This window comes from Laspinema sp. D2d, assembly GCF_025370755.1.
Classification (GTDB): domain Bacteria; phylum Cyanobacteriota; class Cyanobacteriia; order Cyanobacteriales; family Laspinemataceae; genus Laspinema.
Genome location: NZ_JAMXFC010000005.1, coordinates 1 through 115,343, shown reverse-complemented (window position 1 = coordinate 115,343; position 115,343 = coordinate 1). Strand labels below are relative to the sequence as shown.

Here is a 115,343-nt window from a genome sequence, read left to right as displayed (position 1 = left end):
AACTTTTTTTAAAAATCGGCTAAATTTAAAGACGAAGGGAGTGAAGGGTTGAGGGAAACCTGGCGATAAATACCTAGGATAGTTTAAGAAATGTTTAAAGAAAGGTAATTTCTCAGTAGGTGTAAAAACTTGGGTAGACTTCCCCATATCATCAGAGGGATCTTACCCATGTTAGAAAAACCAGGCGATCGCCACAATAGAAGGTGGAGCTTTGATGGTGACGGGATCAAAGGATCACGAGGTCAGGGGTAAATTAGATCAAAGCAGATCAACCCCTCACAAAGTTGGCAAAATCTTCCGATTTTCCCCACCGAATACCTCCTCTAAAGTCTCATCTCTCAGAAGTTCAATTCTTCCCGACTTCAGTTGAGTCTCGTTTAAATTCCATGAGAACGCACAGCATCTGGATTCCTTTCCTAGCACTGGCCTGAACTCATGTAGCCATATTTTACCTGGCGCTACAAAGTCCAAAAGCTAGAGTGATTAAAGCTTTGCTAGGGATGGGGAGAGCTAGGTTCCTGAGCCAACAAGCAATCAACTAACCCACAGGACAAACCAGATGACTCATTATTGTCCAAGAATACGGAAATTGGTGAAGATGGATTACCTCTATCACCTGGCAAATGCCAGTCTAACCCTAAGAGTTGCGGAATATCTTAACACAAGCGGGAACCTGCCGGTGCGTTTCCTCACCGTGATTCATCAAATTGATGGATGGATTGTGCGGGTGAAAATGAATCACCCCCTCAAAGCGCACCAGGATGGGGATTTTCGAGCCTTTATGAATGAACTCGGAATCCCGGGTCAACCTAGTATCCGCTTGCAAATGGCCTTATGGGCATTGGAAAACGAACAGTCTCCGATTGAGGTGATGCGTCGTTATCAGATTGCCGTCGTCTCTCACGGTCATCCTGATTTGAGTGAAATTGAGGAGTTTCGTGAACAATTTGTGCAAGGGTTGGGATATTGTCCGGAAACTTTAGCATAATCCGGGCCAATTCCCACAACCGAAGTCTCGTCACCGGGAAATATTAGGGTGTTTTGATATTTAGGCATCGAACGCTCCACAAATATAATCATGCAGGGTAAAGCAATAATCTCCAATGGGTTGGGGTTGACCGAGGCAGACGGGATTCCGTGGCGGTGAGGGTTGACTGGCGCGATCGCCTGGGAGGTTAACCCCCAACTGAGGCGATCGCCTCTGCCGCTGATATTGGACCAACGCCACATCAAACCGGCAGGGAAACTCCGCTAACTCCGGATGTTCCGCTAAAAATAACTCGGCGGTTTGGATCAGTTTGGCTTGCTTCCCGGACGAAATTGCCAGGAGACCCCCAGCATCCCAACTCCTTGGCGATCGCGTTTTGACCTCCACAAAAGTCACCAGACCCCCCTCACTCCGGACCCAATCCGGGGTAATATCTCCCTTGACAAACGAGCTACTTTGTGTTGTATAACCCGACTGCCAAGCAATCACATCAATTTCCCCCCAGCGACAGCGCCAACGCTGCGCCCAAATCTCCCACCCCGTATCCAGTAACCATTGGGCCACCAACGCCTCACCCCACAAACCGGGGTTTTGACTCGGATCAGCCGGGATACTGCACCACAGGGGAGAAGAAGCAGACATCAGACAACTCCAGGGTTACGCTTGCTGGTAAAATAACAACGAATACTTGAATTTTCTTTCTTAGTAAAACTTATTCCTCCCATTGCCCAGGAGTCACTTTTGGATCGACGAAACGAACGTATGAAAAATTGGTTTTGTAATTGGGGTTGGACTCGGGTCATGAGTCTGGTTATTTCCGTACTGGTTTGGATCTCAGCAGTCGGAACCGTCGCCACCCTGACCACAGCTTATCCTCCCGACGCTCTCGCCCAAAACTATAACAAAGAAAACCTCCTCGGTGCCGATTTTTCTGGGCGTGACCTTACCCAAGCCAGCTTTAACCACGCTAACCTCCGGAAAAGTAACCTCAGTCATGCCAACTTGCAAGGGGCCAGCTTATTTGCCGCGCACCTCGAAGAGGCCAATTTAGAAGGCGCAAACCTGAGTAACACCACCTTAGATACCGCCCGGTTTATCAAAGCTAACCTCAAAAATGCCATCCTCGAAGGGTCTTTTGCCTTTAGTGCTAAATTTAACGGGGCCAACATCGAAGGTGCAGATTTTACCGATGTCTTTCTACGCGATGATGCCAATGAAATCCTCTGCCAACTCGCGACGGGGACCAATCCGGTGACGGGACGCAACACCCGGGATACCCTTTATTGCGATTAATTGATTGCAATTAAAGCGGGTTGGGGAAAGGGATGGACAAGGACGGGCAATTCCAGGGGGGCGATCGCCCGTTTTTGCTTCTCCCAGGAGGTCGTTTCACCTCCTCCAGTTCTACTGCCTCTAACCCCAGACTCAAGCAACTTCTCTCTCAAGATAGATGTCCGGTCTTTTGAGATTCAGATAAAGTAAAAACATAGAAAATCAAAATAACACAGACCTCAAAGGTCTTTTTAACAAGTCAATATAACAGGCAGTCCTGTCAGAAGAACTCTGGCAGGACTGTTGCCTTAAAAGCCCCTCTTTCCCTGAGATTGGGGGGGATGAATTGGGAATGATGAAAGCGGTTTATTTCAGAACTGAGGAGAGGATTGCACTCAGAAACCTGGGTGTTTTAAGCTTCGCGAGTGCGGGCTAAATATTGTCCGACTTGGAGACGAACATCTTTGAGTTCGAGAATAACCGATCGCGTAATTAACTTACCGGATTCCACCACAACTTGACCTGTGATGGGATGTAATAAATCTTGTTCCGTGCGCCGCCCGATGAGGGCCTCGATATCTTCAATCGCATCGAGATACATCCCCGTCGGAACTTCGACGACGACCCCTTCTCCAAGAATTCGGGACTGACAGGCGAGGCGGGAATTAGTTTTGGCGGTGGTGATCACCTCTAGGGTCCGTTGTTCTCGGCGTCCCATTGGAGAGACACTCTCCATACCTTGTTTAATAAACACATGGCAAGTGGCACATAATCCTCGCCCTCCACATTCTTTGAGCACGTGGAGATCTTCAGCGAGTAGGGCCGAGAGAATGTTAGCATTGGTCTGAACTTCAGTATCTTGGGCGATTGGTTCTAAACGAACAATTTTGACCATCTTAATTGGGTGATTGGTGGTGGGTTGTGGGATGGATTCCGAGTTACGGTAGATCCGGTTTTAACTGCGGGGATAACGGGCAAGGGGACTGGCCTTTTTTTGATATTAACCCTTGACAATTAAAGATAATTATGCTGCTGAATCGGACAAATTTAAACGTTAATGCACCCTGAAGACTGGCTCAATCTTAATTATTGTGACATTGGCGGTTCCAGTCAGGATATCTGAGACCGGGTGGGAAACGGTCATTTGCGGGCAAAGGGATTTAGGATAGGAAGGGGCAATACCCCCGCAGAGTCTGGATGACTCATCAGAGGACAGAGCGATCGCATGATCAAGACATGATCAACAAGGGAGAGAGGATGGACCGGACTAACCAATCCGATGAGGGGCCGAATCGCGGCTATCTGAGAGGAAGTCGTCCCTCGGGTCCCGCAACACCCACGGAATTGCGGCAACTCCAAAAGCAACTACCCAAATATCGAGTTTTAGCATTAGTTGGGCAGGGGCAATTTGGCAAAGTCTTTTGTGCCATTGAGCGCAAAACCGGCCAATTGGTGGCCCTCAAAGAACTGACTCACCTGCGTTTACCTACCCATAAATTTTTGCGGGAACTGTTGTCCTTACTCACCTTGCAACATCCGCATATTGTCACCTGTCGCGCCTTAGAACAAACCACCACAGCCCGATATTTGGTGATGGACTACTGTGAAGGGGCAACCCTGCGGGAACTCCTAGAAGCCAATGCTTCCCTGAGTTTAGGGGAAGGGATGCAATTAATGTTGGGGATTCTGGCCGGATTAGAATCCGCTCATGAGGCGGGAATCATTCACTGTGATATTAAACCCGAAAATATCCTGTTGAGCGTGAGAAACGGGTCCTGGTTTGCCCGCCTCTCCGATTTTGGCATTGCACGGCGTTTCGGCGAACTCCAAGGGAGTCATCGAGGGGAGAATGATGAAATGGCAGCAGTAGGGGCGACGGCTTATGCCGCCCCCGAAGGCTTTTATGGCTTGTACTCTCGGGGTGCGGATATTTACTCAATGGGGATTTTGCTGTTTGAACTGCTTCTGGGATATCGTCCCTTTAGCGGAAAACCTGGGGACCTAATGTGGGCGCATTTGAATCAGCGCTTGCAGGTTCCCGAACAGGTGCCTTTGCCCTTGCGGGTAATCCTGGAAAAAGCCTTAGCGAAACTGCCAGCGCGTCGGTATGCCAGCGCGGCGCAAATGGCGCAAGGGATAGAGGAAGCGATGAATGAACCAGCGGTAAGACTCTTGAGCGATCGCCCGTTACCCTTGCACGAGTCCCCCTTGCAGAAAAGGCCAGAATCCTCCAGTAGCCAACACTCCCGCACTCCCCTGCCAGTCCCTACCACCGCATTAGTCTCCCAGGATGGCTATCTCTACGCCGCCCATGCAAATCAGGTGAGACTTTGGCATCAATTGGCCCTCCCGCCCCAGGTGGTGGATTTTCCCGATCGCGTCACTGAACTTCTGCCGGTGACGGGGGGCTGCTGGGTGAGCACCGGACGTCGGTTATATTGGCTGGCGATCGCCCAGGGTCAACCCCAACACCAACTCACCTGCGATGGGGAATTTCGGATGGCGATCGACCCAGACTGCCACTGGTTAGCCATTGCCCTTCCGGGACAACTTCACTTTTATTCCCTCGCTACCCTCTTCCCAACCGGGTTTAAAGCCCCGGACCATCATTGCCCAATTCCTGACGATCAGCTACCTCAAATCCTATTTCTCGACTCCAAACATCTCCTGGCAATCCGCTACGATTCCACCCCAAACCAGGGCCGGACCCTGTTTCAGGTTTATACCCGTCGGGGAACCCGGATCGGGTCGGAATCCTTTCAGGGCATTTTAGACCCGGTAATTTTAACCGAACAACCCTATACCCTGGCGGGAATCAGCCGTCACCCCAGACCCGCCCTCTGGCAGATTCAACTTTGGCCCCTGCGGGTGCGTCGGTTACCCTTAGCAACCCTGCCGGTTTGTTTATCGGTCGTCCCTGGGGGTGGGGCGATTGCTGATGAGAAAGGGCAAATTCTCTGGTTTAATAACGATTTAGAGCCAGTTGCTGCGGTGCAAGGACCTGGGTCCCCGATCGCCCTCGCTGCCGCCTTCCATTCCAAAACCCAAATGCCACCGAGTCCCCTGAATTTAGCGATCGCCACCCGGACCGAATTTGGCGGCGCGATCCACTTCTTCCAGATTGATGGAAGGAAACCTCATGAGTGAACCCCAACTCTTAAACCCGGAACATTCCCCCTTTAACCCCTTAAAGGTCCGGCAGACCATTCTCAAGCTGATTCCCTCAAAGACTAGCCCTAAAGGGGCTAAATGTTGCTTAGACCCTGGGGCGATCGCTGCCTGGGAGAACCTCATTGCAAAGGTGGCTGAAATGCGGGGACCCGAAGCCGTCCCGCACTTCGACTCTCCCCCCACTCCGGAAATTCTCACCCCCTACCTCCTCCCCGAAGCTTGTCAGGTCCTCAATGCCTTCAAACAAGCGGCTATTCTCACCCCAGAACCCAACCCCGCCCCAAATACACCCCCAGAAACCCGGTTCATCCCCCTAGAAGACTGGATTCCGGAACTCCTCTGGTACGCCGTCAGCAGTTCTGAAGCCGTGATGCGACTGATTAGCGGGATTCCGGCCCATATTTTCCAACCGGAACAGGGATGGGATGGAGGAATGGTGCGACTGGTGCTTGGATTACGGGGACAGAGTGGGGATTGCCACTGGTTTTTTGACCTTGCCAGCGATCGCCCTTGTCCCTACCCCGGAGAATTAGTCCCCCTCGACTCCAAAACGACCCGAATTCAGTCTGATGCAGTCGCCCCCTTGCGCGAGTCTATTCCCCTGGGCGACTTCCTGTCCCAACTCTGCCAACAACTGCACCTCGCCACCCCAGAACTCGCCCGCTTCCTCCAACCCACTGCGGTGGAATTCCTCGAACCCGGGAGTCCCTGGCAGGTGGGTCAGATTCAACTCACCTTAGAGTTTGAATTTGTCCGGGATCCGGAACTGGAGTTCTTCTCGGAACCCTTTTCAGACCCGGATCACCCCACCTCGGCGAAAATTCGTCCGGTACAACCGCTGGTAGATTATCCAGATTCCTCCAGAACTCCTGGGCCTTCCGGTGGGGGGATTGCCGCTGAGGTTCTTCCTCTCCTCTGGGACTGGCAAGAAAAGAATCATGGCATCCCTAGAAACAACAACCGAGGGGAAGAGTCGGAATTGATTCCCTTATTCGTGGCGATCGCCAGTCGCCTCGCCCTCACCCCTCCCCAACTCCCCCCTCCCCTAGAGATTTCCATCGACGAATTAGCCTCTCAACTGTTGTGGAAGATGCTAGGGTCAGGATTAGAGGCCATGCAATGGATCGCTGGAGTCCATGCCCGTATCCTACAACCCGAACGAGAGTGGGAAGCGGGAATGGTGCGACTGGTGGGAATTTTGACCGTGGAAACCCCGAGATTGTCTTGGGAAATTGATATTGCCACAGGACAGCCTCCCAGTCCAGTCACGCCTTTGGCATCGGGGACCGTGATTCAATCGGACCGGAGTGGATGGTATCCTGAAGCGATCGCCCTGGAACAGTTATCCGCCCGATTATGGGCCGGATTGTCAGGGGTCTCATGGCCTTCAACTCCGGGGAAAATGGCCGGGGAGCCCGTCGAAACCCTCATGGCAGCCCTGTTAGCCGGTGAGGATACCATCGGAGTAGAAATTTGCCCCTCCCAGCAATACTGGCAATCCGGGTGGGCACAGCTAGGCTTGGCGATCGAATTTATTCCCAGTTAACGGATGGAAGTTTACGCTTACGCTTTTTTAAAAATGCCTCCGGTGGAGTTAGAACTCCCCCTGGGAATTAACCAATTGGTGCAACTGGTTCCCGGGAAGCAGATCTGTGCTGTCGTGGAATTCGATGTGGATATTAACCGTTTGCAAGGGGATGATGCGCTGTTGGTTCAGGCGATCGTCGCCCACGATCGCACCTTGGGGGAATTGTTTCAGCAACAGTGCCTGTTACCCCTAAGATTTGGGACTCTATTTCGGTCTGTGCAGGCATTACAAGAGCATTTAGTCACTCGGGAAGCGGAATATTTAGAGAAACTCGATCGCTTTGTGGGTCAAGGGGAGTACATTTTAAAATGCCTTCCCCATCCTGAACCCGAGTTCGAGATTTCTACTGAGGTCCGGGGTAAAGCCTATTTACTGGCGAAAAAACAGCGCTATCAAGCGATTCAAGCCTTTCAAAATCAGCAATCCGCCCAGTGGGACGGGTTGCGCCGCCAAGTCACTCAATGGTATCCCGAGGCGATCGCCTCGGACCTTGAGGATCAGAGTCATCGGATTTTTCTGTTAGCCCATAAGCAGGAAGAACCGCTACTCTATGAACGATTCCAAGAGTGGCAGCAAACCTGTTCCGCCTGGGAGTTACAGTTGGGAGAGGCCCTCCCGCCGTATCATTTCGTTTGATCCGGAATCCAGATCAGCGGCTGCTGGCATCTGTCACCCCCCGCCGGTTACCCCTCCTCAGCGTATTTACTGAAATATTAAAAATTACATCAATCCCTTGCGGGAAGGGGTTGCGATCGATAACACTAGACATAGAAAAGCCATAAAAATTGGGTTGGGGTTCAGAAAGAGGGGGATGCAATGCAAGCTATCAATTCAAAATTACAAGAACTCATTAACGACAACGAAGGGCAGTATCTTAGTCCTGGGGATTTACAAGGGACAAAACGGTATCTGCAAACCTTTGCAGAACGGGTGAAAACTTACGAAATGTTACGGGAGAAGGGAGACCTGCTGGTTCGTCATGCCTTGAAAAAGTTTATGTCTCTCCATCCAGACATTATGCAAAAGCATGGACAGCGCTGTTATTATGATATGACTCAGGTGATGCGATACAGTGCCTTATCCATTCTCAAAGATGACCCGCGCTTCTTTAATGATTCCTTGGTGTTGTGGCAATCTAATATTTTGACCGCCTATCAAAGACAAAATTCTTGTGGGGTAGCCTATCGTTGTCTGAAAGAAACGACTCATGCTCATTTACCCAGTAGTGCGAATCAGTACCTTGATCCTTATATTAATCGGATGATTGAGGCATTAGATATTCCGCCGAAACTCATGGCAAATGTTCAGAAAGCGGCGATCGGCGTCTAAGATTTCCCCAGCAATCTCTGAATTCCAGGGACAAGAGACTCAGTTTAAATCAGTAAGAAACAGCCTCAGTCCGTCATATTTTGGGATTAATTTCCCACTCGGTTTATCCACATAGAGGAGCAGACCATGAGCTTACAAGAACCCGTGACGATGAAGCAGAAAGCCACCGTTGAAGAACGAGAAAGGGTTCTGCGACAAATTTATCATCAAGTTTTAGAACGGCAACCTTATCAGTTTGAGCGCAAAAAGTTAGCGGCGTTAGAGAAAGAATTCATCAAGGGAAAAATAGGGATTCGGCATTTTTTGAAAAGTATAGCCGTCTCTTCCATTTATTTGGAAAGTTTCTATGAGAAAAGTTCCAATGTCAAGTTTATTGAGAATGCGTTTAAGCATTTTTTAGGCCGATCGCCCCATGATGAAGCGGAAATCCGTGAATCTGATTGGGTACTGGTTGAACATGGGGTCGGGGCAATGGTATCCGCCTTGATTGACTCGGATGAATATCGCAAAAGATATGGGTCCTTGACCGTTCCCTATTGGCATCCTCATCGCTATGAATCTCCCAATGATTATTTAGAAAATCGCTGGTTAGGAGAAGAACACGCAGGCGATCGCGGATGGGCGATCCCTACCCTTTATTGGCATGAACTCCATCTCAATTGTACCGGCGGGACTTGTCGGCCCTCTTGGACCCCCTCCTCACGAGTCCGGGAATCTTGAATCGGGAGTCTAATGTCAGCCATTCTTCAAGGGGTGCGAGTTTTCGCACCCCTTTGCGATCCAGGGAGGGTGGCGATCGACCCGTTTTAGCCACGAACGCCTCAAAATTAGCCCCCTTCCAGCAAAGATTTCACCGGGGTTCTAGCACAGTCACAAAATTCCCTTTAAAATCAGTGAGCAGGTAGGGGTGGTAATCGCTACCCTTTGCTCAGGGTTGTAACCGAGGGCAACAATCAGGTTAGTCTACATTCAAAGCGCGATCGGAAAGCAGATCTCGTAAAATGCTTTCCCTTCCCCGATAGAATGCCGCCCTTACTTACAACCGAAAAAACATTGAATCCTAGGTTAGTGAAGGAGACACCCTCATTTACCCTCTTGCTTTCCTCCACCGGAGTCCAGCAACGGGGGACTAAAAGCCCTCGAAGGCGTCTTATCATAATCAATAGAGATTCATTGGAGTTCGATGGATTAATCCACCTTTTGAGGGCAATAGGGTGCAGCTTCTACAGGGGTGTTCTCAGGGTTCTGTTCCTCCATCCGGTTAAATGACACCGGATTGTTTCGCTCAGGTCAAAAGAATTCGTTTCGACCCGATTCAGCGGTGAGCATTCATGACAATGGCCCTGGGGTGGGGTGCGATGATTCTATAAATGGGGTATGACCAACATCCCCTGGGGAGAAACAAAATCCAGACCGGGCAAATCAAGGGTCTACCTCCACCGATTGTCTCAGTTGTAATGGAGCCGCAAACGGGGTAAATCCCTGAAAACAAGCCACTGTTGAACTGGGGATCAAACATTTTTCATTCTAACGCCTACCTATCGACTATTGTTGAGACTCATGACGATCTCGCTTAAAGGCTACACCATCATTGAAAAAATTTACGAAGGTGTCAACACCATCGTTTATCGCGCTCAACGAGAACTCGACGATCAACGAGTGATCCTCAAGCTGCTCAAAGCCGAGTACCCCACCCCGGAGGAACTGGCTAAACTTCACCATGAATATGAAATTACCCGGAATTTAAACAGTTCAGGGATTATCAAGGTCTATGCCTTGGAAACCTTTGAATATAATCAACTGGCCCTCGTCCTCGAAGATATGGGCGGGGTTTCCCTCAAACACTATTTGACAGGCATCCGATTAAACTTAAAAGAATTTTTACAGATTGCCATCCAACTGGCGGAAATTTTAGGAGAAATTCATAACGCCCATATTATTCATCGCGACCTTCATCCTTTAAATATTATTATTCAGGGGAAAACCCAGCAAGTCAAAATTACAGATTTTAGTATTTCCATCGTCCAAAAAGCTGTCAATCCCGGGGCAATTGAGGGAACTTTACCTTATATGTCCCCGGAGCAAACGGGGCGGATGCATCGGGAACTGGATTATCGGTCCGACTTCTATTCTCTCGGGGTAACTTTTTATGAAATGCTCCTGGGGGAACTCCCCTTTCAAGGGACCGATCCGATGGAAATTGTCCATGCCCATTTAGCCAAAAATCCCCGTCCCCTCACAGAAGTTAAGCCAGAAATTCCTAGGGCGGTTTCTAATATCGTCATGAAACTGTTGGCAAAAAACCCGGAAGACCGCTATCAAAGTGCTTACGGACTTAAAGGGGATTTGGTCACCTGTTTGACGCAACTCAATGAAACGGGCAAAATCACGAAATTCCCCCTAGGGACGGCGGATTTATCGGGGGAATTGCTCGTTTCAGAGAAACTTTATGGGCGCGATCGCGAACTAACTCTCCTCCAAGAAGCCTACTGGAGAATCCGCCGCAAAACTCCGGCAATGTCCGCTATTTCGGGAATAGAAAAAACCGGAGAAGTTCCCTCCTCATCCTGTGAAATTGTTCTGATTTCTGGCTACTCCGGGGTAGGAAAATCAGCCCTACTTCAGGCCATGCACCAACCCCTGATCCGACAGAATGGCTATTTTATTTCGGGAAAATTTGAGCGGTATAGGAGTAATATCCCTTACGGCGGACTGATTGAAGCCTTTGAGCAATTAATTCGCATAATTTTAAGCGAAAGTGAAGACCGCATCACCGAATGGCGAGAGCAAATTTTATTGCAATTGGGCAAAAATGCTCAGGTGATTATTGACCTGATTCCGGAAGTGGAACTCATTATTGGGAAACAGCCCCCGGTTCCGGTTCTACCCCCTGCGGAATCCCAGAATCGGTTAAGTGTGGTCTTTCAAAAATTCCTGAGTGTTTTTACGACTCAAGAACATCCGCTGGTGCTATTTTTAGATGATTTACATTGGGCGGATGCGGCATCAATGACCCTGTTACAGGCGATCGTCAGCACATCCGATCGCCAATGTTTATTGCTGATTGGAGCCTATCCGGAAAACGAAATCGACAGCGATCGCCATCCGTTACTCCAAATGCTCCAGCGATTTCAACAGTCCGGAGTCCGGGTCACCACGATCGCCCTCGAACCTTTAAATATCGAATATCTCAACCAACTCATTGCCGATACCCTAAGCTGTCCCACCCTTAGATCCCGACCCTTAGCGGAACTCATCCACCATAAAACTCATGGCAATCCTTTTTTTGTAAGGATGCTGCTCAATTCTCTCATCCAAGATAATCTACTGGTTTGTAATCTCAGTGCAGGGCGTTGGGAGTGGGATCTGTCCAGAATTGAGCAACTTTCCATCACCGATAATGTGGTGGATTTAATGGTCAACAAAATTCAGCAACTTCCCGAAACGACTCAAAATGCGTTACAAGTTGCCGCTTGTATTGGGAATATTTTTTATATTGATATTCTCGCCCTCGTCAATGAAAAATCTCTCTCAGCAACTGCTACAGACCTCCAGGAAGCGGTAGAGCAAGGGTTAATTTTACCCGTGGCGAATACTTATAAAATTCCCTTAATTTTTGGCAATGAGGAACCCGTTGCCTTGCCCGTGGATAACTTAGTGGTCGCCTATCAGTTTTTGCACGATCGCGTGGCCCAGGTCGCCTATGCTTTGATTTCTGAGGAACGGAAACAACAGGTTCACCTCAAAGTTGGAAAGCTGCTGCTGAAACATTGCACTGCCGAAGAACGGGAAGAAAAGCTATTCGAGATTGTCAATCACTTGAATACGGGATTAAGTTTAATCGCCTCTCAATCCGAAACCAGTAAAATTGCTCATCTCAACTTTTTGGCAGGTCAAAAGGCTAAAACCACGATGGCCTACACCAATGCCGTAAAATATCTCTCGAAAGCGGTTCAATTGCTCCCAGAAGATAGCTGGATTTCGCGCTATGAATTCACTTTAAATCTTTATAATGAATTAATTGAAGCTGAATATTTAGTTGCCAATTATGAAAGAGCCAATCACTTGGCTCAAGATGCCCTTAAAAATACCCGAACCTTATTAGAAAGAATCGATATCTACGAAAAGAAAATTCAATCTTACGTTTCTCAAAATCAAATGGAGAACGCTATTAATACGGGGGCGATGGTTCTCCAACTGTTAGGCATAACCTTCCCAAAACAGCCCCATCAATTCCATCGGATTTGGGGGGCAATCCGCACGAAATGGCTTCTCAAAAACAAGAGCATTGAAGATTTAGCAGCCTTGCCACCGATGAGCAATCCGGAACAGTTGGCCGCCATGAGAATTTTAGTGGCGATGACCCCAGCGGCTTATGTTTCTTCCGTGAATATGCTGCACCTGGTGGTCTATACCATGATAGAACTCTGTGTAAAGTATGGAAACTCCGTGCTTTCTGCCTTTGCTTATGGGTTTTATGGGGTGCTGTTGTATAGTTCTTGGTCGGATATTAAAGGAGGCGATCGCAGTGGGGAACTCGCCTTACGGCTGTTAGAACAATTTGATGATAAAACCATGAAAGCAAAGGTGGGCGATTTAGTGTATGCCCATATCAAACACGCCAAAATTCCCCTCCAGGATACCATTGACCCCTTAAAAAATGCCTTTACTTATGGCCTAGAAACCGGGGATATCGAATGGGCAGGACACGCCGCTTTACATTATTGCAACCATAATTTATTTCGCGGAGAACCCCTAGATGCAGTCGCCACTGAGTCTGACCATTATATTGCTTGGATGGTCCAGCTTAAGTTGGAATTTCATGTGTATTATGCGCGGATTTGGAGACAATTTATCCTCAACTTACAAGGAGAATTACCCAATCCCTGGCTCTTGATTGGAGACAGTTTTGATGAGGAAAGGCTACTCCCCACTTTAATTGAATCTAACAATACCATGTCGGTATTTGCGGCCTATCTTGCCAAAACCATCTTATGTTATTTATTTGGGGAATATGAACGGGCGGTTTATTATGCCGCCTTAGCCGAAAATTATCAACATGGGGTCGTCGGGTTACTCAGTGTTAATGAACACAACTTTTACCAGTCTTTAGCCTTACTGGCTCTCTATCCCCAAGGGACACCGGCTCAGAAAATCCAAGGGTTGGTGCGGGTCCAATTGGCCCAGCAAAAAATGAAACGATGGGCTTTACACGCCCCGCAAAACTATCGACATAAGTATGAATTGGTGGAGGCGGAAAAAGCCCGAGTTTTAGGGCGAACCGTAGCGGCGATGAATCATTACGATCGCGCTATCAAATCCGCCCGCAAATATGGTTACATCCAGGAAGCGGCGATCGCCTGTGAACGGGCCGGAGAATTTTATCAGCAACTCAATTTAGATAAAATCACCTCCACTTATATTACTGAAGCTTATTATGCCTACCTGCGGTGGGGAGCAACTCGTAAAGCCAGCGAACTCGATGCCACCTATTCCCATTCCATCGCCCGGGGGAGTCTGGAAGGACAGGGCAAAGGAGGAGTCATGAGCACTACCACCACTATTTCCACGACCACTGGCTCTCACACAGGTTTACTCGATTTAACTGCCTTTGTTAAAGCTTCTGCTGCCATTAATGGGGAAATTGTCCTCGATAATTTGCTCAAAAAGCTGATGAAAATTGTCATGGAAAATGCAGGAGCAGAAACCATCTCCTTAATTTTAGAAACTAACAATAAACTCTATATTGAAGCCACCGGAACTACCCACGAAAGTGAAGTGATCATCGGCCAACATATCCCGGTGGAAAACAGCAGTCGCCTACCCCTGACTATCATCAACTATGTCGCCCGGACTCAGGAATCGGTGGTGATTAAAGAGGCGATCGCCGAGGAACGGTTCATCCATGACCCCTATATTATCGAATATCAACCCCAGTCTATCCTCTGTGCGCCGATCGTGCATCAGGGAAAACTCATCGGCATTCTGTACTTAGAAAATAACATCACAACCGGGGCCTTTACCCCGGACCGCTTGGAAGTCCTTAAACTCCTCTCCTCCCAAGCAGCAATTTCCATTGATAATGCTCGCCTCTATACCAACTTACTCACTTCATCGGAAGAGTTAGAAACCAAAAATCGGGCCTTACAAGACCTCGATGAACTCAAAGATGAATTTCTCGCCAGTACCTCCCATGAACTCTGCACTCCCCTGAATGGAATTATCGGAATTACCGAATCCATGTTAGATGGGGCTACCGGAGAACTCAGCGAACTACAACGCGCTAATCTCTCTCTCGTCGTTTCTAGTGGTCAAACTCTGGCGCAATTGGTTCAGGATTTGCTCGACTTTTCTAAACTCAAGCATAAAAATATCCAACTTGACCTGAAACCCTTGGGAATGCGAGAAATTACCAATGTCGTCCTCACCATTTGTCAACCCTTAGTCGGAGGAAAAACCCTGCAATTGGTGAATGGGGTTGGGAAAGATGTTCCCTTGGTAGATGCCGATGAAAACCGCGTCCAGCAAATTTTACATAATTTAGTCGGGAATGCGATTAAATATACAGATTCTGGGACTGTGGAAGTATCGGCAGCGGTGTTATCGGGACAAGAAGGACTGATGACGGAAGACGAAGAGGGAGAAACCGACGATGGGGGATGGAGTCGTGTGAGATATCCCCGTTCCATCCTCCAAGGCAAAGTGACTCGTCCGGCAATGGATGCGGAAAACCAACATTTATATTTAGCAATTACCGTCTCGGATACGGGGATTGGGATTACCCAAAGTAAGTTAAGTCAGATTTTTGAACTGTTTGAGCAAAACGATAGGGCCTCACTCCGCGCTTACGGGTCTGTGGGGTTAGGATTGTCGATCGCCAAGCAACTGGTAGAACTCCATGAGGGTAAAATCTGGGTGGAGTCCGGAGTGGGAGAAGGGTCTCGGTTTACTTTTACCCTGCCGATTTCGGCCAACCAGGTTCAGACTCCTGAAATTCCCTTGCCTGAACCCTCAGAACCCGTTGTCACGGAAGAAGAACTTGCCCCAGTCGCCCTGCCGATCGCCCCGGTGGAAGGGTGGCGGACCCGCAGTAATGGCGAGTTCCAAATTTTAATCGTGGATGATGAACCGATTAATTTACAAGTGCTGGTCAATCATTTATCCCTGGAAAATTATGCGATCGCCACCGCGAATAATGGACCAGAAGCCTTATCTGAACTGGAAAATGGCTTGCGACCGGATTTGATTCTGCTCGATGTGATGATGCCGAAAATGACCGGCTATGAAGTCTGCCAGCGAATTCGGGAAAAGTTCCCCGCCAATGAGTTACCTGTGGTGTTGTTAACCGCCCGAAATCAAGCCTCGGACATGATGGAAGCCTTTGGATCCGGGGCCAATGATTATTTAACGAAACCCATCTCTAAAAATGAGCTGTTGGCGCGGATTAAAATGCACATCCAACTGTCTAAAATCAACTTGGCTTATGCCCGATTTGTACCGAGAGAGTTTATCCAGTTCCTCGGCTATGACACGATTTTGGATGTGCAATTGGGGGATCAGGTCCAGAAAGATATGACGATTCTGTTCTCAGATATTCGTTCCTTTACTACCCTCTCGGAACGGATGTCCCCTCGGGAGAATTTTAACTTTATCAACTCTTATTTGAGTCGAGTCGGTCCGGTGATTAGGAATCATCATGGGTTTATTGATAAATATATCGGCGATGCGGTGATGGCGCTATTTCCCGATACCGCAGAAGATGCCATGCGGGCGGCGATTGAGATGCAAAAACAGGTGATGATTTATAACGTGCATCGCCAAAAGAGCGGCTATATGCCGATCGCCATTGGGATTGGCTTACATACGGGTAGCTTGATGCTGGGGACCATTGGGGAAGAACAACGCATGGAAACCACCGTGATTTCTGATGCAGTGAATTTGGCATCCCGAATGGAAGGACTCACCAAATTGTATGGCGCTTCAATCGTGATTAGCGGCCAAACCTTGATTCATTTAGATGACCCCACTAAGTACAATTATCGATTTTTAGGGAAGGTTCAAGTCAAAGGTAAAAAAGACTCCGTGGCGGTGTTTGAAGTGCTAGATTGTTATCCCCAAAGTTTGATTGAGACGAAGTTAGGCTCGCGGACTAAATTCGAGCGAGGAATTGTCTTATATCAAGGGGAAAAATTTGCAGAAGCCCATCAATTGTTTAAAAAAGTATTAGAAAATAACCCCCAAGACCAAGCGGCGCGCTTCTATGTCGAGCGTTGCGAGTATTTCTTGAGGCATGGCATCTCGAAAGTCTGGGAGGGATTAGATCCCCTGAATGTCAATGAAAAATTATAATCCCCACTGGTTACCGTACCCGCCCGGATTTTTTGGAATGACCTTGTAGAGTGTGCCATACCGGGGGATGGAAAGTCTCAGTTCTGAGGACGCCTTAAGACTGAGCATCAGGGGACCAGACACCGGGTTTCTCGCCCCGATTGTGTCAAGAAACCGGGTTTCTAACCTGTGGGGTAGGAGTTCGGCCATTTTAGGGGAGGTAATCCACCCTACCTCAAGTTAGGGGGATAAGATTCCCTTTAAATTAGCCGATGGGGGGGAGTGATTTTATGGGGTTAGGGTTGGGGGATTTCCATTTTTGGTACAATAAAGGTAGAGTGCCGTAAGTGGGGTTGATTTGTGGGCGGAGACTGTGCCACATCTTGTCCTGTCCTCAGTCACGAGTCGAGGTGCGATCGCCTCAAACGGGAGCAGATGGGGGCGTAAAAAACCAATGGATTACCAGCACTGGAGTCAAGGTTATCCCGGGTGTAGGAGGGTAGGCTCACTCTCCAGGAGGAGTGTGAACGTAACGGGACAATCCATTGTCGAAACTGTCACTGTATTCGTCCTATTTTGGATGTAAACTCGACAAAATTAAGGGAGTTGGATTGAGGAGGACTACAAAGCTCGGCGACTGCACCGAAAGGTGTAAAAGCTTTCCCTGAATCGAGTGGCTTCATCTCCGGGAGGAAGCCTACAAAAAATCAGGAAATTTGCTGAAATTTTTCCGAAATTCCACTATTTCTAGGTCCTCACCCAAGGCAGAGCAAAAATCCTGACCTTCGGAAATAGAATCAGAAATAGCAACTTAAGTAAGTGTAAAAAAGTCGAGGAATACAAGAGGGTGCTTAACCTATCCCAGGAGATGATTGAGATGTTGAATACCAAACTGATGAATACCAAACTGTTGAGTCTATTATTTGCCCTGCCCGTTCTCGTTACAACTGGCAGCAATACCTTCGCTAGAGATGGACTGTTAAAGGCTCCTGACCCTACATTCTTATTAGAGCAGCAAGCAAATTCTGTGGTGACTGAGGATGAGTCTAGGTCAGTGGAACTACTGGTGGCCGCTAGGGGTGAACAACCCGGAAAATGCGAGTTATTAGGGATTTGTAAATAAGCTCGGATTCACCGGATCACGGTTGATTCACAAAGGAACAATCCATCGCTTCATCAGGAAGGGTAGAAATTTGAGCAGGAACCTAGGAAATCGGGAAAAATAGGGGCGATCGCACCCTGAATAACGATTCACCAAACTAGGGCAAAATGGCGGCGGGTTTTCTTTTTCAGAAATCTGAGCAACAGACCGTGAGAGTCGAGTGCGCCGTCCGGGGTTTAGACAAGATGATCTCATCCCGTTTAAATTGAGTTGAACGCAATCAAAGCATCCCGGTCTTTCGGGAGCAAAACATTCAAAGAATCTCTATCAAAAGGGTTGCACGACTGCTCTTTTGAGGAAATAGAAGAGGAAACAGAAGGCGAGTTGTGGCGTGGAAGAAAGCCTCTACAGCTTGGAACCCAGGGGCAAAAAACCGAACCTGAATCCCCGATCAAGACTCCCCGTGGCTAACGGAGACGGAACACAGGGGAAACCGAGCACAGCCGGGGTGGACGATTCATACCGTCCCCTGATCAACCGGGGTGTCGGGTCCAGATTTATGACGAATTGGTATAGATTTGATGAGGAAACCCGGTAGTCTTGCCGCTGTACTGATACCCCAAGGGGGTTGGTTTCTGCCGAGGAGTACGGCAAAGTAACTGGGGTAGGGACGGTCTTCCTGTAGAAAAACCCTGATGGGAAAAAAATCCATTTGCTGTTAATGTTAGAAGTGTTGACGTTTTCGGCTTTTCTTTCAGGGGATTAGTGGCTTCTACCCAGTTCAAAAACCAAGGGCAAGGGTGATGGAAATTAATTTGAGAAAATTTTATCAAGCGTGTAACCCCAGTAAGACGTTATCCATTGGAAATCCGGAGGATAGACCGTATTATATTGATTTCTCCGGGGTCCGAGGGGGTAAAATTATTGAGGAGTTGGGCCGAACCATTACCCGATTATCTCCGGATATTCCGACTTGCCAGTTATTTACGGGACATATTGGCTGCGGGAAATCTACGGAGTTGTTGCGGCTAAAGTCTCAATTGGAAGAGGCAGAATTTCATGTGGTATATTTTGAGTCTTCGCGGGATTTGGAAATGGCCGATGTGGATATTTCCGATATTTTGCTGGCGATCGCCAGACAAGTGACGGAAAATCTAGCAGTCAGTGGAATTCCTTTGACCTCTAGCTATTTTACCAAGCTGTTTAAAGAAATCACGGAAGTTTGGCAAGCGCCCCTGGACATTGATCCCACGGCAGATTTAGCGATTTCTATTGCTCAAATTACCAGCCAAGCGAAAGAAAGTCCTAAACTCAGAACGCAGTTACGGCAATATTTAGAACCGCGTACCAGTGGGATTTTACAATCGATTAATGAGGATATTCTCTCGGCAGCAACTCAGGAGTTGCAACGGCGGGATAAACGGGGGTTAGTGGTGATTGTGGATAACCTTGATCGCGTGGATAATCGACCCTTACCTTCCGGGCGATCGCAAACAGAATACCTATTTGTGGATCGCGGTGAACAACTTCGCAAACTTAAATGTCATTTAGTTTATACGATTCCGCTTTCCTTAATGTTTTCCCATGAATCTGAAGCGCTTAAAAGCCGATTGGGCGCGGGAGTGGCCCCGAAAGTGCTGCCAATGGTGCCGGTGCGATCGCGCGATGGAGAAGACTTTGAGGAAGGGTTAGAATTACTCCGACAAATGGTCCTAGCCCGGGCCTTTCCGGAACTAACCCCCCCAGAACGCCTAAAATTCATTACCCAAGTCTTTGATAGTGCGGATACCTTAGACCGCTTGTGCCGGATTAGTGGCGGCCATGTGCGAAATTTATTGGGGTTGATCTATCGATGCTTACAACAAGAAGACCCGCCTTTTAATCGAGAAACGATTGAAACTGTCATTTCGGAACGGCGGAACGATTTGGTCCTGGCGATCGCCCCGACGGATTGGGAACTGCTCAATCAAGTACATGAGACTAAAAATGTTAGAGGCGAGGCCGCCTATCAACATTTATTGCGAAGTATGTTTGTGTTTGAATACCGCGATCGCGACTCCGGTCGTTGGTTTGATATTAACCCCATTTTGGCAGAAGCCCAATCCAAAAAGGAAGCCCTCTCTTCGTCTTTTCCCCTGCCTAAAATCCCGAGTCGAGTACCCAAGACCCACGATGACGGTTGAACCATGATGAATCTACAGTATGACGACGCCTCTATAAGGCGCAACGAACAATCTTTAAAGGTTTTACACCGGGCCATTTCTTTTTCTCAAGGGCAGTTTTCCTTGATTTTGGCGCGGTGTAATTATGCGAGTTTGCGCGATCGCGTGACAGCAGATTTGCATGATTCCGTCTCTGTAGAGATTCGCGAACTTCATCTACCGACTTCTGTGCGGACCCTATACCAAACGATTCAAGATGAAATTGGGACAGCACAACCCGAGGCATTAATGGTCTTTGGACTCGAATCGGTCAGTCATTTAGATCGCCTCTTTATGGCGGCTAATCAGGTGCGGGAAGAGTTTAGAAAGCACTTTCCGTTTCCCATAGTCTTTTGGGTGGATGACCGGGTTTTAAAAAGCTTTATTCGGGTGGCACCGGACTTTGAAAGTTGGGCTACAAGTACGGAGTTTTCTCTGTCTACAACAGCGGCGATCGAGACGATCGCCATCAGTGTTGATCGGGTCTTCTCCGAGGTGTTGGAACGGGGTTCTCTCACTTTTATTCCTAACTCCACAATTCTCGGACCCCGCAACTGCTTGGAATTGGGATTTGCCAAACAGGAATTAAGCGATCGCCAGGTGCAGTTGGTTCCGGAACTGGAGGCCAGCTTACACTTTGTGCTGGGTCGGGATGATTATGCCAGCGATCGCCTAGATTTGGCCTTAAAACGCTATCACGAAAGCTTGGCCTTTTGGCAAGAACAAATCCCCCATTCCTCCAGGGAGAACGGTGAAAAAGACTCGATTGCCCGGGGCGATCGCCAGTCCCCGCCCTTCATTCCCATGACTTCTAACCCCTCTCCCCTGATTTGGGAGATGCCACCCTTACGGTATTCCTTGCAACAGGGAGTGGTGTTGTTTCACATCGGACTTTGTTACTGTCGTTTAGCACAACTGAATCAACCCCAGGAACAGCAGCATTTACAAAAGGCCCGGTATCATTTAGAAGAATGTATCCGCGTCTTTGAAGAGTCCAAACATCCGGAATTAGTCGCCAAGTTTATTGGACAACTCGGTGAGATTTTGCAGCGGTTACAGGCATGGGATGCCTTATCCATTGTTGCCAAAAAGTCGATTACTTTGCATCAGCATTGCAAACCCCAGGAGTTGGCCCGGGATTATGGATTTTTGGCGGAAGTAGCGTTGCAGCAGTCCCACTGGGAAAAAGCTCGGAATTTTGCCGAACGCGCCCTAGAGGTCCTCTCCGATGCCCCCAAGGTGGTTATTCCCCGGCCTCATGGGTTATATTTACTCCTGTTAGCCCGGGCCTTTGCTCACCTGGGGCAGGGGGAACAGGCGCTTTCTCACTTGCACCTGGCCGAACAGCAGACCGATCCGCAGTATGACTTACAGTTATATCGCCGGATTTTAGAGGAGTTGCGATCGCTGTATTTTCAACAGTCGGAATATCTAAAAGCCTTTGAAATCAAGCAAAAACAACGGGCCGTCGAGGCTCAATTTGGCTTACGGGCTTTTATTGGGGCGGGACGTTTACAAGCGCGCCTCCACACCTTGAATCCCTCTTTGATGGTGAGTGCTCAACCCACTCATGTTCCCGTGGAAATTGCCACATCAGGACGGGAAGGGGATGTCAATCGCTTAATCGAACGCTTGGGGCGGAATGACTACCGACTCACGGTGATTCATGGTCATTCCGGGGTCGGCAAAAGTTCCCTGGTTCAAGCGGGATTGGTGCCGGTGCTCAAACAAACCGCGATCGCTGCTAGAAATGCTTTCCCGGTTCTTCTGCAAGTGTACACCGATTGGGTCACCGGCTTGAAGCAAGGCATCCAACGGGGACTTGAAGAGTCTGGATATGACCGGGATGACTCGGGCCGATTAACGGGAAATCAGCCCCCTACTCTCGATTTTAATGCCAATCAGTTCTCGGAAAAGGTTAAAGAATTACTAGAAGAATTGCATCGCAATAACGAGCGCAATTTACTCACCGTTTTAATTTTTGACCAATTTGAAGAGTTCTTTTTTGTTGAAACTGACCCAGGTCAAAGACAGGAATTTTATCAATTCTTAAATGCCTGCGTTAATGTTCCTTTTGTAAAAGTAATCTTTTCTTTACGAGAAGATTACTTACATTATTTGCTGGAGTGCGAACGCCTCGGGAATCTGGAGGTGGTGGATCAAGATATCCTGAATAAAAAGTTCCGGTATTACCTGGGAAATCTGTCCCAGGCGAAAGCGCGTCAGGTGATTGAAAGCTTGACCCAACGCGCTCAATTTTATTTAGAACCAGCCTTAATTGAAGAATTGGTTGAGGACCTGGCCGATCGCGTCGGGGAAGTGCGTCCCATTGAGTTACAGGTTGTCGGTGCTCAACTGCAAGCGGAGAATATCACCACATTAGCGCAATATCGCCAATCCGGGCCGAAAGAGAAACTGGTACAACGCTTCCTAGAAGAGGCGATCGCAGACTGCGGACCGGAAAATGAATATACAGCGCGGTTATTGCTGTACTTTCTCACGGAAGAAAGCGGCATTCGTCCTCTGAAAAAACAGGCGGAGTTATTAGCGGATTTAACCCCGGAATTAGCGGTTCATCCTGATAATTTAGAAGAAATTTTAAAAATCCTGGAAAAGGCAGGGTTAGTGTTTGTGCTGCCGGAACTTCCGGAAAGCCGCTATCAGTTGGTTCATGATTATTTAGTTAAATTTATTCGAGAACAAGACCGGATCCAAGCTGGATTAAAAGGGTTGCGAGAAAAAAACAAAGAGTTACAAGCAACGAATTTACAACTCCATCGAGAGAAAGAAGTTCAGGCGGAGTTAACCCAATCCAAAGAAAAAGCCAAGCAGATCCAAACTACGCTGAATGTATTTTTGGGCTGCGCTGTTGTCGTGTGTGGATTATTAACCTGGCAAGCCTTTTATAAAAGCAACAAGGCAGAGTTAGCCGAACTCGAAGCCAAGAATTTGTCTTCGGAAGCATTGCGCTTGCAAAACAATGAATTTGGGGCGTTGGTGAATAGCATTCAGGTGGGGCAGAAAACCGCCGAAATCATCCGATCGCCCCTCACCATGAGATCGCCCCTATCGTTGGAAATGCAGACCGCCAGTGTCTTACAACTGGCCTATACCGTTCGAGAAGTCAACCGCTTAGAAGAACATAAAAACAGTGTAGTCAGCGTCACCTTTTCCGACGATGGTGAACTGATTGCCACGGCCAGTACGGATAAAACCGTTAAATTGTTTACGGCTGAGGGTAGCTTCGTGCGGACCCTGAATGGTCATGAAAAGGCCGTGACCCGGGTTGCCTTTAGTCCTGATGGACAAACCATCGCCTCCACCAGTACCGATGGCACTATCAAACTGTGGCAGCGGGATGGCACATTGATCCGCACCCTCACGGGTCATCGTCTCGGCGTCACCAGCGCCAGCTTCAGTCCCGATGGACAAATCCTCGCCTCCAGCAGTCAAGATAGAACCATTAAACTCTGGAACCTCCAGGGACAGTTACTCCGCACCATTAATACGGAGAAGGCATCGATTTTGTTAGTGAAGTTTTCCCCCGATGGACAGACGATCGCCTCGGCTAGTTTAGATAAGACCGTCAAACTGTGGGATATTAACGGCAATGCGATCGCCACCTTTACCGGCCATGAACAAGGGGTAACCAGTGTGAGTTTCTCCCCCGATGGACAAACCCTCGCCTCTGGTAGTATCGATAAAACCGTGAAGTTGTGGAGACGCAACGGTACCCAAATCGCCACCCTGCGCGGACATACCGAAGCGGTATTCGGGGTTAATTTTAGTCCCGATGGTACGACCCTTGCCAGCGCCAGTCTGGATCGCACCGCCAAATTGTGGCGTCAAGACCCGCAAACGCAGCAATGGGTAGAAAGTGATACCCTCCAAGGACATCGCGATGAAGTCTGGAGTGTGAGTTTTTCTCCCGATGGACAAACCATCGCCACTGCCAGTCTGGACAACACCGTAAAACTTTGGAACAGTGTTCCCCGACAACTGCCGGGATTTCGGCAACATACTGATGAAGTCTTGGTAGTTGCCTTCTCTCCCAATGGCCGGGTGCTCGCCTCTGCCAGCAAAGATAACACAGTTATGCTGTGGCAACCCAACGGGAACAAAATTGCAGACTTAAGAGGACATCAGGATGACGTCTGGAACCTGAGTTTTAGTCCCGATGGCGAACTCTTTGCCACCGCAAGCGCCGACAACACGGTAAAACTCTGGAGTAAATCCAAACAGGATTTAATGGCTACTTTAGAGGGTCATCAGGACCGAGTTTTGGGAATCGATTTCAGTCCTGATGGACAACAGGTGATCTCCGGCAGTGGTGACGGCATGGCGATTCTCTGGAGTAAGACGGGAGAACGACTTCGCACATTTCGGGCGGATGAAAATTCCCTGAATAGTGTTACCTTTTCCCCAGATGGTAAACTCATTGCCACTGCTGGGGGCGATGGCACAGTGAAACTCTGGAATTTAGAAGGGAGACTGGTCCGAACGATTAGGGAACATCAGGGGGAAGTATATAGTGTCACCTTCTCCCCCGATGGACAACAGATTGCCACGGCAAGTCAGGATAAAACGGTAAAAATTTGGACCAAAGAGGGCAAGGCGATCGCCACCCTAGAGGGACATATTCGGTCTGTGTACTGGGTAACTTATAGTCCCGATGGAAAACTGATTGCGACGGCGAGTGAGGATAAGACGGTCAAGCTTTGGACTAAAGACGGCAAGGCGATCGCTACCCTAGAAGGTCATAACGATGCGGTCCTAAGTCTGAGTTTCAGTCCGGATAGTAAAACGTTGGCCTCTTCCAGTACAGATAAAACTGTGATTTTATGGAACTTGAACTTGGAAGATTTGTTAAACCGTAGCTGTTTGTGGGTGGATGATTATTTGGCGAATAATTCCCGAGTGAGAGAAGGCGATCGCGCGGTCTGCGATAAGATTTTGGAAGAGAAAGCGCAGGGGTTTGAATTGTGGAAAAATGAAGAGTAAACGCTTCTGTGAATATTCTGTAACTATTTCGTAGGTGAGTGGTGCAAGGATAGGCGATCGCCTCTGGGTTTTTAGGGTGCGATCGCCTATTTTATACCAACTTGAACTCAACTACGCCAAGACTGGAGTCCGTTGCTTTTGTTGGGCCATTTCTTGCAAACGAGCAATCCGTTCTTCGGTGGGGGGGTGAGTGCGGAATAAGGCTTGTAATCCTTTGGCATTTAGTGGATTGACAATCAATAAGGGTGAAAATGCTGGATTGCCATTCATGGGAATTTGTTTTCCCATTGCCTCCAATTTCTCTAAAGCACTCGCTAAAGCTAAAGGATTTTGTGTGATTTCGGCTGAACCGATATCAGCCGCAAATTCTCGGGTTCGGGAAATTGCCATCTGAATTAATCCAGCAGACAGGGGTGCTAAAACCACCAAAAACAATAATCCTAGGGGGTTTGCGCCTTGGCGATTGTCCCGGGTGACGGGACCGTATAACGCGCCAAAAGTGAGAATCCGCCCCACAAAGGTAATCGCACCGCCAATGGTTCCGGCAACGGCTTGGGTGAGAGTGTCGCGGTTTTTGACGTGGGTCAGTTCGTGCGCGAGGACGCCTTCCAGTTCTTCTGGGGTGAGGAGTTTTTTCAGTCCTTGGGTGACGGCAACCGCCGCATTGTTGGGATCGCGACCTGTGGCGAAGGCGTTCGGGGTCTGGGTCGGTACTGTAAACAGTTTTGGCATGGGGATTTCGGCCCGATCGCACAATCGAGCGACCATATCATACAATTCCGGGTCTTCCTGTCGTTCCATTGGTCTAGCACGATAGGCCATTAATGCAGCGCGATCGGAAAAGTACCAGGAACTCAAACTACTCGCAGCGGCCAAAATTAATCCGAAAATTAAGCCCTGCTCATTGCCCATTAAGGCATAGCTTCCCAATACTAGAAGACCGCTTAATAGTCCCAGTAATGCTGCCGTTTTAACTTGATTGCTTAACATAAAAGTGAGGCCATTATAGCTGTTGCTTTTTATTCCCCTAGTTTGGCAATAAACCAGGCGATCGCAACTCTATCCCTTGTATGAACTATTTCTCTATCCTCTGGTATAGATTCCTACCCGGGGTATGCTCTTGGAGATTTCTGGTAGTAAATTATCCTTTAATCCAGAGTGCCGATTTCCTCCTTTCGGAACTAGAATGGAAATATAACCAAGCGATCGGCTGGATTATCATCTTTCGGTTTTGCTTCAATTTTCCCCGGTCTAGCGGTCATATTTTGGGGTGTTAATTCCTTTTGATAAATCTCTATGAACATAACGGTAATAAATACCCGTCAAACTAACCTCTGAAATAGAGTATTATCCCCAATGATGCTGCCCCCTACATGAAGTGCCATAGAGGCTGCTGAGTTTAGTTTGGTTAATAAGTGCGATCGCTGAACACCTCCGGCGAATTTTGCTCAAGCAACCGAGTCTTACTTAAGTCCCTTGTCTGTGTTCCCTAGAAACTCCTAAGATTCATCCCATCTCCCCAAATAACCCTCTTTATTAGGGTCTCGCCTACAGCAACCCCTGTTAACGAAGAATGTTACAATTTAACCGGGGCGATCGGGCAAAAGGGGGTTTCTATGATGAATCAGAATTGGGGACCGATGGATGTTGAGGCGGGCGATCGCCTCACTCAATCCCTTCAAGAACAGGTTGCATTGGCACAACGTCGTTGTGAAGCGTTGGAGTTGGCCTTAGAACAGATGCAAGCAGAATTAACAAATGCTCGGACTTGGGAAGCATTTGCAGCAGTGTCTCAAAAAAGTGCCGAACGATACCAAAATATTTTTGAGCGCGCACCGATTGGGATGTTTTTAATCAGTTGGAAGACGCAAAGTTTTGTTGAAGTTAATCCTACCTTTTGTAATCTATTGGGTTATTCTCATTCAGAACTATTAACCCTAACTTTTGAAGAAATTACTGACCCACTAGAGCGGGAAAAAGACCAAGAATTTATCGAGTTAAGGGATAAAAACCAGGAAATTTCCAGCTATCAAACGGAGAAACGTTTGATTCGCAAAAATGGGGAGGTTTTGTGGGTTTATTTATCTCTCTCGGTCCTGGAAGATAGTCAGGGGAATCCGCTTTATCTGTTGGGGACAATTCAGGATGATAGCGATCGCCTCCGCACTCAATCCGCCCTTAAAGAGAGTCAAGAGCGACTACAAAATGTCTTGGATACTTTGCCCCTTGGGGTCTGGATTACCGATGCCGAGGGGACGATCCTCCAAGGAAATCCTGCGGGTCAAAAAATTTGGGGCGGTGCTCGATATGTGGGAATGGACAGCTACCATGAATATAAAGGATGGTGGCCCGATACAGGAGAGCAACTCTCTAGCGAAGAATGGGCGTTATCCCGAACCTTACTAACGGGACAAAGTATTTTAAATGAAGAAATTGACATTGAAGATTTTAATGGGAAGCGGAAAACCATTCTCAACTCGACCATGCCGTTACGAAATCAAGCGGGGGTGATGGTTGGTGCAATTTTTGTCAATCAAGATATCACTGAGCAACGGTTGGTAGAAAAGGCTCTGTGGGAAAATCAGCGAGTAATTCAACAAATTGCTGATGCGACTCCCACGATTTTATATGTTTATGATTTGGTAGAAAATCGAAATATTTATTCTAACCAACATCTTAAGGAAATTTTGGGGTATCTTCCCGAAGAGATTCAAAAGATGGGATCGGATTTTTTGCCAAATTCGATTCATCCGGAGGATTGGCCCCGGGTAGTGGAAAACCGCGTCAAATTAATGTCGGCTAAGGATGGGGAGATTATTGAAAGCGAATATCGAATCCGTGATGTTCAGGGAGAATGGCACTGGTTGGTGAGTCGAGACACGGTGTTTGCACGCACGTTGGAAGGGGGTACAAAACAAATTCTCGGCATGGGTTTGGATATCAGCCGTCGCAAGCGAGCAGAGGCAGAATTGGCGGAATATCGTCAACAATTGGAGGCATTAGTTCAGTGTCGAACGGCGGAACTTCAAAACACAAATCAACAGTTAGAACGAGAAATTGCCGATCGCATTCGCGCAGAGGTTCAGCTTCGGGAGAGTGAAACTCGCTATCGGTTGTTAGCTGAAAATGCCACGGATCTGATTTGTATTCATACTCCCGAGGGCGTCTATCAGTATGTTTCTCCTTCCTGCTTCACTCTCCTGGGGTATAACCCCGCTGAATTAATCGGTCATTCGGCTTATGAGTGGATACATCCCGAAGATATCCCCGAGGTGGAAATTGCTCATCGGGCGGTTTTAGAAGTGTTGGGTCCGTTCCAGTTAGTTTACCGGCTTCGTCATAAAGACGGACATTATCTTTGGTTCGAGACCAATGCTCAGGCTATCTGTCATCAAGAAACAGGGGAGGTTGTTAAAATTCAGGCGGCTTCCCGGGATATCAGCGATCGCCAACGCATTGAAAAAGAACTCGCCCAACATACGGCAGATTTAGCCCGTTCTAATGCCGAGTTAGAGCAATTTGCCTATATTGCCTCTCACGATTTACAAGAACCCCTCCGCATGATTGCCAGTTATACTCAATTATTAGCTCTGCGCTATCCAGAAAAGCTCGATGCTCAAGTGGATAAATACATTGCTTATATTCTGGATGGCGCAACTCGGATGCAGCAATTGATTCATGATTTGTTGCAATATTCTCGGGTGGGTACTCATGGCAAGTCCTTCAATTTCGTGGATTGTAATGAAATTATCACTCGGGCTATTTCTAATTTAAAACTCGCCATTCGCCAAAGTGATGCCCGGATCACTTCGCAGAATTTGCCCCAGGTTTTTGGAGATAAAACTCAATTACTCCAGTTATTTCAAAACCTTCTCTCTAATGCGATTAAATATCGGGGTAGCCAAACTCCCCAGGTAGAAATTCAGGCTCATTTTAGGGAGGGAGAATGGTTATTTTCAGTGCGAGATAATGGCATTGGAATTGATCCCAAATATGGCGATCGCATCTTTCAAATTTTCCAACGGTTGCATACCCGAGAGGAATATCCCGGGACCGGAATTGGATTAGCCATTTGCAAGCGAATTGTTGAACGACATGGGGGACATATTTGGGTGGAGTCTCAAAGCGATCGCGGGGCAATTTTCTACTTTACCCTGGCTAATTCTAGCCCCATTGAGGCGTGATTTCTACTTTGGCTCTCTTAACCCACCTTGAGGCTTGAGCCAGCAAAATGGGGGCCATAACCCGCGATCGCGTTAAACCCGGGCGGCGATCGCTCACCGAATATAGGGTAAAGAGTAAAAGATTGCAGGGGCATAGATTGTGTGTCAATCCCACCCCTGAAGGGAGGTCCAGGACCAAAATGTGATGTGCCGACAAGGCACATCATTCTAACCCCCTAAGCAGTTGCCACAAAATTTTTTCTCAATATCCTTGAAAGTTGAATAGTTCGATGATAAAATTTTTAGAAAACTTGTTTTTAATTAGCGGAATCAGACCCATTAAGAACATGGCAAGGGTTTAAATCGTGGGAAAACATCTTGAGGGGGTGGTCCAACCTTCTAAGGGGATAGGTTCCAGCTTCATCAGACAGAAACCAGACCGGCCATTGGACACATTAATCTTTCCCCAGGAAAAAGAGTCGGGAAAACCGAACGACAGTCACCCCATTTCCCAGAGATATTGAAATGACCCTTTCCTTGTGGGCACAACATGATTCTGCTCAGACTGATATTAAGCCCGCTCACTTTTGACTCCTTCCGGGTTCTAAAATCGGCAGTCCCGAACTGCCCAGTGAGTCTCGCCCAGTCAGGGTTCCAAATGGATGGAGAGGCCCTATTTTGAGGATTTTTCCGGACGAGTCCCGATCGCCTGTAAGCCCCTTAAGAGAGTTGACGCAATCCAATGGAGGACCAACCATGAATCGAGAATTAATAAATATCCTATTGGTTGAGGATAATTGCCGCGACGCCGAACTATTCCAGGACATTTTAGAAATGAGCCAGGAGAGTCACGAGAGTCAGGCTTGGAATGTGACTCATGTGATGCGATTAGCAGAGGCCCTCGTTCAACTCGATCGCACTCCCGTCCAAGTTATCCTGTTAGACCTCTCACTTCCAGATAGTCAAGGACTCCAGACCCTGGTAACCCTGCGGGAAAAAGCCCCTACTCTCCCCATTGTGGTTCTGACGGGGTTAAATGATGAACACCTGGCAATTACTGCAGTCCGTGAAGGGGCTCAAGATTATCTGGTGAAAGGGTTAGTTAGTGGAGGGACAATCACCCGCTCAATGTTCTACGCGATCGAGCGAAAAAAGAACGAAATTGCCATGAAATCATGCTTAGAACAAGAACGGGAACTCCGCGAAATCAAATCTCGATTTATCTCAATGCTCTCTCATGAATTACGCAATCCCCTCACCACTATTCTGGCCTCGGCACACTTGATGGAAAAATTATCCAAGGAATTGAGTGAACAGAAAAAAGGGGAGATGAATCGGAAAATTAAAGAATCTGCCGGACGCATGAATAAAATTCTCGATGACCTGTTGGTACTTTGGCATCAGGAATCTCCTGAACCGACTCCCTTTAAACCCAGTTGGTTTGATCTGCCCCAATTTTGTCAAAAGTTGGTGGCTGAGTTTCAAATTCAACTGGATCATCAATGCTCCCAAGGCACTCATTCTATTCACTTAATATTTGTGAGTCGGGTCAAGTCCTATCCGGTGTACTTGGACCTCAATCTCCTAGAACAAATTTTGACCAACCTGCTCTCCAATGCGATTAAGTATTCGCCCAATGGTGGCAAGGTTGAATTTGAGCTAATCGCGGACTCTCATCAGGTAATTTTTCGGATTCAGGATTCTGGAATCGGGATTCCTCCGTGGGAATGCGATCGCTTATTTACCTCCTTTTATCGCGCCAGTAATACTGAAGGAATCTCTGGGACCGGCCTAGGTTTATCCATTGTTAAAAATGCGGTGGAGGTGCAAGGGGGAACGATTCAGGTTAACAGTGAGGTATCAATTGGATCTACGTTTACGGTTACTTTACCGTTCAGGGTTAACTCCGTTTTAATGGACCCCTCTAACTGTTCCCGACCCCTTTAATTCAACTCAGCCTGGGCCAGCCTCGGGGTGAGGTATCTATCCCCATTTGAAGGGGCTTAAATTCTCAAAATAGCAAAATAGTTTCTTTCAAAGATTAGAAAAAATTAAGGTAAAATCAGGAAAGAATTTAGTTTGTTTAAAATTAATTCCGTTGGATGAAGCGTAAAATATGAAAATTTTATTGGTGGAGGACAATCTCGCAGATGCAGAACTTCTACAAGAGATATTATCCGAGTTTGGCGAGGAGCAATTTACCTTTGCTCATGTTTGGCGCGTGAGTGAAGCCCTAAAACAGTTGGCACAAACTGAGTTTGATCTAGTTTTATTAGATTTATCTTTGCCTGATTCCTGGGGATTAGAAACCCTGATGCAAGTGCAAACCCAAGCCCCCACAATTCCCGTGGTGGTGTTGACGGGTTCTCAGGATGAAGAACAGGCGATCGAGGCGGTTCGCAAAGGCGCACAGGATTATCTCCTCAAGGGACAGCTAGTGGGAGCACTGTTGGTCCGGGCGATCCACCATGCGATCGAGCGTAATCGCACGTTAGAAGCCCTCCGGCGCAGTGAGGAGCGATTTCAAACCCTGGCAGCGGAATTAGATTTGCAAGTCCAAGAACGTACCAGGCAGTTACAACGCGCCCTAGAAAAAGAAGCGATGTTGAATCGGATTACTGAGAAACTGCGCGATAGTTTGGACGAACGGCAAATTTTACAGACGGCAGTCCGAGAGTTAGCGGTTGCTTTAGAGTCAGATTATTGTAATGCTGCTTTGTACCGAACATCATCCCAGGCCGAAACGATATGCTATGAATATGCTCACGACCGGGGATCGCATTTAGGGCAGGCGATTCGGCAGGTTCCAGAGATTTATGGACCCTTGCTGCATCAGGATTGTATGCAGTTTTGTCCTATCTTCCTGGATGAGTTCCCAAAGGGAATGACTATTCTGGTGACTCCTATTTTTGGGGAAAGTGGGGCGATCGGGAACTTATGTTTATGCAAACCCGCCCAGGAGAGATTCAGTCTGACAGAAATTGGACTGGTACAACAAGTAGCCTCCCAATGCGCGATCGCCGTCCGACAAGCTCGATTGTATCAAGCTTCCCTGGCGCAAGTCCAGGAATTAGAGCGTCTTAATCGCTTGAAAGATGATTTTCTCAGTACCGTCAGCCATGAATTACGCACCCCGATCGCGAATATCAAAATGGCGGTGCAAATTTTGGAAATGGTGGAACAAAAACGGCAACAGGAGTCTTCTGCGGTGAGCACCTCATCGGAGGGGAGAGAGAATAAACCCTCTCACAGCTTGGATCGTGCGGAGGGATATATTAAGATTTTGCGGGAAGAGTGCGATCGGGAAATTCGCCTGATCGATAGTATTTTGGAGTTACAACGCCTGGAAGCAGCGATCGAACCCGTCTGTTTTACCCCGGTTTTGATACAACAATGGGTGGGAAATGTTGTTGCCCCTTTTATGCAAAAAGTAAAAAGCACCCAACAAATCTTAGCGGTGGATATTGATCCAGCCCTTCCACCGATTCTCTGCGATTCCGACATTTTGCAGAGAATTCTCACCGAATTGCTAGAAAATGCCTGTAAATATACCCCCGCCCAAGGGACAATCAAGATTACGGCCCATTGCGATCGCTCCCGGTTACACCTGAAAGTGAGCAACTCGGGGCTGGAAATCCCCGCTACGGAATTAACTCACGTTTTTGATAAATTCTACCGCGTTCCGAGTTCCGACCCCTGGAAACATGGGGGAACTGGATTGGGATTAGCCCTAGTGCGTAAACAAACTGAGTATATTGGAGGCCAGATTACAGTTACCAGCGCATTGGGGGAAACCTGCTTTACCCTTGAATTGCCCCTATTTCCCCAGCATTACGTCACCGAGCCTTGTGAGAAGGTGAACACCGGGTTGTGAATCCTCTGGTGTTCATTCCCGACGGATTCAGGTCACCCTCCGATGAATTTCTAAGCTTCCGCTCTCGATTTGACTGCTCAAACCCAAACCTGACCCTGTAAAATGGGAATAGGTTATCACCAACAGTTAAGGGCCTTCTTTGGATTATAATGCTGAATCATCCTGACTCCCCCCAAGTTTACGATGCCGTCCTAGGCGGTCAAACTCAGCCCCATACGGCCTTAATTGCCCAATTGGATTTAATGATTCGGGCCCGTTATCCCATTCTTTATTTGGTGGGTGTGGAAGAAGAACCTGTTGAGGAAGTATTGCACAAAGTGGCCGGATTGTCAATGCCCCATCGGAAACTTTTGTTCTGGGATATCGTGCGAGGCTGGGGAGATAATGGATCAGCAAAAGGATCAGTGATGGCGGCCCTTGAACGCATTACCAAAGCACCCCCCCAAGATTCCATCTTTGTCTTACGCGACTTGCACCCGATCCTCAAAAACTCCACCTCAGACAAAAATATTCCCGTAATTCGGGAGTTGCGAAATCTCACTCGGGAGTTACAGCGATCGCGCAAAACCTTAATTTTAACCGCCTATACTCTCGCTATTCCCCCCGAATTAAGTGAGGAAATCACCGTCATCGATTTTCCCCTCCCCGATGCTGCCCATATTAATGCCTTAATTACAAAATTCGTCAACCCCGAACAACTTAAAATAAAAGGATTAGCCCGAGAACAATTAGTAAAAGCGTGCCAGGGATTGAGTCGTACCCGCATTCAACGGGTTTTAGCTAGGGCTTTAGCGGATAAACAACAAGTCAACGAAACCGACATTGAAAGTGTTTTAGATGAAAAGAAACAAACCATTCGCCAAACGGGAATTTTAGAGTTTTTACCCGCCCGGGAATCCCTCAAAAATGTGGGAGGATTAGATAACCTCAAAACCTGGGTGAGAATGCGAAATGACGTCTTTAGCGAAGAAGCGCGTCGCTATGGAATTCCTAACCCGAAGGGTGTGTTATTAGTGGGGATTCAAGGCACAGGAAAATCCCTGTCCGCCAAAACTATTGCCCATGAGTGGCGCTTACCGTTATTGCGCTTAGATACCGGGAGATTATTTGGCGGAATTGTCGGCGAAAGCGAGAGTCGGTTACGCCAAATGATTCAATTGGCAGAAGCGATGTCTCCTTGTGTATTATGGATTGATGAAATTGATAAAGCCTTTGGTAATATTTCCGGTGGAACCGATGGGGATTCGGGGACCAGTCGTCGGGTATTTGGAACTTTAATTACCTGGATGCAGGAAAAAACCGCGCCCGTTTTTATTGTGGCTACGGCCAATAACGTGAGGATTTTACCCGCTGAATTGTTGAGAAAAGGACGATTTGATGAGATATTCTTTTTAAATTTGCCCACAGAAGCCGAACGTCGGGAAATTTTTAAAGTTCACCTGATGCGACTGCGCCCGACTCGCTTGCGGGAGTTTGATTTGGGATTACTCGCCCGTCAAACGAACCATTTTAGTGGGGCGGAAATTGAACAAGTCATTATTGATGGAATGCACCGTGCCTTTGGAGGAAATACGACCGAAAAACGCCGAGATTTTACCACGGAGGATATTTTACGTGCCAGTGAAGAAACGGTCCCCTTAGCGGCGATCGCCCGCTATCAAATCGAAGAATTAAAACATTGGGCAGCGGAAGCCGGTGCGAGAACTGCTTCCAATGATACTGAATTAACCCAGGAGTTAAAACAGTGGTCCATCCAAAAAGGTATGGATTCCCTTGACTCCGATTAGATCCAGGAAATCGTCCAGCATACTTGATTGATTTAGGAAAAGCTATCATGTCTCATTTTACCACGATTAAAGTCGAAATTAAAAACGGCCAAACCCTCTATCGCTGCTTGCGAGAATTGGGGTATCAGGTTGAGGAAAATACGACCGTTCGAGGCTATCAAAAACAAACCACCCAGGCGGATTATGTGATTCGCCAAAAAAATGGGTATGATTTAGGGTTTCGTCGGATAGGAGACAGTTATGAGTTAGTGGCAGATTTTTGGGGGGCGCGAATTAATCCGGAGAAATTTGTTCAGGATGTGACTCAAAAATATGCTTATAAAACTTTGATGACCTCTGTAGAAGAACAGGGTTTTCAGGTGGAAGAAGAGCAACTCTTAGCAGATGGAACGTTGCGGGTTGTTGTCGGAAAATGGATGTAGCCTGACCAGGAGAAGTTAAATAATATGTCCCATTTTACGAGTATTCGGACGGAGATTTGCCAGATAGAGTATTTGACCCAAGCCTTAGCCGATCTGGGGTTTAATTCCGTTGAAGTTCATGAATTTCCTAATCCCCTCTATGGATTTGAGGGCGATATCCGAGAGGAATCGGCGGAGGTGATTGTGCGGCGCAAGTTTATCAGTTCTCGGAGTAATGATATTGGATTTAAACGACAAGCTGACGGAACGTTTATAGCGGTGATTTCAGATTATGATTCTCAAAAGTATTCTGGGGAGTGGGTTAAGGCATTAACTCAGCGCTATGCGTATCATACCCTGATTAAAACTGCACCTGAAAAAGGGTTTACGGTTGAGGAGGAAGAGGTTTTAGAAGATGGGACAATTCGGGTGATTATTGGTCAGTGGGTATAGGGGATGGGGAACGACTGAAATTATGACATTGAATTGGGGAAAAGAGGAGTCGATCGCCTATTTGAGTTTGGCGATCGCTTCTTTATCTACGAGAGTTTCTCCGGTGACTAAATCGCGGACGGTTGCCAGTAAAACGCGCCCTGAGTTGACTTCAAAGCGGACGGAAATGCGATCAATGCCGATTTGTCCCGGGGGGTTAAGATGGGCGACACAGACGCGATCGCGATCGCGATCTAAGGACCGATAAGCTTCCTGTTTATGTAACGCACCTCCTACCATCCGTCCCGATTCATCAAACATCACCTCCGCTTGGGAAATTTCAGCTACTTCTCCGATATCTAAGCGGATTTCTTGTTGTCCTTCGATCGCCGCTTGTAACATCAAAGGTTCCAATCGCTGGCAGGGATATTTTACCCCTTTTTCAAACAGGGGAAAATAGGAGTAGGTTTTACAATGGGGGTCCCATAACCGAATTGCGTAACTGTGGCGGAGATAATCTTCTACCTTCACATAGTCATTTAAGGCTAATGCACCATGTGCCACCGCTTCAAAGGGTTTATCCATTTTCACTCGCGATCGGCCAAAATAAGAGACAATCAAAGTCTGAACAGCAGGAATTAAACAACTGCCCCCAACTAACAGTACCTGTTCAATTTCTGCCTTACTCATTCCCTTCATTTGGGCAACTGCCAACACTTCATCCAATGCCCCGCGCAACTGTTCTAAGAGTTGATGATAATCTAACAGAGACTCAAGGCGATCGCGACTTAATTCGACTTCGTAGGACATAAAATTTTCATCATCAAACCATGCCTCTTTCGCCTCCGTTGCCCGAGACAAGCGCATTTTTAATTTTTCCGCAATTTCTAATAACCGTTGCCAGCCAATTTCCCCTATTTGAGACCGAGATAAACCCTGGCGTTGCAAATAATCTTCCACAATCCAAATATCAATATCCACCCCCCCAATATACGCATCAGATTTCGCTAAAACCTCCGCTTGTAACGCCGAGTTTCCCGGTTGCGAGGGGTTGGTACGAATTAAGCTTAAATCCAGAGTTCCCCCGCCAAAATCCACCACCAATACCACAGAACCCGGCTTTTTAATGGCATAGCCGAGGGCCGCTGCGGTGGATTCATCAATAATTTGAATTTCAGCAATTTCTAGGCGACTGCCCAAGTCTCGAAACCAATCTAAATAGCGCTCAAATGCCCCGACAGGAACCGTAAAAATGAGTTTACTCGGTTTGATTCCGTCCTCAAAAAGACGATGGCAAATTTCTTTTAAAAAAGATTCTGAAATAGTTGATGCTGAGTACGTCAATCCATCGATTATCCGGGGTGGGGGTTGAAAATCCCCTGCTAATTCTCGTTTAAATCCTTGAAATAATCGTTCTGGGTGCGCCTGTCCTAACCGGGTTGAATTGACCTGCTGTCCTAAAATGATTTGATTCGCTTCTTTAATAAAAACTACCGTCGGAATAACAGGTATTTCTAAATTCTCTCCGGTTTGTTTTTTACCTTTAAAAATTCTGGAAATATCCCCAAATCTGAGGGTTTCGGGGGCATGATTATCGGGGTTAAGAATACTAATAACGGTGTTACTGGTGCCAAAATCAATCGCAACTACAGTCATAATTTTCCAAAGAGAGAGGCAAAAACCCACATTTTTAAGGGTGGAGGCTCACAGGATAAAGCCTGCCTACGCAGGCTAACTAGAGAGAAAAAACTGACTTTTCATCCCTAGATTTGGGCTTAGGAAGAGGGCTTGATCCCGCTGGGAAGGGTTCGGCTGACTTTCGCTGGGGACAGAATGCGATCGCCTTGACGATAGCCCACAAAACGAATATAAACCACCTCTCCGGGTTGAATTTCCTCAGAGTCCCCCTGATGGAATTGCGGGTTATAAGCAACCGATTCCCAAGGATGACCAATCGGTTCATAGCCCCAATTTTCTAATAAATTATCCAGAGGGGCAAATAAAGCGGTGAGATTTTTAGCCGGTAAATCCGGTTTGATTCGGGCCATTTCTGCCGCAGTGGGATAGTTCGTCAGTAAGGTTTGCAATTCCTCAAAAGTGGACTGACAAAACTCTTCCCAAATCTGGGATTTTTGGGCCTCTAATTCCTCTCTCAGGCGCTGGCATTGTTGGCGTAATTGGGCTTCTAATTCCGAGTGACAAGTGCCAATAACCAGCGCGGTTTTTGAGGGGGTGGGTAACGGGTTTAACTGTTGCTCTAATTCTCCTATCGACCAATTTAAAGCCTGGGCCAATTGGCGCAGTTCACCCCAAGGAATATTGCCGATCGCCCCGGACCGAATCTGGCGCAGGCGGAGGGTCGATATCCCGGCTGTTTGCGCTAACTGTTTCCAGTGAATTAGGCCCAACTGCTTCATGCGATCGCCTAATAGCGCATCATACTTCAACGGTTGATTTTCTATTGTCCCAGACCCTAATAAATATAAAATTGCCATGAACAAGACCAAGGTGAGAACCCAGCCAAATCCGATTAAATTGGGTTCTTCTATCATCAATCCTACTCCCTAAAATGGTTGAATAGACTGATGTGATTCCGTGACAATATTTTCATCATCTTGGTAATAATCCGGTAGCAATTCTTGGGATTCAACTTTGCCGAGGGCTTTTTCAATTTCAGCGGTCGTTTCGGTGCAGTTTTGTCCGTTGCCATTGAGGACCGTTTCCAGAATTTTTCCGTCCTTGCCAATCCGATATTCTACTTTGCGATATTCAGTCATTTCAACCTCCAGTTAGGTTTCAGGGATGGGGAGTCAGGTTTCTACCCCTGCTTTGTCTTATTTTATTCCGATTGGGCCAGGATTGACTCAGCAGTTCGGGTCATGGGTAACTTAGGCAGGTTTGCCTTTACCGATCGCTGCTGCGATCGCAGCGGCGGAAGCTTCGGCAACGACGCTAATTAGGCGATAGAAGGCAACAGCCCCTAAAATAGCCGCTGGGGAGAATTGCTGATCCAACAGGGCGATCGCCGTTGCCTCAAAGATGCCAATGCCCCCCGGTGCCCCGGGAACCACCAAACCCAGCAACCAAGCAAAACTAAAAGCCCCCATCAACGGCGGTAATTGTCCGGGCTGTACGGGAGTCATCGCTTGCACGGTTAAAATAAATCCGGCCCCGCGCAATAGCAGAAACCCCAGTTCCCCCAATAGGGGCAGCAGGGGGTAACGAGTCAGCTTGGCGGCAGTGGGCGCAGGAGACTCCGGGGAGACTTCTAACAGTCCCTCAGTTTTGGGAGGAGCTTTTTTGAGTTTGAGTTTGCTTAAAACTTGAATGATTGGGTTTAAAATGCGGGGATGAATACCCACTAGGACCGCCCCTAATCCCAGTCCCAGGAGAATCGGAGGAACTGCACCCGGGGCCGTTCCCCACAGGGTACTACTGCCCAATGCAGCGATGATTAAGGCAGATGCTGCCATTAACAAGGGCTCTAATAAGACGCTGAGGACCGCTACCGCTAGGGGGACATCCCGCTTGGCGATCGCCGCAATTCGACCATAGAAATGCCAGACATTGCCCGGTAAATATTTCGCAATATTGGTGGTGAGATAGACCGATAAGCCCCAACCCAAAGGAACCGGGCGATCGAACTCCCGCAGAATCCACAACCACACCCAACCGGACCACAAATGCGCCAAAAAGGTCACTCCTAGGGCGATCGCCAGGGCAATCCAACTGGATCCGGTCATCCGCAGATCCGCAACAGCACCCGCATTATCTTTGAGGGTTTTTGCCAGAAAAAATAGAGTAGCCCCGAGAATGGCCCACCGTAAAAAAGGTTTTAATTGCGATCGCAGGCGATTCATAACAAATAGGGGACGAGAGTAAGCCAGAAGTGCAATGCCCACCCTACATCCTAACCCTCTAGGTCCAATTAGAGTTTAAACCCTGGGAAAAGTGGGACCCTGATAGCCCCGAGCACGCCACTCATCATTCCCGTCCCATTGATTAAAAAGAGTTATTTATAACCCGTGCATTTATTTTACATTTGATTGATATAATAGGCAATGCGCAAAAAGCCCATATTCCTTTACCCCACTAAAAACCATGTTGAATGCCCAGGATTTATATAATGAGACCTATTATCTAGCCCGTAACCCCGACGTTGCCAATGCCGTCGCCTCTGGACTGTTTCCCAGCGGGTTCGCTCATTTTGAAAGCTTCGGCCAAAATGAAGGACGCAACCCCACCGCCCTTTTTGATACCCGCTACTACCTCACCTTAAATTCCGATGTAGCTGCCGCAGTATCCGCCAATCAACTCACCCCCTTTCAACACTACATCGCCTTTGGGCAAGCAGAAGGACGCAACCCTAGCGCTTTATATAACAATCAATTATATCTTTCGCTCCATCCCGATGTTCAAGAGGCGGTCAACGCATCTTCTCTCACCGGCATCCAACACTTTCAGGTATTCGGACAAGGCGAGGGGCGAATTCCCAGCAAATTATATAATCCTGCCTACTATTTAGCGAAAAATTCTGACGTAGCCGCTGCGGTAGAACGGGATGAAATCACCGGAATTGGACATTATCTCAACTTTGGTGTCACTGAAGGCCGGGATTTTACCCCGTTTATGCGAGGCAATACCACCCTCCCCAATGGAGTGGCTGCTGGGGATGTGACCCAAAATAGTGCGGTGTTGTGGACCCGTAGTACAGAAGTGGGGCCGGTGATTTTTGAGTATGCCACCGATGCCAACTTTGGGGCGATCGCCGGACAAACGACTAACTTTGTCACCGACCCCACCGTACCCGTGCAAGTGCAAGTGAGCGACTTGGCCCCGCAAACCCAATATTACTATCGTGTCACCGATGCCGCAGGCACTGCCGCAGTCGGTCAATTTCGCACTCCCGCCCCCTTGGGCACTCAAACCGGATTACGGTTTGGCGTCACCGGAGACTGGCAAGGAGAACTCGCCCCCTATCCCTCGATTAGCAACGTCCCCGATCGCAACCTAGACTTTTTCGTACTCATGGGGGATACGGTAGAAATCGATAGTATCTCCCCGGACCTCCCCGGTGTTCGTCAATCCGGTAATATCGATCAATTCCGCACTAAATATAACGAAATTTTCACCGACCGATTTGGACTCAACCCCTGGGCGGATTTGCGCGCCTCTACGGCGACCTATAACACGTGGGATGACCACGAAATCACCAATGATTTTGCCGGAGGTGCAGCGCCAGCAGAATCTCCCCAACGGAATGGGATTTTTGGGACCGAAGGTCGGTTTGTCAATGAAACCCCCGTGTTTAATCAGGCGTTAGAAGCGTTCCTCGATTACAAACCCATGACGGAACAACAGTATGGCGAAACTGGCGACCCCCGGACCGCGAACAAGGAGAAATTGTATCGATACAATGTTCATGGCAGCGATGCCGCCAGCTTTGTTTTAGACCTGCGATCGTTCCGCGATAAACCCTTGCCCTTTATCCCAGAAACCGCTTCCCCAGAAGCCGTCAGCGCCTATTTGCAAAACTCATTTGACCCCAATCGCACCGTCTTAGGCCAACCGCAGTTAGAGGAATTCAAAAACGATTTACTCGCCGCTGAAAATGCCGGAATTACCTGGAAATTTGTCATGTCTACCGTCCCCATGCAACATTTTGGAATTGCAGTTTCTGGGGAACGTTGGGAGGGATTTGAAGCCGAACGAACCGAGATATTACGGTTTATTGATGAAAACAATATTAGCAATGTAGTGTTTGTCAGCGGAGATTTTCATGGTAATGTGGTCAATAATGTGACCTACCAGGATGGATTCGGTCAACCGCAAAAACCGACCGGGGCTTTTGATGTGATGATTGGTCCAGCAGCGATTCAGTTGAATATCGGTCAAGGACCTTTTGCCGCCCCCTTTGGACCCGCAACCGTTGCCTTTACCCCAGATGCACTGCTGTCTCCCGCAGAAAAAGACCGTTATCGGGCCATGACCAATGAAGCGGAAAAGAATGCTTTTGTGCGCCAGGTAATTGATAATCGGATTCTACCATTAGGATATGATCCCGTAGGGTTAGAAGGGTCAGAAATTGATGCCCAATTACTCCAGGGTTCTTATTTTAATGGTCACAATTATGGGTGGACTGAATTTGCGATCGCCCCAGAAACCCAACAGCTTACCGTCACCACCTTTGGCGTTGAACCCTATACCCAAGGGGACATGGAAGCGAATCCCGCAGAAGTTGCCAATCGCACCCCGACCATTGGCTTACAATTTACAGTGAATCCGCAGAGTGGGGATGTTCTTTTACCCTCGGATATCACAACTGCCGTGGAGGAAAATCTAGCCCGAGATTTCGGACTACAACCGGGTAATTTTACCCTAGTTTCCTCACAAAAACAAACTTGGTCCGATGGCTGTTTGGGCTTAGGTGAAGCCAATGAAAGCTGTTTGCTGGCACTCGTGGAGGGGTGGCAGGTAACGGTCCAAAGTGGCGATCGCACCTTAGTCTACCGCACCAATGACACCGGGTCCGAAGTCAGACTCGATCGCCAAGCATCCCAGTTGTAAAATCCCCTTCCGGTCCCCTCCAGACACAGTGGAGGGGACCGGAGAAGCAGTTAAGCGTAAAAAACATCCTCCCCATCCTCCCTATCCTCCCCATCTCCCCCATCCTCCCTATCCTCCCCATCTCCCCCATCCTCCCTATCCTCCCCATCTCCCCCACCCTCCCCATCTCCCCCATCATCGCTGCTTCATCACCACCAAAGTAATATCATCAAACACCTTCTGTTCCCCAATAAACGCTCGCACATCCTGAATCACCATCTCCCGAATCGCCTCCGCAGACTCCTGCCAATACTGGGACACCACCGCACACAATCGGTCCATCCCATAGAACTCTCCCGCCATATTTTCCGCCTCCGGTATCCCATCGGTATAAAGCACCACCCCATCCCCAGGATTTAACTCAACTTCCGCCTGAGTAATAAAGTCAGAAATATCTAACTCTAACCCCACAGGAAATCCTAAATCCACCGTATCCAGTCGCTCAATTTCTCCCGTCCCCCGGACTACCAAAACCTCCTCATGTTGTCCAGTAATTCGCAACACCCCATCAGCATAATCCAGTAATGCTAAGGTCAGGTTCTTATCCGTTCGCATCCGCTGCACGTTATCATGAATCATCCGGTTAATCGTATTTAAAAACTTCACATAATCTTTCTCATCATTCACCAACAAAGTCCGCACAGCAGTTTGGACCATCACCATCACCATTCCGGCTTCTAATCCATGTCCCGTCACATCCCCAATCCCGATTTTAATATGTCCCTCATGGTTCAACACATCATAATAATCTCCCCCAATTTCATCAGCGGGTTCCATAAATCCAGCGATTTCTAATCCAGGAATTGCCTGCAATTCTTCAGGGTTTGGCAACATTTTTTGTTGCAGTTGACGGGTGACATCCAGTTCCGCACTCATCCGCAGGTTGTCGGATTTGAGCAGTTCATTCAGGGTGCTGATTTCTTCGTTCGCTTCCGCAAGTTGAGCCGTTCGTTCAATGACTTTATCTTCTAAAGTGCGATAGAGTTGAGCATTTTCCAGGGAAATTGCGGCTTGGGCGGAGATGACTTGTAAGAGTTCGATCCGTTCTGGGGTAAATGCGCCGGTTGCTAAGTTATTTTCTAGGTAAATAATGCCAATCAGTTTGCCTTGGTTGACAATGGCAGCACAAAGAAGGGACTGGGTTTGCTGTTGGAGAATATACGGTTCTGAGGTGAAAATTCCTTCTTCGGTAGCGTTGGCGAGGATGACACTTTCTTGAGTCCGGGCGACATAGTTAATGATAGCCGGAGGGACGAAGTTTCCGCTTTCTAAGGGGAGGGATTCCAGGATTTGGACCTCGCCATTGGGGAGTTTAGCGGCTTCGATTTTGAGTTGATTGTTGTCAGATAAAATGAGGACGCCTTTTTGGGCACCGGCGTTTTCTATGGCAAGATTTAGAAGTTGGGCGAGGAGTTTATTGAGTTGAATTTCGCTAGAAATCGCTTGGGAGGCTTTGAGTACGGTGGCAATATCCAGGGTTTCTCCGGAACTGGTGCCACTGGTGGAGGTGGTGGAAAGTTTGCTACGGGTGGAGGTGCGTAATTCGATGAGTTGGGGATAGCGGGTTTCTAGGTGTTGGACTTTGGCAGTGGCCCCCCAGCGTTGATAGGCATAGTGGGCTTCTTGCAGGTAGAAGCGGGCGAGGTGAGGGATGTTGCGCGCGATGTAAAAACGGGCGGCGAGTTCGTACGCGAGGGCTTCTTCGTTGAGGTATTCGTGTTCTTTGGCGAGGGTGATGGCGCGATCGTAGTAGTCTCGCGCTTGTAAATCATGGTTGAAGATTCGCGCGCGTTCAGCTTCAACTAGATAATATTTATGGAGGTAGTTCATGGGAGCGTGTTGCGCCCAAAGGTGCATTTTTTCTTGGTTGGCAGTGACTTTTTCTAGGATGCGCTGTTGTTCGGTTTCGGAGGCTTCGGGATAGATGGCAAGATGGGTGAGGGAATCGTAGAAATGGAAGAGAGGAACCGTATGCTTGGCGATTACCATTCCCGCATACTCTTCCCCCAAGGCTGCATTTTCAGCCGCTTCTGGAAACCGTTCAAATAGGTAGCACAACATGACTTTGTTTAAATAACTTAAACAAAGTGCAACGCTATCACCGGCTTGTTGATAAGATAAGAGCTGACTCGATTCATCAAACGTATCACTGTTGAGGGTCCAGGGGTCTTCAGTTGGAGTTAACAGTTTAAAGACCGATTGTCGAAACGATTTTATCCAGCGTAACGATAGTTCGTGCTTTAATTTTATGATTTCATCCGTGTGAGCAGAAATTGCAGAATTAACTTGAATTAGTTCTTGACCTGTCCAATAAGAATGGGCGCAGTACATCAATAAGGCCAGACCTCCATAAACGATATCTCCGGATTCCAACCCAGTTTGATAGGTCTCTAAAAACAGCTTTAAACTATTTTTTAAATGGGTTTTCCAGTGATTGATAAACGTGCTAAAAACATATAAAACTTTGCTTAAATGTGCTTGCAAGGGACCCAAATTACGCTCAATTTTTAAAGCTAATTGGCCTAATTCATATCCCGCATCATAATCCCCTTCTACCCCACATAAAAACAAGCCATAAGCAGCATAACCAATAGAAGATTCTGAGGTATTGCCATATTGGAGGAATAAACTAGACATCCGGAGTAAAACGATGGGATAAAGTTCCGGAAATACAACGTAAGTAGAGGCAGATAGGCTCATTAAAACCTTGCTGGCAGCCAACTTATAGGGGTCCGTCATAGGAGGTAGCTCGATTAAATCCTGAATCCGCTTTCCTGCCCAAGCTGCCCGAGTTTCTGCTATAGCCTCTGCAAGAGCCGCTGGAGTGGGGGTTTCCGGAAGTGGCATTTCTAACCGTTCTAAAATTTCTAGCCCAATTTTCATTGCTTCAGATAATTGGTTTTGTGCATAATAGGCTTGCATATTCAGTTCATAAACTTTAACTAGATCTAAAACCGATCGCGCTTTTTGTAAAACTACTTCTCCGAATTCTTCCATCAAGGCATAAGAACTACTAACAACAGCGGCTTCAACGGTTTCTAAATAGAGGGCTAAGGTTAAATCATATTGCTCTTCCCAACTGTTTGGGGGAAGTAACTCGATCGCCGCTTGAAAGTAACGTAAGGCCGATTTAAAAGCAGCAGAGGCTTTGGCTTTTTTACCGGCTATTTCATTTAAGAAAACTAACTCTTGTTGTAAAGATAGGTCCAGAATGGCTTCCCGGCCCAAGTTAAGTTGATGGACGATATCAAAGATATTTTGCTCGCGATTCTCTGGGGGAATATTTTCGAGAAATAACTGACCAATCTGGAGATGGACCGCTTGTTTATCAGTTTCCGGAATTAAAGAATAAGCCGCTTGCTGGATGCGGTCATGAGCAAATTTATACTCCACGGTTACCCCCTGTGCAATCTCCGGGATATCGACTTCCATGAGCTTATAGTCGTCCCCAAGGGGTAAAATTAAAGTCTCAGAAATGGCCTCCCATAATGCGGCTGCGGTTTCTGAACGAGATTTTTGAGAGACTAGGGCCAATGTTTCTAGGTCAAAGCGATAGCCCATACAAGCCGCTAATTTTAAGCAAGTTTGGGTGGCTTCCGGCAGTTTTTTCACTTGATCTCCCATCAAGTCAACCACATTATCTGTAATGTTTTGGGCGGCTATTTCCTGAATATCCCACTGCCAACAGCGATGGGAAGACTCAAAATTTAGAACTTTATTTTTATAGAGAGAATTTAAAAATTGGTTGACAAAAAACGGATTCCCCTTCGTTTTTACCTCTACTAACTCCGCAAGGGGTCGGGCAATTTTTTCAGGAGCATTTAGGGTATCGGCAACCAACTGGGTGACATCACTCAGACTCAAGGGAGTCAGAAAAATTTGATTCACGGTTGCTTGGGTTTGTTGAATTTCCTCTAGGGTGAGCATCAATGGATGTGCGGAAGAAACTTCGTTATCTCGATAGGCCCCGATGAGATATAAATACTGACTCGCCGGAGTCATCATCAGGAGTTCTAACAATTTCAGGGAAGCGCTATCGGACCATTGCAAATCATCTAAAAAGAGAATTAGAGGATGTTCAGCTTGGGTAAAGACGTGGATAAAGTTTTGGAAGACTAATTTAAAGCGATTTTCAGCTTCCGTTGCTGGCAGTTCGGGGACCGGGGGTTGTTCACCAATGATGGCTTTCAGTTCGGGAATGACCTCAATGAGGATTTGTGCATTAGACCCAAGTGCCGTCAGCAGTTTCTCCCGCCAAGTGGCGATTTGGGTCGCGCTTTCTGTGAGCAATTGCAAGATTAAAGAGCGAAAGGCTTGCACCAGAGAAGCATAAGGAATATCCCGTTGCAGTTGGTCAAATTTGCCGGAGATAAAATAACCTCGTTGTCGGGTAATCGGTTTATAAACTTCTTGAACTAAGGCCGATTTCCCAATTCCAGAATATCCGGCTACGAGCATCAGTTCAGTCTGACCCCCGCTACAAACTCGCTCAAACCCGGATAGTAGCTCGGCAATTTCTTGCTGTCGTCCATATAGTTTTTGCGGCAGTTGGAATCGATCCGAAATATCCTGAGTTGCGAGGGTAAAGGTTTCGAGTTGTTCAGTGGTTTGCCACTGGCGCAAACCTTCTTCTAAATCTCTCTTTAAGCCATAAGCAGATTGATAGCGGTCTTCGGCATTTTTTGACATCAATTTTAAGATAATGTCCGAAATCGCTTCAGGAATCTCTGGATTTAGCTGATGGGGTGGGATGGGTTGTTGTGCTATATGGGAATGTACTAAAGCCAGGGGGTCATCGCTGGGGAAGGGCACTGTGCCAGTAAGCAGTTCATAAAAGGTCGCCCCGAGGGAATAAAAATCACTGCGATAGTCTACAGTGCGATTCATCCGTCCGGTTTGTTCTGGGGCAATATAGGGGAGGGTTCCTTCTAAAAGATTAGGATTCCGAAAGGTAGGATTTTCTCGACTCAGTTGGGTAGAGATGCCAAAGTCGATGAGTTTGAGTTCTTGGGTGTTGGGGTTAAGAATGAGGTTACTGGGGTTAATATCTTTATGGATAATTTGTTGCTGATGGACGTGATCCAAGATTTCGGCAATGTTAATGGCAAGGGGTAAAAATTCGCTCAGGGTCAGCGGTTGATTTTGAATGATTTTTTTCAGAGAAATCCCGCCAAAATCTTCAAATACCATCACCCACTGACGGTCAGACCTTTCTAAACCATAGGCATTGATGACTCCGGGAAGATTTAAAGACTGAGTGGTTTCATATTCCCGCTTAAACTGAGCAATTTTTTCTGGGGAGGGGTAGGCTTGATTGAGCAGTTTGAGGATAACGGGTTGGTTATCGGATAGACCCACGGCGCGATAGATTCGGGAGTTGTTGCTTTCGTGGAGTAGTTCGCCGATTTGATAGTCTAAAATTGCGATCGCCATCAGAGTCTGTCCTTGTTTAGGGTCTACAGGGGATACCTACCCTCATCCAAAGTTCCCGATCCGGACGGATGGTTAACCCCGCCTTGGGTAAGATATTTCTTTCACCCTCTTATGTTAGCCGATTCTTGTAGAGTGTAATAAGCATTTAGGCCGTCAGTCTTCTCTAGTCAGGCTTCAGCCGTGGAATTCAAGGTTGGTAACCCTTTGTCCGTCACTGCTTCAGCCAAAGCAAACCACAATTTATCCGCCTGTTTCATCTAGGCTTGAGCCGCTCAAGTGAGAGTCCCTCCCAGTTGAATGCCAGTTTCCCCAAATGAACTCCGTTGTAACGGGTTTCTCCTATATTTCTAGGGTTTAATAGATGCAAAGTATAGTACATTTTAGGGTTAAAAAAATAAAGGGTAGGTTGTGAGAAAAATTTCTCACAACCTACCCCCAGAACTGAGCCGATCGCCGGTTACTGCATCCCCGGACGGGGAAGGGCCAAGCCGCTACCGCCTCCGGGATAAGCCCCGGGGTGTCCCAAGGGAATATAAGCCATTCCCGCTTGATGCATCCCCGAGTTGCGATCGCCAGACATTCCCATGCCACTGCCATAGAGTCCGATCGCCCCATCCAACTTGGCATGAGCCAAATTTGCACCTCCCAAGTTTGCCCCAGTGAGATTCGCCCCACTGAGATTGGCATTAAACAAATTGGCATTTCTAAGATCCGCCCCATTGAGATTGGCATCTCGCAAGTCCGCATCCACTAACCTTGTATCACTCAAATCCCCATTGGTTAAATTAGCCTCAACCAATTGTGCGTTTCCCAAATTCGCCCCGGCACATTGCACCCCACTGAGATTGGCATGATTGAGGACAGCCCCAATCAGATTTGCGCCTTTGAAATCCACACCACTGAGATTTGCATCAGTGAAATTTGTATTGACGCAATTGGCAAAGGTCAAATCGGCCCCACTGAGGTTGGCATGATTCAACTTCGCCTCAAACAGGTTCATCCCCTTGCCATCCATCCCACTCAGATCCGAGTGAGTGAGGTTGGCATCGACTAAGTTCGCAAAACTCAAATCAGCCCCACTCAAGTTGGCATGACTGAGATTGGTTTGATTGAGGTTGGCAAACAGTAATTTAGCACCGCTTAAGTCCGCTTTATTGAGATTAAAACGACCCAGGTTTGCTTCATTGAGGATGCCTCCCTGACACTGCTTGGTTTCGAGTAACCGTTTGATGTGGGCATTATTAGCAGCCATATAGTTTTTAAGGGATAGATGTTTTCTGATGGAAAATTATTCTTCTCATCTTACTCCCCTGGGTGGGGGATGGGGGGATGGGGAGGATGGGGGAGATGGGGGAGATGGGGGAGATGGGGGGATGGGGAGGATGGGGGAGATGGGGGGGATGGGTTTGTGTGCAAGTTACGAGGAAGCTGATACAGGGGAGGGGGTAGAGTCTCGCCTTTTATGCGGGACTTGCGATCGCCAAGTCCCGAGGAAGATGAACCACTGAAGGCGTGACTACAAACCAGAGTTTTTAGGAATTGTGATGGAGTGGTGACTTTAAATTAGATTTAACTTCATGCCTTCTCGCGCGAGGAAGGCATCGGGGAATTCGGCTTGAATTTGAGATTCCACATCCGCCAGAAAGTCATCATCATGAGAGGGGTCGTGATGAAAAATCACTAAATGCTTGACTCCCGCAGCTTTGGCGAGTTTGATGCCTTCTTTCCAAGTGGAGTGGCCCCAGCCTACTTTGGGGGTGACGGGGTGATAGTATTCTTCATCGGTGTAGGTGGCATCGTAGATGAAAATATCAGCATTTCGGGCGAGAGAGAGGATATTTTCATCAAGGCGATCGGGATAATGTTCGGTATCAGTACAGTAAACTGCGGTATGTCCTCGCCAGGTGATGCGATAGCCGAGGGCTTCACTGGGATGATTCAAATGGGCGGTTTCGATGGTGATATCATCAATGGTGACCACATCCCCGGGGTGTAAGTCGTAGAATTTTAACTCAGACCTCATGCCCTGAAGCGGAATGGGAAAGTTGGGATGTAACATTTGGTCCGAGAGGCGCTGTTTCATGGTTGCACCATTGGGGGCAACAGCACCGTAAACATGAAAGAGATTGCCGGGGATAAAGGCAGGGACGAAGAAGGGGAAGCCTTGAATGTGATCCCAGTGGGAGTGGGAAAAAAATAGATGTGCCTCGACGGGCATCTGAGATATTAAACTGGTGCCGAGGAGTCGCAAGCCGGTCCCGCCATCAAAAATCAGGCGTTTACCCCCGACGCGCATTTCTACACAAGAGGTATTGCCACCGTAGTGAACCGTTTCTTTTCCCGGAGTGGCGACACTGCCGCGCACTCCCCAAAAGTTGATAAAAAACGCAGATTCCAGGCTGGTTTCCATAGAGACTATCCGATCGCAAGGCAGTGGGGTGGGTACTTTAGGTCAAAACAGGCGGAGTTTAGCGTAATCAGCAAAAGCCGGGTTTAGGGGGATATCACTAAACGAGGCTAAAGGTATGCAATTCTTCATACCGGCGAACTTCCAACAGACGGTTTTGCTCATCAACCAGAACAACCCGAGGCGAGTATGTTGTAACCTCTTCTGGGGTGAATTGTCCATAGGTCATAATAATCAGGCGATCGCCCGGTGCACCCAGACGTGCTGCGGCCCCATTGAGTTCGATCGCCCCAGACTCTCCCGGGGCCTCAATTGCATAGGTAATTAACCGTTCTCCGTTGGATTTGTTGACAACCTGCACCTGCTCGTAAGGCAAGATACCTGCTGCCTCCATTAACTTTTGATCAATACTAATGCTTCCCACATAATTCAAATTAGCATCGGTCAGAGTGCAGTTATGGATTTTCGCTAATAGAAGAGTTCGCTGCATGATGCGGAGTTGTTTCTAAGGAGGTTAGCGGCTTTCTGCCTCAATGTTAGAACATCAGGACCGGAAAACCCAGGAAATTCGGGCAGGCTTTGCGATCGCCCTGGATTGCCAGGAGTCCGACTGGATGGAGACGGGGAATTGCCCTGAAGTTGTTAGCACCATTGAACTTACAGTGTAGCGGGAGTTGGTTGCTTTAGTCAGCGATCGTCGAGGAAATCAACATTAAGGGAACGTTTCCCGATATTCTTCCCTGGCCGATGGAGGGCCTTAAAGGGGCGCAAGAATTGCGCCCCTACAAGAAACAACAATTATCCAGTTTTCTGGTGTTTATGGGGTCCCCAAGATCCGGGAACCTCAACTGAACTCAGTCTCTATTAACCTTTTTGACCGGCTTTAACGCACTTCTCAACCAGAGGCATCACCTTTTCCACATCATGCCAGCCGAGAATCTCAGTTTTTTTCTTTTCCAGATTTTTGTAGGTTCTGAAAAATTCCGCAACTTCCTCTAATCGGTGTGGGGCGATATCTTTCAAAGATTTGACATGAGCATAACGGGGGTCTTTGTCCGGAACGCAGAGAATTTTTTCATCCGGGTCCCCCCCGTCAATCATTTCTAAAAACCCGACGGGACGGGCGGTAATCACACAACCGGGAAAAGTGGGTTCATCCATAATCACCATGCCATCGAGGGGGTCTCCATCCTCAGCCAGGGTATTGGGGATGAAGCCATAATCGAAGGGATACTGAACCGAGGCATACAGGACGCGATCGAGAGCCAAAGCGCCTAACTCTTTATCAAATTCATACTTATTCTTGCTTCCGCCTGCGATTTCAATTAAGACATTAATCAGACCAGGTTTCGGTTGGGCGGGAATCTTCGTTAAATCCACAATAACTCCTTGGATGGCGAGGGTCGTTTTCCTATCCGAATCTTGCCGATTCAGCAGGGTTCAATTGGGATCAGCCTAGGGTGTAAAACGCGGTCGCGCAGATTGGCGATCGCGCTTGAACACCCCATGACAGTCCGTCAGCCATCGTACCAGAAACCTTGAACCCACAAACCATCGGTTTGCAGCAAAGTAAGGACGCAAAACCCCAGTTTCTGGTCCCGGGGATATCAAGGCTCTGGGATCATCGCCTCACCCCGGTGAGGGGATAAGATGTGGGAGACGGCAGATTGGGGAGACGATTCGCAGAAAAGGTCGCGATCGCCAGGAGGGGGAGCAAGAGCGTGAGTAAAGCGATCGCCCCGCCGAATAAATTGGATAAAGTATTTTGGGGAACAGGTTCAGAAGACCGGGCAGACGGACTACCGGATTCCATAAAGAAAACTATTGAATTTTTTTAAAGTGTCGCTGTGAAATCAATGTAACCAAACGCTCTCGCACTGAGCCTCTATCATCAGTATTAAATATTTTTCGCGATAAGATTGTCATCAAGCAAACAATCTGGGATATTTCTATTGTACTCAACACCCTGGAAATTAACTGGATCGCCGACCTGCCTGAGAAGGCGGGGCTTTTCCCCTGTATAGTTCCACAAGGATAAGAATTGCTATGTTGCTGTCCCTGCGGATAGAAAATTTTGCCTTAATTGACTGCTTAGATTTGGACTTTGGTAGGGGTCTGAATGTTCTAACTGGGGAAACGGGGGCGGGAAAATCAATTATTCTGGATGCTCTGGATGCTGTGTTGGGGGGCAAATGTACGGGAAGGGCTATCCGCACAGGAACCGGGCGATCGCTGATTGAGGCCACCTTTGAACTGGAACCCCTGGTGGCTAATTATGTCCGAGACCAAGAAATTGAGCTGTTAGACGGCACGCTTCTCGTGGTGAGTCGGGAACTCGTGTTCGGTAAAGGCGGGGCCATGAGGAGCCGATCGCGGTTAAATGGGGTGTTAGTCAATCGGCAACTCATGGAACAACTGCGTGATCGCCTGGTAGAAATCACCGCCCAAGGTCAAACCGTCCAACTGGGACAATCAGCACGTCAGCGCGATTGGCTAGATGCGTTTGCCGGGCCCGAGGTCCTGGCAGTCCGTCAAGCAGTAGTCAGCCAGTATGCCGAAGCCAATGCCGCCCGACAAGCTTTAGAAGATAGTCGGCAATCGGAACAACAGCGCTTGCAACGGATTGATTTACTAGATTATCAAGTCAAAGAACTCTCGGAAGCCAATCTCAGCGAGGCGGACGAATTAGATCAACTGGAACAGGAACGGCAGCGCCTGTCCCATGTGGTAGAACTTCAGGAACAAAGCGATCGCGTTTATCAAGCCCTCTATCAACAAAATGATGGGTCCTTGGCGGCGGCGGACCTGTTGGGAGAAGTAGAACAAACCCTGCGGGATATGGTGGCGTATGACCCGGAACTACAAGGGGTCCTAGAGATGGTCAATGATGCCTTAGCTTTGGCGATCGAAGCAGGAAGGCAGATGAGTAGCTACAGTTCCAGTTTAGAAGGCGATCCCGACCGATTGGCGGAGGTGGAACAACGGATTGCCCAACTCAAGCAAATTTGTCGCAAGTATGGACCAAACCTGAGTGCAGCGATCGCCTACTTCCATCGCATCGAAGCGGAACTGGAAGAACTCACCCAAGCCGATCGCGCCATCGAGGTCCTAGAACGCCTCTATCAAGCTCGTCAAGGCGAACTGATTCAAACTTGTGAAGAATTAACCCATCTGCGTCGCACTGCTGCCTTAAGGCTAGAACAACGCCTAATCGATGAACTCAAACCCCTGGCGATGGATAATGTCCAATTTCAGGTTCAGATTGAACCCGTAACGCCCAGCAGTACCGGCAGCGATCGGATTATTTTCCTGTTTAGTCCCAATCCCGGGGAACCCTTGCAACCTGTAGCCGAAATCGCCTCCGGAGGGGAAATGAGCCGGTTTTTGCTGGCCCTGCAATCCTGTTTCGTCCAGGTGGATAGTGCTGCTACCCTGGTTTTTGATGAAATTGATGCGGGAGTTTCGGGACGAGTTGCTGGGGCGATCGCCCAAAAACTCCACCAACTCTCCCAGGGTCAACAGGTATTATTTGTCACCCATCAACCGATTGTCGCAGCAATGGCCGACTTTCATTTTCGGGTGAATAAACAAGTCATTGGTAGTGCTGAAGAAACCCCCGAGACAACGGGTCCTGAACTCAAATCAGCCCAATCCCCGGGCAACGGGTCCACCCCCCCTACCCCTATTGCACCGGAAGAACGCACCGTAGTCCGGGTGACGGCCCTTGACCGGGAACAAAGACGAGAAGAACTGGCGCAACTGGCCGGAGGACAAGGGGCCTCCGAGGCGATCGCCTGGGCCCAATCCCTGCTCAACCAAGCCGCCTCCGTCCGACAAATCCAAACCCCCAGTTCTTAAGTCCCCCTAGATTTTCAGACCAAATTGGACCGCTCGAAAAAAAGCCGACGAAACCGGATATGATAACGGTCTGTAATCCCTGGCCTCTAGGAATGATAACGGTCATGCCTAGCGCCTGAAAAGTAGAAAATTAGGGCTCCCGATTTTCCAAAAAATGTTACAACTAGAAAAGCGAATTTCAAACGTTATGACCCGCTGACCATTGGACCGAGTAACGCTTTTGGACCAGAGCACCATTGCTCGTCAAAAACGCTACAACAACGAGGCGCTTTCACCCATCCCCTGACTGTTCAATCCCATCGGTTAAACTGCCCTCAAACCTGATACAACCCCAAGCATCCATTGAACGTTTATCAAAAATTTTTGAAAAAAAGTGAAAATAGTAGAAAGGGTCACATTGAATTTCAGCAGGTAGTGTCAGAATCTCCTTAGCGTTCTCTCTCTTACTCCAGTCCAAACTCAATCCGGACATTCCAGAGGACCCCAAAAAAGCGCCCAAGGAGGGCTGAAATGAAGCGATCGCAAATTAATTCCCAAATGTCTAATTATTTATGGACAGAGTAAACTTAAAGAGATAGTTACCGGAGCTGCTAGGCTTTGTACAACAAATCCATCCGGCGTTCTCGGCAGGACACTCACATAATCCAAGAAATTCGCTGACTCCTGGTCTGAAGTAAAGAGTTATAGATCTTATGACAGCTGCATCTCCAAATCCAAAGGCTTGGGACCATAACAATAGTAGTGCTGGTGCCGTGATTGATGTGACCCCTCAAATCGTTGATGGCGGAAAGTCCGATCATCAACGGTCCACATCTGCATCGGTGAGCGAACCCGAATCTAGCCATCCGAGTAACAGTGGCGGTGGGGGGTCTTTAGTGCAGTCCAAGGGGACTTTCACCAGCTTTCTCGCCCCCCTCAACAAAGACAGCTTCACCCAAGTTGTCAAAGATGTGGAAGGGAAGCTCGAAGTCGTCAATCAAACCCTGTCGATGCTCGACAGCCTCCTCGATGCCCAAGGGTTTGACTCGATTCTGGATGAAATGTTGCGTTCCATCACCCTAAAAACCGGGGAACTCCTCGGCGCGGACCGCACTACAATATTTTTATTAGATGAAGAAAAGAACGAACTCTGGTCCATCATAGCCAAAGGTGCTGGGGGTAAGCCTTTAGAAATTAGGATTCCCGCAGACAAGGGAATTGCTGGGGAAGTCGCCACGTTTAAAAAAGTTGTTAATATCCCCTTTGATTTCTTTGATGATTCGCGATCGGGTGCAGCCAAGGAACAGTTTAAGAAAACTGGCTACCGCACCTATACCATGCTCTGTCTCCCGCTGTTGAATGAACAAGGGGCATTAGTGGCGGTGGTTCAGTTACTCAATAAGTTAAAAAAAATCCATGATGCGGACGCAGAATTGTCCGAACGGATTAATGCCAAGGGTTTTACGGAAGAAGATGAGCGGGTCTTTGAAGAATTTGCTCCCTCGATTCGCCTGATTCTCGAATCCTCCAAGTCTTTCTATAAAGCAACTCAGCGGCAACGCGCCGCAGCAGCGCTCATGGCAGCGACCCAATCTTTAAGCAAGAGCAGCCTCGATCTGGAAGAAACATTGAAAAAGGTGATGGACGAGGCGAAACAACTGATGAACGCCGATCGCAGCACCTTATGGCTGATTGACAGGGATAAAAATGACCTTTGGACTAAGATCCCCATCGGTCCTAGGGGAGAGTTAAAGGAAATCCGCATTCCAATGGGGGTCGGGTATGCCGGGACCGTGGGAAAAACCGGAGAACCCCTGAATATCCCCTTTGACTTATACGATCATGTCAATTCGGAAATGAGTAAGCAGGTAGACCAAAAAAGCGGCTATCGGACCTGTAGTTTATTGTGTATGCCGGTGTTCAATGCCGATGGGGAACTGATTGGGGTGACCCAGTTGGTGAACAAGAAAAAACAAGGGGAACATCCCCCTTATGAACCGACCCAATGGCCGGAAGCCCCCGATTGCTGGAAAGCCAGTTTTAATCGGTCCGATCAGGAATTTATGCAGGCGTTTAATACTCAAGCGGGAGTGGCGTTGCAAAATGCCAAACTCTTTGCCACGGTCAAGCAACAAGAGCAAATGCAACGGGACATTTTGCGCAGCTTGAGCAATGGGGTGATTTCCACAGATAAGGCTGGAAATGCGATCGCCGCTAATGATAGTGCGCGTCAATTGCTGGGTCTGGAATTAAGCGATCGCATTGAAGGTAAATCAGTGCGGGACTTGATCCAAATTAAAGATGGGGACTTTTCTAAATGGTTTGATGCGGCATTAACCGCTAAAGATGATAAATCTCGTCAGCAGTATTATCCCGATCAAACCCTGGTTGCCAAAGACGACAAAGAGCAACACAGTATTAACTTGTCGATTAACTCCATTGCCGATGCCTCGGACCGGACCAATGTTTATGGTGCCCTGGTGGTCATGGAAGATATCAGCGATGAGAAACGACTCAAGAGCACCATGTATCGCTACATGACCCAGGAAGTGGCCGAACAGTTACTGGCTTCTGGAGACACGGGGTTAGGCGGCAAGCGTAAGGAAGTTTCGGTCTTGTTCTCGGATATCCGCAGCTACACCACCCTCACCGAAGGGATGGAGGCAGAAGATGTGGTAATCATGCTCAATGAATATTTTGAGTCGATGGTCGATGCGGTGTTTCAGTACAAAGGGACCCTGGATAAATATATTGGGGATGCCATCATGGCGGTGTTTGGGTCGCCTCTCCCCCTCAAGGACCATGCGTGGTGTGCTGTTCAGACGGCGGTGGAAATGCGGCGGCGGTTAATTGAATTCAACAACCATCGCATAGCGGCGGGTAAGCAAACCCTGAGTATCGGGATTGGGATCCATTCGGATGAAGTGGTCAGCGGGAATATCGGGTCCAGCAAACGGATGGAATTGACTTCCATTGGAGATGGGGTTAACCTCGGGTCTCGGTTAGAAGGCACGAGCAAAATGTATGGGACTGATATCGTAATTAGTGAAAAAACATATAATCCTTGTGCAGACAAGGTTTATGTTCGGGAGTTGGACTTTATTACCGTCAAAGGGAAAAGCGAACCCGTCAAAATTTATGAATTGGTCGGATTGCGATCGGACCCAATTTCTGACCACAATCTGCAACTTATCGAATCCTACACGAAGGGACGGGAGTTTTATCTGTCTCGGCAATTTGCGAAAGCTCTCCAAGAGTTTGGTAAAGTGTTGGAACTTGATAAGAATAATAAGGCGGCATCCTTACAGATGGATCGCTGTCAACATTTTGTGGTGGAACCCCCACCGGATGACTGGGATGGGGTCTGGAAGCTCACCGAAAAGTAGTATCCTAAACAGAACAAGGGTATAACCTAGAATTCAGGAGTCAGAATTCTGCTTTGGCATCGTTCTTACTCCTGATTGCTTGAAGAAAGAATGAATCGGTAGTTGACAATGTGTATGGAATATGGTAAATCCTAGCGGCGATCGCCAAGAAGTTTCAGTCTTATTCTCTGAAATTTCCGGCTATAGTAGCTTGACGGAAAATTTAGAAGCCTCCGAGGTCGCCAGTCTGCTTCAAGACTATTTTGAGTCAATGCTGGAGGCGGTAAATCAGTACAGGCAGAATCACGAACAGCAAATAGAAGTGGCTTGTATTGGCAATGGACTGATTGTCGTTTTTGGTGCACCCCAGTTCCTAGAAAATCATGGGTGGATGGCATTGCAAACGGCGATCGCCATGCACAAAAAACTGGATGAATTTAATCATCATCGCCAAGGGAAAAATCAACCCGTGATTCAGATGGGAATTGGGATTAATTCCGATTGGACCATTAGCAATAATATTGCGGAAAATAAGTCCCTGCAATTTAGCGCCGTTGGCGATGGGGTAAATCTGGGCAATCTTCTCCAAGGGGTAAGCAATCAATATGGCTGCAATATTGTCTTGGGAGAAAACACGTATCGCGCCTGCGAGGAGCGAATTTGGGCCCGAGAACTGGACCGAATTCGGATGCGATCGAACTATCCCCCCGTCGCCCTCTATCAATATCTTGGACTCAAGGGAGAATCTATTTCCGACGAGAGTAAAAAGGTGATGGAACACTATGACCTGGGACGGCAATATTATCTCAGTCGCAAGTTTGCGATCGCAATGGGAGAATTTGCCACCGTCTTGGAAATCAATAGCCACGATCGCGCAGCGCGTTTGCATCTAAAGCGCTGTCAGCGATTACTCAAAGAACCTCCTAACGCCGAGTGGGATGGATCGTGGGTAGCTAAGAAATCTTGGGAACTGGCAGAACATTAGAAGCAAAACAATAAAACAATGGCATCCTGTTTTTGAGTGAGTGGGTTTCGACGGAATAGGGATTAGCGTTCTTGCCATCGGATGCTCTACAACCGTGCAGTGCGTTCTTGAATCTCCCCTTTCGTTCCGTCGTTATACCCCCGAAAGATTTCAGGCGATCGCCCCTGGTATCTCCTCATCCCTCAGACTTAGATCCCGAGGCAGTTCTGAGCAGACCGCGACGGAATTGTTACAATAGTTAACATGGTTCCGTCAGTGGGTCCCGAATACATGGATACAAAGACCGTTTCTCCTCCCTCCGTCCAATTTCAGCCCGATACCGTTTTGGAACAATCTCCCGGTTTATCCCCCTTTCCTGAACGGGTCAACTATCCACCAGTTACGGTGGACATCGATTCCGCCTCCACCGAACTGGTTCCCCTAAAATCCGGTGCACCGTACTCAGACAGCAATGCTCTCTTGTACGACCCCGTTGCCATCACCGAACTCTATCGCGATCGGCCCTTTCTAGTCTGGGGGCGTAGATTCGCCATTTTATGGCCCCTCCTCACCCTCGCCTTTGGCATTTGGCGGGATAAGAAATGGGGTCGCGTCAAACAAAACGAACGCAAACGCGCCGAAAAACTGCGAATTACCCTGACTAAATTAGGGCCAGCATTTATTAAAGTCGGACAGGCCCTCTCCACCCGCCCCGACCTAGTGCCGCCCCTATATTTAGAAGAACTCGCCAAACTCCAGGACCAGCTACCTCCCTTTCCCAACGAACTTGCCTACCAATTTATTGAAGAAGAACTCGGCGATCGGCCCTCCGCCATCTATGCCGAAATCACTCCAGACCCCGTAGCTGCCGCCTCCCTCGGCCAAGTTTACAAAGGTAAACTCAAAACCGGCGAAACCGTCGCCATCAAAGTCCAACGCCCTGGACTTGCTGAAAGCATGGGACTCGATGTCTATGTCTTACGGCAACTGGCAATCTGGGTACAAAAAAATGTCAAACAAGTTCGCAGCGACTTAGTAGCCATCATGGACGAGTTCGGCACTCGTATCTATGAAGAAATGGACTACAACAAAGAAGGAGAAAACGCCGAACGCTTTGCCCAACTTTACGGGCATCTCAAAGATATTTACGTCCCCAAAATATACTGGAAATATACCGGGCGTCGAGTTCTCACAATGGAGTGGATCAATGGGACCAAACTCACCCAAATCCCCGCCCTCACCGCCCAAGGTATCGACGCCAAATACCTGATTGAGGTCGGCGTTCAATGTTCCTTGCGCCAATTGCTCGAACATGGGTTTTTCCATGCTGACCCTCACCCCGGCAACCTCCTCGCCACCGAAGATGGGAAACTTGCCTATCTCGATTTCGGCATGATGAGTGAGGTCAAACCCTACCAACGATATGGACTCATTCAAGCTGTCGTCCATCTCGTTAACCGTGATTTTGAAGGACTCGCTAAAGATTACGTCAAACTCGAATTTCTCACCCCAGAAACCGATCTCACCCCAATTATACCGGCCTTAGCCAACGTCTTTAATAATGCCCTCGGTGCCAGTGTCGCCGAACTCAACTTTAAGAGCATTACCGACCAACTGTCGGAAATCATGTACGAGTACCCCTTCCGGGTCCCCGCCTACTATGCCTTAATTATTCGTTCCTTAGTCACTTTAGAAGGGATTGCGATTAATGTTGATCCGAATTTTAAAGTTCTGAGTAAAGCCTATCCTTATGTGGCTAAACGCCTATTAACCGACCCCTCCCCCGAATTGCGTGGGTCATTGAGAGACCTGCTGTTTAAAGATGGGGACTTTCGGTGGAACCGATTAGAAAACCTATTGAGAAATGCCAAAGAAAGTGATGATTATGACCTCTCCCAGGGATTAAATCAAGCCTTAGAATTTCTGTTTTCAGAACGGGGAGAATTCATCCGCGATCGCCTTGTTGAAGAATTAGTTAAAAGCCTAGATCATCTCTCCCGTGACGCCTTCAATAATGCTACCTCTGTTCTCCGAGAATGGGTTGGGTGGAAAGGAAATAAACCGACTCCAGCCCTAACCAGTGGTGACCAAGAGAAAATGGAACGGATTAAACGAATTTGGAGTATCCTTCAAGAAACCCAAGGATTTAATACCACCGAATTCCTCCAAAAACTTGCTCCATTCCTCATCAAACCTGAAACCCAACGCATGGGACAAAAAATAGCCGGGGACTTAGCCCAAAGAATGTTAGCCCGCCTGATTCGGGAAGTTTTACTCAAAGAAGAACCCACCAATGGCAATGGTAAAACATCCTATCCAAACCCTCCCCAACCGCAATTACCTCCCTCACAGACCAATGGTAAAGTTATCACTTATCCTAATGTAACGGTGAGGAAATAGAGGGAAGGACAGGGCACTGCCCTGTCCCGAAGGTAATAACGGGTTAAATTGGATTAGGCGATCGCCGATTCAAATTGTTGTAATTGAGCTAGATCCGGGGCTGAGTTTTTCCCGAAAATGGGCGGTAATTCTCCCACCTTAACCAGAACCTCCCGAACCTCTTGATTAGAAATATCAGCCAGAGTTCGATTACTTAATAGGGCGAGGGTTGCTGCAATCCCTAATCCATGACCTACTGCCGCATTGTATTCCACAATTCGGCCCGCTGCTGAAGCAAATCCCTCAAATCCCGAGGCGGGACTAACAACGGCTAAATTCCGCACTGATTTCAATTGCGTGTGACGGATGCCGACATTAAAAATTGGCTTACTAAACATGGTACTGAGAAACCCATTGGCTTTAGCTTTATCGCCAATGCCCGGAATTCCCCCGCGTACATCAAAATGGTAGGCAAACGTTGCCAATGCCTCGGATTTGGGAACGCCACCGGCTAACATCTTGGCACCGCTTAAAGGCTCGATCGCCTCGGTGATATTTCCCGCGTGTCGAATGTACAATTCCGAGGCAGGGGTTACCTTTTTAGCCCCTATACTCTTAAACCATTGCTCAACAAATTTCATCTCTTCCAACATTGCCGGAGTGGGTTTCCCGCCATTGTTTGCCAGAGTCTCTGCTTCGCTGCCAGTAACCGCAATCATCAAGGCATTCCAAGAGAGGCGATCGCCGGATAAAATTGCCACATTTCCTCGGTCTAAAATTGCCCCACTCTCATACAGGGATAACTTTTTACCTCGGAACGAATGATAGGCGATCGATAAGGCATTACAGCGAATATCAATATAATCTTTCCCCACCCACAATGTTTTTAAATTACCGTGGGAATCTACCAACTCCTGACGGAGTGATTCGGCTTTGGATTCATCAAATCCAGCCGCAGACTTGAGGAAATTTTGGGCTTCCGTATCCGCCAAATTTCTAAACCGTTTCAGATAGGTTAATTCTATTTCTTTCAGTCGCTGAATATTCAGTCCTTCGGTTTCAAACACCAAGGTTACCGGCAGTTCAGAATCGGGTAAGCCAAAGGTCCCGAATCCTTGAGACTTTTTCGCCCCTGCTGCTTGTGCGAGTTCCGCATTTACGGTAGAATCAATAAATTGTTTTGCTGTATAAGTTTCACCGCGACTGGTGAGAATACGGGTCAAATTGGTATCCGATTTAACCACTGAGGCGATTTTAACCTGGCTGAGAATCGCTACCCCGGCTTGCTGGAGCATCTCTTTCAAAACGCGATCGCCCTTTTGCGGGTCAAGGGCAATTTGGACCACCCCCGCCCGTTTTAAAAACTCTTGATACAGGGCAGAAGGCGCACCAAATGTATCCAGATTCAGAGAGGTTTGAAGCGGGCGATCAACTTGTGAGCGATCGAGATAAGATAATTTCCCTCGGATTAAATGTCCGCCAATCCCTTCCCCGGCATTTGCCTTAGACATTAACAGCATCTGGGGATATTTTTTCGTCTGACGGCGATACTCTCTCGCTGCCGCTACCATCGCTAAAACCCCGGGTACTTCATCCCCAAACCCGATGATATCGTAATACCGTTCTGTTTTATTCATAATGTGCGCTCTTGATCGCCAAGATGGGTAAATGCCCGTACAACCCGACAGACATTATTCCTTATACCTTTTCTAACGCCATTCATCCGGAGGCATAGAACCGAAAGAAAATTCCCAAGTTTGGAGTAACGACTGTAGTCGTTATCCCTCCCGAACCGAATCCCTACCCCACTAAAACCCCACAATCCCAACCCCCACCGCCAATCTGACCCCAAATTTCGCTAAAGTTAAAAGCAGTAACCCCTTTAGGAGATTTCAGGATGTCAGCTCAACTCCTCCTTGTTGATGATGAACCCGGATTACGGGAAGCGGTGCAAGCCTATCTGGAAGATGAAGGATTTTCCGTGCAGGTGGCGAGTAATGCCAATGATGGATGGGATCTGCTGCAACAGCAACATCCCGATTTAGTGATTACAGACTTGATGATGCCTCAAGTCGATGGATTTGAATTTCTCAAACGGATGAGAGAAGACCCCCGGTTTAAAGTCATGCCTGTAGTTTTTTTAACGGCAAGAGGGATGACGGGCGATCGCATTCAAGGCTATCAAGCCGGTTGTGATGCCTACCTCTCCAAACCGTTTGACCCCGATGAATTGGTGGCGATCGTGCGCAACCTGTTAGATCGTCGTGCCGCTGCTAGTGGAGAGGGAGAAGCCCCGGATTTAGCCTCCTTAGCCCGTGAAATTGGAGAAATCAAGTCCATGCTATCGGGTCGTCATTCCATTGCTCAAACCCCACCTCCCATCAAAATTGACCTCACCCCTCGCGAACAAAGTGTTTTGGATTTAGTCGCTAAGGGACTGATGAACAAAGAAATCGCCCGCAATCTTGATACCAGCGTTCGCAACGTTGAAAAATATGTTAGCCGCTTATTTAGCAAAACCGGCACCAATAGCCGGACTGAGTTAGTGCGTTATGCCCTTGAACATGGTCTTACAGAATAGGGGCAGATGGCTCATTGCGGGTGATTGACTTCACCCCGTTGAATCACCATCCGCGATCGGCAAATGATTAAGAAAAGTTACATTTCTTTAAAAATTGGTCATAATTTCTCATTTTGCAGAAAATTTTTGCTAACGTTTGACCCATTACTTCAACAAACAATAAGAAAAAAGACCTAAAACTTATGAAAGTAGCAAAATTTTCCTCACCCTTGGGACAAGTCTTAATGATGGCAGCGTTAATGATTTTGATGAGTTTGGGGACAATGGCCGTTGTTGTGTTAGCGGGTGGATTTTGAGGCAGAGAACATAAGGGCTCTCTGCCTGGGTGTTCTCTTGATGGGATCACAGACGTAACAGCAAATTAGACCCGTGGGTATCGGTGCCACAGGTATGGAATAGTCCATAAGTGGCACCTAACTCATGAACTTTGGCGGTTTGCTTGGGACTAGGGGTCCAGGGGTTAGGATTGTTGTAGGCATAATAGGTTTCGATGCCATCAATGCCCAAATAGGCGGCTTCGGGAATCAGGTCCGCAGGCGATCGCTTGGCATACCGCGCGGGGTGAGCCAACACCGCCAATCCACCGGCGGATTGAATGGCATGAATCACCTGGGCAGCTTGATAATCGGGACCCTTGACCGCGTGACCTTCCAAATAGGGTTGCATCCGAGGATGTTCAGGATTGAAGGCATACCCCAGAATATGAACCTCCGCATCTAGGAGACAGGCATTAATTTCAACCCCGGTCCAGAGTTGGGGGGCTTGAGGCAATTCAGTAACGGTTCTGTCACTTTGATAGATGTGGGAATGGTCGATCCACCATTCATCCAACCAGCGTTGAGCGCTGTAGTACCCTTTAACACTGTGATGATCCGTAATCGCCAGCCCTTTGAGACCAATGCGCAGAGCTTGTTCCATCACTTCTTCCGGGCGTAACTTGCCATCGGAACAGAGGGTATGGAGGTGAAAATTATAAGTGGTCGGACAACTATTAGGGTTGAGCGCCTGAAACACGCGACCTAGGGCCGCTTTGTTCTGTGCGGCGGGCTGAGTTGAAATAGACTGTTGAGAGACAGAGAGCGTCATAACTACCTCATAAATTGGTGAGTGTTCGGGTTGAACCTCAACACACCCTGAAAAGGCCAGGGTTGACGGCAAAACGTCACCTTCGGCAGTTCATCTCGATGTCGGCATCAAAGGTCGGCGATCGGAGGGGAAGGGCGAATAGTCCTGAACCCGTAGCACTCGCAACGAACGCTTAGAATTTAGAAGTCGATCTTGCTTGACGAGCGCGAGAATTTTCTTTACATATTTTAACAGTCCGAATCGAGTGCTCACCAAAAAATTAAAAAATTATTAAATATGCGGGGTAAAAGCCAGAATTATGAATCAACAATTAACCACAGACGACGGATTAAAACAGACGACGGATTAAAGCAGAAAGATTCACCCCAAATCCCTGGGGTTAGCGCGGTCCAATAGGTATAAATTTCGAGGATAAGCAACTGGGGTTTTGGCCCTAATTTGTGGGGAATTGGCCTAACTTTTCGCAAGAAACCTGGTTTCTAACCGTTGCACATAGACCTGACCTAGACCTGGAGAACTCCACAAAAATAACCAAGCCAGGGGCTTGGTTATCCAGGGAATATGCCCTCGGAGTCGAGGGACCGGATCCCGATTGAACCAAAAAGGGGACCCAGAAATCTGGAAGGGGGGGAAAACAGAGGCGGCAGTCGGAGGGTGTCTGCCGGTCCCCCACCTGTGGATTGAGCGATCGCTCGTGAACAGAGACCGATGACCCGGGAACCTAGTAGTAATTAGCACAGGGAATTACTTCTCCTGAGATTCAGTATTACGAGATTGCCACGCTTTTTCCAGAAGTGCCGACCAACGCTTTTGGACCTGTTTGGGAGTGCATTTAATCTCTTGGGCGATTTCGGCATCACTGGCCCCAGAGCGCTTCAGTTTTAAAAGCTGTTGCTGTTCTTCCGAAAGGTCGCCGAGGAAATTATCCCACTGTTGCAAGGGCATTCCCAGATTTTGATCCAAGTCAGCACCGAGCCATTGATGGACCAGTTTCCAATGTCCAGAGCGAGCGAACTTTTCGACGTGATACTTGAACCGTTGTTGTAAGTAATCCCGCTGACGTGCACTCAAACCGAGGATTTCGTCGATTTCTGGGGCGGCTAAATCTTGCAGTTTCAGGACCAAGTAATCAATACAGTCCGATTGACCTTGAGACTCCAGATATTGAATCAACTCAGCAATCACGCGATCGCGCAACACGGCTTCCGCTGGGTCCACCATCTCGGCAATCATTTTTTCCCGAACCTGCTGCGCTGCATAAGAGCGGCTTTGAACCTCAGCATCTTCACCCTTGGGAAACTCGATCGCCTGTTCGATATCCACCAGAGTTTCTGGGGGTTGACCTTGGGCGAACCCTTGAGCACGCAACACGATCAGTTGTTGATTGTAGCGACCCGGGAGGGTAATCCGACGCTTGGCGTAATGTTCCGTAAAGGCCATATACTCTGCCAATTCTAACTGAGTCCGAGGGGTGTAGGTTAGGGGCATTTCATGTTCCCGACGGAAGGCACGCAGCACCTCGATATAGAACCCTTGCAAGAAATCTTCGATTAAGGTGTATCGCGCTTGGAAGCTCAAACGAGAGTGCAGGTGAGCAACATGACGGTAAACCATCGAGCTGAGTTGAGCATGGAGGTCCACCCGACCTTGACGAGAACCAAGCTTGTAGTAATGGAGGGACTTTTGTAAGCGATGGCGAGCTAGAGTAATTTGCCAGGAACGAACCTCACCAGAATTTTGAATCCGATTGCTTTTGCGACAAATCCGTTCCACTTCTTTGGCAATCCGTCGGGCCACTTCTTGGGCGCTTTTCGAGCCGCTTTTGAGCTTTTGGCTGAGTTCATCAAGGATTTGCTCGCTCAACTGTTCCGTGTCCATTCCCAGTATGAAGATGGGTTCTTCGGGGGTGTCTCCAGATGGGCTCTCCGCTTGAGGAGTGCCTGCGGTCATTTGAGGAGCAGGAGGAACTTGAGAATCGTTTTTCCGGGAATTGGACGAATTGGCTAGTTTAACGTTCATGAGTTTTGCCTCGGGTAACGCACCGGACTAAAGAACCGCAGACATTGGGGGAGAGGATCGCTTGTCGGTTGAGCCACCGGCTTTCGCTCCCTGCGCTGTCTACATTTAGACTGTCCCAAGATTGAGCGGACTTTGGTGGTCAGTAGATCCCTCTTTCTAAACCGGCATACTGCTACAACGGGACAGGATGCACCACTGTCTGTTCTTTTTCGGTTGCGATCGGCCAATGGCTAAGGTTTTACGGGTGGACGGTCGAGAAAGTGGTTGAATCCACCCACTCCGCATTGACAACTGGCACATGGGTATCATTTAAAACTTGGATATAAAATCTCAGTGATCCTCTTCGTTTGGGAATGCTGTTCATCCGGAGCCAATGGTGGGCAATGTTGAAAAGATGAGCCATTTGGATGGTCAAGTCTATAAAAACCCGCAGGCTGTTTGCGGAGCGTTCCGTTAGGAAAGGGTGGGGCGTTTGCGGACGAAGCCTGCCTCCCCAGGCTGAAGAGTCAAATAGGTTTTTTAAAATCAGATTGGGTATGAGAGGGTCCGTGGTGGGCGGCTAAAAAAAACCTGTATGCGATCGCATACAGGTTCAGAATTCACGAAATTAGCTCGCCTGTAAGGGATTAGTCTGCAACGCAAGTGTTCCACCCTTTGCTGACGGAACGCTACGCGAACAGGGTGCAAGGCAAGGGTTCAAATCGCATTGGCAACCAGTTCAGCGCCTAAACCCTCCCGGACGATCGCCGGTTCGTTGTCGGTTAAATCGAGAATCGTAGAGACTTGATATCCCGGCTCTTCTCCGGTATCAATAATCACATCCACCAGCTTTTCCACTTCGTCAAACAACTCCGCCTTACCGATGAAACCATTGTGTTCTAAATAACTGGGTAGAGGCGCGGAAGTCGAAATAATTGGATTTCCCAGTGCCTCTAGTAAATCCAAGCACACCCGATTATCTGGAACCCGGATACCCGTAGTTTTCCGTTTGGGGTCCATCACCAGCTTCGGCACCAGCTTCGTTGCGGGGAGTAAAAAGGTGTAAGGTCCCGGAATCAGGCGCTTAATAATGCGATAGGCTGAATCCGTTACCGTCGCGTAGGCCGCAATATTGGATAATGAAGGACACAGAAAGGTTAACGGCTTATCATTCGAGAGTCGCTTAATCTGTCTAACTCGCTCGATCGCACCTTTAACGGTAATATCACAGCCGATCGCATAAACCGTATCCGTGGGGTAAAGCATGATTGCACCTTTTTGCAGGGCCTCAACCACTTCTTCAATTTTGCGAACTTGGGGGGTTTCCGGATGAATTTCGTATAGAGTTGCCATAATCGGTGAATTGAAATGTGAAAATTAACGGGGACTGGATTGCCCAGGAATCTGGACTCTTGACTTTTTATTGTGCGGATTGATGAAAAAAATTGCCTATCTTCAATGTCCCACCGGCATTGCTGGTGATATGTTCCTCGGCGCATTGGTAAGCGCTGGGGTTCCGTTTGATTATCTCAGGGAGCAACTCGACTGCCTCGGTATTGGTCCGGAATACCAACTCAGGCAAGAATGGGTGCACCGCAACACCCAGCAGGCGATGAAAATTCATGTTGATTTGGTTGAGACTGTTGCTCAGTCTAATCCAGATCTGGGAGATCGCCATCATGAACACTCCCATGAGCACGAACATGAGCATCATCATCATCCCCATGAGCATGAGCATCACCACGAACATGAGCATACCCATCACAATCATCCCCCGACTCGCCACTTACCGGAAATCGAGGCGCTGATTCAAAGGGCGCAGTTACCGAAACAGGCTGAAAGCTGGAGTTTGCAAGTCTTTCGGACTTTAGCCGTTGCGGAGGGGGCGGTTCATGGGATTGCGCCGGAACAGGTGCATTTTCATGAAGTCGGTGCAACCGATGCGATCGTCGATATTGTCGGGACTTGCTTGGGATTAGATTGGTTAGGAATTGAGGAATTGTATTGTTCACCCTTGCCCACGGGAGGGGGTACAGTATGGGCAGCACATGGCAGATTGCCGGTGCCAGTGCCTGCGGTCCTCTCGTTATTCCAATCCCGCCAGGTGCCGGTTTATAGTAATGGGATTGAGAAAGAATTAGTTACTCCAACCGGCGCGGCGATCGCAGTTACTCTCGCTACTGCCTTTGGGAATCCGCCTCCGATGACGATTCAAGAAATTGGGTTAGGTGCCGGTTCGCGGGATTTGCCGATTCCGAATATCTTGCGCCTGTGGGTGGGGGAATTGACGGAGAATAACCCAGAATCGACGCTTACAGAAACCATTTCGGTTCTGGAAACTCAAATTGATGATGCCAATCCCCAGGCGATCGCCTATACCTTAGAGCGATTATTTGCGGCAGGTGCTTTAGATGCCTTTACCGAGGCAATATCGATGAAAAAATCCCGAACCGGCATCTTGCTGACGGTGATTTGTCATCCCGAACAGCAAACAGCTTGTGAAGCGGTCATATTTCGGGAGACTCCTACCTTGGGGATTCGGATTTCGACCCAACAGCGATCGATTTTGCATCGGGAACTCCACACTGTTTCCACCCCATTCGGAGAAGTGCGCATCAAGGTTGCTACGGATAGTCAGGGAAGGATTAGTAATGTGCAACCGGAGTATGAAGATTGTGCCACCATTGCGCGATCGCAGGATATCCCCTGGCAAGAAGTTCATCGCCAGGGATTGCAGGCATGGTATAAAAACTTGGATTAAGTGGGGAGGAAAAGACTCTGGCATTTCTCTACGGTTCAAGGTTTCAAATCCTGGGGTAAAACTTGAATGAAAGTATTTGAACTCCCAGGACATCAAGTGATTTGGGGCGATGTGACCGAAGCCTTAGAAAACGGGATTGAAGATAACAGCATTAATTTAATTTTTGCTGACCCTCCCTATAATATCGGCAAAATTTTTAATGGCAAAAAAGAACAGTGGAAAGATAATGATGCTTATTTAGATTGGTGTTATCACTGGTTGGATTTATGTTTTCAAAAGCTCACAAGTACGGGGGCGTTATATTTGATGTCTGCCACACAATATATGCCCTACCTAGATATTTATTTGCAAAAAAGATTAACCATTTTATCTCGAATTATTTGGCATTATGATAGTTCGGGAATGCAAGCAAAAAGATACTTTGGCTCATTGTATGAACCGATTTTATTTGCTGTAAAAAATTCTCAAAATTATACATTTAATGCGGATGAGATTCGGGTAGAAGCGAAAACGGGTGCAGTCCGCAAACTAATAGATTATCGAAAAAGGGAACCGGCTCCTTATTGTACGACAAAAATTCCAGGAAATGTTTGGTATATTCCGCGAGTGAGATATAAAATGCCAGAATACCGCAAACATCCCACGCAAAAGCCGGAAGCACTACTGGAACGAATTATCAAAGCCAGTAGCAATCCGGGGGATGTAGTATTAGATTTATTTGCCGGAACCTTTACCACAGCAGCAGTTTGTCAGCGATTAGAGCGAAAATCTATTAGTATTGAACGAGAATTTGAGTATGTTCAAATCGGATTGAAGCGGTTGGAAATAAGCCTGAATTATCCGGGATTAAAGGATGATTTTATCTGATTTTAGGGAGTAGAATTACTCTAAAGATTTAAGCATCCAAACGGAATGACTTTGATAGCCTAATTTTTGATAGAGATTTAAGGCGGGGGGATTATTAAGAAAGACTTGTAAACCCATCTGGCGATCGCCTCGTTCTCTGGCCCAATTTTCAGCAGATTCCATTAATGCTGAACCCAGTCCTCGGCGGCGGTGTTCCGGTGCGACATAGAGGACAAAAATATGAGCGTGCCGATCGCCTTTGACCTGATCCACGGCATTTCCTAACCACAAACAACCCACAGGTTCAGAATTTCCCGAAGATTCCACCCACCATAATGGCGTTTCCTGAGCAAAATATTGGTCAACGGTTTTGGCTAAATGGGAAAAGTCTTGCTCGGGGTAAAGTTCCTGATAGGTTAATCTCAAGAACTTTACCAATAAGTAGCGATCGCGCGATGAACCCACCCGCAGGTAATATCCCGGAATCAGTTCTAAATTTGCTGGTTGGATGTGCAAGTTCCCCTAACTCTCGTGATTGAAAAACAGTGTATCCTCCGGTAATCCTTTAACCAAACGAGACAGGGAAGGAGGCAATTCAGCAACCTTGGGGAAGGAGATACTAGAGAGGCGATCGACGGGTTGTACTTGCTCTTCTATGGGTGCGGGGGCCATCATATCGGCGGGTAAGAAAATCCGCGCACTGACGGCGACTAATGCGACTAAAAAGACGAGGAAAATGAAGAAGGGCAGAATTTGCGATCGGATTATTGACATCATTGGGGTAGAAGGTAGGACGATGTAACGGCGAGCATGAAGGTTGAGTAGGCTGCACCCTTTTTGAGTCAGGGGTGACTTTGATTATTATCTCACGATTTGCTAAGAGATGACCAGACAAAGGGTGGGCGAGGAATCCTCACCCTTTGTTAGGGACTAATCGCGATCGCTTCCGGGTCGAGGCATCAGTAAAGCATTAGACTTATTCAGTTGCCGTAACCATGTCCATCCGCCAACCCCAACGATTAGGGAAATCCACCCGATCGCCGGTTGTAAAAGCAAGAACCCTCCCGTGGTTAACAAAAACCCAAACAGCAGTAAAATCCCTGCCGCTACTCGCTGCAAATCCAAACTCAAATTCTGGGCGGGTTCTAATCCGGTACTGGCACGTTGCAGGTTCCAACCGGGTCCCCCGGGACGAACCCGGCGATAGAATTCATTCAGGGTTTCTTCGGTTTCCGGTTTGGTTGCAAATAAGGCAATCACCCACAAGATAGTAACGCTGGCAGTGATGAACATTAGGCGTAACCCGAAGTCAGCAATGGTTAACGCCGGGACCAAACTGGTGACAGAACCAATTACAAAACTACCGATAATGGCGGTGAGCTCGGCAGCCGCATTCACACGCCACCAGAACCAGCGTAAGACTAAGACTAAACCTGAGCCAGTGCCGATCGCAATCACGAGACGAAACACGGTGGCAACGTCAGAGGCAACAAAGGCGGCGATCGCGCCAATTGCAGTTACCAATACAGACGATAACCGCCCAATTAACACCAGTTCGGTTTGGGTGGCTGAGGGTTTGATAAAACGTAAATATAGGTCATTGGTAACAAACGAAGCCCCCCAGTTAATGGAGGTAGACACCGTACTCATAAACGCTGCAATCAACGAAGCCACAACTAACCCCAACATCGCCGGTGGCAGGAAGTCTAACATCAGTTTCGGATAACCCAGTTCTTTATCCTGTAAATCGGGATACAGCACGAGGGCGGCTAATGCCACTAGAATCCAAGGCCAAGTCCGAATCACATAGTGCATGATATTAAACAACCATGCCGCTTTTTCCGCCTCAGTTTCATTTTTCGCCGCAGCAAAGCGCTGAACAAATTCCCCGCCGCCATCACTCCGCCGCCAGGACCACCATTGAATCGCAATATAGGCTAGAAAGGTACTGGCGGTAATTCCTGCGGTTTGGCTGAATTGAATGAAGCCATTGCCTTCCCCGCCAAAAGTTAGAGGTAACAGGGATAAAATATCTTTGTCAGAGGAGAGAGGAACTTGCCGGATCAGTTCCTGAATCCCACCGACACTATTTACGGCAAAAAATGCCACCACGATCGCCCCAAATAAGGCGAGGATAAATTGGAAAAAGTCCGTGGCAACGACGCCCCACAATCCGGCTAATCCCGCGTAAATTAACACGAAGATGCTAACCCCAATGACACTAAGAAGTTTGAGGGTATTTTCTCCAGCATCAATGCCGAGATCTTGCCAAATTCCCAAGGCATCTACCACTTTTACCATTGCGAGCATGGCATAGCCAATGCCGATACAGTTCATAGGAACAGCAAAGATAAAGGCTTTGACACCCCGCAAAATAGCTGCCATATCGCCGCCATAGCGGATTTCCGTAAGTTCTGCATCGGTGATGACTTCCGAGCGCCGCCACATCCGGGCAAAGATGTACACCATGATGATATGGGAAATACCAAAGGTCCACCATTCCCAGTTTCCCGCAATCCCTCGGTTGCCCACGATGCCGGTAATGTAGAGAGGGGTATCAATGGAGAAGGTGGTGGCAGCCATGCTGGTTCCGGCTAACCACCAAGGCAGCGATCGCCCGGATACAAAAAATTCTGCCAGATTCTTGGAGCCTTTTTTGGAGAGATATAACCCCATTGCCATTGTGACAACGAGGTAAAACAAGACAATTAACCAGTCAATCAGTGTCATTATTTACTTATCAAAACCTAATCGCCAATCTTAACCTGCTGCCTACCCCCACTTCACAAGGGCGATCGTATTCCGTACCCAAATCAATCCAGTTACTTCTTAGCCCGCCCAGGCGGGCTTAGTCCGGATAGCCGCACCGTTGACGGGTGTCAGGCTTTTTTCCCCTAAATTGCCCCGAGTACGCTTGCTAACAGCGCTTTTTGGGCGTGCATTCGATTTTCAGCTTGATCCCAAACTCGGGATGCCGTCCCTTCGATCGCCCCATCGGTAATTTCTTCCCCGCGATGCGCCGGTAAGCAGTGCAAAATAATAGCACTTCCATCAGCATGATTAAACAGTTCCTCATTCACCTGGTACGGCTGAAAGAGCGGAATACGGGTTCGGGCTTCTTCCTCTTGTCCCATACTTGCCCAAACGTCGGTATAAAGCACTTGTGCACCTTTCACCGCCTGGATGGGGTCATGAGTGATTAAGATTTCACTTTTCCCTTGGGCGATTTTTTTGGCTTGTTCGACAATTTCGGCAGCCGGTTCAAATTGTGCTGGGGTGGCGATGCGGATATTCATCCCTACCATTGCCCCCGCTAGGAGGAGGGAATGGGCGACATTATTGCCATCGCCTAGATAGGTGAGGGTGACATCTTCGAGTTGTCCGAAACATTCACCAACGGTCATAATATCGGCTAGGGCTTGACAAGGATGTTCGCGATCGCTTAGGGCATTAATCACCGGCATTTCAGCATAGTGGGCAAAGGTTTCGAGGTCCGCCTGATCAAAGGTCCGAATTGCCACCACATCCAAATATCGGTCTAAAACCCTTGCTGTATCAGGTAGAGGTTCTCCCCGACTCACCTGGGTGACATTGGGATTTAAGTCAATCACTTGGCCCCCCAGTTGGTACATTGCCACGGTAAAGCTGACCCGAGTCCGGGTTGAGGCTTTGGAAAACAGCAACCCCAGCACTTTTTCACATCGGGGGGTGAGGGTTCCGGCTTTCATCTGCGTCGCGAGATCCAGCAGTTGATGCAGTTCTTCAATGCTTAGATCAGCAACGCTGAGTAGATCTCGTCCTGTTAATGCCGCCATAGTTCTCCTGATTGTTCTGTTCTCTATAGGGTTTGGCTTGGGGTTGTTGTCTGAGGCATTGACTCCCCAGCACCATCACCTCATTGCTTGTCCTAAAACAGTACCAGATTCGCGCCCTGGCGATCGCCACTCTTTCTCCAAGACGGTTGACAATTGATGACAATTCCCAATGATTTCAGGAGAGATCCTTCTAACTTTTTGATAATTTTAGGAAGAATCTGACAAGGTTTAGTTGAAATTTGCTTTGTTTTTCAGAAGCTTGGTTTATCTATTCGATAGAGATAGGAATATGAGCTTTTCCGTAGAAGAGGGCAGAAACCTTAAATAACAAGGGCGTTTAACAATAAGATCAGGTAATTTTTACTACTTGAATTTGATTGATTTTTCTTCAACCTGGGTTGCCCAGAAAAGTAAAGACGTTTTCATTCAAAATATCAGCTTGTGAGAACAGACACAATCACTAAACTCCGGGAAACAGTAAAGGATTTCCCTCAGCTTTCCTTGATTTCGAGCGCCCTGCGTTGATGCAATACCAAGATTTGATACAGCAACGAATCCGGATCGGTACGCAAGACTTGAAAATTGGGGCGATCGCCCTCTCCCGCAATACAATTTTAGTCACCCGCAACCGTCGGGATTTTGAACAAATCCCGGGGTTGCAGTGGGAAGATTGGACGATCGCCCCAGAGGAGTGAGAATGGGTACGCTCAGTTTCCCGATCGCACCCACTCCACGCGATTACAACTCCATTTCAGCGCGAATGACATCTTCATGTCGTTTCAAGCGGAAGCCCACTTTCTGAGACAGGTGCTGCATAGCCCCATTATCTGGGAGAATATCTGCCGTAATTCGCACCAGTTTCTCACTGCGTCCCACTTCAATCAACTGTTCTAACAGTTTTGTTCCTAACCCTAACCCTTGATAGGGGTCGGCAATCAGTAATCCAAATTCCCCTTCATTGGAACCGTGCAACTTGCTCAGACGACCGAATCCGAGGATTTGGTGTTCGCCGGTTGCCGGATCTCGGTAATCAGCCACCAGTGCCATTTCGCGATCGTAATCGATAAAGCAAATCCGCGCTAACCGTTCGTGAGAGATTCGGCGACTGAGTTTCAGGAGGTGGAAGTACCGGAAATAGACTGAGCGATCGCTCAAAGACTCATGAAACTTAACCACCAACGGCTCATCTTCCGGGCGAATCGGACGAATTCTCACCGACGTGCCATTCTTCATCGACCACATCGTAATATACTGTGTGGGATAGGGGCGAATCGCTGGACGCGGTAATTCATCAGGGTTGCTATCGGGGTCGTGCAGGACTACCCGGGCATCCAAGGCGATAATCTGTTCCGGAGAGACTAGCAATGGATTAATATCGGTCTCTTTAATCCAAGGTTGTTCGACAATTAACTGACTAAATCTCACCATCAATTGCTCGATCGCCGCGATATCTACCGGGTCCCGTCCCCGAATCCCTTTCAAGGCTTTGTATATTTTTGTTTGTTCCATCATCCGCCTTGCTAGGGTGGTATTCAAAGGCGGTAAACCTAGCGATCGGTCTTTGAACACTTCTACCAATTGTCCCCCAGTGCCAAAGAGTAACACCGGACCAAATTGCGGGTCGATACTGCTGCCGACGATTAACTCATACCCGTCTAATTTAATCATCGGTTGGACGGTTACCCCTTGGAAATATTCCGCCCCAGCTTTTTCAGTCACCGAGGTTTCGATCGCCCGATAGGCAGTTCCCACGGCTTCAGGACTGCCTAAATTGAGCTTCACCCCTCCCACATCGGTTTTATGGGTAATTGTTTCCGAATACAATTTGAGAACGATAGGATAGCCGATTTGATTGGCGTATGCGACTGCTTCAGCTTCATTGGTGGCAATGTGAGTTTCCACTGTGGGAATGCCATAGGCGGCGAATACCTGTTTTGATTCAAACTCCGTCAACAGGTTGCGTCCCTCTTGCCGCGCCTGGGTAATGATTTTTTCAACTAAGGCGCGATCGGGGGTGTTGTTGTCATCATCTTTGGGAAGGACCGGCGTCTCGTATAAAGCACGGAGGTTATAAGTAGAGCGCCACATATAATTAAACAACCGCGCTGCTGTATCGGGATAAGGAAAGGTGGGGATATTCGCTTGATTTAAGAAATTCGCCCCTTCTCGGACATCTTCCCCGCCCATCCAGCTTGCCAAAATCGGTTTATCTTTGATTTTGGCGTAGGGTTCCAGTTGCTTGGCAGTTTCCGTAGGGTCCGTCATGGCTTGCGGGGTTAAAATGACCAACAATCCATCACTATTCGGGTCTTTTGCCGCCTTCTCCAGTGTTTGAGCATAGCGACTGGGTTCCGCATCCCCTAAGATGTCGATCGGGTTGCTGTGACTCCAGTGGGTGGGTAAAAATTCATCCAGTTCTGAAATGGTTTCCGCTGAGAGTTCGGTGAGTTGTCCCCCTTCGGTAATCAGGGCGTCGGTGGCAATTACCCCAGGACCTCCAGCATTGGTGAGGATAGTTAAATGCGGTCCTTTGGGGCGCGGTTGTTTGGCGAGGACCTCGGACATATAGAAGACATAGGAGATATTGTTGACGCGCAAGACGCCGGTGCGTCGGAAGGCGGCGTCAAGCACTTCGTCACTGCCGGTTAAAGTGCCGGTATGGGAGGCGGCAGCTTTGGCAGCCGCTTCGGTATGTCCAACTTTGATGACAATGATGGGTTTGCTCAGGGCCACTTCCCTTGCCGCAGAGAGGAACGATCGCGCGTTGCCAATCGATTCCATGTAAATCACAATACTTTGGGTGTTGGGGTCGTCACCGAGGTAATAGATTAAATCCCCCCAACCTACATCCAGCATGGAACCAATGGACATAAAGGCACTAAAGCCGACATTTTCCCGCAAACTCCAATCCAGAATAGCGGTACAGAGTGCCCCACTTTGGCTGATAAAGCCGACATTCCCCGGTTTTGCCATTTTGGTGGCAAAGGTGGCATTCAGTCCGGAGAGGGGACTCATTACCCCGAGGCAGTTGGGTCCGATAATCTGCATTTTTTTACCGCGACGGGCTTCGGCGAGGATTTGCCGTTCGAGTTCGATTCCCGCAGGGCCGATTTCTTTGAATCCGGCGGAGATGATAATCGCGCCAGGAATGCCCACATCGACGCATTCGCGAATGATCCCCGGTACTGTGGGGGCGGGGGTGACGATGATGGCTAAGTCTACGGGGTCGGGTACCGCAGCAATACTGGGATAGGCTTTGATCCCCAGCACGTTGTCCCGCTTGGGATTGACGGGAAAGACTGCCCCACCAAAGGGACTGGCAATTAAATTGGATAAAATGGTTCGTCCCACACTCCCAAGGCGATCGGTTGCACCGATTAAGGCAACATTTTTGGGTTTAAAAATGGCATCAAGGGTTTGACGTTCATACCGCAGGACGTCTTGTTTGGAGACGGTGCCCGGGGTTGGGTCTGGGTTGGTTGCGATTGGCTTTTGCATCGCTGGATGTTCCTTAAATATAATCTTCTAAATGGACATTATTTCAGACGCGACCCTATCTTTTTGAGTAAAAAAGCTTAGAGTTACTTACCCCTAGCCTACCCAATCCTGTTCGCTATTTTAAGAAAAAGTAACAATACTTTTAGAATTGTGCATTCGCTTCATTCTAAATTGCGTCAGGTATAGAGTCGCGTCTTTTCCACCTTACCGAAATTCACCGATGCTTGTCAGTGGGTTGCGATACTCTCCGGGGCGATCGCCGCTTGAATTCTCCGGATATCAGCAACTCAGGAACGTTCCCAAGTGAGACAAACCCCTGTTTGTCAGGAATCCTTGAATATTCAGGCGATCGCCGATTATCCCCTCTTAATTTTCCCTCTGCCAGCCTTTTATTGCACCGGCAACCCATAACGTCTAAAAATTTCCATCACTGCTTCCACTTGTTCCGCTGTGGGCGGTTCAGTATTTTTCAGCTCATACTCATACCCTAGCTGTTCCCACTTATATTCTCCCATTTGATGAAAGGGCAACACTTCCACTTTTTCCACATTGGTTAAGGTGGACACAAACTGGGCGAGTCCTTCCACATTCTCCCGGTTATCCGTAAGGTTGGGAACTAAAACAAACCGAATCCAAGCCGGTTTATTAATCTCCTTAAGATATTCCGCAAATTTCAGGGTAGGTTCTAGGGAAACATGGGTCACTTTTTCATAAAGCGCCCGATTATAGGATTTAATATCCAGCAGCACTAAATCTACATAGTCCAACACGGGTTTAGCGGCATTTAATTGGACATAACCGGACGTATCCAACACCGTATGAATCTCTAATTCTTTGCAACGCCGGAAGATTTCCCGCACGAATTCTGGTTGCATCAACGGTTCGCCCCCAGTGACGGTCACTCCCCCTCCAGAAAAGCGCATATAAGAGCGATATTTTTGCACCTCTTCGATCAGTTCATCCACGCTGACGACTTTCCCTTCTTCGATATGTCGGCAATCGGGGTTATGGCAGTACAGACAGCGTAGAGGGCAGCCTTGGGTGAAAATGACAAACCGAATGCCCGGACCATCGACAGTTCCGCAGCTTTCAACGGAATGGATGGCACCGACGGCTTGAAAGGCTCGAACGGTGGGAGGAGTAGCGGTGGGATTGGCAGTGCTATCTAACATGGTTAAGGCGAAAAATAAAGGGAACGCTGAATCTTTATCTTGACATCATCCAAACTAGAAAGGTGAGCTAAAGGCTCACCTTTCTAGTTTTTTAAATGATTAGATGCGTTCGTGGAAGGTACGGTTAATCACGTCTAACTGCTGTTCGCGGGTTAACTTAATGAAGTTAACGGCATAACCGGAGACCCGAATGGTAAGTTGAGGATATTGTTCCGGATGATCCATTGCATCCATGAGGGTTTCGCGATCAAGGACGTTGATGTTAATATGATGACCTTGATCGTGGAAGTACCCATCTAAAATTCCTACGAGGTTGGTAAGCCGATCGCCTTCGGTTTTTCCTAATGCTTTCGGGACGATCGAGAAAGTGTAAGAAATTCCATCTTGGGCGTGTTCATAGGGCAGTTTCGCCACAGAAGATAAGGCTGCGATCGCTCCTTTGGTATCCCGTCCATGCATCGGGTTCGCACCCGGTGCAAAGGGTTCCCCAGCTTTTCGTCCATCGGGGGTATTCCCGGTTTTTTTACCATAAACCACATTGGAGGTAATGGTAAGAACCGATTGGGTTGGCACCGCATTCCGATAGGTTTTATGCTTGCGGATCTTGTTCATGAAGTTTTCAACGAGATCAGCGGCAATTTCATCGACGCGATCATCGTTGTTCCCATACTTGGGATAGTCCCCTTCAATCTGGTAATCCACAATTAAACCTTGAGGATTACGAATGGCTTTGACTTTGGCATATTTAATCGCCGAGAGGGAGTCTGCCACCACCGAAAGTCCGGCAACACCACAAGCGAGGGTTCGATAAATATCGCGATCGTGCAAGGCGGCTTCAATCCGCTCATAGCAATATTTATCATGCATATAATGGATTACATTCAAGGTGTTGACATACAGTTTCGCCAACCAATCCAAGAAGCGATCGAATTTCGCCACCACATCCTCGTAATCCAAATCCTCTCCCATCACTGGGGCAAATTCCGGCCCAATTTGTTCGCCGGAGGTTTCATCTTTCCCCCCATTAATGGCGTACAGTAAGGCTTTTGCAAGGTTTGCCCGCGCCCCGAAAAACTGCATCTGCTTGCCAATTCGCATGGCGCTGACACAGCAGGCAATGCCGTAATCGTCGCCATAAGTGGGCCGCATTAAGTCATCATTTTCATACTGAGTGGAACAGGTATCGATAGAAACTTTCGCACAATAGCGTTTGAAGTTTTCCGGCAACCGTTCGGACCAGAGAATCGTTAAATTCGGTTCTGGGGCCGCACCCAGGTTATATAAGGTATGCAGGAAGCGGAAGCTGGTGCGGGTCACCAACGGACGTCCATCTTCACTCATTCCCCCGATACATTCCGTCACCCAAGTGGGGTCGCCGGAAAACAGTTGATTGTAATCCGGAGTCCGCAAGAAGCGCACCATCCGCAGTTTCATGACGAAATCATCAATGATTTCTTGGGCATCCGTTTCAGTGAGAGTACCCTTTTTCAAGTCACGCTCAAAATAGATATCCAAGAAAGTCGAGACCCGTCCCAAGGACATTGCTGCACCATTCTGTTCTTTGACGGCGGCAAGATAGGCTAAATAAGTCCATTGGACAGCTTCTTGGGCGGTGTTCGCGGGTCGTCCCAGGTCAAATCCATAACCGGCAGCCATGTCTTTGAGTTCCTGCAAAGCGCGAATTTGCTCGGAGACTTCTTCGCGCAGTTGAATCACGGGTTCATCGATCGCATCAAACTCCAAAGATTCTAGCTGATGTTTTTTGTCCGCAATCAGACGGTTGACGCCATAAAGTGCGACGCGGCGATAGTCCCCAATAATTCGGCCCCGTCCATAAGCATCGGGCAATCCAGTGATGATCCCCGAATGTCGCGCCGCCCGCATTTCTCGGGTATAGCCATCAAATACGCCGTCATTATGGGTTTTACGATACTGGGTGAAGATTTTTTCCGTTTCCGGGTCCAGTTTATACCCGTAGGCTTCTAACCCGGCTTTAACGATGCGAATCCCTCCGTAAGGCATGATCGCCCGTTTAAGTGGTTTATCAGTTTGCAGTCCGACAATCCGTTCAAGGTCGCGATCAATGTAGCCCGGACCATAGGCGGTAATCGATGCCGGAATCTTCGTTTCCGCATCTAATACACCCTTGAGGCGTTCTTCTTTCATGAGTTCGGTGACTTTCTTCCAGAGCGTTGTAGTGCGTTCTGTAGCCTCTGCTAAGAAAGTTTCATCTCCCGAATACGGTTTGTAATTTTTTTGAATGAAATCCCGGACGTCTATTTCTTTAGCCCATTTGCCGGTTACGAAGCCTTGCCATTCCTCGCTAATGGCATTTTGTTTGCCCGGTAATTCTGTCGCTTGGGGAGATTTTACTGAAGTGGAAACCATAGTCTTCTTACCTCTAATCGGTAAACCGTTTTGCTTGTTCTCTATCCACTCTTTTAATATAGCGCACAATTCAATCTACTTTTCAGTTTATTCTTTTTTTTATAAAAAATAAAGAAAGTCCCTGGAGTTGGAGGCAGTCTGGAGGGGCTGTAATGGTTGCGGTGAGTGGGGAGTTCACAGCCACTGCCTAGGCGGTCGAAATTGTCAAGGTCCTGTTGAAATATCCTAGATTTTCTTTGAAATTGTTTAACATTTAGAGGGGGGAGGGATGGCAAAATTAAGGGGAATTGACTCTTGCATTTTTTTTAAGGTTCCGCTATAATGAACGATCAATAATTTAAAGTTTTCACCCTAAAAGTATAAGCTGTGGCCGTGGGTTTGCTGCCCGGTTTGTAGTTCAGTGAAAAATGGCGATCGCACCGCGTCATCTGCGATCGCCACTTCAAAAGTATTGCGTGTCCCCCAGGCTAGGTAGTCCAAGGATACCTGGCGATCGCAGACTAATTAGGGTACTCTATCGAGCCGCACCTTCTAAATCCAGGTGCAGTTCAACTTTGGGTATCTGACCAAGGGCCACTAACATCCCGTGCGGTTCCGACTCTACCACAAGGGTGGGGTACAACTCTCGTCCTTTACCCTCCATCTATCTTAAATCCTATACTGAACTCTATACTAATGGCTCTGTAGTATTCCCCACTCCATTCTATCCTGAACTAACCTTCCCGGGTTCTCTATCTGATCTTAACAATGGGGAGTGTGAGGCGATCGGCCCGGGTTACTTCTCGCTGTAAGCCTATCCCCCCGTAACCTTCCCGCCTGAATATACTCTCTCTTCTAGGGTGACTCTTTGTTTCCCTAAAAAAACACATTTGCTAAGTTTAGCAAAAAAACTTGCCCTATACGAGATTTTTGATAAACTTATGTAACAAATGTTATTAATCCTTGTTATTTAATCAAGACCGGGCGTGACAATAATTGCAAACTTTTCAGCCCAATAGTGGCTACATAGCTGATGGAGATTGCCCTTTAGCTATTCTCTAAAAAAGCTGATAACCTTTCCAAGGTTATCAGGGAAGCGAGGGCATAACCTAAACCAAAATTTCGTAATATTTTGTAATTATTTTAAGGCATTAATTCGCCTATGATAAGCTTGAAAGCTCCAGATAAGCCCCTGCAACTTCAACCGCAGACTTCGTAATCTTCTAAACTGTAGAACGTCCGATCTGCCGCCATCCCAGTCCCCATGAACCAGAAAAGGGGAACGAGCTTAAACCCAGGGTTCAGACGCTTTCATCAAGGGAATCCTCTCAGGATGAGACTCCCCGCCAACAGACCACAAACTAAAGTGTTAAGACATCCGTTAAAGTCCTTAATCTATTTAGGGCAAAAAGCACCAGCTTAACATCCGGATCAGAATAAATCGGTAGATTTCTTAAACGCGGACAACTTAAAACGTTTCACAACCAAATAGTTGCTAATGTAGCCAGATTAACGCCCAACGTAAACGCAGCGATCGTTACAACACAAATTATTGGCATTGTAAAGAACGAGGACCAACAAATGAGCGGTCAAAACTACAACATATCCCCGAAAGAAAACATGGAAGAAGCAACCCTGTCCACCCGCAATACCTATCAAGACGTAGCCGCCTCTAAGACCATTAAGAATACCTTGGCTTATAACGAAGCCCTAACCACCATGAAAGAAACCCTAACCTTAGAACATGACCAAACCCCCAAAACCTACGGACTAGAAGCCCTAGGGATGAAAAACCTCGGCCATGTCTATCGCAACCTCGCGGTTCCTACCTTGGTCGAACACGCCTTAGCCCGGGCGGAAGCCATCCTTGCTGATAATGGCGCACTTTGTATTAATACCGGCAAATATACTGGACGGTCTCCTAATGATAAATTTATCGTCGATGAACCGAACAGCCGGGACGAAATCCACTGGAACAAACTCAATGTTCCCATTTCTGAACAAAACTTCAAACGCCTCTATCGCCAAGTCCTTTCTTATGTCCAGGGTCGAGACTTATATCTGTTTGATGGGTATGTCGGATGCGACCCGAACTACCGCGTTGGCGTGAGAATTATCAACCAATATGCCTCACAAAATTTATTCGCCCATCAACTCTTCATTCGGGCGACAGAGGAAGAACTCGCCAACCATCAAGCAGATTTCACGGTAATCGCGGTTCCCGGTTTACAAGGCGACCCGGAAATCAACGGCATCAACTCTGAAGCCTTTATCGTCGTCAACTTTTCTCAAAAACTCGTCATTATCGGCGGTTCTAAATATTCCGGGGAGATCAAAAAATCTGTATTCTCCTTGATGAACTACTTTATGACCAAGCGGAACGTCCTGCCGATGCACTGTTCAGCCAACATGGATGACAAGGGCAATACCGCCTTATTTTTCGGACTCTCCGGTACAGGTAAAACAACGATTTCGGCAGATCCGACCCGTCGTTTGATTGGAGATGATGAACATGGTTGGTCAGAAGATGGTATCTTTAATTTTGAAGGCGGATGTTATGCGAAAACGATCGCCTTGTCCAAAGAAAATGAACCGCAAATCTGGGATGCCATCCGGTTTGGTGCCTTGATGGAAAACGTTGTTCTTGATCCCGTCACTCGTCATCCTGACTACGATGATGGTCGCTTGACTGAAAATACACGGGTTGCCTATCCTATTGACTATATTCCTAATGTAGTCCTTCCCAGTGTCGGCGGACATCCAACGGCGGTGATTTTCCTCTCAGCGGATGCCTTTGGTGTCTTGCCTCCGATCGCCAAACTGACAAACCGGCAGGCGATGTATTACTTCATGTCCGGCTATACCAGCAAACTCGCCGGAACAGAACGAGGAATTACCGAACCCGAAGCCACCTTCTCTGCCTGTTTTGGAAAACCCTTCCTGCCTCTATCCGCTACCGTCTATGCAGAAATGCTGGGTGAACGTTTGCGGAAACATAATGCTACCGCCTCCGTATATCTCGTCAATACCGGATGGTCAGGCGGTCCTTATGGCGTTGGTAGCCGGATTCAGATTAAATATACTCGGGCAATGGTATCAGCGGCCCTCAGTGGCGAACTGGATCACGTCACCTGTCATCCTCATCCCGTCTTCAAAATGTTGATTCCCGAAGCCGTTTCTGGCGTACCCAGTGAGATTCTCGACCCGCGCAATACCTGGGCGGATAAAGAGGCTTACGATCGCCAAGCCAAAGAACTGGCCCGCCGGTTTGTGGATAACTTCAAACGCTTTACCACCGCCAGTCAGGAGATTATCGACGCTGGTCCTAGCTTTGAATAACTAAACCGGAGTGTAGAGAATCAAGGCGGTTAGCAACCTGAATGCACCGGATATCTTGATTCTCTCACTCAACGTAAACCTTCTCACAGACGGACTCGCGCAGTTCTCCTGGGGTAGTCCTCACGTTTCCTATTAAGGCCGGGGTAACTTTTCTGGGGATCTGCTCGATTTCTAAATTCTTTCTAAAGAAATACAATCTCTCTCAAAAGTCTTAAAAGCTTGACGATATGTCGCTGGAATAACACGAACCCGGGGAGATTGCTGCTAAAGTACAAGTTGTTTGTTTACAGAGGAATGTAGTTCATGGGAACTTTAAAAGTTGGGATTAATGGATTTGGACGAATTGGACGTCTCGTCCTGCGGGCTGGAATTAACAATCCCAATCTTGAATTTGTGGGGATTAATGACTTGGTTCCTTCGGATAACCTGGCCTATTTATTCAAACATGACTCAACCCAAGGGAAATTTCCGGGGACGGTAAAAGCGACTTCCGAGGGAATTGAGATTGATGGCAAGTTTATCCCCTGTACCGCCATTAAAGACCCAACGGAACTGCCCTGGGGTAAAGTCGGTGCCGATTACATTGTCGAGTCTACGGGACTGTTTACCACCCTAGAAGGGGCTACCAAACACATTAAAGGGGGTGCCAAGCGCGTCGTGATTTCGGCCCCGACGAAGGACCCGGACCAAGTACGGACTTTCCTGGTTGGGGTTAACCATGAGACGTTTGACCCGGCGAAAGATACCGTGGTTTCTAATGCCAGTTGCACCACGAACTGTCTGGCCCCAGTTGCCAAGGTGATTAATGACAATTTTGGCTTCAGTGAAGGATTGATGACGACGGTGCACGCCATGACGGCGACTCAACCCACGGTGGATGGACCCAGTAAAAAAGACTGGCGCGGTGGCAGGGGGGCTGCCCAGAATATTATTCCCGCTGCTACGGGTGCAGCGAAAGCGGTGACTTTGGTATTACCGGAGTTGAAAGGTAAACTGACGGGGATGGCATTCCGGGTTCCGACTCCGGATGTGTCTGTAGTAGATTTGACCTTCCGGACGACTAAGGCAACCAGCTATAAGGAAATTTGCGCGGCGATGAAGGCGGCATCTGAGGGCGAACTCAAAGGGATTTTGGGTTACACCGAGGATGAGGTGGTTTCCACGGATTTTGTCGGGGATTCTCATTCGAGCATTTTTGATGCGGGTGCCGGAATGGAACTGAACTCGAATTTCTTTAAGATTGTCTCTTGGTATGACAACGAATGGGGTTATTCCTGCCGCGTTGTGGATCTCATGTTGTCTATGGCAAAAAAAGACGGCATTCTCTAGGTCTATAGCCGGTTAATTTTGGGGGTGGATTAAAAAAGGGCGATCGCAACCGATCGCCCTTTTTTAATCCACTGCTTCCAAAATAATGAATTGATGCCCCTTTCTCTCCCCTTAAAAACGCCCATCGGCTGGAGAAAATTGTGCCAAAAGTTCAGTCTTCGCCGTCCCCCCAATTGGTGAGACTCTTGAAATTCAGGGCGAGAGCAAATGTAGTAATAATTTACTACAATTATACTACATTATTGCTTCCTTTTTTTGCGAAGGTATTGTTAAGTGAATCGGTGTAACCAGGCAAGGTTTCAGGTAGAACCCCACGGGGTTAGCTGTGGTGTTGGGGTTCAGCAGGGACTACTTTCCTCGGCATATTTTAACATATTTTTATCAAAATTTATTAAAGTTTTAATGTTTTTTAGAATTAAACCGTGAGGGAATTGATGGGGTTAGGTTTTTAACTGAAACCTCCACCCCAAAAGGGCCTAAATCCGTAAAAATACTGAAGCCAGTAGTCGATTCTAAGAGTTAGAATGAGAGTGGAGATTTATAGGATTGAAATTATCCTGGAGTCTCTGGGGTGGGTCTCAAATGATTTAGAAAATTCGTCACTTTATTGATACACAAGTGAGTGCAGGAGGGTTCATACGGGAAGGGATACCCTCTATTTTTACAGGATCCGCTAATCCGGATCATGAGGGGAGCCAATTGGCCCTGACTTGATGAAGTTTTCCGCCACTGGATTGAAAGTTTTGTCAAAACTTCAAACTGGAACCGAGTCCAATAGGGTTTGTCTAAGAATTTACACCCCTTTAAGGAGGAGATCTACACTAGAGTTAGGGTAAAAGGACAGACTCTACCTCTATCTTGAGTTGTAAATTCTAAATTGCGTATTGACGATACCAATAATTATTGGCATAACAGAAAGGGTAGGTTTTATTACCCGTATTAAAGCAGGCGTGACAATCTTCCCCCAGGGGAAGTCGGTGTTAGGGGCGATCGCGATTATTTGATTAGATGAAGGGAGCTTCCGTATTATGCTTTGGAACAAATCGTTAAAACAAGTTACCACATTTTCAGTGGCGTTATGCTTGGGAATGGTGATGAGTCCGGGCCTCAATTTGCAGGCGAAGGCCCAAACTGAACCCGATTCCCTCTCTCGAACCCCTGCGGGTCCTTGGTTACTGAGTCAATCGTTCACCCCACCCGATCGCGGTGCTCCGCAACGGACTGCTGAAGGCGGCACTAGAGGCTGTGGAACCTATCAAGCGGGTCAAAAACCTTTGACAGCGTTAACTCCAGGAGATGCGATGCCCTTGACCTTGGCTGCAAATCCGACTTTATACTGGTATGTGCCCACTTCAGGCCCCCAAACCTTAGAGTTTGAATTGGTTGAGGGGGAAAATGAGGAGAATTTGGTTTATCAAGCCAAAATCCAGATTCCCCAAGGGGGGATTATTAGTCACAGTTTACCTGTGAATGATGCAACCACCCTAGATCCGGGGAAAAGTTATCATTGGTACTTGAAAATGGTCTGCGATGCGAGCGATCGCACCGGAGATATTGTCGTCGATGGCTGGATCGAACGCGTGGAACCGGATGAAACCATCGCCCTAGAACTCAAAAATGCCACCACACCCAGCAATCGGGTTTCAATCTATGCCCGTGAAGGGATTTGGCATGATGCTCTAAGCATTCTGGCTCAAATGCGTCGGGATAATCCCGAGGATACAGACCTGTTTGCCCGCTGGCAACAGTTTCTGGATTCTGTGGAATTGGGGGACTTCGCAACCGAACCCCTTGTAGATGCGACTCAACTCAGTCAGGAGTAATGGCATGAAGTCATCATGGGTAATGGGCCCAAGTACCCTATTAGCCGTAGTCTGTTGGTGGGGCATTTTCCTAGAAGTGGGATGGACCCAATCCATTCTTCCCGCTGGTGATGGAACCGGGACCCAAGTTACCCATGATGGCGATCGCTTTGATATCCAGGGGGGCAGTCCCTCCAGTGATGGCTCCAATCTCTTCCACAGTTTTGATCGCTTTGGTTTAGAAGCGGGTCAAACGGCTAACTTTTTGGCGAATCCCGACATTCAGAATATCTTCACTCGGGTTGTCGGGGGGAACCCTTCCCTGATTCAGGGTCTGCTACAAGTCAGCGGTAGCCACTCCAATCTATACTTAATCAACCCCGCAGGCATCCTGTTCGGTCCTACGGCTCAGTTAAACCTCACGGGATCTTTTTTTGCCACGACTGCAAACTCGCTCGGATTCAACTCAGGAGCGAGTTTTGATGTATTGGGACCCTCTTCTTATCACAGCCTCACCGGGTCCCCCAATCAGTTTGATTTTACTCAATCTCAGGCCGGAAGTATTGTCAATGCCGGAGATTTGAGCGTGGGATTTGGGAAAAATATCACCCTGATGGGGGGAACAGTCCTGAATACGGGAACCTTAACCGCTGCTGGGGGCAACATTACCCTCGCTAGTGTCCCGGGACCCCATCGCGTCCGCTTGTCTCAGGAAGGAATGCTGCTGAGTCTGGAATTTCAGGCGATCGCCCCAAGCACCGAGACGGGAATTTCTCCCCTGCAGTTACCCCAACTCCTCACCCAAGGAAATCTCACTCAGGGACACGCCCGAGGTGCCGTGGTGAATCCCGATGGAACGATTACCTTGACGGGTTCCAATTTATCCTCGTCCCCGGATCCCGGAACCACCCTTGTCAGCGGTGAGATTTCCGTTGCTGATGGGGTGCAAACTGGGGGAACCGTCACGATTTTAGGGGAAAAAATTGGGGCGATCGCCTCGACAATTGATGCTTCCGGCGGCAATGGCGGCGGCGAAGTCTATCTCGGTGGCGATTTCCAAGGCGGGGGTCGCTTGCCCACTGCCGATCGCACTTTAATGAGTCCCAATTCGACCATTCAAGTGGATGCCCTAAATACTGGGAATGGGGGACGCGTTATTGTTTGGAGCGATCGCGTCACCGGATTCTATGGCAACATTAGCGCCCAAGGAGGGTCCAACCCCTTAGCGCTCTCCCAAAATGGGGGATTTGTAGAAGTTTCAGGCAAAGAACACCTCATTTTTGAAGGCATCGTTGATGTCAGTGCCACTCACGGCAGTTCCGGAACCCTGCTCCTTGACCCCTTGAATATTATCATTTCTAATGGTGAGGATGACCCACTCAATATCGGGGAGTTTCTGCCGGATATTTTATCCGGTGAAGCTGATGAATTTGCCGAGGAAACCATTACAATTTCTGCCGAAACCCTTCAAAATCAAAGCGGCAATATCATCCTAGAAGCGACGAATAATATTGAGATTGCCAATGGGGTTTCCCTCGAATTTGTCCCCGGGGAACCCATTGTATTTCGCGCGGATGCCGACAACGAAGGAACCGGCGCTTTTTTGATGAATCCATCCAGCCAGATCCGCGCTGAAGGGCGAGATATTGAAATTTTTGGAGCGAATATTACGGTTACTACTATCGATACCTCCGCAGAAGCGGATGGGGGTAAGATCTCCCTCACCAGTACCGATGGGAATATTCAAGCGCGTGAGTTAATTTCCCAGTCTACAGGTTCGGGGACCGGGGGAGATGTGACCCTGAGTGCGGGAGGAACTGGGGCGATTACAATTCAACCGGGCAACTTAGATACGTCTTCCGCATCTGGAGATGGGGGTACTATCACTCTGACGACTGAAACCGGCGATATTACCACAGGAGAGATGATCTCCAAATCGGATGGGGAAGGAACCGCTGGAGATATTATCCTGAGTGCGGGAGGGACGGGGGCGATCGCCATCCAAACGGGTAACGCGACTTTAGATGCCTCTTCCGTCTCGGGAGACGGGGGAACCATTACCCTAACCACTGAAACCGGGGACATTAGGACCCGCACGCTCCTTGCCAACTCCGGGGGAGCGGGTACTGGAGGTGAGATTAGTCTCAATGCCGGGGGGGAGGGGAATATCATTATCCAAACCGGAAATTCTAGGATTGATGCCTCTTCGGTATCTGGAGTGGGGGGGACAATCGACTTGAATACCGAGACTGGAGATATCACAACCCAGGACCTGTCCACGAATTCTAGTGCGACCCCTGGAACTATTACCCTGGATGCCAGCACGGGAACCCTGCGTTTGCGAGGGAACATTAACACGAACAATCTCAATGTGAGAGCGAATGCGATTGAGGCAACCGGCAACAGTTCCGCAACGGGGCGCGGACGACTGGTCATAGAACCGGGTTCAGCAGATAGAAATATTGCGATCGCCACGCCGGATAGTACCCTAGCCGATGACACCTTGAACTTGGGGGATGCCTTGTTAGAGGCTCTCACCAATGGGTTTGAATCGATTGTCATCGGGAACCCAGAGAGTACCGGGAATATCACATTATATAATGGATTTGATTTCAATCTGCCGGTGACGATCGCCGGGGGAGAAACTCTCACAGGTCCGAACCAGAATACCACCTGGACTCTCACCGGCCCGGGGCGAGGCACTCTCAGCGGCTATCCCAACGGCATGAGGTTTGAAAATATTGAAAACCTGACAGGCGGTAGTGCCAGTGATACCTTCGCATTTCTCGATGGGGCAAGGTTTGGCCGAATTGATGGTGCAGCCGAGAGCGATCGCCTGGATTATTCCAATTATACAGGGGAAGTGACCGTTAATCTCCCCCAAAATATCGCCACGGGTACCAGCGGTGCCTTCAATATTGAAAATGTGACACTTTCACCTCCACCGAATCAGGAGGACAACTTTCTCACCCCGGTGATCAAACCCGCCCCGAAGATCGACCCTTTGCCATTACCCCCGGAGGCAGAGAGTACACCGGAAACACCGACCTCTGAACCCACTGAGCCGACTTCTCCGGACCCGGATATCAGTGAGCCAGTTCCCGTAGCAGAACCCGCCCCAGTTCCCGTGGCAGAACCCGCCCCAGTTCCCGTAGCAGAACCCGCCCCAGTTCCCGTAGCAGAACCGGCTCCAGTTCCCGTAGCAGAACCCGCCCCAGTTCCCGTAGCAGAACCCGCCCCCGTAGCAGAACCGGCTCCAGTTCCCGTAGCAGAACCCGCCCCCGTGGTGGAACCTGCGCCAATTCCGGTGGTGGTAGGACCGGAGACTCAGGGTGGAGGGGGCTTACCTGAACCGCCGATCGCCACTCCAGTTCCCGTAGAACCCGCGCCTCTTAATGTTCCCTCGTTGACTGAAACAGGCTATCCTTGGACACCCTCCCTGGGCGATCGGTTTATGGGGTCCACAGGACTTGAACAACGGAATGAACAGGCAGTTTCTGATATTTTGAGTCAACCGGCAATTCTCCAGTTGAACAATCGCAGCGACGTCGATCGCCTGCTAGATTCGGGTGAAATAGAACAGGCGATTGAAATGGGCGATCGCGTGTTTAGTGAGGACTTTGAGGACTATTTAGGACAAAATATTAATCTCCCGTATTTATCCTTTGAGGCTATCCAGAATAAGCTTCGGGACATGGAAAATCTGACGGGAAAAAATGCCGGTCTGATTTATGTCTTTTCTCGAAATGAGCAATTAGATTTAGTCTTAATTCCCCCCATCGGTAAACCGATTTACAAAAGTGTTCCGGAAGCTAACCAAGCCGTTCTTTTCCAGGAAGTAGAGCGGTTGCAAGGAGAAATTGGCAATGTCTCCAAACGGCGCACCACCAGTTATTTAGCCCCGGCCCAGCAACTCTATAAATGGATCATTGCCCCCTTAGAACCCGACCTCAAACGGTTGGGAATTGAGACAACCATTTTTAGTATGGATGCGGGATTGCGGATGCTTCCCATTGCCGCCTTACATGATGGGGAGCAGTTTTTAGTCGAAAAATACAGCCTCACCTTAATTCCTAGCCTGCATTTAACCGATGCCCGTTATAGCAACTGGAAAAGTACCGAAGTCTTAGCAATGGGATTGTCAGAATTTTCTGACCAATATCCATTACCCGCAGTGCCCGTGGAACTTGATACCATTGTTAACCACTTATGGCCCGGTGCAGCCTTCCTGAACGAAGCCGTGACCCTGGATAACTTGCAAGAACTGCGCGGACAAGAACCGTTTGGCATCATTCACCTCGCGACCCACGGCCAATTTAACTCAGGAGCGCGGGATAACTCCTACCTCCAGTTATGGGGGGAAAAATTACACCTAGACCGGATGCAGCAGTTAAAATGGAACGATCCGCCCGTAGAATTGTTAGTGCTGTCCGCCTGTCGCACGGCGATCGGAGATTTAGAGGCCGAATTTGGCTTTGCTGGATTAGCGGTGCAAGCCGGGGTTAAATCAGCGGTAGCGAGTCTTTGGTACGCCAATGACGCGGGGACCTTGGGACTGATGAGCGAGTTTTACCAAAACTTGCGATCGGCTCCAATTAAGGCAGAGGCATTGAGGAGAGCACAAATCGCTATGATTGGCGGGACGGTGCATCTAGAAAATGGGGCCTTGGTCGGATCGTTCGGAAATGTAGAACTCCCGCCGGAGCTTTCACGCCTCGGGAATCGAGAGTTAAGACATCCCTATTATTGGGCGGGCTTTACGATGATTGGCAGTCCCTGGTAGTAATTAAGAATTAGGAATTGAGAATTGAACTTCTCGGCGGTCTTAATTCTTAATTCTTAATTCTTAATTCTTAATTCTATGTGGGCCAAGGTTAAGCGAAAAATTTGGGAATGGCGCAAAGTGTCAATCCTTGCACCGACGGTAGCAGGATTGGCGATTTTGCTGAGAATGAGCGGGTTGTTACAGGCACTGGAATTATCAACCCTGGATTTATTATTTCAACTGCGGCCTATGCAGCCCCCAGACCCCCGAATTTTGATTGTGGGGATTAATGAAAATGACTTGACCACTTTGGGAACTTGGCCGATCCCCGATGAGGTGATGGCGGAATTACTAGAGAAAATTAAGGCTCAGGAACCGAAGGTGATCGGCTTAGATATTTATCGGGATCTGCCCGTAGAACCCGGTTTTGAACGATTAAAAAAGGTATTTGAAACCACCCCAAATTTGATTGGAATTCGCAAAGTGGTGGGGAATAAACAGCAAGCCGAAATTGCACCTTCCCCCATTCTTAATAGCCTCGATCAGGTGGGTGCAAATGATCTCCCCTGGGATATGGATAATAAAATTCGTCGGGGGTTTTTATATTTGAGCGATGAAGAGGGAACACTCGTCTTTAGCTTTGCTTTTAAGTTAGCCATGATTTATCTGGAGGGAGAAGGAATTGCTCCCCAGATGAAAGAGGAGACTGGCATTGAGTTAGGCAAGACGGTATTTTCTCCCTTTAGTGCTTATGATGGGGGTTACGTCCGCGCCTCCGATGAAGGATATCAAATTTTGTTAAATTATAGCGGACCCCCGGGGAGTTTTGAAAGCATCTCTTTGATGGATGTATTAGAGAATCGAATTCCCCCGGATTTAATGCGCGATCGCATCGTTTTAATTGGTTCGACGGCGATTAGTCTGAAAGATTTTTCTTTAACCCCTTATAGTAATACGTTATCGGGGATTCCCGAATCGATGGCGGGGATAGAAATTCATGCCAATTTGACCAGTCATCTGATTGCAGCGGCCCTAGAGGGGGAATCGACTATTCGCACAGCATCGGAGGGGATAGAATGGCTGTGGATTTTTCTATGGGGGGTGGTGGGGGCTGGATTTACTTGTCAATGGAGAGATATTAAAGGGTTACCTTATATCTCTTTTCCCCGGACTGGGGTTATGATTTCCCTGGCTAGTTTTGTGTTACTTGTGAGTGTTTATAGTGCGTTTATGTTCAGTTGGTGGATTCCTCTGGTTCCGCCCTTGTTAGCATTAATGGGGTCGGCGATCGCCACCATTGGCTATACCCTGTTAGAAAACCTCCAGTTGTCCTATAAACAAATCGAAGAGTATTCCCGAACGTTAGAGGTGAAAGTCGAACAGCGAACGGTGGAGTTACGAGATAAAAATAAACAGCTTAAACTCACCCTGGAACAGTTAAAAGCGGCTCAAAAACAAATGATTGCCCAGGAAAAATTGGCTTCTTTGGGATCACTGGCAGCAGGCATAGCTCATGAAATTAGAAATCCCCTCAACTTCGTGAATAACTTTGCTTCGATTTCCGTGGATTTAACCGAAGAACTGATAGAAGAACTGGATAATCCGCCCGAAAATTTAGAAGACTTAGATTTAGAATACTTGAATGAAACATTGACTGACCTAAAAGATAGCGTGGTAGATATTAAACAGCATGGCGAAAGAATTGAAAAAATTGTAGAGGGAATGCTGCTGCTATCTCAAGCGGAACGAGGTCAGCGATCGCGGGTCAATCTGCATTCGATCTTAAGTGAGTCCATTGAGTTAGCCTACCATAGCTACCAGAATAAAGACCCGAATTTTTCGATCGCGATCAAAACCGATTATGATGAATCAATCAGTGAGATCTATATTGTACCCCAGGATATGAGCCGTGCTTTTCTGAATCTTGTGAACAACGCCTGTTATGCCCTGTATGAGAAATACCAAGCTGATCCCGATGGATATCGCCCCACCCTCATCATAAAAACCCGTACCACCGGCGATCGCCCTACCGAACCAGCGAGGTCCCCCGGAGTAGAAATCCGGATCCGAGATAATGGTCCTGGGATTCCCGAGGACATCTTGGATAAAATCTTTAATCCCTTTTTTACCACCAAACCCACGGGAGAAGGCACGGGTTTAGGTTTATCTCTAACCTATGAAACCATCGTTGGACAGCATGGCGGACAGCTAGATGTCAATAGCCAACCCGGAGATCATACCGAATTCCTGATCATCTTACCCCAAACCAACCCCGCGACTTAACCCCTTCAATTTACCCTTTAATCCCTATCATCGGAGTAAGCTATGCCACCCAAAATTTTATTTGTAGATGATGAACCTTCCTTTGAAAAATTAATTAGAAGGCAATTTCGCAAGCAGATTCGGTCAGAACAATATGAATTTGTATTTGCAGGTAATGGGGTAGAAGCCTTGGAAGCGTTACAGTCGGACGCAGAAATTAAGGTCACCATTACCGATATCAATATGCCCCAAATGAATGGCTTAACCTTACTCGAAAAAATCTGCGAACTTGATGCCAGCATTGAAACCGTGGTCGTGTCCGCCTACAGCGATATGAAAAATATTAGAACCGCCATGAATCGAGGGGCGTTTGACTTTCTGACGAAGCCCATCGATTTTGAAGATTTAGAAATCACCATAAATAGAGCCTTAAGTCAAGTCCAAAAACTCAGAGAAGACCGCAAAAAACTCTTGGATGCTCAAACTCAAATGATCCAAAATGAAAAGATGACAGCCTTGGGTCAGTTAGTAGCAGGGGTTGCCCATGAAATTAATAATCCCGTCGGGTTTATTGCCAGTAATATTGAAATTGCCGAAGATTATATGAATGGACTGATCGAACTAATCCAGTCCTATCAGGGGAAGTTTCCCGAACCCGGAGAAGATATTGCGGAGAAAATTCACGAAATTGACTTAGATTATATTGTCAATGATGTACCCGAAGTGATTGCTTCTATGAAAGAGGGGAGTGAGCGCATCTGTTATTTGAGTAATTCATTACGCACATTTTCTCGATCCGATACCACTACGAAAATTCCGTTTAATATTCATGATGGCATCGATAGTACGCTGTTAATTTTAAAACATCGATTAAAATCCAGTGAAGTTAGACCGGCTATAGAAGTTAAAAAAGACTATGCAGAATTGTCTCCCGTAATTTGCTATCCGGGACAACTGAATCAGGTTTTTATGAATTTAATTGCCAATGCTATTGATGCCCTAGATGAGGCCAGCGTTGGACGGGATTGGGCAGAAATGATGAAGAACCAGCCGAATATCATCACCATTCGCACTTACCCAATTGAGGGCGATCGCGTGGCGATTTCAATTGCTGATAACGGTCCCGGTATGAGTGAGGAAGTAATGGCCCGAGTTTTTGAATACTTATATACTACCAAACCCGTCGGTACTGGCACCGGCCTAGGATTATATATCAGTCATCAAATTATCGCCGACAATCATGGAGGAAAATTACGCTGTGTGAGTGCCCCAGGACAAGGAGCAGAATTTATTATTGAACTGGCGATGAAATAGCCCGCTTCCCGGTCCCTCCCCTCTTGAATTGTAGAGACAAGGAATTCCCTTGTCTCCTCTCCCGTATGGGTGAGAACCCGGGTTTTTTCACAACATCTGTAGCAATTAGTAGATACCATTTGTGATTGAAATCACAGACTTTAGTTGGGATTATGCTAGATTTATTAATCCTAAATAAAAAGAAAACCTCTACACAAAAACCCGAGCATTCATGAGCCGAAAATATTGAACAGAGCTAACTTTCTGGTAAGAGGAAGCATAAACAGAGCCAACTTGTTGTTTTTAGATTACTTTAATAGGTTGGCGGATTATTTAGCTATAAAATAAATTTATTTAAAAGGGGCGGTATTATATTGTTATGACCTTGAGTCGTGAAGTCAGTCACTTAAACGTTTTCAGGCAATATCCAATTCTTAGGTCAATGAACTTGCCATGATTGACGACAGAAGCGTACAATAGAATCGGAAAAGTTACCTCATTGGGAGTGAACTTTTTCAAGCAAGGGGGAGAACCCATTGTATAGAGAGGGTGAAGGCAGATGAATTCAAAAAGCAACCTAGACCCAGAAGAGCAAAAGAGAGACAGAAAAGAACTTGCAGAGCGAGAACGAGAAATTGCGGAGCGAGAGCGATCGCTACGACTGCGAGAAATGGAGATGGAGCTATACAAAGCCGAACCTCCGCTGTATCAAACCATTAAAGAGGAACCCGAAGAATCGAAACTCCAGCGCTGGGGAAGACAACTGAAGCGGGTGGGAAAGTATGCTCTGGTTGTGGTTGTCGTTTTCGCGGCTGTCCGGGTGGGAACGATGCTGGCAAGTGCAGTGATTGTGGGGGCGATCGCTTGGGTTGGCTACCAACTTTTTTTTGGCTCAGATAAACCCAATAAATAGAGAGAAGACCAATGGTTTATAAAATGGAATCCGCAAGTTTTATTAACAATTTGGAGCGGGTGGCTCAAGTCCGATTTGAGGTCGCTGCCTGTCTGGATCGGATGATTGATCTATTAGAAACTGACCAAGCCCAAGGGGAGCAAACTTCGGGAAAACTGGGCTTAGAAAGCAACATCGAAGACCTGACCGTCGGGAGCAAGAATTTACGGCAGGGGGTATTTAGACTCCTGGTTCTGGGGGATATGAAGCGGGGTAAAAGTACCTTTCTGAATGCCTTAATTGGAGAAAATTTATTACCGGCAGATGTAAATCCCTGTACAGCATTGCTCACCGTGTTACGCTACGGAAAACAGAAAACAGTGACTGTTTACTTCAAAGAGGGCCAACCTCCGGAACGGTTAGATTTTTCCACCTTCAAGCAACGCTACACCATTGACCCTGAAGAAGCCAAGACCTTAGAACAGGAGAAAAGATGCGCCTTTCCCGAGGTCAACTATGCCGTGGTTGAGTATCCTTTAGCATTACTGGAAAAGGGGATTGAAATTGTGGACAGTCCGGGGCTAAATGATACGGAAGCCCGGAATGAAATGTCTCTCAATTATATCAAAAACTGTCACGGAATTTTGTTCGTACTCCGGGCGGGTCAGCCGGTAACTTTGGGGGAGCGCCGCTATTTGGATAATTATATCAAAGGCCGGGGATTAACAGTTTTCTTTCTCATCAATGCCTGGGATGAAATTAGCAAAGGACTAATTGACCCGGATGATCGAGAGGAACGGCAAGAAGCGGAGGAAAAACTGCGCCAGGTGTTTCATAGCAATTTGACCGACTATTGTCAGGTTGATGGCTATGATCTGTATCATGAACGAGTGTTTGAAATTTCTTCACTTCAGGCATTGCGGCGACGAATCAAAGACCCGGCTCAATCCTTACAAGGGACGGGATTTCCTGAGTTTATGGGGGCAATTAATACATTTTTGACTCAGGAAAGAGCAGTAGCTCAAATGCGGCAAGCGCGAACCTTAGCGCGCCAAAGTACCGATCGCGTCCGGGAGGCGATCGCCCGTCGGATTCCTTTACTCGATCGGGATGTCAACGAGTTGAAAGCGCAAATTAACTCCGTAGAACCGGAATTTACAAAACTGAATGATATCCGCGATCGCTTTTCTGATGAAATTAGAAGCGTCCGAGATCAGAAAGCACGGGGGATTTCTGATTCATTTCGCACCTATATTCTCAACTTAGGCAGCACCTTTGAGTCCGATTTTTTACGGTATCAACCCGATTTAGGCTTTTTTGAATCCCTAAACCAAGGAAAAAGAGAAACATTTAATGCGGCATTTAAACAGGCATTTGAACAGTATCTGAATGATAAAGTTACCGCCTGGGAAAAGACCGCTAACCAAGAAATGCAGGAAGCTTTCAACCAACTGGCTAACCGGGCATTCGAGTATGGTTCGGCCTATACCCGAATCACCCAGGCTATGACTGAAAAGTTAATTGGACAAAAGATTTATACCCGCACGGATTTTAATTCAGAAGACAATTCTCCCACCTGGGCAAGTTGGGCAATGGGATTAGTTTCCCTAGCAACGGGTAATATCGCAGGCGTCTTTTTAGCGACTGCGGGTTTCGACTGGAAAAACATTCTCGTTAACTCCCTATCCGTGATTGGTATTTATAGCTTTTTAGCCATTTTTTCCATTCCGGTTCTGTTAACTGGACCCCTGGGCATCTTGCTAGTGGGATTAGGAGTCGGTGCATTACAAGCGGAACAAGGTCGCAAAGAATTGATTAAGGCCACGAAAAAAGAGCTGATTAAACATCTTCCTCAAATCGCCGAAGAACAGTGTCAAGTTATTCATCAAGCGATTACTGAATGTTTTGATACTTATGACCGCGAAGTTTTAAAACGGCTGAATGATGATATCAAATCGCGTCGCTTGGAATTAGATAATTTGCTCCAACAAAAGCAGTCGCGAGAAATTAATCGAGACAGTGAGTTAAAACGTCTGCAAAAACTAGAAGCAGACATCCTCTCAGAATGCCGGACAGTTAACCGAGTTTATGAGTCCTTAATCTCATACAATGGCTAAAATGCCATCTTGGTTGTGGAGCTTTTTTAAGCGGGTCTCCTGTTGAGATCAGGAAACCACACACCCAAACTGCGATCGGGTAACTTTGATTGACCAATATTCCCTTAATCAGCATGAGCTATAACATGGAAACCAAAAGTTTTCTCACGAATTTAGAGCGGGTCGCCGAAGTGCGAACAGATGTGGCTAATGCATTCAGTAAGATAGCCGATATTTTGAAAGAAGCTGAGACAGAAGGCGCGAAAAAATCTGGGCAATTAGGCTTAGAGCGAGAAATTGAAGATACTCAAAAAGCCAGCAAAAATTTACGATATGGGGTCTTCCGCCTCCTGGTTTTGGGAGATATGAAACGGGGGAAAAGTACCTTTCTGAATGCGTTAATTGGAGAAAATATTTTACCCAGTGATGTGAACCCTTGTACGGCCCTGCTGACGGTGTTGCGCTACGGACCCGAAAAGAAGGTGACGGTCTATTTTAAGGGTGGAAAAAGCCCCCAAGAGCTAGATTTTAAGAGTTTTAAGCAGAACTATACCATTCCTCCATCAGAAGCGAAACAACTAGAACAAAACCAGCAACAAGCTTTTCCCGATGTAGACTATGCGGTGTTAGAGTATCCGCTATCATTACTGCAAAAAGGGGTGGAAATTGTTGATAGTCCTGGACTGAATGATACCGAATCTCGAAATGAATTATCTTTGGGGTATATTAACAATTGCCACGCGATTTTGTTTGTGATGAGGGCATCACAACCTTGCACCCTGGGCGAACGCCGCTATCTGGAGAATTATATTAAGGGGCGGGGATTAAGTGTATTTTTTCTCATTAATGCCTGGGATCAGGTAAGGGAGAGTTTAATCGACCCGGATGATGAGGAAGAATTGCAGGATTCAGAAACGCGACTGCGGCAAGTGTTTAAGGCCAATTTGGCGGAATATTGTGTGGTAGATGGACATGATATTTATGAGGAGCGCGTCTTTGAAATTTCAGCAATTCAAGCGTTGAGACGTCGGATTAAGGATGCGATCGCCTCATTAGAGGGAACGGGATTTCCCAAGTTTTTGGGGGCGCTAAATGCGTTTTTAACCCAGGAACGGGCGGTTTCTGAATTGCGGCAAGCGCGAACTTTAGCACGGCAAACCTCCACCCGGGTGCGGGAGGCGATCGCCCGTCGGATTCCTTTACTGGATGGAGATGTGAATGAATTAAAGCAGCGGATTAGTTCGGTTGAACCGGAGTTTAAAGCTTTAACAACTATTCGAGATCGCTTCAAGGATGAAATTAAACAGGTCCGGGATAGCAAAGCGCGGGCGATCGCTGATTCATTCCGCACTTATGTCCTCAACTTAGGCAATACCTTTGAAAGCGATTTCTTAACCTATCAACCGGATATCAAATTTGGAGACTTCATCGACAAAGGCAAACGAGAAAACTTTGAAGCCCGATTCCGGCAGGCATTTGAGCAGTACATTAATGATAAATTATCCGCTTGGAGCCTCACCGCTGAACAAGAGATGAATGGGGCGTTTATCCAATTAGCCAGAAGTGCCTCACAGTACGGTTCTGACTACACTAAAGTTACCACTAAAATTACCGAAAAACTCACCGGACAAAGAATCCATACTGAGAGCAACAGTTTACCGGAAGATAGCTCTCCCGCCTGGGCAAATTGGGCAATGGGATTAGTTTCATTAGCCACGGGCAATCTAGCAGGAGCCGCCCTCATGGGAGCAGGTTTTGACTGGAAAAATATCCTCTTAAATATGGTAGCAGTAATTGGAATTAGCGCAGCGGTTTCTACCGTATTTGGGATTATTTTAGGACCGATTACTTTAGCACTGGTGGGGTTGGGCGTGGGTTTGTTTCAAGCCGATCGCGCTCGAATAGAAGTCGTTAAGGTGACCAAAAAAGAACTGGTCAAATATCTGCCCCAAGTTGCAGATCAACAGTGGCAGCCGATTCACGATGCCGTTAAAGAGTGCTTTGATGCTTATGACCGTGAAGTTACTCAACGCATTGATGATGATATCAAATCCCGTCAAGCTGAATTAGATAATTTGCTGGCACAAAAGGAATCCCATGAAATTAATCGGGTTAGTGAATTAGAACGACTTAGAAAACTAGAGGCTGATGTCAGTTTGGAAGCGCGAAATATTGAGACCGAATATCAGGATTTACTGATTGCTGTAGGTTAAGAGACCTAACCCCCCGGCCCCCTTCCCTAGGAGGGCAGGGGGAGGAAGAGCGTTCAAGAAAGCAGGGGGAGGAAGAGGTTAGTTATTGTCAAGGATGAAAATTTAGTCCCGAGATTACTCATGAATAAACGACAACCTAGAAGAGAAGACCGACAAATCCAGGAAGACCGTCACAATATTGTGATTGGACAAAATGTAAGTTCAGATAAAGTGCAGCAAGCCAAGGAATTCCGCCGTAAGATGACAGAAGAAGAGAAAACTTTATGGCAATACCTGCGTGCTAATCGATTGAACGGCTGGCATTTTCTGCGACAGCAAATTATTGATGGATTTATTACGGATTTCTATTGTCACGCTGCTGGATTAGTGGGAGAGGTGGATGGAAAAATTCATGAAAAACAAGCAGAATATGATTTAGAACGTGACCCAATTATTACAAGCCGTAAATTGCGTTTATTACGCACAAAAAATGAGGAGATTAGACAAAATATTAATGAGGTTATCCGGCGTATTGCAGCAGCCGGTGAAGAAGAAACTTAACCGACTAAACCCCTTCCTGCTCCTCCAAAAGCACTTGCTCTCCAGAAGAGAGATATCAGAAATCAATGTCTTTCCCGCAACCGGGAAAATCACCAATGAACTCATGTCACCCCCCTCTCAGCAATAAAAAAATTTCCTTATTTTCCCTATTCTCCCTCTCCTTTTAGGAGAGGGAGAATAGGGAGAGGTCCTCCGGAATCAAGAGCTTTCCTTAAAATTGTTAACCCAAGGAATAAAGATGCAGCAGAACGTTTATCAAGATATAGTCAGAAATATCAGGGCAGCATTAGGGGCATTAGAACTGGATAAAAGTCTACCCCTGTATCAAGATAGCCTGACAATTTGTGACGCGTTGGAAAATCCGGTTTTTCGGATTGCGGTTTTTGGTCCTTTTAATTATGGCAAATCTACCTTACTCAATGCTTTGCTAGGACAGCGTACGTTACCGATTGATTTGATTCCGACGACGGGGGCGGCAATTCATGTTAAATATGGGGAAGAACTGAGTGCTAAAATTACTTTAAAGGATGGACAAGTGAAGAGCGATCGCGGGACGGCTATCCTTAAGCAATATGCTATTTTAGACCAGGAGCGCCGGATGCGAAATGATGTCGCTGCGGTTGAAGTATTTTGTCCCCATTCTTTCCTCCAAATCGGGGTAGAATTTTTAGATTTGCCCGGAACCAATGATCGGGAGGAACAAGATAATCTAGTCCGAAACCAACTGTTAACCGCTGATTTGGTGGTGCAGGTGCTAGATGCTCGTAAGTTGATGACCCTGGGAGAACGAGAAAATCTCCGGGATTGGTTGCTCGATCGCGGGATTGAAACGGTGGTGTTTGCGGTCAATTTTATGAATTTAATGGACCCAGACGACCAAAAAGAAGTGTCGAGTCGAATGCGGTTTGTGGCGGAAAGTTTTCGCTCCAATTTGCCTCCAGGAATTAGTAATTTGTATCGAGTTGATGCTTTGCCCGCTCTTAGAGCCAGACTGAAAGGAGATGCGGCAGCAGCACAAATGACGGGACTCCCGATGTTGGAATCAGCGCTACAAAGTATTGTGGGGTTTCATCACGAAAAAACGGCCAATTGGTTGCCCCGCTTAGAAGCGATCGCCTCTCAAATTAGTCACGCTGTTACAGCAAAAATTCAAGAAATTACTACGGATTTAGCCCTTACTGAAGAAAAACAAGCGAATAAAATTCAGGTGCAACAAAAGGCAGAAAAACTCATTAAGCAGGGGTTTGAGGGAAGCGTTTCTGAGTTGCAAAGTAAACTGTATTTACCAAACTTATTAAAGCGATATGAAGTGGAGGCGATCGCCGCATTGCAGCAAGGTCAATTTCGCAACTGGGAAATGCAATTTTTTCAACCCGCAATGGCTCAATATCAACAAGAAATTACCAGTTGGGTCAATAAAGCTTGCGAGTTTTTTAACCACCCCCACCCTGGAACATTAACCCTGAAATTTCCTGACTCTCCCTCTGTAACGGTTCCCCAAACTCCCTCTGCTCCTAAGTCGCCAAAACCTGCCCCCACTATACCAGGGGAGAAGTCGTTGGATTGGTTATTAGAAAATCCGGTGGGCAATACCGTTGCTCGCAGTGCTTATTATATACTCAATCGAATTATTGAGCCCAATTCTTCCACCCCCGCGAACCCTGCCACTCCGGTTAATCCTCCTGATTTACCAACTGTCTATAAAACAGCGGTGGAAGATTATTTAAAAAGGTTCAGTAAAACGGCTTTCTTGACTTTGCAAGACTATGAAAAAATAGCTTTATCTGTGATTCAATTTTCACCCCCGAAGCCCTCATCGGATATGGTAACTAAACGCTATCAACTCCAGCTTTTACAGAATGTATTGGAAGGGTTAACTCAGGATTTACAGTTTTTAAAGGAGACTTAAATCTAGGGGAACTAGATCAAGTAGTTTCAATATTTGCCAACCCGCTTGGGGTAAATTAAACAGAGGAGGTTTTGGAAATGATTGATCCTTTGGAAGCCAAATTTCAGGCATGGGAAATGGATGCAGAATTGGAGGAACTGAAAAAGATGAACAGGCGATCGCCTCCCGATGCGTCAACTCTCCATTCACAAACACCCCCGCCACCTGTCAGCGATAAAATTGCTCGGTTTTACAAAATTCTTGGATTGAATTCTAATGCTTCCCTGAAAGAGGTGAAACACGCTTATCGAGCTATCTTGAAAAAATGTCATCCTGATTTATTTTATAATAATCCCGAAAAGCACCAAAAAGCTCAGGAATTTATTCAAAAAATGAACGAAATTTATGAAGAAATACGAGCTAAAATGGAGGATTAAAGGCTTTAAAAGATTTGGGTTTTTAATTTAATTCTGGAACAAATTTATTACTTTATTTTATTGGAAATAGTATATTAAAAAATAGGAGCAATCGATAATCGATTACAGCCCCTGAAATTATTATTTTTAAGACTCTTCCAGACTATTAATCTGCTCTGGATTTATGGATAGCTTCTGTGTTTAGTTATTTTAACTAGATGCTCACCTATCCCCTGTTGAGAATTGATCAGATTTGGTATTCTTCCGATTGGAGTGCAACAGCGAGTCAGGTTTTACCTCCCATCGGTTCGGAACATTTCACCGCACAGGCATCCGTTACACTCCAACTGAACTAATGTATCATCCTCTGATCACTTCCTCTGTTTTACCAGGGTAACACTTCGCCATTTGCGTGCCAAAATGTACCGGAATTATTGAGAGTGAGATTATCCAGGCGCTGAATGATACCATGCGCGGCTTCCCGGGTAGAAATTCCCGTAAAATCCGTCATTCGGGTCTGAACTAAACCTGGATGTACAATTCCTACAGCAATTTTGCGAGATTTCAAATCGATCGCCAGGGATTTCCCCGTCATACTCACGGCGACTTTCGACATTCGATACCCATAATAACCGCCGGAAGTATTATCCTCAATGGAACCCATGCGACTGGTGACAATCCCAATCTTAGAACCCTGAGAGAGAAATGGTAGTAGTGCCTGAGTCACCCGCAATGTTCCCAAGGCATTGACCTCAAATTGCCGTTGAATGCTCTCAAAATCCAGGCGATCAAAGCTATCTTCTTCTAAAATACCCGCATTATTGATTAACACATCTAAGGATATCCCCTGCAATCCCTGGACGAGTTCTTTGAGGGTCTGATCCGAAGTGATATCAATTCCAGTTTCGACTCGAATCCCTAATGCATCTAACTCGGGGGAGGACTGCCGACAAACCGCGATCGCCTGGTCCCCTCGTTCCTGTAACTGCTGGCACAATGCTAACCCAATGCCGCGAGCACTTCCTGTTACTAAATAAGTTGCCATGTTTGTGATTTATTCACCCTAAATTGTTCGCTCCCTATTCTAAATCAATTTGATTTATTCTTTGAGGGACACTTCTCCACAATCCGAGAGCAATTCTTGACCCTCTGCTGTTTTGACGGATTGAGATAGAGTTGATAACGGTTTAGAAGGATTAAAAAGGCGATCGCTGGGCAGTCTCGGATTTTTAATCACGATCCATTTCCCCGTGAGTGGGTCTCGATAAACCTCATAAGGATTTTTACGCAATTGTTGGGTGACTGTTGTCACGTCCATTTCCTCTTCTCCTCGATTATCCCAGATGTTTATACAGAATGGGTTTAGTTCATCTTTCAGACAAATTTTTCGCCTGATGAAACCCCAGGCAATAGTCCAACACTCCCCCCTTCTTACTTAAAAGTATGGAGAGGGAACTCTTCAGAATGAAGTCAGAAATTTATTTAGGACCGTTCCCCCTAACCAGAGTGAACAAAACCGTAATTCCTGGGTCTCCCTCTTCTGTTTCAAGTTTCCTACTGTCGCCGAACCCTTGATGAGCAACTGTGCCACTTCTTAAGGGGGACCAGATTTAACTGGGGGCTTTTTAGAGTAGTGGGGTAAAAGGTCTAGGGTTGCTATTGACAGATGACCCGATAATGACTTGAATGACCTGATGCACGAGCAGAATCACTGTACCGAATAGACCCTAATTGATTTCTTTATCCGATCAGGGGGGTAGAACCCGGAAAAAATGTAGCAACCGCCGATTAACTGAATATTTCCTCTGGAGAGCGATCGCCCGAGTCCATTCTCGGACCCCTCCTGTCCCAAAGAGGAATGCGGACCTAGCGGATATGATTGTAGAGATTATTTTACCCGATCGCATCCCTTCCACCACTCATTGCTGAAATGGGTTAAAAAAGCGTTAGGCTGATTTGGGTTATAACCGTAGAGGCGCTGGGCATCCGGTGATGAGGGTTGTCACCCACCTCCCCCCCTAGCAACGCCCCAACTAAACTCTGGAAACCCATTACTGCTTTATTTTAATAAATCTTTCACTTTCATCCGTAGCTTGGTTCAGTTAAATGTAGTAAATGTAGGTAGAATTTGCCTGAGATGTTTTTTGTCTTGCAACTGAGTTTATTCTGATGCCTTACCAGCTCTACCATCTGGTTGCTTTTATCGTCGCCGCCCTTGTTGTCCTTGCAACGACGCCGGTGGTCAAAAAAATTGGGATTAAAAGTGGCCGAGTCGATCTTCCTGGAGAACGCAAAGTCCACCGCCAGCCGATGGTTCGCTTGGGAGGCGTATCCATCTTCCTAGGGACAACCCTGGCCCTATTAGTCGTCTGGTGGATGGGTGGGTTTGGCGTTTTGCCCACTCCGAAAGAGTACGAAATTTGGGGCCTCACCCTTGGCGGCCTTGCCTTCTTTGCGATCGGACTTGCTGACGATTTATACGGACTCTCTCCGTTCTTACGACTCCTGTTACAAACCATCTGCGCCAGTGGGGCTTGGGCAGTCGGGGTTCAAATTGAATTTTTAACCATTCCTTTCCTAGGACTGGTTAAATTCCCGGACTTGATTAGCTATCCCATTACGGTGATCTGGCTGGTTGGCATGACCAATGCCATTAACTGGATCGATGGATTAGATGGTCTGGCAGCCGGTGTTTCCGGCATTGCTGCCTTAGTGATGCTCATGGTAAGCCTGTTTATGCATCAACCCGCCGCCGCGTTGATTGCCGCTGCCTTAGCCGGTGCTACCTTGGGTTTTCTGCGGTACAACTTTAATCCGGCCCAAATTTTCATGGGGGATGGGGGGTCCTATTTTATCGGCTTCACCCTCGCTGGGGTCGGTGTGGTGGGTTTGGTCAAAACTACGGCTGTCACAGCGGTAGTTTTGCCTTATATCATTCTAGCAGTGCCGATTTTGGATATGTCAGCGGTGATTGTCGATCGCCTTCGCAATGGCAAATCTCCCTTTACCGCCGATAAGCGTCATCTGCATCACCGTCTCCTCGAAGCCGGACTCTCCCATCGGTTGACGGTTCTGTTTATTTACACCCTGACCATTTGGGTCGGCAGTATCGCCCTGGCATTTGCTGGGATTCCCAGTGGTATCGCCTATGCTTTTGCGGCAACAGCTTTACTCAGCTATGCCAGTTGGAAGGTGAAGAAACACGCGAGGTTATAACCCTAATCCTGGGGACAACCACTCCCCTCCCTGTCCTATCTAAACTCTAAAATCAAACATTCATGAGTGCTGAGATTATTTGTGTTGGCACAGAATTGCTGTTGGGAGACATTCTTAACAGCAACTCTCAGTTTTTAGCCAAACAACTGGCGGGACTGGGTATCCCTCATTATTTTCAAACCGTAGTTGGGGACAATCCAGACCGCATTAAACAGGCCGTGGCGATCGCCGTTGAGCGTTCTGCCCAAATTCTGATCTTTACCGGCGGTCTCGGCCCCACCCCCGACGACCTCACCCATGAAACCCTCGCGGCTTGTTTTGGGGTAGAAATGGTCGAAAGAACGGACATTCTGGAAGACCTGATCCAAAAATATGCATCGCGCGGTCGGCCTATGGCGGTCAGCAATCGCAAACAAGCCTCAATTCCTGCCGGTGCCGAGATTCTACCCAATCCCCTAGGCACTGCTCCGGGCATTATTTGGCAGCCTCGCCCTAACTTGACGATTCTGACCTTTCCTGGTGTTCCCAAGGAAATGTACCGAATGTGGCAAGAAACCGCCGTTCCCTACCTCAAAGCCCAAGGCTGGGGTCAAGATATTATCTACAGTCGAATGTTGAAATTTTGGGGCATTTCTGAGTCGGTTTTAGCCGAAAAAGTCGCTCCGTTACTGGCTTTGACGAATCCAACAGTGGCTCCCTATGCCCTCAATGGTGAGGTCAAACTCCGGGTTTCGGCCCGGGCTGCCAACGAAGCGGCAGCCCAAGCGGCGATCGCCCCGGTACAGCAACAGATTCAAGCGATCGCTGGATTGGACTATTTTGGGTCCGATCAAGATACCCTCGCTTCCGTGGTGGGAGAGTTACTCCTCCAACGGCGTGAAACCCTCGCCGTGGCCGAATCCTGCACCGGGGGCAGTATCGGCAGTCTCCTCACCGCTATTTCCGGAAGTTCTCGCTATTTCTTAGGCGGGGTGATTGCTTATGACAATTCTGTAAAAATAGGGCTTCTGGATGTCAATTCAGAGGATTTAGCCCGGGAAGGTGCCGTCAGCGACATTGTGGCCCAACAAATGGCCCTCGGTGTCCGCGCTAAATTAGGCACAACATGGGGTCTGAGCGTGACAGGGATTGCCGGTCCCGGGGGTGGCAGCGAAACCAAGCCGGTGGGGTTAGTTTATATCGGGTTAGCCGGACCCAACTCTGAGGTGGAAAGTTTTGAATACCGCTTGAGCGCTTTCCAAGAAAGGGACTTGATTCGCCATTACAGCGCCGAAAGTGCTCTGGATTGCCTCCGAAGAAAAATGTTAAGAATCGCTTAACATTCTTAATGTTTCCTATAAAACACTACCTGTAGTGCTTAAAATTTTACTCAGGACTATATATAGGGGAGACAAGGGGTAACGCCCTCAAGAGTGATCCCCAAAAACCCGTTTTGTACGGTTGAGTCTACTTGCTCATTTCTCAGGATTCGTTATGATCAAAGAAACAGAGTAATTCTAATTCTGTTACAGACGGCACTCAGTAACTGCCGTGAAGTAGTAGAGCGATAGCCTGGACTCAAGGAGCTGTCTTTTCAATGGATTATATAGATAACCTAATCGACAAATTAAAAGAATGGGCGCGGAAAATTATTGAGGCCCTTCTCGGTCCAGAGGCAGAACCGGAACCGGAACCTATTCCTATTCCCGTCAATGAACCCCGTCGGCGTCGGTAAATTTATAGTTTTAAAGGCGTAGGCATCTCGGATTGTTGAATATATTGGTACTGCACGGGCCAAACTTAAATCTCCTGGGTCAACGAGAGCCAGGAGTCTATGGGAGTGCGACGTTAGAAGATATTAATCGCTTGCTTGAAACAGAGGCGCAGGTTTTGCAAGTGAAGCTGTCTACGTTGCAATCCAATCATGAGGGGGTACTGGTAGATGCTATCCAGGCCGCCCGGGACCAGCACTCAGGTATCGTGATTAATGCTGGGGCTTATACTCATACGAGTGTAGCCATCCGGGATGCGATCGCCGGGGTTAATATTCCCACCGTGGAAGTTCACCTGAGCAATATTTATCGCCGGGAACCGTTTCGCCATCACTCCTACATTGCGGCGATCGCCGTTGGGCAAATTAGCGGGTTTGGTCCGGATAGTTATCGTCTGGGACTTCAAGCTCTGGTCCATTATCTTCGACAAAACAACCCATCAAGTTAATCTCCCCCCTTATGGGGGTTTCTTCCCAGAGGTGAGCGGCACTTCAGGCTCACCTCTCGCATTTTTATAAACCTCGATATCTCTAAATAGCTGCCTTTTTTTATCCGAAATATTGCAGATTGCCAACGTTAAAGAGCAGATATAGAGCATTCAAGATGCCAGACCCTTTAAAAATCAATAGCTACTACAGTCTTAGGAATCACAAGATTTTCAGTTAATTTGGTCTTCTTTTCAAGATAAAATTTTTTCCATCCCTTCCCTAAAAGTTAAAGAAATGTTACAAAAACAGGGATAATAGGTTCAAGATTAATGCCCTGGCCCCTTTAAAAAGAGAAAAATCACTGCAATGCTTGCTGATTCATTTCCTTGGTTAACTACTATATTTGCTCTGCCCCTAGTGGCGGCCTTACTGGTTCCGGTGATACCCGATCGCGATGGAACCGTATTGCGCTGGTATGCAACCGGAGTGGCGATCGCCGACTTCGCCCTCATGTGTCTCCTCTTCTGGCAACATTACGATCCACAGGTTTCCGGCTTTCAACTCGTCGAACAATTTAGCTGGATTCCCCAACTCGGAATCAGTTGGACCGTCTCCGTAGATGGCATCTCCATGCCTTTGGTCCTCCTTGCCGGATTCGTGACCAGCATGGCCCTGCTATCCGCATGGCAAGTAGACCGCAAACCGCGAATGTTCTACTTTCTGATGCTGGTGTTATATGCAGCCCAGGTGGGGGTATTCATCGCCCAAGACCTCCTGCTGTTCTTCATCATGTGGGAAATCGAACTCGTCCCCGTCTATCTCCTCGTCTGTATCTGGGGCGGACCGAAACGGCAATATGCCGCCATCAAATTCCTACTTTATACCGCTGCGGCCTCTATCTTTATTCTAATTGCCGGACTCGCCTTAGCCCTCTATGGACCCGGCCCTGCTTCCTTTGATATTGCAGACATCGCCTTGAAAGAGTTCCCCTTGGCTTTGCAACTGCCCCTCTATGCCGGTTTATTAATTGCATTTGGCGTCAAACTCGCCGCCTTCCCCTTCCATACCTGGCTTCCCGACGCCCACGGGGAAGCATCCGCCCCGGTTTCGATGATTTTGGCTGGGGTGTTATTAAAAATGGGTGCGTATGGATTAATGCGAATGAACATGGGATTACTCCCCGATGCTCATGTTTATTTTGCTCCGGTTTTAGTCATCTTGGGAGTCGTTAATATTGTTTACGGGGCATTAACCTCCTTTGCCCAAACCAATATGAAACGGCGACTCGCTTACTCTTCCGTTTCCCACATGGGATTTGTGTTAATCGGGATTGCCTCCTTCACCGACCTCGGGATTAATGGGGCAATGTTGCAGATGATTTCACACGGATTAATTGCCTCGGTCCTGTTTTTCTTAACCGGGGTAACCTACGACCGAACCCATACCATGACCATGCAAGATATGGGGGGAATTGGGATTTTTATGCCCAAAGTTTTTGCTCTCTATACTGCTGGTGCAATGGCATCCCTTGCCCTACCGGGAATGAGTGGATTTGCCAGTGAAGTGACCGTATTTATTGGGATTGCCACCAGTGATTTTTATAGCCTGACCTTCCGGATTGCGGTGGTCTTTCTGGCTGCAATTGGGGTCATTTTAACCCCGATTTATCTACTGTCGATGGTCCGTCAAGTGTTTCACGGGTCGTTCTACGGATCGAAAGAAATTCCGGCTTGTGACATCACCGATCCCGAGTTACGCGAAGACTTCATTGAAAACCAAGCAGCAGTTTGTTTTGGGACCAATTGTATCTTACCGGGAGAAGCGGCGTTTATTGATAGTCGCCCTCGGGAAGTAGCGATCGCCCTGAGTTTTTTGGTAGCGATCGTGGCGATCGGTTGTTATCCAAAAATTGCTATGCAGGTGTATGACAATACGACCGTTGCGATTAATAGCGTAGCCACCCAAGCATACGCCCAGGTGCGATCGACCGAAACCATCGGCTTCAAAGCACCCACCCTCACCCCAATGGCAAAAATCGCCGAACTTAGTGCAGATTAATCCGATGGGCAGAATGCTTATAACCCTAGGATAAAATGATAAAAATGCGGGTATCTTGCGCGAGTGAGATGCCCGCATTCTTTAACGGGATTAGAGGTTAAAGAATTACCTTCACCAATTGAGATAGGTCAGTTACCGTTTTGAGGGCCTCATCGGCAATAATTTGATGACTGACGGTAGTGGGATGGACTTCATCCCAAAACAGGAAAGTATCCGGGTCACTTCCGGGGGATTCTAAGGCGGGGTCGGTAACATTCGTCAATCCATATTGATTCGGATTGGCAAACACATCATTAAGCAACCCATTGATATCAACCAGAATAATATTAATGTTCGGGTTTTGGTCTAAATTGGCGATCGCGTCCGCTAAAGCCATATTATGAGCATTAGATAGTTGGGTGAGAAATTGCTGCGCTTGCGGTCCCCGATCTCTGACTCCTGGACTGTTCCCCAAGTCCGGTAGGTTCATTACCATAAAATTGCGAGCCCCATCGTCTGCCAGTTGAGTTACTGCATTGACTAGATTATTCACCGGAATATTCACATCTGTAATCTCAGCATTCAAGTAATCATTAGAACCAGCCCAGATGGTATATAATCCATTGGGATTAGAGAAAGGAGTTTGGGCGAGAAAACTATCAATTTGGGTCTGTAACCCAGGCAAGGGGGGGAACAGCGGATTTTCCAAGTTGCCCGAATTTACATCAGAACTCGTAGCCCCACCAAAGGCAATATTCGTCTGAGGATTGACCTCTAATCCTAGCCGTAAGGGCAGAAGTTCTGACCAAACCGGACCATTACTAAATCGTCCCTTGTCATATAAGGGTTCTGGAGGAAATAGGCCCTGGGTTAAGGCAAACAAATTCCCATCATCGGAGAGACTGTCCCCGAAAACATACATTTCATCAAATAAGCGACGAGGTAGGCGACCCTCAGATTGACCGAAGTTAACAAAATGGGCGATCGCCGTCGTCTCTCCTCGGGACACCGCATCCGCAACCTCGGGGTTTTGTTCCAAATAAAAAGTCGGATCAAAAAAGGCGACAGGACTGCGATTTTCCTGCGCCCCAAATGTTATAAAGTGTGCGAAGAAACCTGTCAGCGGGTCTTGACGAACCGCCTCGGCTACATCAGGATTAGTTTGACTGTAAAAGTTGGTATTAAAAAAGGGAGTAGGATCGCGCCCTTCCCGGTAACCCACATTAATAAAATGGTCAAACGCCGTCAAATTGGGCGAAATTGCCGCCGCTACATCGGGGTTTTGGGAGAGATAGTAATCCGTTTGAAAAAAAGCACTCGGGTCCCGTTTTTCCTGTTCTCCAAACGTAAAAAAGTGTTCCGCCGCACTACTGAATATCCCACTCGCTAGGGCTGCCGCTACATCAGTATTTCTGGACAAATAAAACCCTTCGTCAAATAAGGTTATTTCAGATAACATAGTTTATGATTCCTCAAATAAGGTTATTTCAGATAACATAGTTTATGATTCCTCCAACTACGGCTGTTTAAATCAGAGTTTTGATAGGCATAGAGGTATCCTAACCTACGAATTTGATTTTTAGTCAATTTTCTGCGAAGGATTCTATAAAAAGTATCTTGAAAGGGTTCCATTACCTACTTCCTAGAGTTGAACAATCATAGAAGGAGAGTAACGGATCCTAGTTGTAGCCTAAACTTTTCAAAAAGCCCCCGAGTAACATTTTGCTCAGAAAACTGGCCCGAATTAAATCATCTTGGTTATAATCTCCTGCTGGATCCTGGGAAGGACACAGCGTCTGCCGTGTCCCGCAGGAATTCATCCTTGACTTGGGGGTGCAGTGTGGGCTAGGATTTTGCCGATCGCAGCGGTTTCCATCCACCATTGTTCTTTGGGTCGTTGGTGTTCTTTGTCTACCATGCGTGGCATCATACCTAGGTCAATAAATCGCACATTACCGGCTTCGGTTCCCATAAAAGCCCCGGTAGGTGAGGATCGTTGGGCTTGTTCGATCAAGAAATCTAAACCGATCGCTGAGAAGCGGGTGGCTTGGATGCGATCAAAGGGGGTGGGGTCGCCGCCTTGTTGGAGATGGCCTAAAATGGCTTCTCTCACTTGAAAGACTTCTTTCCCTTCTTCGGCAAATAAATCACAAATGAAGTCGCTATCATACACCGGATGAGCATTTTCATTGCAGATAATTAAACCGACTCGTTTCCCTTGTTTGAATCCAGTAATCAGGGTGGAGAGGTCTTCTTGCAAGTCGGTGAGGGCAACGCCTTCCTCGTTAATATACACCCGTTCTGCCCCGGTTGCCAAGCCACTCATGACGGCTAAGTATCCGCAGTATCGTCCCATCACTTTAACTAAAAAGCATCGGTTGGAAGCCACCGCCGATTGCTTGATTTTATCTACTGCTTCGATGATATTATTCAAGGCAGTATCCGCCCCGATACTCAGTTCACAGCCGGGGAGATTGTTGTTAATTGAGGCGGGGATACAGAGAATCGGAATATTGAAGGCGGGGAAGGTTTCACATTGGGAATAGAGTTGATAGGCAGCTTGATAGCCACTCCAACCGCCAATAATTAGTAGTCCATTAATGTCATGGCGTTCGATTTGACGGGCGATCGCATAAAAATCTTTGCTTTGGGGAATCTTGCGACTCGTCCCCAGTTCAGAACCGCCGGTGGTGGCCCATCCTCGCACACTTAACCAGTTTAATTCTTTAATGTGACCCTCAATTAACCCCCGAAATCCATGTTTAACCCCTAACATAGTATGTCCTTTGTCGATCGCCAGTCGGACTGCTGCACGAACCGCTGTATTCATTCCCGGGGCGGTTGCGCCACAGTTGAGGATGGCGAATCTCAAGGGTTTTAAGTCATGATGGGCGGGGGTACTGGGTTGGGCTTGCATCAGTGTATGCAAGATTTGATAAGCGTTTTTGAAGTTTTCTCCCCGCAGATCCATTGCTTTGGCGTAATCTCCATCGGCGATCGCCTGACTTACGGCATGGGTTTGTTCCACACAATGCATCAAAGGGGCTTGATAAACCCGGTTTCCCCGCATTCCGATGAGGACCGATTCACGGTCGGGGGTAGCCGTTTGAAAAGCATTGACTGCCGCATGACCTAACAACGTGCTTAAGTTGCGGTCAAATGCCGTGGGTGACCCCCCGCGTTGGACATGGCCTAAAATCGTGACTCGGGCATCTTCCCCGAGTTTTTCTTCTAGCACTTGGCGCACATATTCACAGGAAATCGGGTTGCCGAGACGGTCCTTGGCACCTTCGGCGACAATCACAATGGTATCACGACGTCCAGATTCTCGACCCGCTTGGAGAACTTCGCACATTTTATCTTCCCAGCAATCCCCCTCGGGAGGACATTCGGGAATCAATACCCAGTCTGCGCCTGTTGCTAAAGCCCCCATTAACGCCAAATAGCCGCAATGCCGTCCCATGACTTCCACCACAAAGGTGCGCTGATGACTAGCAGCGGTGGAGGAAATTGAGTCTACAGCTTCCGTTAGGCGGTGAAGGGCAGTATCGGTCCCGATGGTCATGTCACTGCCATACATATCATTATCAATGGATGCGGCTAATCCGACAATGGTTAAGTGGCGGTGACGTTCAGCAAGTTCCGCATCAATATCACCTCGTTCTAGGAGTTCAGCGACTAATTCCGGCCATTCACTGCGGAACAAGTGAGCACCTGTGAGACTGCCATCCCCCCCGATCGCCACCAATCCATCGATATCATGGGCTAACAAATTCCGAACCGCCTGTAATCGGCCTTCCCGAGTCCGAAATTGGGCCGATCGCGCTGTTCCAATAATCGTCCCCCCTTTATGTAAGATCCCCGCCACGTCATACCAATGCAATTGGCGAATACAAGCTTCAGCATCGGGGGCAACCCGACGCGGGTTTTCCAAGTCGCATTGTCCCCCCTCCACCATCCCCTGATAGCCTTCATAAATGGCAAATACATCAATTCCTTGGGCGATCGCAGACCGAACCACGGACCTAACCGCAGCATTCATTCCCGGCGAGTCTCCCCCACTGGTTAATACGCCTAATCTTTTTTTCTGATGCATGAACTTCTCCTCATTGAGTTAGGGTTGACTTAATGAACTTTACCGGGCAAGATTCCAGAACTTTATCTTGCATTTTAAAATTTAATCGACTTTTTTAGCTGGGAGGGAAACGGCGGGTTGGTGATGATTTTTCCATATTTTTAGGCAGATAGGGGGGATGGGGAGGATGGGGAGGATGGGGAGGATGGGGAGGATGGGGAGGATGGGGAGGATGGGGAGGATGGGGAG

74 protein-coding genes are annotated in these 115,343 nt (G+C 47.7%); 44 read left to right on the top strand and 30 right to left on the bottom strand.

The features are described from left to right. Window positions 1-598: 598 nt before the first annotated feature. Window positions 599-988 carry a hypothetical protein gene (locus NG796_RS05050; protein ID WP_261204823.1) on the top strand — a complete coding sequence of 130 codons (390 nt, stop codon included), beginning with the start codon at window positions 599-601 and terminating at the stop codon, window positions 986-988. A gap of 60 nt (window positions 989-1,048) precedes the next feature. On the opposite strand, the gene NG796_RS05045 is transcribed toward NG796_RS05050, so the two are convergent. Beyond that, window positions 1,049-1,630 (bottom strand): YraN family protein, encoded by a 582-nt coding sequence (locus NG796_RS05045; RefSeq protein ID WP_261204822.1) that lies wholly within the window; start codon window positions 1,628-1,630, stop codon window positions 1,049-1,051. A 120-nt stretch (window positions 1,631-1,750) separates the two neighbouring features. Between NG796_RS05045 and NG796_RS05040 the strand changes: the two genes are divergently transcribed. Next, window positions 1,751-2,281 carry a pentapeptide repeat-containing protein gene (locus NG796_RS05040; RefSeq protein WP_261204821.1) on the top strand — a complete coding sequence of 177 codons (531 nt, stop codon included), beginning with the start codon at window positions 1,751-1,753 and terminating at the stop codon, window positions 2,279-2,281. Here NG796_RS05040 and NG796_RS05035 read toward each other — a convergent pair. Then, entirely contained in the window at window positions 2,278-2,421 is a 144-nt protein-coding gene (locus NG796_RS05035; protein WP_261204820.1) for a hypothetical protein, read from the bottom strand. The genes NG796_RS05040 and NG796_RS05035 overlap by 4 nt on opposite strands. A 251-nt stretch (window positions 2,422-2,672) precedes the next feature. Next, window positions 2,673-3,155, bottom strand: a complete 483-nt coding sequence (locus NG796_RS05030; protein WP_254565854.1) for a 2Fe-2S iron-sulfur cluster-binding protein — start codon at window positions 3,153-3,155, stop codon at window positions 2,673-2,675. A gap of 362 nt (window positions 3,156-3,517) precedes the next feature. Here NG796_RS05030 and NG796_RS05025 point away from each other — a divergent pair, with 362 nt between their 5' ends. The 9 genes from NG796_RS05025 to NG796_RS04985 all read left to right on the top strand — a co-directional run bounded on the left by NG796_RS05025 (window position 3,518) and on the right by NG796_RS04985 (window position 24,980). Further along, entirely contained in the window at window positions 3,518-5,407 is a 1,890-nt protein-coding gene (locus NG796_RS05025; protein ID WP_261204819.1) for a serine/threonine-protein kinase, read from the top strand. Further along, window positions 5,400-6,977: a hypothetical protein gene (locus NG796_RS05020; RefSeq protein WP_261204818.1), complete on the top strand. Its 1,578-nt coding sequence runs from the start codon at window positions 5,400-5,402 to the stop codon at window positions 6,975-6,977. The genes NG796_RS05025 and NG796_RS05020 overlap by 8 nt, the downstream gene beginning before the upstream one ends. A 3-nt stretch (window positions 6,978-6,980) precedes the next feature. Beyond that, on the top strand, window positions 6,981-7,655 hold the full coding sequence (locus NG796_RS05015) for a GvpL/GvpF family gas vesicle protein (protein WP_261204817.1): 675 nt from the start codon (window positions 6,981-6,983) through the stop codon (window positions 7,653-7,655). Window positions 7,656-7,835: 180 nt separating this feature from the next. Beyond that, complete coding sequence (locus tag NG796_RS05010) at window positions 7,836-8,348, top strand: phycobilisome protein (protein WP_261204816.1); 513 nt, start codon at window positions 7,836-7,838, stop codon at window positions 8,346-8,348. Between the two features lie 126 nt (window positions 8,349-8,474). Then, entirely contained in the window at window positions 8,475-9,068 is a 594-nt protein-coding gene (locus NG796_RS05005) for a phycobilisome rod-core linker polypeptide (RefSeq protein ID WP_261204815.1), read from the top strand. Window positions 9,069-9,908: 840 nt separating this feature from the next. Further along, complete coding sequence (locus NG796_RS05000) at window positions 9,909-16,697, top strand: protein kinase domain-containing protein (protein WP_261204814.1); 6,789 nt, start codon at window positions 9,909-9,911, stop codon at window positions 16,695-16,697. Window positions 16,698-17,553: 856 nt separating this feature from the next. Further along, the gene (locus NG796_RS04995; RefSeq protein WP_261204813.1) at window positions 17,554-17,799 is read left to right on the top strand and encodes a hypothetical protein; all 246 of its coding nucleotides are present in this window, start codon (window positions 17,554-17,556) and stop codon (window positions 17,797-17,799) included. Window positions 17,800-18,581: 782 nt separating this feature from the next. Beyond that, window positions 18,582-19,961, top strand: coding sequence for an ATP-binding protein (locus NG796_RS04990; protein WP_261204812.1), 1,380 nt, complete (start codon window positions 18,582-18,584; stop codon window positions 19,959-19,961). Window positions 19,962-19,964: 3 nt separating this feature from the next. Then, complete coding sequence (locus NG796_RS04985; protein ID WP_261204811.1) at window positions 19,965-24,980, top strand: eIF2A-related protein; 5,016 nt, start codon at window positions 19,965-19,967, stop codon at window positions 24,978-24,980. A gap of 111 nt (window positions 24,981-25,091) precedes the next feature. Here NG796_RS04985 and NG796_RS04980 read toward each other — a convergent pair whose 3' ends face one another. Beyond that, the gene (locus tag NG796_RS04980; RefSeq protein WP_261204810.1) at window positions 25,092-25,970 is read right to left on the bottom strand and encodes a M48 family metalloprotease; all 879 of its coding nucleotides are present in this window, start codon (window positions 25,968-25,970) and stop codon (window positions 25,092-25,094) included. 626 nt (window positions 25,971-26,596) lie between these two features. Between NG796_RS04980 and NG796_RS04975 the strand changes: the two genes are divergently transcribed. The 6 genes from NG796_RS04975 (at window position 26,597) to NG796_RS04950 (ending at window position 35,658) form a co-directional block, all read left to right on the top strand. Next, window positions 26,597-29,164 (top strand): PAS domain S-box protein, encoded by a 2,568-nt coding sequence (locus tag NG796_RS04975; protein WP_261204809.1) that lies wholly within the window; start codon window positions 26,597-26,599, stop codon window positions 29,162-29,164. Between the two features lie 735 nt (window positions 29,165-29,899). Next, entirely contained in the window at window positions 29,900-31,090 is a 1,191-nt protein-coding gene (locus NG796_RS04970; RefSeq protein WP_261204808.1) for a hybrid sensor histidine kinase/response regulator, read from the top strand. A gap of 169 nt (window positions 31,091-31,259) precedes the next feature. Further along, window positions 31,260-33,017 carry an ATP-binding protein gene (locus NG796_RS04965; protein WP_261204807.1) on the top strand — a complete coding sequence of 586 codons (1,758 nt, stop codon included), beginning with the start codon at window positions 31,260-31,262 and terminating at the stop codon, window positions 33,015-33,017. A 149-nt stretch (window positions 33,018-33,166) separates the two neighbouring features. After that, a complete protein-coding gene (locus tag NG796_RS04960) occupies window positions 33,167-34,804 on the top strand; it encodes an AAA family ATPase (RefSeq protein WP_261204806.1) in 1,638 nt (545 codons plus the stop codon). A 47-nt stretch (window positions 34,805-34,851) separates the two neighbouring features. Beyond that, entirely contained in the window at window positions 34,852-35,226 is a 375-nt protein-coding gene (locus NG796_RS04955; protein WP_261204805.1) for a DUF1257 domain-containing protein, read from the top strand. A 24-nt stretch (window positions 35,227-35,250) separates the two neighbouring features. Next, on the top strand, window positions 35,251-35,658 hold the full coding sequence (locus NG796_RS04950; protein ID WP_261204804.1) for a DUF1257 domain-containing protein: 408 nt from the start codon (window positions 35,251-35,253) through the stop codon (window positions 35,656-35,658). Between the two features lie 57 nt (window positions 35,659-35,715). On the opposite strand, the gene NG796_RS04945 is transcribed toward NG796_RS04950, so the two are convergent. The 4 genes from NG796_RS04945 to NG796_RS04930 all read right to left on the bottom strand — a co-directional run bounded on the left by NG796_RS04945 (window position 35,716) and on the right by NG796_RS04930 (window position 39,497). After that, window positions 35,716-37,293 (bottom strand): Hsp70 family protein, encoded by a 1,578-nt coding sequence (locus tag NG796_RS04945; protein WP_261204803.1) that lies wholly within the window; start codon window positions 37,291-37,293, stop codon window positions 35,716-35,718. Window positions 37,294-37,412: 119 nt separating this feature from the next. Then, window positions 37,413-38,189: an XRE family transcriptional regulator gene (locus NG796_RS04940; RefSeq protein WP_261204802.1), complete on the bottom strand. Its 777-nt coding sequence runs from the start codon at window positions 38,187-38,189 to the stop codon at window positions 37,413-37,415. A gap of 12 nt (window positions 38,190-38,201) precedes the next feature. After that, entirely contained in the window at window positions 38,202-38,414 is a 213-nt protein-coding gene (locus tag NG796_RS04935) for a DUF2997 domain-containing protein (protein WP_261204801.1), read from the bottom strand. A gap of 111 nt (window positions 38,415-38,525) precedes the next feature. Beyond that, window positions 38,526-39,497, bottom strand: coding sequence for a lysylphosphatidylglycerol synthase domain-containing protein (locus NG796_RS04930; RefSeq protein ID WP_261204946.1), 972 nt, complete (start codon window positions 39,495-39,497; stop codon window positions 38,526-38,528). A 241-nt stretch (window positions 39,498-39,738) separates the two neighbouring features. On the opposite strand from NG796_RS04930, the gene NG796_RS04925 reads away from it, so the two are divergent. Further along, window positions 39,739-42,204 (top strand): alkaline phosphatase D family protein, encoded by a 2,466-nt coding sequence (locus NG796_RS04925; protein ID WP_261204800.1) that lies wholly within the window; start codon window positions 39,739-39,741, stop codon window positions 42,202-42,204. 174 nt (window positions 42,205-42,378) lie between these two features. Here NG796_RS04925 and NG796_RS04920 read toward each other — a convergent pair whose 3' ends face one another. From NG796_RS04920 to panD, 4 genes are all read right to left on the bottom strand, one after another. Continuing rightward, complete coding sequence (locus NG796_RS04920) at window positions 42,379-47,676, bottom strand: AAA family ATPase (RefSeq protein ID WP_261204799.1); 5,298 nt, start codon at window positions 47,674-47,676, stop codon at window positions 42,379-42,381. Window positions 47,677-48,133: 457 nt separating this feature from the next. After that, window positions 48,134-48,928 carry a pentapeptide repeat-containing protein gene (locus tag NG796_RS04915; RefSeq protein ID WP_261204798.1) on the bottom strand — a complete coding sequence of 265 codons (795 nt, stop codon included), beginning with the start codon at window positions 48,926-48,928 and terminating at the stop codon, window positions 48,134-48,136. A 306-nt stretch (window positions 48,929-49,234) separates the two neighbouring features. After that, window positions 49,235-50,086 carry an MBL fold metallo-hydrolase gene (locus NG796_RS04910; protein ID WP_261204797.1) on the bottom strand — a complete coding sequence of 284 codons (852 nt, stop codon included), beginning with the start codon at window positions 50,084-50,086 and terminating at the stop codon, window positions 49,235-49,237. Window positions 50,087-50,183: 97 nt separating this feature from the next. Next, on the bottom strand, window positions 50,184-50,573 hold the full coding sequence (gene panD / locus NG796_RS04905; protein WP_261204796.1) for an aspartate 1-decarboxylase: 390 nt from the start codon (window positions 50,571-50,573) through the stop codon (window positions 50,184-50,186). Window positions 50,574-50,616: 43 nt separating this feature from the next. Here panD and NG796_RS04900 point away from each other — a divergent pair, with 43 nt between their 5' ends. Continuing rightward, complete coding sequence (locus NG796_RS04900) at window positions 50,617-50,751, top strand: hypothetical protein (protein ID WP_261204795.1); 135 nt, start codon at window positions 50,617-50,619, stop codon at window positions 50,749-50,751. A 196-nt stretch (window positions 50,752-50,947) separates the two neighbouring features. Here the strand turns inward: NG796_RS04900 and NG796_RS04895 are convergent, their stop codons facing one another. Continuing rightward, the gene (locus tag NG796_RS04895) at window positions 50,948-51,463 is read right to left on the bottom strand and encodes an inorganic diphosphatase (RefSeq protein WP_261204794.1); all 516 of its coding nucleotides are present in this window, start codon (window positions 51,461-51,463) and stop codon (window positions 50,948-50,950) included. Between the two features lie 241 nt (window positions 51,464-51,704). Then, the gene (locus NG796_RS04890) at window positions 51,705-51,896 is read right to left on the bottom strand and encodes a hypothetical protein (RefSeq protein ID WP_261204793.1); all 192 of its coding nucleotides are present in this window, start codon (window positions 51,894-51,896) and stop codon (window positions 51,705-51,707) included. Window positions 51,897-52,129: 233 nt separating this feature from the next. On the opposite strand from NG796_RS04890, the gene recN reads away from it, so the two are divergent. The 4 genes from recN (at window position 52,130) to NG796_RS04870 (ending at window position 60,649) form a co-directional block, all read left to right on the top strand. Then, a complete protein-coding gene (gene recN, locus NG796_RS04885; protein WP_261204792.1) occupies window positions 52,130-53,941 on the top strand; it encodes a DNA repair protein RecN in 1,812 nt (603 codons plus the stop codon). A gap of 692 nt (window positions 53,942-54,633) precedes the next feature. After that, window positions 54,634-57,306 carry a GAF domain-containing protein gene (locus NG796_RS04880; RefSeq protein ID WP_261204791.1) on the top strand — a complete coding sequence of 891 codons (2,673 nt, stop codon included), beginning with the start codon at window positions 54,634-54,636 and terminating at the stop codon, window positions 57,304-57,306. Between the two features lie 121 nt (window positions 57,307-57,427). Next, window positions 57,428-58,270 (top strand): adenylate/guanylate cyclase domain-containing protein, encoded by an 843-nt coding sequence (locus tag NG796_RS04875; protein WP_261204790.1) that lies wholly within the window; start codon window positions 57,428-57,430, stop codon window positions 58,268-58,270. A gap of 270 nt (window positions 58,271-58,540) precedes the next feature. Beyond that, the gene (locus NG796_RS04870) at window positions 58,541-60,649 is read left to right on the top strand and encodes an ABC1 kinase family protein (RefSeq protein WP_261204789.1); all 2,109 of its coding nucleotides are present in this window, start codon (window positions 58,541-58,543) and stop codon (window positions 60,647-60,649) included. Window positions 60,650-60,702: 53 nt separating this feature from the next. On the opposite strand, the gene NG796_RS04865 is transcribed toward NG796_RS04870, so the two are convergent. Continuing rightward, a complete protein-coding gene (locus NG796_RS04865; RefSeq protein ID WP_261204788.1) occupies window positions 60,703-62,265 on the bottom strand; it encodes an FAD-dependent oxidoreductase in 1,563 nt (520 codons plus the stop codon). 260 nt (window positions 62,266-62,525) lie between these two features. Here NG796_RS04865 and NG796_RS04860 point away from each other — a divergent pair, with 260 nt between their 5' ends. Next, on the top strand, window positions 62,526-63,209 hold the full coding sequence (locus NG796_RS04860) for a response regulator transcription factor (RefSeq protein WP_015151455.1): 684 nt from the start codon (window positions 62,526-62,528) through the stop codon (window positions 63,207-63,209). A 342-nt stretch (window positions 63,210-63,551) separates the two neighbouring features. Here NG796_RS04860 and NG796_RS04855 read toward each other — a convergent pair whose 3' ends face one another. The 3 genes from NG796_RS04855 to NG796_RS04845 all read right to left on the bottom strand — a co-directional run bounded on the left by NG796_RS04855 (window position 63,552) and on the right by NG796_RS04845 (window position 67,646). Continuing rightward, the gene (locus tag NG796_RS04855; RefSeq protein WP_261204787.1) at window positions 63,552-64,295 is read right to left on the bottom strand and encodes a PHP domain-containing protein; all 744 of its coding nucleotides are present in this window, start codon (window positions 64,293-64,295) and stop codon (window positions 63,552-63,554) included. 744 nt (window positions 64,296-65,039) lie between these two features. Further along, entirely contained in the window at window positions 65,040-66,173 is a 1,134-nt protein-coding gene (locus NG796_RS04850) for a HetZ-related protein (protein WP_317619275.1), read from the bottom strand. 837 nt (window positions 66,174-67,010) lie between these two features. Further along, entirely contained in the window at window positions 67,011-67,646 is a 636-nt protein-coding gene (locus NG796_RS04845; protein WP_261204785.1) for an L-threonylcarbamoyladenylate synthase, read from the bottom strand. A gap of 82 nt (window positions 67,647-67,728) precedes the next feature. On the opposite strand from NG796_RS04845, the gene larC reads away from it, so the two are divergent. Beyond that, window positions 67,729-69,054, top strand: coding sequence for a nickel pincer cofactor biosynthesis protein LarC (gene larC, locus NG796_RS04840; protein ID WP_261204784.1), 1,326 nt, complete (start codon window positions 67,729-67,731; stop codon window positions 69,052-69,054). Between the two features lie 66 nt (window positions 69,055-69,120). Beyond that, the gene (gene yhdJ, locus NG796_RS04835) at window positions 69,121-69,921 is read left to right on the top strand and encodes an adenine-specific DNA-methyltransferase (RefSeq protein ID WP_261204783.1); all 801 of its coding nucleotides are present in this window, start codon (window positions 69,121-69,123) and stop codon (window positions 69,919-69,921) included. A 15-nt stretch (window positions 69,922-69,936) separates the two neighbouring features. On the opposite strand, the gene NG796_RS04830 is transcribed toward yhdJ, so the two are convergent. From NG796_RS04830 to argF, 4 genes are all read right to left on the bottom strand, one after another. Next, window positions 69,937-70,416: a GNAT family N-acetyltransferase gene (locus NG796_RS04830; RefSeq protein WP_261204782.1), complete on the bottom strand. Its 480-nt coding sequence runs from the start codon at window positions 70,414-70,416 to the stop codon at window positions 69,937-69,939. A 6-nt stretch (window positions 70,417-70,422) separates the two neighbouring features. Beyond that, a complete protein-coding gene (locus tag NG796_RS04825; protein WP_261204945.1) occupies window positions 70,423-70,674 on the bottom strand; it encodes a hypothetical protein in 252 nt (83 codons plus the stop codon). Window positions 70,675-70,830: 156 nt separating this feature from the next. Beyond that, window positions 70,831-72,630 carry a sodium:solute symporter family protein gene (locus NG796_RS04820; protein ID WP_261204781.1) on the bottom strand — a complete coding sequence of 600 codons (1,800 nt, stop codon included), beginning with the start codon at window positions 72,628-72,630 and terminating at the stop codon, window positions 70,831-70,833. A 164-nt stretch (window positions 72,631-72,794) separates the two neighbouring features. After that, on the bottom strand, window positions 72,795-73,715 hold the full coding sequence (gene argF / locus NG796_RS04815; protein WP_261204780.1) for an ornithine carbamoyltransferase: 921 nt from the start codon (window positions 73,713-73,715) through the stop codon (window positions 72,795-72,797). 524 nt (window positions 73,716-74,239) lie between these two features. Between argF and NG796_RS04810 the strand changes: the two genes are divergently transcribed. After that, window positions 74,240-74,410: a type II toxin-antitoxin system VapC family toxin gene (locus NG796_RS04810; protein ID WP_261204779.1), complete on the top strand. Its 171-nt coding sequence runs from the start codon at window positions 74,240-74,242 to the stop codon at window positions 74,408-74,410. 43 nt (window positions 74,411-74,453) lie between these two features. Here the strand turns inward: NG796_RS04810 and NG796_RS04805 are convergent, their stop codons facing one another. The 4 genes from NG796_RS04805 to NG796_RS04790 all read right to left on the bottom strand — a co-directional run bounded on the left by NG796_RS04805 (window position 74,454) and on the right by NG796_RS04790 (window position 81,253). After that, the gene (locus tag NG796_RS04805; RefSeq protein WP_261204778.1) at window positions 74,454-77,213 is read right to left on the bottom strand and encodes a bifunctional acetate--CoA ligase family protein/GNAT family N-acetyltransferase; all 2,760 of its coding nucleotides are present in this window, start codon (window positions 77,211-77,213) and stop codon (window positions 74,454-74,456) included. Between the two features lie 389 nt (window positions 77,214-77,602). Then, window positions 77,603-78,385, bottom strand: coding sequence for a pyruvate formate-lyase-activating protein (pflA, locus tag NG796_RS04800; protein WP_261204777.1), 783 nt, complete (start codon window positions 78,383-78,385; stop codon window positions 77,603-77,605). Window positions 78,386-78,484: 99 nt separating this feature from the next. Next, the gene (gene pflB, locus NG796_RS04795; RefSeq protein WP_411268790.1) at window positions 78,485-80,713 is read right to left on the bottom strand and encodes a formate C-acetyltransferase; all 2,229 of its coding nucleotides are present in this window, start codon (window positions 80,711-80,713) and stop codon (window positions 78,485-78,487) included. Window positions 80,714-81,124: 411 nt separating this feature from the next. Continuing rightward, complete coding sequence (locus tag NG796_RS04790; RefSeq protein ID WP_261204775.1) at window positions 81,125-81,253, bottom strand: hypothetical protein; 129 nt, start codon at window positions 81,251-81,253, stop codon at window positions 81,125-81,127. Window positions 81,254-82,333: 1,080 nt separating this feature from the next. Here NG796_RS04790 and pckA point away from each other — a divergent pair. The 12 genes from pckA to NG796_RS04730 all read left to right on the top strand — a co-directional run bounded on the left by pckA (window position 82,334) and on the right by NG796_RS04730 (window position 103,608). Next, window positions 82,334-84,091 (top strand): phosphoenolpyruvate carboxykinase (ATP), encoded by a 1,758-nt coding sequence (gene pckA, locus NG796_RS04785; RefSeq protein WP_261204774.1) that lies wholly within the window; start codon window positions 82,334-82,336, stop codon window positions 84,089-84,091. Window positions 84,092-84,394: 303 nt separating this feature from the next. Further along, a complete protein-coding gene (gene gap, locus NG796_RS04780) occupies window positions 84,395-85,420 on the top strand; it encodes a type I glyceraldehyde-3-phosphate dehydrogenase (RefSeq protein ID WP_261204773.1) in 1,026 nt (341 codons plus the stop codon). Between the two features lie 1,028 nt (window positions 85,421-86,448). Continuing rightward, the gene (locus NG796_RS04775) at window positions 86,449-87,243 is read left to right on the top strand and encodes a DUF928 domain-containing protein (protein WP_261204772.1); all 795 of its coding nucleotides are present in this window, start codon (window positions 86,449-86,451) and stop codon (window positions 87,241-87,243) included. A gap of 4 nt (window positions 87,244-87,247) precedes the next feature. Further along, entirely contained in the window at window positions 87,248-92,005 is a 4,758-nt protein-coding gene (locus NG796_RS04770) for a CHAT domain-containing protein (protein WP_261204771.1), read from the top strand. 120 nt (window positions 92,006-92,125) lie between these two features. Continuing rightward, complete coding sequence (locus NG796_RS04765; RefSeq protein ID WP_261204770.1) at window positions 92,126-94,270, top strand: CHASE2 domain-containing protein; 2,145 nt, start codon at window positions 92,126-92,128, stop codon at window positions 94,268-94,270. A gap of 42 nt (window positions 94,271-94,312) precedes the next feature. Then, the gene (locus NG796_RS04760; protein ID WP_261204769.1) at window positions 94,313-95,563 is read left to right on the top strand and encodes a response regulator; all 1,251 of its coding nucleotides are present in this window, start codon (window positions 94,313-94,315) and stop codon (window positions 95,561-95,563) included. 538 nt (window positions 95,564-96,101) lie between these two features. After that, a complete protein-coding gene (locus NG796_RS04755) occupies window positions 96,102-96,455 on the top strand; it encodes a hypothetical protein (RefSeq protein WP_261204768.1) in 354 nt (117 codons plus the stop codon). Between the two features lie 11 nt (window positions 96,456-96,466). Then, window positions 96,467-98,551: a dynamin family protein gene (locus NG796_RS04750; protein WP_261204767.1), complete on the top strand. Its 2,085-nt coding sequence runs from the start codon at window positions 96,467-96,469 to the stop codon at window positions 98,549-98,551. Between the two features lie 125 nt (window positions 98,552-98,676). Beyond that, entirely contained in the window at window positions 98,677-100,743 is a 2,067-nt protein-coding gene (locus NG796_RS04745; RefSeq protein ID WP_317619271.1) for a dynamin family protein, read from the top strand. Window positions 100,744-100,863: 120 nt separating this feature from the next. After that, window positions 100,864-101,283, top strand: a complete 420-nt coding sequence (locus tag NG796_RS04740) for an endonuclease domain-containing protein (protein ID WP_261204766.1) — start codon at window positions 100,864-100,866, stop codon at window positions 101,281-101,283. A gap of 238 nt (window positions 101,284-101,521) precedes the next feature. After that, a complete protein-coding gene (locus NG796_RS04735; protein ID WP_261204765.1) occupies window positions 101,522-103,192 on the top strand; it encodes a dynamin family protein in 1,671 nt (556 codons plus the stop codon). Window positions 103,193-103,269: 77 nt separating this feature from the next. Next, window positions 103,270-103,608, top strand: coding sequence for a J domain-containing protein (locus NG796_RS04730; RefSeq protein ID WP_261204764.1), 339 nt, complete (start codon window positions 103,270-103,272; stop codon window positions 103,606-103,608). 364 nt (window positions 103,609-103,972) lie between these two features. Here NG796_RS04730 and NG796_RS04725 read toward each other — a convergent pair whose 3' ends face one another. Together NG796_RS04725 and NG796_RS04720 are read right to left on the bottom strand one after the other, a co-directional pair. Beyond that, window positions 103,973-104,632 carry an SDR family oxidoreductase gene (locus tag NG796_RS04725; protein ID WP_261204763.1) on the bottom strand — a complete coding sequence of 220 codons (660 nt, stop codon included), beginning with the start codon at window positions 104,630-104,632 and terminating at the stop codon, window positions 103,973-103,975. A 54-nt stretch (window positions 104,633-104,686) separates the two neighbouring features. Further along, window positions 104,687-104,905: a hypothetical protein gene (locus tag NG796_RS04720; protein ID WP_261204762.1), complete on the bottom strand. Its 219-nt coding sequence runs from the start codon at window positions 104,903-104,905 to the stop codon at window positions 104,687-104,689. Between the two features lie 851 nt (window positions 104,906-105,756). On the opposite strand from NG796_RS04720, the gene NG796_RS04715 reads away from it, so the two are divergent. The 5 genes from NG796_RS04715 (at window position 105,757) to NG796_RS04695 (ending at window position 111,040) form a co-directional block, all read left to right on the top strand. After that, window positions 105,757-106,803 carry a glycosyltransferase family 4 protein gene (locus NG796_RS04715; protein WP_261204761.1) on the top strand — a complete coding sequence of 349 codons (1,047 nt, stop codon included), beginning with the start codon at window positions 105,757-105,759 and terminating at the stop codon, window positions 106,801-106,803. Window positions 106,804-106,865: 62 nt separating this feature from the next. Continuing rightward, complete coding sequence (locus tag NG796_RS04710; RefSeq protein WP_261204760.1) at window positions 106,866-108,122, top strand: competence/damage-inducible protein A; 1,257 nt, start codon at window positions 106,866-106,868, stop codon at window positions 108,120-108,122. A 257-nt stretch (window positions 108,123-108,379) separates the two neighbouring features. Continuing rightward, window positions 108,380-108,517 carry a hypothetical protein gene (locus NG796_RS04705; protein ID WP_015151235.1) on the top strand — a complete coding sequence of 46 codons (138 nt, stop codon included), beginning with the start codon at window positions 108,380-108,382 and terminating at the stop codon, window positions 108,515-108,517. A 32-nt stretch (window positions 108,518-108,549) separates the two neighbouring features. Beyond that, complete coding sequence (gene aroQ, locus NG796_RS04700) at window positions 108,550-109,002, top strand: type II 3-dehydroquinate dehydratase (protein ID WP_261204759.1); 453 nt, start codon at window positions 108,550-108,552, stop codon at window positions 109,000-109,002. Window positions 109,003-109,348: 346 nt separating this feature from the next. Further along, window positions 109,349-111,040 (top strand): NAD(P)H-quinone oxidoreductase subunit 4, encoded by a 1,692-nt coding sequence (locus NG796_RS04695; protein WP_261204758.1) that lies wholly within the window; start codon window positions 109,349-109,351, stop codon window positions 111,038-111,040. 97 nt (window positions 111,041-111,137) lie between these two features. Here the strand turns inward: NG796_RS04695 and NG796_RS04690 are convergent, their stop codons facing one another. Beyond that, the gene (locus tag NG796_RS04690) at window positions 111,138-112,478 is read right to left on the bottom strand and encodes an SGNH/GDSL hydrolase family protein (RefSeq protein WP_261204757.1); all 1,341 of its coding nucleotides are present in this window, start codon (window positions 112,476-112,478) and stop codon (window positions 111,138-111,140) included. Window positions 112,479-112,835: 357 nt separating this feature from the next. Continuing rightward, a complete protein-coding gene (locus NG796_RS04685) occupies window positions 112,836-115,115 on the bottom strand; it encodes a 6-phosphofructokinase (RefSeq protein WP_261204756.1) in 2,280 nt (759 codons plus the stop codon). Window positions 115,116-115,343: the final 228 nt, after the last annotated feature.

Bases quoted from the DNA above. Each gene is read 5' to 3' on its own strand.
- NG796_RS05050 (WP_261204823.1), top strand. From the start codon at position 599: ATGGATTACCTCTATCACCTGGCAAATGCCAGTCTAACCCTAAGAGTT.
- NG796_RS05045 (WP_261204822.1), bottom strand. From the start codon at position 1,630: ATGTCTGCTTCTTCTCCCCTGTGGTGCAGTATCCCGGCTGATCCGAGT.
- NG796_RS05040 (WP_261204821.1), top strand. From the start codon at position 1,751: ATGAAAAATTGGTTTTGTAATTGGGGTTGGACTCGGGTCATGAGTCTG.
- NG796_RS05030 (WP_254565854.1), bottom strand. From the start codon at position 3,155: ATGGTCAAAATTGTTCGTTTAGAACCAATCGCCCAAGATACTGAAGTT.
- NG796_RS05025 (WP_261204819.1), top strand. From the start codon at position 3,518: ATGGACCGGACTAACCAATCCGATGAGGGGCCGAATCGCGGCTATCTG.
- NG796_RS05020 (WP_261204818.1), top strand. From the start codon at position 5,400: ATGAGTGAACCCCAACTCTTAAACCCGGAACATTCCCCCTTTAACCCC.
- NG796_RS05015 (WP_261204817.1), top strand. From the start codon at position 6,981: ATGGAAGTTTACGCTTACGCTTTTTTAAAAATGCCTCCGGTGGAGTTA.
- NG796_RS05010 (WP_261204816.1), top strand. From the start codon at position 7,836: ATGCAAGCTATCAATTCAAAATTACAAGAACTCATTAACGACAACGAA.
- NG796_RS05005 (WP_261204815.1), top strand. From the start codon at position 8,475: ATGAGCTTACAAGAACCCGTGACGATGAAGCAGAAAGCCACCGTTGAA.
- NG796_RS05000 (WP_261204814.1), top strand. From the start codon at position 9,909: ATGACGATCTCGCTTAAAGGCTACACCATCATTGAAAAAATTTACGAA.
- NG796_RS04995 (WP_261204813.1), top strand. From the start codon at position 17,554: ATGTTGAATACCAAACTGATGAATACCAAACTGTTGAGTCTATTATTT.
- NG796_RS04990 (WP_261204812.1), top strand. From the start codon at position 18,582: ATGGAAATTAATTTGAGAAAATTTTATCAAGCGTGTAACCCCAGTAAG.
- NG796_RS04985 (WP_261204811.1), top strand. From the start codon at position 19,965: ATGATGAATCTACAGTATGACGACGCCTCTATAAGGCGCAACGAACAA.
- NG796_RS04980 (WP_261204810.1), bottom strand. From the start codon at position 25,970: ATGTTAAGCAATCAAGTTAAAACGGCAGCATTACTGGGACTATTAAGC.
- NG796_RS04975 (WP_261204809.1), top strand. From the start codon at position 26,597: ATGATGAATCAGAATTGGGGACCGATGGATGTTGAGGCGGGCGATCGC.
- NG796_RS04970 (WP_261204808.1), top strand. From the start codon at position 29,900: ATGAATCGAGAATTAATAAATATCCTATTGGTTGAGGATAATTGCCGC.
- NG796_RS04965 (WP_261204807.1), top strand. From the start codon at position 31,260: ATGAAAATTTTATTGGTGGAGGACAATCTCGCAGATGCAGAACTTCTA.
- NG796_RS04960 (WP_261204806.1), top strand. From the start codon at position 33,167: ATGCTGAATCATCCTGACTCCCCCCAAGTTTACGATGCCGTCCTAGGC.
- NG796_RS04955 (WP_261204805.1), top strand. From the start codon at position 34,852: ATGTCTCATTTTACCACGATTAAAGTCGAAATTAAAAACGGCCAAACC.
- NG796_RS04950 (WP_261204804.1), top strand. From the start codon at position 35,251: ATGTCCCATTTTACGAGTATTCGGACGGAGATTTGCCAGATAGAGTAT.
- NG796_RS04945 (WP_261204803.1), bottom strand. From the start codon at position 37,293: ATGACTGTAGTTGCGATTGATTTTGGCACCAGTAACACCGTTATTAGT.
- NG796_RS04940 (WP_261204802.1), bottom strand. From the start codon at position 38,189: ATGATAGAAGAACCCAATTTAATCGGATTTGGCTGGGTTCTCACCTTG.
- NG796_RS04935 (WP_261204801.1), bottom strand. From the start codon at position 38,414: ATGACTGAATATCGCAAAGTAGAATATCGGATTGGCAAGGACGGAAAA.
- NG796_RS04930 (WP_261204946.1), bottom strand. From the start codon at position 39,497: ATGAATCGCCTGCGATCGCAATTAAAACCTTTTTTACGGTGGGCCATT.
- NG796_RS04925 (WP_261204800.1), top strand. From the start codon at position 39,739: ATGTTGAATGCCCAGGATTTATATAATGAGACCTATTATCTAGCCCGT.
- NG796_RS04920 (WP_261204799.1), bottom strand. From the start codon at position 47,676: ATGGCGATCGCAATTTTAGACTATCAAATCGGCGAACTACTCCACGAA.
- NG796_RS04915 (WP_261204798.1), bottom strand. From the start codon at position 48,928: ATGGCTGCTAATAATGCCCACATCAAACGGTTACTCGAAACCAAGCAG.
- NG796_RS04910 (WP_261204797.1), bottom strand. From the start codon at position 50,086: ATGGAAACCAGCCTGGAATCTGCGTTTTTTATCAACTTTTGGGGAGTG.
- panD (WP_261204796.1), bottom strand. From the start codon at position 50,573: ATGCAGCGAACTCTTCTATTAGCGAAAATCCATAACTGCACTCTGACC.
- NG796_RS04900 (WP_261204795.1), top strand. From the start codon at position 50,617: ATGTTAGAACATCAGGACCGGAAAACCCAGGAAATTCGGGCAGGCTTT.
- NG796_RS04890 (WP_261204793.1), bottom strand. From the start codon at position 51,896: ATGGAATCCGGTAGTCCGTCTGCCCGGTCTTCTGAACCTGTTCCCCAA.
- recN (WP_261204792.1), top strand. From the start codon at position 52,130: ATGTTGCTGTCCCTGCGGATAGAAAATTTTGCCTTAATTGACTGCTTA.
- NG796_RS04880 (WP_261204791.1), top strand. From the start codon at position 54,634: ATGACAGCTGCATCTCCAAATCCAAAGGCTTGGGACCATAACAATAGT.
- NG796_RS04875 (WP_261204790.1), top strand. From the start codon at position 57,428: ATGGTAAATCCTAGCGGCGATCGCCAAGAAGTTTCAGTCTTATTCTCT.
- NG796_RS04870 (WP_261204789.1), top strand. From the start codon at position 58,541: ATGGATACAAAGACCGTTTCTCCTCCCTCCGTCCAATTTCAGCCCGAT.
- NG796_RS04865 (WP_261204788.1), bottom strand. From the start codon at position 62,265: ATGAATAAAACAGAACGGTATTACGATATCATCGGGTTTGGGGATGAA.
- NG796_RS04860 (WP_015151455.1), top strand. From the start codon at position 62,526: ATGTCAGCTCAACTCCTCCTTGTTGATGATGAACCCGGATTACGGGAA.
- NG796_RS04855 (WP_261204787.1), bottom strand. From the start codon at position 64,295: ATGACGCTCTCTGTCTCTCAACAGTCTATTTCAACTCAGCCCGCCGCA.
- NG796_RS04850 (WP_317619275.1), bottom strand. From the start codon at position 66,173: ATGGACACGGAACAGTTGAGCGAGCAAATCCTTGATGAACTCAGCCAA.
- NG796_RS04845 (WP_261204785.1), bottom strand. From the start codon at position 67,646: ATGGCAACTCTATACGAAATTCATCCGGAAACCCCCCAAGTTCGCAAA.
- larC (WP_261204784.1), top strand. From the start codon at position 67,729: ATGAAAAAAATTGCCTATCTTCAATGTCCCACCGGCATTGCTGGTGAT.
- yhdJ (WP_261204783.1), top strand. From the start codon at position 69,121: ATGAAAGTATTTGAACTCCCAGGACATCAAGTGATTTGGGGCGATGTG.
- NG796_RS04825 (WP_261204945.1), bottom strand. From the start codon at position 70,674: ATGTCAATAATCCGATCGCAAATTCTGCCCTTCTTCATTTTCCTCGTC.
- NG796_RS04820 (WP_261204781.1), bottom strand. From the start codon at position 72,630: ATGACACTGATTGACTGGTTAATTGTCTTGTTTTACCTCGTTGTCACA.
- argF (WP_261204780.1), bottom strand. From the start codon at position 73,715: ATGGCGGCATTAACAGGACGAGATCTACTCAGCGTTGCTGATCTAAGC.
- NG796_RS04810 (WP_261204779.1), top strand. From the start codon at position 74,240: ATGCAATACCAAGATTTGATACAGCAACGAATCCGGATCGGTACGCAA.
- NG796_RS04805 (WP_261204778.1), bottom strand. From the start codon at position 77,213: ATGCAAAAGCCAATCGCAACCAACCCAGACCCAACCCCGGGCACCGTC.
- pflA (WP_261204777.1), bottom strand. From the start codon at position 78,385: ATGTTAGATAGCACTGCCAATCCCACCGCTACTCCTCCCACCGTTCGA.
- pckA (WP_261204774.1), top strand. From the start codon at position 82,334: ATGAGCGGTCAAAACTACAACATATCCCCGAAAGAAAACATGGAAGAA.
- gap (WP_261204773.1), top strand. From the start codon at position 84,395: ATGGGAACTTTAAAAGTTGGGATTAATGGATTTGGACGAATTGGACGT.
- NG796_RS04775 (WP_261204772.1), top strand. From the start codon at position 86,449: ATGCTTTGGAACAAATCGTTAAAACAAGTTACCACATTTTCAGTGGCG.
- NG796_RS04770 (WP_261204771.1), top strand. From the start codon at position 87,248: ATGAAGTCATCATGGGTAATGGGCCCAAGTACCCTATTAGCCGTAGTC.
- NG796_RS04760 (WP_261204769.1), top strand. From the start codon at position 94,313: ATGCCACCCAAAATTTTATTTGTAGATGATGAACCTTCCTTTGAAAAA.
- NG796_RS04755 (WP_261204768.1), top strand. From the start codon at position 96,102: ATGAATTCAAAAAGCAACCTAGACCCAGAAGAGCAAAAGAGAGACAGA.
- NG796_RS04750 (WP_261204767.1), top strand. From the start codon at position 96,467: ATGGTTTATAAAATGGAATCCGCAAGTTTTATTAACAATTTGGAGCGG.
- NG796_RS04745 (WP_317619271.1), top strand. From the start codon at position 98,677: ATGGAAACCAAAAGTTTTCTCACGAATTTAGAGCGGGTCGCCGAAGTG.
- NG796_RS04740 (WP_261204766.1), top strand. From the start codon at position 100,864: ATGAATAAACGACAACCTAGAAGAGAAGACCGACAAATCCAGGAAGAC.
- NG796_RS04735 (WP_261204765.1), top strand. From the start codon at position 101,522: ATGCAGCAGAACGTTTATCAAGATATAGTCAGAAATATCAGGGCAGCA.
- NG796_RS04730 (WP_261204764.1), top strand. From the start codon at position 103,270: ATGATTGATCCTTTGGAAGCCAAATTTCAGGCATGGGAAATGGATGCA.
- NG796_RS04725 (WP_261204763.1), bottom strand. From the start codon at position 104,632: ATGGCAACTTATTTAGTAACAGGAAGTGCTCGCGGCATTGGGTTAGCA.
- NG796_RS04720 (WP_261204762.1), bottom strand. From the start codon at position 104,905: ATGGACGTGACAACAGTCACCCAACAATTGCGTAAAAATCCTTATGAG.
- NG796_RS04715 (WP_261204761.1), top strand. From the start codon at position 105,757: ATGCCTTACCAGCTCTACCATCTGGTTGCTTTTATCGTCGCCGCCCTT.
- NG796_RS04710 (WP_261204760.1), top strand. From the start codon at position 106,866: ATGAGTGCTGAGATTATTTGTGTTGGCACAGAATTGCTGTTGGGAGAC.
- NG796_RS04705 (WP_015151235.1), top strand. From the start codon at position 108,380: ATGGATTATATAGATAACCTAATCGACAAATTAAAAGAATGGGCGCGG.
- NG796_RS04695 (WP_261204758.1), top strand. From the start codon at position 109,349: ATGCTTGCTGATTCATTTCCTTGGTTAACTACTATATTTGCTCTGCCC.
- NG796_RS04690 (WP_261204757.1), bottom strand. From the start codon at position 112,478: ATGTTATCTGAAATAACCTTATTTGACGAAGGGTTTTATTTGTCCAGA.
- NG796_RS04685 (WP_261204756.1), bottom strand. From the start codon at position 115,115: ATGCATCAGAAAAAAAGATTAGGCGTATTAACCAGTGGGGGAGACTCG.